This is a genomic window from Mycobacteroides franklinii (assembly GCF_002013895.1).
In the GTDB taxonomy this organism is placed as follows: domain Bacteria; phylum Actinomycetota; class Actinomycetes; order Mycobacteriales; family Mycobacteriaceae; genus Mycobacterium; species Mycobacterium franklinii.
The window spans coordinates 1-115,343 of record NZ_MAFQ01000017.1 but is presented as its reverse complement, the minus strand read 5'-3'; the positions used below and the strand labels follow the sequence as shown (position 1 = coordinate 115,343).

The window sequence follows — 115,343 nt, the reverse complement described above, 5'->3', positions numbered from 1 at the left end:
GCCACACTGGGAGAATGCAGGCAAGAAGCAGGTAGATCAACGACTTGTAACCAACCTCCGCCTGGTGCGCCACATGGTGGGAGCACCGCGCCCCGACCGACCAGCGGGCAAGCACCTGCTGCGCGAGGACGACGTCGCGTGGGTGCGCGTGCACGCATCGGCGCCGATCGCCACACAGGTCGACGGCGATTTCCTTGGGATGCGCAGTGATCTGACCTTCACCGCCGTGCCCGATGTTCTGGACGTGGTAGCCCCGGCAAAACCCGCCGGCGCCCCATCCTGAGACTTGCCCACAGCGCAATAGTGTTGAGCGCCAGCCCGTTCCAGATACAGCCGACTCACAGGCGCAGCGCGGCGCATGTCACATTCTGATCAAATCGGATGTACTACTTCACGTAGTTGAGTCTCGCCGGGCGGTGATGTTACTCACGGGTAGCACCATGCCACCTGGGAAAATGGGGGAATCTCGCCAGATTCAAGGCGCAGATCGGTTAAGTGTAGTACAAACGAATGTGGCGTCTGCAGACACCACCCCCGAGTGAGATTGACCACGTGTTAACTCACGCTATTGACTTCTGCTGAGCTTGTGAAACGATCGGAAGCAACAGTGCAGAAACATTTGGTACGCACGCGTTAACAGCCGAAAAACATTAATCTCGTGCGCTTGTGGCGCGCGCGATGAAAAAGGAGTGCACAACTATGGATTGGCGCCATAAGGCGGTCTGTCGCGACGAGGATCCCGAACTGTTCTTCCCCGTAGGGAACAGCGGACCGGCCCTTGCCCAGATCGCTGACGCAAAGCTCGTCTGTAACCGCTGTCCCGTGACGACCGAATGCCTTACCTGGGCGCTCGAGTCGGGCCAGGACGCCGGTGTGTGGGGTGGCCTCAGTGAAGATGAGCGCCGCGCCCTCAAGCGTCGCAACGCCCGCGCTCGCGCCCGCAGCGCCGTCTAAACGCCGCAGCAAGCAGAACCCGGCACAATTTGGTGCCGGGTTCTTTGCTGTGGAAGGGCTGTCGCCCCGGGTGTGTAACTAGGCCATCAAGCGGGCACGTCGACCTAACGGAACCCGCAGCACCGCATTTGTTCCGCCCTCGGGATCGCTGCGCATATCCAGCGATCCGTCGATCTCCGCCGATACCAACGTCCTCACGATCTGCAATCCCAGCCGATCCGAGGTCTCCACGCTGAATCCGTCGGGTAGTCCGCGGCCGTCGTCATGCACCACGACGTCGAGCCAGCGTGCCGACCGTTCCGCCCTGATGATCACCTGCCCCTGAGCGCCCTCCTCGAAGGCATGCTCGATGGCGTTTTGCACCAGCTCGGTGATCACCATGATCAGCGGTGTCGCGCGGTCGGAGTCGAGCACGCCGAGCGCGCCCTCCCGTGAGACACGCACCTTGGTGTCCACGGTCGCGACGTCGGTCATGATCGGCATGATCCGGTCGATCACCTCGTCGAGGTTGACTTCCTCATCCACCGACATCGACAAGGCGTCGTGAACCAGCGCGATGGACGACACCCGGCGCACCGATTCGAAAAGTGCTTCGCGGGCTTCGTCATTGGGGGTGCGGCGAGCCTGCAGGCGCAGCAGCGCCGCCACGGTCTGCAGGTTGTTCTTCACCCGGTGGTGGATCTCGCGAATCGTGGCGTCCTTGGACAGCAGCGCCCGGTCGCGACGTTTGACCTCGGTCACATCCCGGGTGAGCAGCAGCGCCCCCTCGGAGGTACCGCGCGCGATGAGCGGCAACGTGCGGATCAGCACCGCGGCACCGCCCGCATCGACCTCCATACGCATGCTGGGGCCGCCGGCGAGCACGTCACGGATGTGCGCCGCCAGTTCTTGGCCCTCAAAGGAGTCAGAGATCAGTGGTTTGGTGACATCCATGAGGTTGTGGCCCTGCAAATCACTGGCCAGACCCATGCGGTGATAGGCCGACAGAGCGTTGGGGCTGGCATACCTGACTCCACCGGAGACGTCGAGGCGAATGAACCCGTCCCCCACACGCGGGCTGGACCGAGACATCGCCTGGTCCGCCACATTCGGGAAGGTGCCCTCGGTGAGCATCAGCAGCAGGTCGCCCGCGCATTCCAGATAGGCCCGTTCGAGCGTGCCCTTCTTGAGCCTGGAGGCCAAGGCTGTTTGGTGAGTCAACACCGCGACAGTCCGGTCGCCGCAGCGCACCGGGACCGCTTCCACGTTCAGCTCGGAGGCATGCTCGGTCAGGTCCGAGTCGCTCTCGCGCTCAATGGCACCCGAGGTAAACGCCGCCTCCACCAACGGAACGTCCGCAATTTTGGCAATAGTGCCGACTGCGTCGTTATCGATGATGGTGGGTGCGGTGTTGGGCCGGCACTGCGCGACGCAGACGAAGGCATCGTCCTCGCGGGGCACCCACATCAGGTAATCGGCGAAGGAAAGGTCGGCCAGCAGTTGCCATTCGGCGACCACGGCGTGCAGGTGATCGACGGCATCACCCGGCAGCATGGTGTGCTCGGCAAGGAGATCACCGAGAGTGGACATCCGGTGGCGATCTAGTCGTCGATGACGGCGATTAAGTCGCCGGCCTGGATGACGTCGCCCACCGAAACACTCACGTCGCCGATGGTTCCCGCCACCTCGGCCAGCACCGGAATCTCCATCTTCATGGACTCCAGCAGCACGATGGTGTCGCCCACGGCGATCGCGTCACCCTTCTTGACGAGTACTTCCAGCACGCTGGCCACGATCTCGGCGTGTACTTCCTCGGCCACCTGCGCGCCACCTCGCTCTCGTCAACATCCGGTTACCGGTCCTCAGTATCGAACCACACGTAGGGCATCCACGCGTTCAACCACCCTTACCGGCATGAGAGACTGGGTATACACACCAGCGCGCACCACGCGCAGCTGGCCTGTCAGCCGGGTTCACCCCCGGAACCCATCAGATCGCTAAGGAGATTCCCATGGCCAAGCGTGGTCGTAAGAAGCGCAGCCGCAAGCACAACGCCGCCAACCACGGCAAGCGTCCCAACAGCTAGTCGCTAGGAGTTTTCAGCCCGCTGCTCGATGACAGTGGTCTGGCTGATCTTCAACTTAAGACGCTCACGTAGCCCGTCAGGTGCCTTTTCTCCACCGCACTTGCGGGCTACGAGTGTCTTGATCTGCTCTTCAATGCCGTAATGCTGCAGGCAGCCCGGGCACTCTTCGAGATGATGGCGCAGTCGAGCACTGCTCTCCGGGCTGCATTCACCGTCGAGGAGGGTCCACACCTCCGCAATTACCTCAGCGCAACCCGATACCTCGCAGTTGCCGCTCTTCTCGAGGCCCTTCTTGAGTCCACCGTCGCTCATGCCCGACCCTCCGCCAACTCATTGTTGCGCAGGAAGCCACGGTCTTTGGCCACTTCAGACAGCAATTCGCGCAGCTGACGACGGCCGCGGTGCAAACGCGACATGACCGTGCCGATCGGGGTGTCCATGATCTCGGCGATCTCCTTGTACGGGAAGCCTTCGACGTCCGCGTAGTACACGGCCATCCGGAATTCTTCCGGCAGCTTATTCAACGCCTCTTTGATTTCATCGTCAGGCAGTCCATCGAGCGCTTCGATCTCCGCTGACCGCAGCCCCGTAGAGGTGTGCTCTGCGTTCGCGGCCAGCTGCCAGTCAGTGATTTCCTCGGTCGGATACTCCGCCGGCTGACGCTGCTTCTTGCGATAGATGTTGATGTACGTGTTGGTCAGAATGCGGTACAGCCACGCCTTCAGATTGGTGCCTTCTTTGAAGGTCCCGAACCCGGCATATGCCTTGACCATCGTCTCCTGCACCAGGTCCTCGGCGTCCGCGGGATTTCTCGTCATCCGCAAGGCAGCACCATAGAGCTGGTCCAGCAGGGGTAATGCGTCACGTTCGAACCGCGCGACCCGCTCGGCCTCAGTCTCCACATGAATCGGCTGATTGGTGGGATCTGCAGTCTCTGTCACGGCGGTCCTTTCGGTAGCGACACCGACCATACGGATCGGCACCGACATCGGACGTTCGAGGCACGCCATTGTCACCTGCAATACCCCTTCCGTGTTGAGGACCATAGTCCGCTCGCTGCGGACAGACATCTCAACACCGATACATGCCGGGGTATTTCCCAAAGTATCTCGACTGTCAACTCGAAATTCACTGGACCCAGTCCGATGATCTTCGCGCAAGCGGCTCATCGCCGCCCACTAGTGTCCCAGTTGTGGGTTCCAAGGCCGTCAAAGCTGCCACTCCGGCAGTCGCCGCATTGATCGCTGCCGCAGTTGACTACGAACTGCTGCCCTATGAGCACCGCCCCGGGGAGCACGCGTTTGGTGACGAGGCGGTGCGCGCGCTGGCGGGCTCCGGATTGGTTCCCGAGCAGATCTTCAAGACACTGCTGATCTCGCTGGATCGCGGATCTGATCTGGCGGTCGCGGTCATTCCGGTACCCGCGACGCTGTCGCTCAAGGCCGTCGCGGCCGCCCTCGGCCGGGCCAAGGCCACCATGGCCGATCCTGCGGCCGCCGAACGCAGTTCTGGTTACGTGGTCGGCGGGATCTCGCCCCTGGGACAGCGCAAACGGCTGCCCACCGTGATCGATTCGTCTGCCCTGACATGGGAACGCATCCTGTGCAGCGCCGGAAAGCGCGGACTACAGATGGCGCTGGCACCGGACGATCTGATCGGGCTCACCAACGCGGTGACAGCACCCGTCACAGCAGGGTGATCTGCTGCCCCACGGCCGGGGATCCGTCGTCCGGCACGAGCAGCTCCGGACCATTGTTCGCGACGCTGTTGACGAGCGATGACACCTGCCGAGTGTCGATGCCGGTTGCCGTGCCCTGCAGAAGGCTTTGATCCAGCTCGCGATCGGGGTCCAGCCAGCGGTCCCAGGTATCGGCACCGAGCATCAGTGGCATGCGGTCGTGGATCTCCTGCAACGGGCCGACCGCGTCAGTGGTGACGATCGTGCAGCTGAGCAGAGGAGCCGCATCGCGCCCTTGCCGGCCGGCGGGTTTCCACGCGGACCACAGTCCCGCCGCGAACAACCTCTTCCCGTCGCGCCCATTCATATAGAAGGCGGTCTTGGCGCCTTCTGCTTTGCGCCACTCGTACCAGCCGTCCATCGGCACTAGACACCGCTTGGACCGGGCCGCGAGACGGAAGGTGGCGGCCGTGGTGAGAGTTTCCGCCCGGGCATTGATCAACGGGGCCCCCTTGGACTCTGGGCGGCCGTCCTCGCGGGCCTTGGCCCAGTTAGGCACCAGCCCCCAGCGCATCGCGCGCACTCGACGGGTGGGAACGTCGCCGGGCTCCCGATGCCGTGCCACCACCGTGAGCACCGGGTCCGTGGGTGCGACGTTGTAGTTCGGGATGGTGGGGAGCTGCTGCGCGGAACCCGGGGCCCGACTCGTGGTGCTTATCTCGTCGACCGCGTCGATCTCCGCGGCGAGCAGCGCCGGGTCGATCGTCACCGCGTACCGTCCGCACATATGGCCATCGTGCCACTCGCCCGAAGGACCCGGTACAGCCATCGCATCCACCCGTCCGGGACAATGGGTCGGTGACGAGCGGACTCTGGCAGGCACCGACGATAGACGGTTCCATCAGCGCGACCATCACCATGCCCGGCTCAAAATCCCAGACCAACCGGGCGCTCGTGCTCGCAGCGCTGGCAGCGCGCGAGGGTGGCACGTCGACAGTGTCTGGTGCATTGCGCAGCCGCGACACCGATCTCATGATCGGCGCGCTGCACACGCTCGGGTTCGATGTCACCGGCGATGACACCGATGTGACCGTCTCACCGGGAGCCGGAGACGGCCATCCGACGACGGTTGACTGTGGGCTCGCCGGTACCGTGCTGCGATTCCTGCCACCCGTGGCAGCACTTCGCGCCGCCCCCACTGTTTTTGACGGAGACGAGCAGGCACGTGCCCGACCCATCGCTCCCCTCTTGGACGCGCTGCGGTCCATCGGAGTGGGTGTCGACGGGCAGCATCTGCCATTCACGGTTGCCGGTGCCGGCCAGGTTCGCGGCGGCGAGGTAGGCGTCGACGCATCGGGATCATCCCAATTCGTATCCGGTCTACTGCTTTCCGGCGCCGCGTTCACCCATGGCTTGAGGGCGGTGAACACCGCCGACGTGCTGCCGTCGGGTCCGCATGTGGTCATGACGGTGACGATGCTGCGCGAGGCGGGTATCGCGGTGGACGATTCCACCCCCGGGCGCTGGCATATCGATCCACAACCAATTCCCGCGCACCAATGGGTAATCGAGCCGGATCTGTCCAATGCACTGGCCTTCATCGCGCCCGCGTTGGCTACCGGTGGCACTGTGCGCATCACCGGCTGGCCGAGGCAATCCACCCAGCCCGCGCGCCAGATCGAGGATGTGGTGCGCCAATTCGCCCAGACGGCCTCGCTGACGGACGACTACCTCGAAGTTACCGGCCAGACCGGTTACGGCGCTGTCGATCTGGACCTTGGCGAGGTGGGCGAACTCACCCCCACGGTCGCCGCGCTGGCTGCCCTTGCCGAACCTGGCAGCGTCTCGATACTGCGCGGGATCGCGCATCTGCGCGGACACGAGACCGATCGACTCAAGGCACTCGCCCACGAGATCAATGCCCTCGGTGGGCAATGCGAGGAGACCGAGGACGGGTTGCGCATTGTCGCCACCGGTCTACACGGCGGGGTGTGGGGCTCGTATGCCGATCACCGGATGGCCACGGCCGGAGCACTTGTCGGCCTGAAAGTACCCGGGGTGTCCGTAGACGACATCGCCACCACCAGCAAGACACTGCCCGACTTCCCCGGAATGTGGGCCGACATGCTCACGCAATCGGGCGGTCGCGCCTCTTGAGTCCACGCGAGTACGACGAGTCCGACGCCCGCATCCGGCCGGGCCGACGCTCGCGGCCTCGCACCAAGAATCGTCCCGAGCATGCCGACGCGGTGCCCGCGATGGTCACTACCGTGGACCGCGGCCGCTGGGGCTGTGTGTTGCAGGATGGTTCAACGCCGGATCCCACCCAGCAGGTGACCGCGATGCGGGCACGAGAACTCGGCCGTACCCCGATTGTGGTGGGCGATACCGTGAGCCTGGTCGGTGATCTGTCCGGGCGCCCCGACGCACTCGCCCGCATCGTTCGTCTGGAAGATCGCCGAACGGTGTTGCGCCGCACCGCCGATGACACCGACCCCTTCGAGCGCATCTTTGTGGCCAACGCCGACCAATTGCTGATCGTGGTGGCAGTCGCCGATCCCCCACCACGCACCGGCCTGGTGGAACGGACACTCATTGCCGCCTACGCGGGCGGCCTCACCCCAATCCTGGCACTGACCAAAACCGATCTGGCAGATCCCGATGAGTTCGCCGCGCAGTTCGCCGATCTCGACCTGCAGGTCATCAAGGCCGGACGCGATGCACCGCTAGAACCCATCATGGACGTACTGGCGAACCGTCTCACCGCGCTACTCGGCCATTCCGGAGTGGGCAAGTCCACATTGGTGAATCGTCTTGTCCCCGAGGCTCATCGCGCGACCGGCGAGGTGACGGGTGTGGGCAAGGGGCGCCACACCTCCACCCAGTCGATAGCACTTCCGCTGCACCCGTCGGGCTGGGTCATCGATACCCCGGGCATCAGGTCCTTCGGCCTGGCCCATATCCAGCCCGCCGACGTGCTGGCAGCGTTCAGCGACCTATCCGAGGCCATCGAAGACTGCCCACGCGGTTGCCAGCACCTTGGCCCGCCGGCCGATCCCGAATGCGCTCTGGATGAGCTGACCGGGTCGTCAGCCAAACGGGTAACCGCTGTTCGCCAGTTACTTTCCGCGTTAACAACGGCCTAACTCTTGGTTGCGAGGGCCTTCCCGAATCGCGATATCAGCACACGCCGATTAGCGTTTCCATTAGCGGCTGCAACGGAGACAGCCAACGAGGGTCAGGGGTTAGCAGATGACGAGCTACGTTCGTAGAATCGCCAGTGTGGCAGCCATTTTCGCCTGCGGCGTCGCCGCCTGGGCCACTATGTGGATCTCCGTATCCGGCCGGGGATAATTCCCCGCCGCTACTGAACGCAAAAGCCCCCGACGCACTGAGCGTTCGGGGGCTTTTGCGTTTCCTCGTCAGACCGTGGCGCCGCGACGACCCTTTCGCCGCGCACGCACGGCGGCAAACGCGGACTTCAGCCCGCGCCGCTCGCGCGGCTCCAACTCGTCGAACATCTTGACGCTGCGCGTCTCTGGTGCGTTATCAGCGGTGTACGTCAGGTACTTGTCCGGCAACGACAGCTTGGCGATAGTCCGCCATGCCTTCGCGTACTGCACCAGGAACGGCCCGGAGGTGTACGGCAGGTCGTACTTGTCGCACAGCTCACGCACCCGCACCGATACGGCGGACAAACGGTTACTCGGCAGATCCGGGAACAGGTGGTGCTCGATCTGGTGGCACAGGTTGCCGCTCATGAATGCCATCGCCGGGCCGGCGTCAAAGTTGGCGCTGCCCAACATCTGTCGCAGGTACCACTGTCCCTGCGTCTCGTTCTTCAGATCTTGCTTGGTGAACTTCTCCGCACCGTCCGGAAAGTGCCCACAGAAGATGACCGCGTTGGACCAGATGTTGCGAATTACGTTGGCCAACAGGTTGGCGGTGACCGTCTTGCGATAACTTCCCGCGGGCGAGAGGGCGCTCAGCGCGGGGTACGCCACATAGTCCTTGGCGACCTGCTTACCCATCTTGGCCAGCGCTTCATTCCGCTTGGCGTGGAACTCCGCCTTGTCCGCACGGCCCTGGGCCACCTTGCCGAGCTCCAAATGCTGTGCGCCAACGCCCCATTCGAACAACAGCATCAGCAGCGTGTTATAGACCAGGTTGCCCAGGTTGAACGGGGTCCACTTCTTGTCGCGGGTAATCCGCAGCAGTCCGTAGCCCACATCGTCATCCATGCCAAGCACATTCGTGTACTTGTGGTGGATGTAGTTGTGGGTCTGCTTCCAGTGCGAGGACGGATCCACCATGTCCCACTCCCAGCTGGAGGAGTGGATCTCGGGATCATTCATCCAGTCCCACTGGCCGTGCATGACGTTGTGACCGATCTCCATGTTCTCAACGATCTTGGCTACACCGAGCGTCACCGCCCCCGCCCACCAGGCGGACCGCTTCTTGCTCGCCGCGAGCAGCACACGGCCACTCAGCTCCAGGGTGCGCTGCGCGGCGATGGTGCGACGGATATAGCGGGCGTCAGCGGCTCCGAGCGATTCCTCGACATCACGACGAATCGCATCCAACTCATGTCCGAGTGCCTCAACATCAGCCTCGGTGAGGTGCGCGAATTCCTGGATATCCGAAATCGCCATCCGTGAGCTCCCTTCGCCGGTTCGTGCCTACGATAGCGTAACTTACGGCACCGTAGGTTACTAGGCCGTTAACCTCACACGTCGAGAACGCAATCCCCCGATGCCGCGGACACGCACGTCTGAATGCGCGTTCCAGGTTCGTACTCGGCGCCGTTTCGCAGGTCCCGCGCGTGCCCCTCAACCAGTGACACCACACAGGTCTGACAGATCCCCATTCGGCATCCGAACGGCATCTGCACGCCGGCTTCCTCCCCCGCCTCCATCAGCGAGGTGGCGGCATCGGCCTCGCGCTGCTTACCGCTGCGCGCGAAAGTCACCAGGCCGCCCTGTCCGTGCGGCGCGGCACGGGAAACCGCGAACCTCTCCAGATGCAGCAGCTCGCCAAGACCGGCGTCCGTCCACACCCGCTGGGCATCGTCGAGCATGCCTTCCGGCCCGCACGCCCATGTCTGACGTTGCGCCCAGTCCGGCACCTCGGTGGCCAGTGCGGAGAAATCCAGCCGGCCCTGGGTCTTCGTGGTCCGCAACCGGTAGTGATAGGACGGGTGAGCCTCGGAAAACGCCGCCAGCTCTCCGGCGAACATCACGTCACCCTCGGTAGGTGCCGAGTGCAGATGCACCACATCGGGCAGCGGCAAGCCCGCCGCGGCCGAGCGTCGCACCAAGGTGCGCAACATCGACATAATCGGGGTGACGCCGCTGCCTGCGGTAAGAAACAAGATCGCGGGCGGTGCGGGATCGTCGAGCACGAAGTTGCCCTGAGGGGCGGCGAGCCGCACGATCGTGCCCGGCTCGAGGCCGTTGACCAGATGGGTCGAGAGGAATCCCTCGGGCATCGCCTTGACGGTGATGGTGATGGTGCGCCCCGAACCGCCGGCATGCAGCGCCCGACGCTCTTCGCGCGAGCCGCTCATCGCAGGCGCCGAGGTCAGCGAGTACGACCGCCAGCGCCAGCGGCCATCCATGAGCACACCGATGCCCACGTACTGACCGGGGTGATAGTCGAAGTGGAAGCCCCAGCCCGGCTTGATCTCCAGGGTGGCGGAGTCACTCGTCTCTTTGCGCACGCTGACCACCCGGCCGCGCAGCTCGCGGGCCGACCACAACGGGTTGGCCAGGCTCAGATAGTCGTCCGGCAGCAATGGCGTCGTAATGCGGGAAGCCAAGCCACGCAAGATGTTTACCGCCGGATGGCGTGACTTGGGGGCGCCCGAGGCGGACGCATCTAGCCAGGAAGCCAGTTTCACAGCCGATGACCTTCCATTCATGACGGAGATGCCCAGCGAGGCGTAACCTACGCTACCGTAGGTTACTGGCCAGAAACAGGCCAATCGGCCATATCTCGCCGCCTACAGCAGGTCGAGCAGGAACGGCAGTTCTTGGGTGGCGTACCAGGCCAGATCATGATCCTGCGCATCTCCGACCACCAGCTCGGCATCCTCATCACCCAGGTCCGCGGCATCGATCACCTCGGCCGCGCGCACCACGTCCGATTCGGCCTGCGCCAGGTCCACGTGCGCGGCCACCACCGCCGATATCGGCACCGCGGCCGCCAGCCGCACCACGGCGTCGTCCAGATCGGGCCGCAGCTTCGCATCCTCGGCATCGGCGACCAGCACCGCCCGCCGGGCCGGTAATCCGTCGTCACCGTCCTCATTGGCCAGCAGCCGCAGCGAGGCCAGCGCCGCCTCACGCATCGCCACCTCGGACAGCTCGTCCTCATCACCCGCGGAGTACGCCTCGCGCAGCGCCGGTGTCACCGCGAAGGCGGTGCCGTTCACCGGCCACAACTCACCGTCGGCCACCAGTGTGCGCAGCATCGACAGCGTCACCGGGATATAGACCTGCATGGGCATTACTGGGCAGCCTCCAACAATTCGTCGAGCGCCTCGGTGATCAGCACCGGGAGCATGTCAGCATCGGGCATCGCTTCACGATCGGCGTTGATTCCGTAATACACAGCGCCGTTGTAGGACGTCAGTCCGATCGACAACACCTGATTGCGCAGCAGCGGCGGCACCGGGTAGATCTCGGCCAGCCGCGCCCCGCCGAGATACATCGGAGACTGCGGCCCAGGCACATTCGTGACCAACAGATTGAACAGGCGGCTGGGCAGCGTCGTCGCGACGCGGGCCGCCAGCGCGTGCAAGGTCGGCGGAACGAACCCGGAAAGCGCCGCCATGTTCGGAACATCGACCAAACTAAATGCGGCGGAATGTGATTCGGTGGCATGCGCGATCTGAGACAGCCGCACTACGGTGTTGCCCTCACCAACGGGTAGATCGACGAGGAACGGCGACACCTCGGTGGTCGCGGCCCCCTCTCCACCCACATCCAGATCGCCGTCCCGGTACACCGACATCGGCACCATGGCCCGAATGGTGGAGGCGGTAGTGACCGGCTCGCCCCTGCTCATCAACCAGTTACGCAGTGCTCCAGCGATTGTCGCCAACACCACATCGTTGACGTCACAGTCGTACTTGGCGCGCACCCGACGGTAGTCGGCCAGCTTCGTGGTCACCACGCCGAACCGCCGACTGCGCGATACGCGTTGGTTGAGGGGCCCGCGCGGCGCGGCACCGCGAGCCGCCGTGCGCACCACCTTGACCATACGATCGCCCAAATCGCCGATCTCGCCCGTCAGCGACGCGACGTCGGCGACCGTGTTACGCACTGCCTCCAACCGGGCACCGGGACGTGCCAACCATTCCGAGACGGCCCCGGCAATGAGCTCACTGGAACTCGGCTCATGCTCCGGCACCCAGATGTCTTCCTCGAAATCCGGTGTGCGCGCGGTCCCGTCGAACAGGACCTGGCCAAGACTGAGCGCGGACTGCCCGTCCACCAGGGCCTGATGCGCCTTGGTGTAGATGGCCAGCCTGTTCTTGGACAGCCCCTCGACCAAGTACATCTCCCACAGCGGTCGCGACCGATCCAGCGGGCGAGATGTCAAGCGCGCCACCAGATCTTGCAGCTGCCCGTCGCTTCCCGGGGACGGCAGCGCCGAGCGCCTGATGTGGTAGGTGATATCGAAGTCGACATCGTCGAGCCACACCGGACGGGCCAGCCCGAACCCGATCTCCTTCACCCTCTGCCGGTAGCGGGGAACCTGCGGTAGGCGCCTTTCCACCAGCGCCAGCAGCTCCTCGTAGGTCAAGCCGCCGCGGGGCTTACGAATGATCGCCAGCGAGCCGACATGCATCGGCGTCGAGCTGTCCTCGCTGGAGTAGAAAGATGCGTCAAGCGCGGACAACCTGCTCACCACAATCCGCGCCGCCTTCCCCTAAAACCTCGCCACTTGTACCGAGCGGCGCCGCTGTGTCGAACGTTCTGCCAACCGTACCCTGGCGCCCTGGACATCGGCTGTGCGATCATGATCGGCAATGATCTGCGACTCTCCAGCAGAGCAAATGAGGGGGCTCATTCACTGGAGGGGAACATGTCTCATCGCTACATCACCCGGGTTGCCGACTATGAACCGGCGCCTGTGCTGGCCAGCCTGCCGGCGGCCTGCCATTCACCGCGGCCCACGAGGTTGCATCAATCCCGGACTCGGCCAGCGGGTATCGAACGTCAAGCACATCTGCGCGAACAATCCCCGCCGCCTCAGGCGGTTGCGTTCGCCGATGCCGCAATGCGCCGTGTCCTGGAAGTCATGGACCGGCGCCGGCCCATCCTCCAGCTGCGCCCGCTGCTTGCCGACGGACCACTGAGCGCGGTGATGGCGCGATCATCCCGCGCCCCGGCCACCACCGCGGCCCGGCTCAGCAAGGTTCGGGTGCGTCGCTGCGCAGACGACACCGCGGAGATCTTCGGGACATTCGAACGCGGTGGGCGCGTCAAGGCATTCGCCGGACGGATCCAATCCGTGCGCGGCAACTGGCTTGTGGTCGCGTTGCAGCTCGGCTGACGCCTAGCGTTTGCGGCGCGACCGTGCCGGCTTGGCGGTGCGGCCGGTGTTGCGTGCCGCTTCCCGACGCTCACGGCGCGTGCCGCCGCCCGAGGCCGCGGCCGAGCCGCCCTCATGCCGGGACTGCGCCGAACCGTCCTCCGCCGGACCCGAGTAGGTCAGCTCCGGGGTGGACTCGTCAAGACCCTTGGCCCGCAGCTCCCCCTGCGCCGCTTGCGCTGCGGCAGAAGCGAACTCGGACAGACCCTCGGGTGCTGCCTGCGGGGCGACCGCTCCCGCTGCGTCTTCTGGGGGCGACGTTACCTCGACGTTGATGTTGAATAGGAAGCCGACCGACTCCTCCTTGAGGCCGTCGAGCATCGCGGTGAACATGTCGAAGCCCTCGCGCTGGTACTCGACCAGCGGATCGCGCTGCGCCATGGCCCGCAACCCGATGCCCTCCTTGAGGTAGTCCATCTCGTAGAGGTGCTCGCGCCACTTGCGGTCGATCACACTGAGCAGGATGTTGCGCTCCAGCTGACGCATCGAGCCCTCACCGGCCAGCCCGTCGATCTCGACTTCCCTTGCCTTGTAAGCCTTCTTGGCGTCGTCGAGCAGGGCCGCCTTGAGGTCCTCGGGGCTCAGCTCATCGGCCTCACCGTACTTGTCGGACGCGATGAGTTCCTCGGGCTTCAGGCTCACCGGGTACAGCGTCTTGAGAGCCGTCCACAAAGCGTCGAAGTCCCAATCCTCGTGATAGCCATCGGCGGTGGCACCATCGACGTAGGCGGAAACGGTGTCGGTGATCATCTCCTGGATCTGCGGCTGCAGATCCTCGCCCTCCAGGATGCGGCGACGTTCGGCGTATATGACCTTGCGCTGCTGGTTCATCACCTCGTCGTACTTGAGGACGTTCTTGCGGACCTCGAAGTTCTGTTGCTCAACCTGCGTCTGCGCGCTCTTGATGGCGCTGGTCACCATCTTGGCTTCGATCGGCACGTCGTCCGGGACGTTCATGCGCGTCAGAATCGTTTCCAGCGCAGCACCATTGAAGCGCCGCATCAACTCGTCGCCCAGTGACAGGTAGAAGCGGGATTCGCCCGGGTCGCCCTGACGTCCGGAGCGTCCACGCAGCTGGTTGTCGATACGCCGGGACTCGTGACGCTCGGTACCGAGCACGTACAGACCGCCGGCCTCCTGGACCTCCTTGGCCTCGGCTTCGGCGGCGTCCTTGAACTTCTGCAGCGTCTCGTCCCAGGCCTGCTGGTATTCGTCCGGGGTTTCCACCGGATCCAGGCCCTGGTCACGAAGATGCTTGTCCGCCAGGAAGTCCGGGTTACCACCGAGCACGATGTCGGTACCACGGCCGGCCATGTTGGTGGCCACCGTGATCGCGCCGCGGCGCCCGGCCTCGGCGATGATGCCGGCTTCCTGCTCGTGGTACTTGGCGTTCAGCACGTTGTGCGGCACGCGCCGCTTGGTGAACTGCCGCGAAAGGTACTCGGAGCGCTCCACGCTGGTGGTACCGATCAGGACCGGCTGGCCGGCCTCGTAGCGCTCCACCACGTCGTCGACGACGGCGATGTACTTGGCTTCCTCGGTCTTGTAGATGAGGTCCGACTGATCCTTACGCACCATCGGCCGGTTGGTCGGGATGGAGACCACACCGAGCTTGTAGATCTCGTTGAGTTCGGCCGCCTCGGTCTGGGCGGTACCGGTCATGCCGGCGAGCTTGTCGTAGAGGCGGAAGTAGTTCTGCAGGGTGATGGTGGCCAGTGTCTGGTTCTCGGCCTTGATCTCCACCCGCTCCTTGGCCTCGATGGCCTGGTGCATGCCCTCGTTGTAGCGGCGGCCCATCAGCACGCGGCCGGTGAACTCGTCGACGATGAGCACCTCACCGTCGCGGACGATGTAGTCCTTGTCGCGGTTGAACAGCTCCTTGGCCTTGATGGCGTTGTTGAGGTAGCTCACCAATGGCGAGTTGGCCGCCTCGTACAGGTTGTCGATGCCCAGCTGGTCCTCGACGAACTCCACCCCGACCTCGTGGATACCGATGGTGCGTTTGCGGATGTCCACCTCGTAATGGGTGTCCTTCTCCATCAGCGGGACGAGCCGCGCGAACTCGGGATACCAATTGGAGGCGCCGTCGGCCGGACCGGAGATGATCAGCGGGGTACGTGCCTCGTCGATGAGGATCGAGTCGACCTCGTCGACGATGGCGAATGCGTGGCCGCGCTGCACCAGCTCGTCGAGCGAGTGGGTCATGTTGTCGCGTAGATAGTCGAAACCGAACTCGTTGTTCGTGCCGTAGGTGATGTCGGCGTTGTAGGCCTCGCGCCGCTCCTGCGGGTTCATCTGCGACAGGATCACGTCGACATTCAGGCCGAGGAAGCGGTGCACACGGCCCATCCACTCCGAGTCACGTTTGGCCAGGTAGTCGTTGACGGTGACGACGTGCGTGCCCTTACCGGCGAGAGCGTTCAGATACGCGGGAAGCACACACGTCAGCGTCTTGCCCTCACCGGTCTTCATCTCGGCGACGTTCCCGGCGTGCAGCGCGGCACCACCCATGATCTGCACATCGAAGTGACGCTGGCTCAGCACCCGCCAGGAGGCCTCGCGCGCGACGGCGAAGGCCTCGGGCATCAGGTCATCGAGGGTTTCGCCCTTTTCCAGGCGCCCCTTGAACTCGCCGGTCTTGGCCTGCAGCTCGCTATCGGAGAGCTTCTCGACGTCATCGGACAGGGTGTTGACGTAATCGGCCACGCCCTTGAGACGCTTGACCATGCGACCTTCACCAAGGCGCAGCAACTTCGACAGCACGTCAATATCCCCTGTACTCGTTAGGACTTGTCAGATTCAGCGAGTCCCATCGTAGGCGTCGCCCCAAGCTGCACCGCTCAATGTCTGCCCAGTAGGGGTTCACTGTCCGTTTCTGGCCGTCACGAGCCGGAACAACAGACCCCGCCCAGTGCTCTCCACTCGCGTGACCGGACGGCGGGAATTGACCGCAACGAAGAGCATCGACGGGGTCCGGGAGGGTGATTTCCGCGCCGCTGATGGATGCGCAGTGCCCTGGACGCGCTGGACCGGGTGGCCCATCCCAGCCCCCTGTCGCACGGCCGTCCGGTCGCCACGCACCGTCATGACGGTGCTGGTCACGATGGCCACCGCCTTGCCGTCACCTCGGTTGCAGGGCGACGACGTAGCGGCTGCACATATGAGAATCCCCGCACCGGTTGCGGTCCGGTGCGGGGATTCTCTGCGCGGTGACCGCGCGCCCTACTCCCCGAGGCGTATCAGGCCGTAGTCATACGCGTGCCTGCGGTACACCACCGACGGGCGACCAGACGACTCGTCGTGGAAGAGGAAAAAGTCGTGACCGACCAATTCCATCTCGTACAGCGCGTCGTCGACCGTCATCGGCTTGGCCGGGTGTTCCTTGGTTCGCACGATGTGACCCGGGCCGTGCCCGTCCTCGATCACAGCGCCGTTGTGACTGTGCGCGCCATTCACCGCCGCGGGCGGCGTGAAGGCATCGGCCGGCAGGACCTTGGTGGCCTCGGCAAGTGATACCGGCGTCTTGTCTCCGTAATGAACCTTGCGGCGATCACGACCTCGCCGCAGCCGGCTTTCCAGCTTGGCGACGGCAGCTTCGAGCGCGCTGTGGAACGTGTCGGCACATGCCTCGCCCCGGACAACCGGTCCGCGGCCCCGCGCGGTGATCTCCACGCGCTGACAGCTCTTCTTCTGGCGACGATTGCGTTCGTGTTCGAGTTCTACATCAAAAAGGTAAAGGGTCTTGTCGTAACGTTCCAGACGGGACAGTTTGTCGTTCACAAAGATTCGGAAGTGATCGGGGATTTCTACGTTTCGGCCCTTGACGACGATATCGGCTTGGGCCGTTCGCTCATCGTCCTCGAGTGCAACGGATGCCTTTGATGTGCTTGACAAGTCATACCTCCGATACTGAGAGTGCGCTTGCGCTCAACCCGCCCGCTAGGGACTAAAGATGTTGACGGCGCCCATGTTTGATATCTGAAGTACGCCGGAGTCGCCTGAAACGCTGAGACGGCAGCCCGCCGGCGCTGGGGTTGGCAACCACCTCCTCCGCCCTACGGGAAGCAGGCGTTCCGTATTTGGAGAGCAGTTTGACCGCCCAAACTCGGAACGTTCATAGCTTGTTGGCCCCGACGGTAGTCCGTGTTCACTCCCCTTGCCACCGATTCGTAAGAGTCGTTTCGAGATCGTCACACTCACGATGAGCCGATCAGGCGAAGAGCATCGAACATGTGTTTAGGAATAGGTCAGCGTGAGCACGGCCGCGACGTGAAATCCCGCGTATTTCAACACTCTGACCGATTCGGCAACAGTGGCCCCGGTGGTCACGACGTCGTCAACCAGCACCAATTCGGTGCCCGGCCGCGCGGTTCGGCGCAGCGCGATACGCCCGGCGACGTTGCGCTGCCGGGCAGAAATTGACAGCCCAACCGAATCTCGCGCACCCATCTTCATACGCAGCAGGGATGCGACGCGCACGCCCGGAATCCGGGTGGCGACGGTAGCGACGGCGGTCACCGGGTCTCCACCTCGGCTACGTGCGGCGGTCCATCGAGTCGGAGCCGGCACCAGCGTTACCGGGCGCTCGATCACGTGCCAGCGCAGTAGTCGATCCACTCCCCGCGCGAGTGCCACCCCCAACGGAACGGTGAGATCGCGGCGACCGCGGTCCTTCATCGTCACGATCGCCTGTCGCCGCGCGCCCGCATACCGTCCGAGCGACAGGACAGGAACTCCGGGATCGACCCGGGTGGTCACCACCACGGGCTCCGCCGTGAACGCACACGCGCAGGCTGCGCACCAACGGACCGATGGCGCCCCGCAACCGCCACAGGCGAGCGGCAACACCAGATCGAGCATGCGATCACTGTGCGCGCGGGGTCCGACATTCTCGATTGTTATTGCTGCACTGCTTCACATGCGGTCGACCTCGGCACCGCTACCCCGGCCGGTGGATGCCCGCTGTCGAGCCTCTCCCGCTGATCCGCTTCGGTTGAACGCCCTAGGTCCCGGTTTCGTCGGACACCACCTCGTCATGGGGCCCGATGATCACCAATCGCTTTGAATTCCAGACGGTGTAGGTATACCCCTGGTTCTTGGCCACGTAGTTCACGCCTCCGCCGTCACGATTTTCGGCGATTGCCGGCACCTCAATGTCGGTGTCCTTGTTGAGCGCGTGGCCTTTGTACCGGAACCCGCTATCCGTCGTGCAGATGGCAACCGCAGCGTCGGAGGTCTCGAAGGCGACTGTCGCCTTGTTCGGGAAGCACGACGGCGGCGCAGCCCAGACGGGCGCCGCCCCAGCAACAGCGGCGACGACACCCAAAGCAGCGACAACAGCACCAAATTTCATAGCGGTATTGTGGCCCGCAAATCTCGAAGAATTAGAAGGCGCGCGGTAGCGCGGCAACCAACCCTTCGATCTGTCTGCGGTTCAGCACCTCGACAGTTCCGTCGGGCAGCCCGAGGATGCGGTCGGTGGCAATGCCGTAAAGCCGCTGACGCAGCACGGCGGCGTCGATCGCCTCCGTGCGCGCCCGCGCATCCGGGGCGGCCATGATCCGTTGCACCGTGGCGCCCATGGTGGCAGCCAGGCCCTGGATCATGTCGCCGACACCCTCAGGATCGAAGGTCTCGAACACTCCTTCGGCGACCCCTTGGGTGATCAACTCGGTGAGCACCGGACGGAACTTGTCCTCCCAGATCGCCGAGATCCTGCGCAGCAGCGATTGGTTTTCCGGTCGCAGCATCGACGCCATCGCCGCGATGCTCTCTGGTGCACCGAGCGCCATTTTGACCTCGTAGCTGGCACGCAGACCAGTGTTCAGCCGTTCCAAGGCGCCCTTTCCCTGTTCGGTGAAGACAGGGCTCAACGCCTCGAAGGCCTGGTCAGCGCTACGTTCGGCCAGCGCGGACACCAGGGCCTCTTTGGACGGAAAGTAGTGGTAGAAAGCGCCTTTCGACATCCCCGAGGTCGCGATCAGATCATTGAGACTGACCTTTTCATAGCCGCGCTCCAGGAATAGGGCCATCGCCAGATCGAGTAGTTCGGTCCGGCGCACCTCCGGATGTTTCACCACACGCGGCACGGCTCAGCGCTTCCTGATCCAGCCGACGTACGTTAGGTACAGACCGACAGCCGCCATGAACAGGAAGAAGATGCGGACCGGCCCAACCGCCGGTACCGAGGCGTCGACCCCCTTCTGCATCAGCTGGGGAAATGCCAACAGTACGAATCCCCGCAGTGCCAGAAACCAGCCGAACAGCGAAATGATCACCGGCGCGAGCCCGCGCCAGAACTGATGAAACGCGATGATCATCAGCCCGCAGAAGAACAGCAGCGCGCCGAACAGCCACGACCACATCGGGTCCTTGAAGAAGCTGTCGCCCAGGAAGCTCAAGTCCCCCGCACGCACGGCGATGATGCCGGTGACAGTGGCGACGAAGGGGCCGATGACCCGTGCAAATGCACGCGTACGCGGAGCCGGATCGACCGTGGTGAACGCAGTATCCACGTCGCGCGATCTCCTCTCGGATGACCTAAATAGACCACTGGTCGGTATGTTAGACCAATGGTCGGTAAATGCAAGTGGCACACGCAAGAGCGCCGAGCAGTGGAGCCGATCTGACTAGGCTCGGATTCATGGAGACCCGGACAGCACCCGCCGATCCCGAAGTTCTCACCTCAAACCTGCGCGTCGCGCTCGACGGACGATTCGGTCCGATCCGCGATGCCGCGCGTGAGTATCTGAACCGAGCCGACCTGCTCCCCGACCCAGCGCTGACCCTTGAGCAGGCGCGCGCACGATCGCTGCAGATCATGCGCGAGTTGGTGCCACATGGCTTGCCACACGCCGGATTCCGCAAGGAACACGGCGGCACCGGCGATGTCGGGGCCGCGATCGTCGGCATCGAGATGCTCGGTTACGCGGACCTCTCGCTGATGGTCAAGGCCGGCGTGCAGTGGGGCCTGTTCGGTGGCGCCATCGAAAACCTCGGCACCGCAACCCATCATGAGCAGTATGTGGTCCCGTTGATCAATCTCGATGTACTCGGCTGTTTCGGCATGACCGAGACCGGTCACGGTTCCAATGTGCAGGCGCTGCAGACCGTCGCCACCTATGACAGCCAGACCGGCGACTTCATCCTCAACTCCGAGGGCTCGCTGGCCCGCAAGGACTACATCGGCGGTGCCGCCGAGCACGCCACGGTGTCCGCGGTGTTCGCACAGCTCGTCACGGGCGGGCCCGGCGAGGAGGCGAGCGGTCGCGGCGTGCACTGCTTCGTGGTGCCGATCCGGGACGCCGACGGCAACGATCTGCCCGGCATCACCACCAGCGACTGCGGGTACAAGGGTGGGCTCGCCGGAGTAGACAACGGGCGCATCATGTTCGACAACGTGCGGGTGCCGCGCGCGAATCTGCTGAACAAGTATGCGGACGTCGCCGAGGACGGTACCTACAGCTCGCCGATCGAGAACGAGAACAAGCGGTTCTTCACCATGCTGGGCACCCTTATCCGCGGCCGGGTGAGCGTCGCCGCCACCTCGGGCGCAGCCGCCCGTAAGGCATTGACCATTGCCTCACGTTATGCCTTGGTACGCAAGCAATTCGATACACCGGACAGCAGCGACGAGGTGATCATCGCCGACTATCTGGTGCATCAGCGCAAGCTGCTGCCCCTGATCGCCCGGTCGTATGCACTGGCGTTCGCGCAGAACGAATTGACCGAAGAGCTCCATGAGGTGCAGACCGCCGACGAGGTGGACGCGGACCGGCAACGTCAGCTAGAAAGCGCCGCAGCGGGTTTGAAGGCGATGACCAGCTGGCATGCCCAGAACGCCATCACGGTGTGCCGCGAGGCGTGCGGTGGCGCCGGCTACCTGGATGCCAACCAGCTCACGATCCTGCGCCGCGATATCGATGTGTTCACCACCTTCGAGGGCGATAACACCGTGCTCACCCAGCTGGTGGCCAAGGAGCTCTTGTCGGCCTACGCCGAGGACGTACGCGGCCTCAATGCCGTGGGCTGGACCCGCTTTATCGCCGGAATGGCCCGGGACGTGATCCTGGAACGCTCCGCGGTACGGCAGGTCATCCAGACCATCCTGGACTCCTCTGACGAGGACGTCGAGGAATCCGATCTGAGCAACCGGGGCACCCAGCTGAGGCTGTTGCGCAACCGCGAAGACCATCTGTTGCGCACCGCGGCCACCCGGATGCAGCGCGCTCAATCCGATGACGAGGATCCGTTTGAGGTCTTCAACTCCGCGCAGGACCACATCCTCAAGGTCGGCTCGGCACACACCGAGCGGGTAGTCCTGGAAGCGTTCATCGAGGCAATCGACAGCTGCGACAGCAAGTCGGCACAGGAGCTGCTAGAGAAGCTGTGCGATCTGTTCGTCTACAGCGTCCTCGAGGCCGACCTGTCATGGTTCCTCATGCACCGGCATGTCTCGACGGAACGTGCGAAGGCGATCCGGCGCGGCGTCAACCAGCTCTGTGAGGAGCTGCGCCCGCACCTGGGAACCCTGGTGGACGCGTTCGGAATTCCCGAGGCGCTACTGGCCACCGAGATGATCCCCGAGGTGTCCGGGTAGCGGAACCGTCAGGCCTTGATCATCGGCAGCCGTCCCGCGCCAAAATCTCCGATAGCGCTCCCCGCAACATCTCCCTTGAGTCACAACCATTCTCGGGCCGCACATCCGAACGCCACCCGATGAACTGATCCGGCCGTACCAGTAGCGCTTCACCCGCGGCCAGGCACGTCACCGCCGACCAACGTTCACCGTCCGGTCCGCCGATACCCACGAAGGTGACCGTCACGTCGAGGTCGGCTGACGCTCCGGACGTCGCGTCACGCCAGTCCTCGTGGTCGCCGGCAGCGATGACGGTAAACCCGGCACCGAGGAGGTCCAAGCTGGACTCGCGCTTGCCATTTCGTTCCAGCCAGACGTGTGGCATACGCGTTCCCGCCTGCCCTCGCAACTGATCCACCAGAGCGACCTCGTCGGGATATGGGGCCGTCTCGTGCGGCACGGTTGCCGCTGAGCGGTACTGGTATCCGGCGAGCAACGCGAAGATCGGCTGCTCTTCCTCCAACGGCAGATCCGGCACGTCGTCATCTATCCGCAAGAAGGACCGCGGCGGACCGGTCAGCGACTGTCGCGCGCTGAAGGTACCCACCGGATGACGTTCGACCTCATAGGTCCGCAACAGTCCGGCCCCCGCCTGGCCGATGATGACGGCCGCGAGCTTCCACGCGAGGTTGTCAGCACTCTGGATCGCGCAGTTGGCGCCCCCGGCCTTGAAGGGCGGCATAGCGTGCGCCGCGTCCCCCACAAGAAACACCCTGCCGTCCTGAAATCGCTCGGCGACCTGCTCGTATGGCTGCCAGGACGCGATCTCCACGATCACCAGGTCTACGGGTTCGCCCACCGCGGCATTAAGGAGTTCGCGACAGCGCTCGGGCGTGAACTCGGCAGCGGTCTCCCCTGCGCTGCGCAGGTAGGTGGTGATGAACAACCCCAGGTCGCCGTCGGTGCCGACGAAAATCCCATCCACTGTGGCGTTCTTGACATGAATCGAATCGCCGTCGGCCAGGCCGGGCACGAACTGTCGCCACGGTCCACGAAAGTAAATGAAGATGACATAGATGGGCAGGGCACCATGCCCCGCAGACCTTATCCCCAGCGCCTCCCGAACCGGGCTGTGCGTACCGTCCGCGGCAACCAGGTAGTCGGCCCGCACCGTTTGTTCAGTCCCAGAACGCATATCGCGAAGCACCGCGGTCACACCGTCGTCGTCCTGCGCGAATGAAGTCAGCTCTGTCCCATATCGGACCTCACCACCACTTCCTCGAGTTTTATCGAGAAGTATTGGTTCCAAGCGGCTTTGGGGGCAGTACTGCGCGGGCGGCTCCGGGCTCAACTCATCGATGCCACCGAAGATACCGGCGACATCCAGGGGCGTGCCCTCGTCCGTGCCGTTGAGCGTGGACCTCGTCACCATGCCGGACACACCATCGGCGACGGCATCCACGGCGTCGCCGACCCCCAACCTTCGCAAAATCTCGAGCGTGCGAAAGCTCAGGTTCCTGGCTTTTGGATAGACAAATCTCTCGGAACGCCTCTCGACCAAAAGAGGCGGGACACCATGATGGGCGAGCAAAGCAGACAGAGAGAGGCCCGCCGCGCCGGCGCCGGTAATGAGTACCGGGACATGTTTCGGATTCACGAAGACCCTCCACACCGTAGGCGGAACCGACCAGTTCCGCCTACCCAGGCTGACACACAGGCACCCGATACGCAAGACGTGAATTTTCAGATTTCGGCGGGCACGCAGGCCAGCGGCAGGACAACATCTTCGAGTACCCGTCGGACATACACACGATCCACCGGGCGCCCCGCCATGACCCGGATGATGTTGAGACCGAGGACGGCGTCAGGCAGAAGCGACAGATCACGCCCACCCGCGATCTCGCCCCGGGCAACGGCCTGATCGAGTACCACCTGCAGCATCCGGCGCGACTGCGCCAGCACCACATCCTCCAGCGCCGCCGCCAGCAGCGGATTGCGACTGGCGGCAGTAGCCACTCCCACAACGACATTCAACATATTTTTATCATTGGCGTCGTACTCGGGAACCGCGGCGATCACCGCCTCCACATCGCCGCGCAGCGTGCCGGTGTTCGGTGGCCGCACCGAACCCAACTGCCGGCGCCAGTGCGCAATCGCATCGGCGACCACTGCTTCCTTAGATGACCAACGTCGGTAGATGGCCGCCTTGCCCACCCCGGCCCGCGCCGCGACATCATCCATGCTGGCGCGGTCATACCCGTGCTCAGACACCGCCGCCAGCGCAGCCTCGAGAATGGCGCCGTCCAACGATCGGTCTAGCCGGGCCGACCCGCGACTCGACATACCACGCTCCCCTCCACCCAGGGCGATACGGAACAGTTCCGATCCAACCATACTGCCGGGCTCGAGGAATGCGCGAGATTAGCCCGTGAGCACCGGAATCGTTTGGGGCATCATGAGCGGGCGCACCTCGATCCACCGCTCCTCCGGAGTGCCCAGTCCCGTCAGCTGCAGCACTCCGCGTGCGTCGGCGATGTAGATGATCGCCGGCGAGGCGACGATCGTGGACACCGGGGTCAACAGGTTGCGATCATCCAGGTCGGAGTTCACCCCGTCCAGGTTCACGTTGGCCACCAAGTGCGATCCGTCGTTGCGGGCCACCGCGATATCGTCACCGGTGCGCCAGGCCAGCGAGACCGCCGAGTTTCCCAGGCCATAGCCCAGCCGCCGCGGTTGCACCAACGCGTAGTCGCCACTGTCAGTCTGCACGACCGTCGCCAGGATGACCTGGCCGTCGATGATCATCGCCGCTCGGGTGCCATCGCGCGACAACGCCAGTTCGGTGATCAGTCCCTTGTATTTCTGTGCCACCGCCGAGGATTCGACCGGCAGTACCGCCACCATGGACGTGGTGGCCTCCTGGATGACTCTGACCACTCGGCCGCCGTCGATGACCACCCACACCGCGTCGTCGAGCGCCCAGGTCGGGCGCGTCAGGGTCTTGCCGCCGACCGCCTCACTGCCATTTGCGCCATTGGCACCCACCCACATCGACATCTGCGGGTCATCGCCTGCTTGTACCCGCACCACGGACGCCACCTGACGGCCGCTGCGGGACAGCGCCGCGGAAACCTGGTTTCCCACTTGACCGAAAGATCCCCGCACCGGCGCCGCTGTGTCGCGATCAACCGATACCAGCGACCCGTTGAGCAGCCCGTACAGACCCACCCCTGCGCCCTCCGACGCGCCAGGGTCCGTCGATGCGACATTCTGAGTGCTCCAGCCCTGCGCCAGCTGCTCATCGAGTGGCGCACCATTGACCTGCAGCACATACGGGCCAGCAACACCTGCCCGCGACAACGTCCAAATCACCTGCGCGGCAAGGAACTGCCGGGTCCGCTGATCCGGTGTCAGATCGCCCTCCAGTTCCACCCGCACCCCGCCATATCCGCGCCCCACATCGACCCTGCTGCCATCGACGCGGGTCACCGGGCCGCGCAACCGCAGACCGTTGAGGTGATTACGCACGGCCCCACCAAGTTCCGGGCGCGGGCCGGCCAGCAGTTTGTACACGAGCTCGGTGGCCAACAGTTCAGGATCAGCGACCGCCAGATACCGCGGGTCGGGCACCACCGTACGGCCGGCGGGATCCGCGAAGTACACGGTGTATCGCCGATAGGTGGTCTGGAACTGCGCCCAGTCCAGGAACACTCCATTGGGCAGCGTGTCGATTCTCCACTCGCCGTTGACCTTTACCAACGTGAACTGCGGAGCTTGAACGTCGCCTTGCGAAGTCTCGAACACCCCGATATCGGACAAGGTGCCCAGTTTGTTGGCGCGGACATTGATGGTCCACCGGTCGACACCGCGCTGGTCGGCGAACACTGGCGACTCGATCAGCACCGCGTCACCCGCGTCATCCCACGTCCGCGATCCGGATTCGGTGAGGAATTGGCGGGCCGCCCGGTGTCTGTTGGACGGCTCGGCCGTGGCTTTCAGAAATTCACGGAGCACCGTTTCCGGCTCCATGCCCGGCGTGGGTGCCGGGACCCCGGGAGGCAGCGGGCGCTGCACCGTGCCGATGGCCTGCGGCGAGGACGAGGACGGCACGCCGGCACAGCCGGAGACCCCGAGTGTTATCGCAGCCAGGGCGGCGGCCACCTTGCGGCGCATCACGATGCATCTCCCCCACGGCCGCCCGACGACTCCCGCACGCGCTCGGTCTTGTCACCCGAGGTACGCATGGGCGTGGTCTCTTGCTCCCCGGGATGAGGTCCGCGCGAAGTCGCCCGGCGCACAGCCGAACTCGGACGGCTGGTCGGATTCAACGGAAGAGGGCTCGTCGTCACTTTATGCCCGCGCACCAACGGCACCGTCAGGCGGAACAGCGCACCATTGCCCGGTTCGCCCCACGCCTCCAGGCGTCCCTGATGCAATCGGGCGTCCTCGACGCTGATCGCCAACCCCAGCCCGGTGCCCCCGGAATGACGCTTACGCGACGGATCGGCACGCCAGAACCTGTTGAACACCAACTTTTCCTCACCGGGCCGCAAGCCGACCCCGCGGTCGCGGACCGTGACGGCGACACTGTCGATATCGGCGGCCATCCGGATGGTGACAGGCTTGTGCTCGCTGTGGTCGATGGCATTGGCCACCAAGTTGCGCAGGATGCGTTCCACGCGACGGGGATCCACCTCGGCGATGATCTCTTTGTCGGGCATGTCGAGCTCGACCGTGGTGTCCAATTCGTCGGCCAGGTGCTTGACCGAGGCCACCACCGCCTTGACGGTGTCACGCAGATCCACCTGCTCCACGGTGAGCTCGGCCACACCGGCATCGTGCCGCGAGATTTCCAGCAAGTCACTGAGCAGCGTTTCAAATCGATCGAGCTCGTTGACCATCAACTCGGCGGAGCGCTGCAGCGCCGGATCGAGCTCTTCGCGGTTGTCATAGATGAGGTCGGCCGCCATCCGCACCGTGGTCAGCGGCGTGCGCAATTCGTGGCTCACGTCAGAGGTGAAGCGGCGCTGCAGATTTCCGAACTCTTCCAGTTGGGTGATCTCACGCGACAGGCTCTCGGCCATGTCGTTGAACGACACTGCGAGCCGCGCCATATCGTCGACGCCGCGCACCGGCATGCGTTCGGACAGATGCCCTTCGGCGAATCGCTCGGCGATACGCGACGCCGACCGCACCGGCAGCACCACCTGGCGAGCGACCAGCAGCGCCACCGCGGCCAGCAGCACCAGCAGCACCACCCCACCGGTCACGATGGTGCCCCTGACCAGCGAAATGGTGCTTTCCTCGTTCGAGAGCGGGAAGACCAGATACAGCTCGAGCGCGGTCACCTTCGAGGAGGTAGTCGGCGAACCGATAACCAGAGCCTTCCCCGAGAAGCTCTCGGTGTGCACTGTCGAGTACTGGTAACTGACCTGTCCGGCCTTGACGAATTCGCGCAAGGGGCCCGGAATTTGGGTGGCCGGCCCCGCCGACGTTGCCTCACGGGGGCCGTCACCGGGAACCAGCAGGACGGCGTCGAACGCACCAGCGCCTCCACCGTCGGAGCCCTTGCTACCGTTCAGCAGTTGGTTACGAGCCAGCTCCAGGCTGCTTTGTACCGAGCGGGTCTCCTCGCCGCCGACATCGTCGCTGACGATGACGCGCGCGCGTTCCATCTCTTCGGTCGCGACCCGGATCTTCGATTCCAGGATGCGGTCGGTGACCTGGCTTGTGAGCACGAATCCCAAGATCAGAATGACCAGTGAGGACAGCGCCAGGTTGGACACCACCACCCGCACCTGCAGGGAACGGCGCCAGGTGAACCCGACCGCTCGACTCAGTGCCTTCAGTCCGCGTATCAGTGGTGCCGATCGCCGCTGAATGCGCCGCTTCGAGCTGAAGATCACGGGGGTCCGGCCTTATATCCCACTCCTCGAACGGTCAACACCACGGTCGGATTCTCAGGGTCCTTCTCGACCTTCGCCCGCAGACGCTGCACGTGGACGTTCACCAGCCTGGTATCGGCCGGGTGACGATAACCCCACACCTGTTCGAGCAGCACATCACGAGTAAACACCTGGCGCGGTTTACGTGCCAGCGCCACCAGCAGGTCGAACTCCAGCGGGGTCAGGGAGATCTGTTCGCCCTCGCGCGTCACCTTGTGCGCGGGCACATCGATCTCGATACCCGCGATGTTCAGCAGCTCGGCGGGCTCGTCGTCGTTGCGGCGCAACCGGGCACGAATGCGGGCGACGAGCTCCTTGGGCTTGAACGGCTTCATGATGTAGTCATCGGCGCCGGACTCCAGACCCAACACCACGTCAACGGTGTCGGTCTTGGCGGTGAGCATGACGATCGGCACACCGGAGTCGGAGCGCAGCACGCGGCAGACATCGATGCCGTTCATCCCGGGCAGCATGAGGTCCAGCAGGACCAAATCGGGCCGCAGCTCCCGAACGGCGGTGAGCGCCTGGGTGCCATCGCTCACAACAGCCGTCTCGAAACCCTCCCCGCGCAACACGATGGTGAGCATCTCCGCCAATGACGCGTCATCGTCGACAACAAGGATCCTTTGCCTCATAGATCCCATCGTGTCACTAGATCGTGACAAAACCGGGGTACCAAAGGGGCGAGTTGCGAATCTATCTGGCAGTTAGACGAGCTGCTGACGGATCTTGAACTTCTGGATCTTGCCGGTGGCCGTTCTGGGCAGGGCTTCGACGAACTCGACGCGCTTGGGGCACTTGTACCCGGCGAGTCTGTCCCGGCAGTGCGCGATGAGTTCGGACCCGGTCGGCGGGTCGGCCGGGGCGACCACCACCACGACCGCCGTGACCAGTTCTCCCCATTTCTCGTCGGGGATCCCGACGACAGCGGCCTCACGAACGGCGGGATGCGATATCAACGCGTCCTCGACCTCGATGGAGGTGACATTCTCCCCGCCCGTGATGATGACGTCCTTCTTGCGATCCGAGATGGTGAGATATCCGTCGTCCACCGAGCCACGATCACCGGTGTGAAACCAATTGCCCGCCAATGCCTCCGCGGTGGCCTCCGGTTGATGCCAATATCCGTCGAGATTCGTGTTCGACTGGGTGAGCACCTCACCGTCCTCGGCGACGGAAACACGCACACCGATCGCCGGGGCACCCGCACGCCCCAGCATGCGGGCCTGCTCCTGCTCATCGAGACCGGCCCATTCGGAGCGAAAACGATTCATGGTGATCAGCGGTGCGGTTTCGGTAAGCCCATAGATCTGAATGAATTCCCAGCCGAGTTCGGCCCGCACCCGCGCGATGGTGCGCGTTGGCGGCGGCGCCCCCGCGACGATGATGCGTACCCGGCCCCGGCCCGGAATGGGCCCTTGCCAGCGCGCGGCCGCGTCCAGCACCGCGTCGACGACCGTTGGCGCCGCGCACATCACAGTGACGCCATGTGCCGCGACGCGGCGCAGAATCTCGTCGCCGTCGACCTTGCGCAACACAATGTGCCGCCCACCCATTCCGGTGGCGGCGTAGGGCCAACCCCATCCGTTGCAGTGAAACATCGGCAATGTGTGTAGCAGCACGTCGTCATCCCGCAAGGTCGCGTGCAGCCCGAAGACGACGGCGTTGATCCAGATATTGCGATGTGTGAGCTGTACGCCCTTGGGCCGGCTGGTCGTGCCTGAGGTGTAATTCAGTGTGGCTGTGTCCGATTCGGTACAGGACCAGGATTGGGGACTAGCGGAGGTCGGGGACTTGCCCTCTCCCATGTCCCCGAACATCGCCGCATCGTCTTCTCCCAGCACGAAGTTGTGGGTGGCGCGCACGGTGTCCAGTAGGCCCCGCACCTCCGGGTCGACCATCAGCACCGACGCGCCCGAATGCTCGACGATGTACTCGATCTCGGCGGGGGCCAACCGAAAATTGATGGGCACCAGGATGCGCCCCCACCCGGACACCCCGAAAAAGGAGGTGAGCAGGCGCGCGCTGTTCTGCGAAACGATTGCCACCCGCTCCCCCGGTGCGACCCCGAGAGCATCGAGCACCGCGGCCTGTCCACGAGCCCGCGCGGCGAGCTGCCGGTAGGTCAACTCGCCCCAAGACGGCGCCGGTTGCACCGGCTCGTCGACAACGCCGATGCGGTCGGGGTAGACCAGCTCGGCACGGTCCAGGAAATCTCGTACGCTTAGATCGAAGTACACGTACCAATCCTGCCGTCCCGCGCCCAGTGCGGTGTCCATATCAACGAACGACGCGGCATCTTGCCGGTCACTGGTGGCCGGGTGTTTAATGATGGCGCTTTGTTCAGCAGTGATTCATGTGCGCTTTGCGCCCACGACTAGGAGGTGACGCGACTATGTCCGATAGTCAACCTCCGAGTATTCACAGCGCCTTCTAACGCAGACCCGGTTCGCGCTCGAAGGCGCTCTTGTTGCACCGATTTTTGTGCATCTCGAAATCACTGCGAGAGAACAGGACCCGTTATGAGCCATTGGGATGTCATCATCCGCATAGCACTCGGATTTGGCCTGGGTTGCGCCATCGGAGTAGAACGGCAGTGGCGCGCCAAGAATGCCGGCCTACGCACCAACGCCCTGGTGTGCCTGGGTGCAACGCTATTCGTCATCATGGGTGCCTACAGCTTCCACGGGCCCGGCGCAGATCCCACTCGCGTTGCGGCACAGATTGTTTCGGGCATCGGTTTCCTCGGTGCCGGCGTGATCATGAAGCAAGGCGCCACCATCACCGGGCTGAACACCGCCGCCACCATGTGGGCAACTGCCGCAGTCGGCGCCCTAGCGGGTGGCGGAATGTACGAGGTGGCAGTCCTCGGTGCGGCGGCAATTGTGCTGGCCAACCTGCTGTTACGCCCGGTGGGCCATCTACTGGATCGTCAGCCCGCAATCGGTCGCGAGTCCGCGCCCGCTGCGTATCTCTTCGAGGTGACCACCACCGATGAGACAGAGGCGCATATCCGGGCGCTCACCGTGCAAGCGGTCAACCGGCCCGAATTCGCATTGCAATCGGTGCGGTCCTACGACGTCGAGGACGGCAAGCACGTTCGGGTGGTCGCGAAGCTGAGCGCCGAGGAGCGCAACGACTCCCTGCTGGAGTCCGCGGTGAGCCGGTTGTCCATGGAACCCGCGGTCTCATCGGTGCGTTGGCACGTCGGCCGTGAGGAAGAAGTCGAATCCAGCGAGTGGTAGCGGCTGGCCGAGCATGACGCCATTGCGGAATTTCTGTCGATTTGCCGCAGTAGCGTCACGCTCGCCGAAGGAGCTCCGCTGCGAGCGTTTCCGGTTCGGCACCATCGGTGACCACCCAGGGTCCACCCCAGTTGCGTTGCGCCAGATCGGCGTACGCCGCGGATACCCGCGACTGCAGGTCCGCGTCACGCTCGTAGGTATCGCGAGCGCGGTCACTGTCCTGCTGCTCGCGGCCGCGGGCCCGCTCCCCTGCCAGCTCGGGTGAAACATTAAGGAATACTTGCCAATCCGGTCGCGGCAGCCCAAAGCGCTCGAACTCCAGCGCGTACACCCAGTGCGCCATGTCGCCGTCGCCATCCTGGTGCAGCCGCGCCGCACCGTATGCGGCGTTGGAGGCTACCCACCGATCCAGGATCACCAGATCGTGAGCGCGCATCAGCTCCGTCAACTCCGCGAGCGCATCACGGCGATCCAGCGCGAACAGCAGCCCCATGGCGTACGCGGACGACACCACATCACCGTGCCCGCCTTTGAGCGACTCGGCAGCGAGATCGGCATGCACCGACTGTCCATAACGCGGAAAGGCCAGCGTCGCAACGGATAACCCGTCGGACACGCAGCGCTTGGTCAGCGCCTCGGTGAGTGTGCGCTTCCCCGCGCCGTCGACACCCTCGATCGCAATCAGTTGGCCCACGGCTGGTCAGCCTACGCAAAAGCCCCCGGCACCGGAGTGCAAGGGGCCTCTACGTTGGTCAGCGACGATCAGTAGCGGTAGTGCTCCGGCTTGTACGGGCCCTCCACGTCCACGCCGATGTACTCGGCCTGGTCCTTGGTGAGCTTGGTCAGCGAGCCGCCGAGAGCCTCGACGTGGATACGCGCCACCTTCTCATCGAGGTGCTTGGCAAGCCGGTAGACCTCGTTGTCGTACTCGTCGTTCTTGGTCCACAACTCGATCTGCGCGATCACCTGGTTGGAGAAGCTGTTGCTCATCACGAACGACGGATGTCCGGTGGCGTTACCCAGGTTGAGCAAACGGCCCTCGGACAGCACGATGATCGACTTGCCCGAGTCGCCGAACGTCCACTGATCGACCTGCGGCTTGATGTTGAGCCGGACCGCGCCCGACTTCTCCAGCGCCGCCATGTCGATCTCGTTGTCGAAGTGGCCGATGTTGCCCAGGATCGCCTGGTCCTTCATGGCCTTCATGTGATCCAGCAGGATGATGTCGTAGTTACCGGTGGCGGTCACCACGATGTCGGCATTGCCGATGGCCTCCTCGACGGTCACGACGTCGAACCCGTCCATGAGCGCCTGCAGTGCGTTGATCGGGTCGATCTCGGTGACCTGCACGCGCGCACCCTGTCCGGCGAGGGACTCGGCACAACCCTTGCCGACGTCGCCATAACCACAGATCAGCACCTTCTTGCCACCGATGAGCACGTCGGTGCCGCGGTTGATGCCGTCGACCAGCGAGTGCCGGGTGCCGTACTTGTTGTCGAACTTGCTCTTCGTCACCGAGTCGTTGACGTTGATGGCCGGGAACGCCAGCTCGCCGGCGGCGGCGAACTGGTATAGGCGCAGCACGCCGGTGGTGGTCTCTTCGGTGACACCCTGGACCGATTCGGCGATCTTGGTCCACTTGTCCTTGTCGGTCTCGAACCGCTCGCGCAGCAGGTTCAGGAAGACCTTGTACTCGGTGGAGTCGTTCTCGTCAGCGGGCGGCACCACACCGGCCTGCTCGAACTGCGCACCGCGCAGCACCAGCATGGTGGCGTCGCCACCGTCGTCCAGGATCATGTTGGCCGGCTCGTTCGGCCAGGTGAGCATCTGCTCGGCGGCCCACCAGTACTCCTCCAGCGTCTCGCCCTTCCAGGCGAAGACCGGGGTGCCCTGGGGCTCTTCCGGGGTGCCGTGCGGCCCGACGACGACAGCCGCCGCCGCGTGGTCCTGGGTGGAGAAGATGTTGCACGACGCCCAGCGCACCTCGGCACCGAGCGCGACAAGCGTCTCGATCAGCACCGCGGTCTGAATCGTCATGTGCAGCGAGCCAGAGATGCGAGCGCCCTTGAGCGGCAACACATCTGCGTACTCACGGCGCAGCGTCATCAGGCCCGGCATCTCGTGCTCGGCGAGACGGATCTCCTTGCGGCCGAACTCGGCCTCGGAAAGATCGGCCACCTTGTAATCAATGCCGTTGCGTACGTCGGCCACCAGCTCGGTCATCGCCACCTCAATCAAGTCTCTGAAGTATGTCAATCCCCATGACATACACGGGTCCGTCACCAGGTTAGCGCGTGAGAGCGACGGATAGTTAGATCAGGTACCGAGATTTACGCAGGTGCAGGTCACGCCCTGTCGGCAAGCGCGTTGGTCTCGACGAACGGCGACAACAACCGCGCCATATCGAGCGCCACGTCATGATCCGATTCCGGCGGCATCGATACGTAACTAATCGCCAGCCGCACAATCGACCTCGCGAGGATCGCAGCGTCTTCCTCGCTGGCGGCCACCCAGCTGTTCGCGAACGACTCGGTCAGCCGCGCCGAGGCCGGCAGCACGATCAGCGCGCTGTCGACCGTCACGAGGCGCATGAGCTCAGGCTTGGCCTCACCGGTCAACAGCGAGATCACCATGGGGTCTGCGGCACTCTCGGCGAAGAAGGCCGCGAATCCCTGATGCAACGCGCCGTGGATATCACCGACGTTGGCGTAGATCGCATCATTGACAGAGTCGGCCAGACGCAAGGCCAACCGCAAGGCGTACCCCTGAGCCAACCCCTGCCGGGAACCGAACTCGTTGTAGAGCGTTTGACGGCTGACCCCGGCCCGGCGGGACACATCGGACATGGTGACCGCCGACCAGTCCCGCTGGCGCAGCAGATCGCCCAGGGCATCGAGGACCGATTCGCGAAGCAGCGCCCGCGCGGCCTCCGCATACGGCACTCGTGGCGTCACCCCGGGCAGCCTGACAGCGGTGCTGGCCGACGTCAATGCGTCCCTGCCGGGCAGGACGTCCGTCATGGCCGCGCGATCTCTACCATCACGAAGTCAGCTTTGGCCGCTCCGCAATCCGGGCAGCTCCAGTCGTCGGGAATGTCCTCCCAGCGGGTGCCCGGCTCGAGGCCGTCCTCCGGCCAACCAAGGGCCTCGTCGTACTGGAACCCGCACTGCATGCATTCGTACAGCTTGTAGTCCTCATCGCTCATGAGTCCGCTCCTGATTTTGAGGATTCAAAAACTTCGAAATCCACTTTCTCGCGCACTCCGCAGTCGGGGCAGCACCAGTCGTCGGGAATCGCCGACCACGCCGTCCCGGCCGGAAACCCCTCGCGAGGGGCTCCCGTGCTCTCGTCGTACACGTACTGACATACAGGGCAACGGTACTGCGACATGTCAGGCCGCCTCGTTCGTCACGCCGTACTTGGCCAGAATCTTTGTGCGCTTACTCGGCTGAACATTCACCTTGGTGATATCGCCGTCGTAGTGATCCAGCACCCGATGGTCCATGACCTTGCGCCACAGCGGCGGGAAGTAGGCCAGGGTCAACATCGTGGCGTACCCACTGGGAAGGTTCGGCGCACCGTCCATACTGCGCAGCGTCTGGTAACGCCGGGTCGGGTTGGCGTGGTGATCGCTGTGCCGCTGCAGGTGGTACAGGAAAATGTTGGTCACCAGGTGATCGGAGTTCCAGCTGTGCTTGGGTGTGCAGCGCTCGTACCGACCGCCGGCAACCTTCTGGCGCAGCAGACCGTAGTGCTCGAGATAGTTCACCGTCTCCAGGAAGGTGAATCCATAGATGGCCTGAATGATCAGGTACGGGATGACCGCGGTGCCGAAGATAGCGATGGTGACCCCGAACAGCACCACCGACATCAGCCAGGCATTGACCACATCGTTGCTCGGGTGCAACACAAAGCGGTTCAGCCGCTTCATGCGCGTGGCCTCCAGGTTCCAGGAGGACTTCAGGCTGCCCCACACGCTGCGCGGCCAGAATCCCCAGAAGGTCTCGCCGAAGCGTGAGCTGGCCGGATCCTCGGGCGTCGCGACGCGCACATGGTGGCCGCGGTTGTGCTCGATGTAGAAGTGGCCGTAGAACGTCTGCGCCAGCGTGATCTTCGAGAGCCAGCGCTCCAGCTCGTCCTTCTTGTGCCCCATTTCGTGGGCGGTGTTGATACCCACACCACCCAGCACGCCGATCGACGCCGCGATACCCAGCTTGGAAATCCAGCTGATGCCGTGGTCAAACCCGATCCAGCTCAGATCGGTGGCGGTGAAGTAGTACGCACCCACGAAGAAGCTGGCGTACTGGAACGGGATGAAGATGTAGGTGCAATAGCGGTAGTACTTGTCGTTCTCGAGCGCCTCCATCACCTCATCGGGCGCGTTCTCGCCGTCGGCCCCGAAATTCAGGTCCAGCAGCGGCAGGATCACGTAGACCAACAGCGGGCCGATCCAGAAGAAGATCGGCGAGAACTGCTGCCAGCCGAGCTGGTTCATCACATAGACCAAAGCCGTCGCGATGAAGATCGCCGTGGGCGGGATCATGCCGTACAGCCACATGTAGCGCTTGCGGTCGCGCCACGCTGAGGCGGGCTGCACCGGGCTGGTTTCCAGGTTTGACGTCATCGTCACTTCTCCTCGTCGATATCTGCGTGAGGTACGTCACCGAACAGATTTGACGATAGGACATGCTTCGTCACATGTCTAGACAAATCAATATGTTTTGTAAAGAACCTGGTGGCGCGCGTCACCCACAGTCACCGAGACCACGGTTTTCGACGCAACGGCCGAGACAGGCGCGCACGACACGGCGTGTCGGCGCGCAAGGAAACGCGAAGAAGAGTTACTTCTCGACGGCCACGCGCTGCCCCAGCACGGAGTGCCGGCGGCTGTAGACGAAGTAGACGATCACGCCGACGGCCATCCAGCCCAGTGCGAACATCCAGGTACGCACCGCGAGGTTGAGCATCAACCACCCGCACGCCACGATCGCGACAATCGGCAGCCAGGGCACTCCCGGCGTCCGGAAACTGCGGGGCAGATCCGGCCGAGATCGCCGCAGCACGACAACACCGGCCGAAACCAGCACAAACGCGAACAGTGTGCCGACGTTGACGATCTCCTCCAAACCCTCGATCGGAGTAAGAGAGGCAGCCATCGCCACCAGAAAGCCCACGATCAGGGTGATCCGTATCGGCGTGCCGTGCGATCCGGTTCGCGCCAGCTCGCGCGGCAGCAGCCCGTCGCGGCACATTGCGAAGATGACCCGGATCTGCCCGAGCATCAACACCATGACCACGGTGGTCAGCCCGGCCAGCGCACCGATCGCGATCACTTTGGCCGCCCAGTCGACACCGTTGAGGTGGAATGCCGTGGACAGGTTCGGGTGCGAATCCTCGGCCCGCAGATCGCTGTACTTGACCATCCCGGAAAGCACCACCGTCACCGCGACGTACAGGACGGTCACGATGACCAGCGAGGCGATGATGCCGCGCGGCACATCCTTTTGCGGATTCCGCGTTTCCTCCGCGGTTGTGGCGACGACATCGAAACCGATGAATGCGAAGAACACGATCGATGCACCCGCCAGCACACCGAACCAGCCGTACTGACTGCCGGTACCGCCGACGATGAAGGAGAACAGGGACTGATCCAATCCCTGTCTACTGGAACCTCCCGCCTCCGCCGGGGGGATGAACGGTGTGTAGTTGGACGTCTTGATGAAGAACGCGCCGACGATGATCACCAACAACACCACCAGAACCTTGATGGTCGTGATGACGAGCGACACCCGCGAAGACAGCTTGGTACCGACGGCGAGCAGCACCGTCAACACCGAAACAACGAGCAGCGCACCCCAGTCGATCTTGACCGACCCGAGATGAACTGTGCCGCTGGAGAACCCAAATACGGTACTCAAATAGCTGGACCAGCCCTTGGCGACGGTGGCCGCACCGACCGAGAACTCCAGAATCAGATCCCAGCCCAGAATCCACGCGGCGAACTCACCGAACGTCGCGTAGGAGAACGTATAGGCGCTGCCGGCAACGGGGATGGTGGAGGCGAATTCGGCATAACACATCGCCGCCAGCCCGCACCCGATCGCGGCCATGATGAAGGAGAGCGAGATCGCGGGCCCGGTGACATTGGCCGCCGTCGATGCGGTGACGGTGAAGATACCGGCTCCGATGACCACCGAGACCCCGAAAACGGTGAGATCCCACCACGTTAGGTCCCTACGAAGCTTCGTTTCCGGCTCGTCGGTATCCGCGATCGACTGCTCGACAGACTTGGTTCGCCACAATCCGCTACCTGGCATTACGGCAGTCTCGCACAACCCCCATGCTCACGACTGTTGATCACACCGCCTAGCTAAGAAATCGCGGCTGAGCGGTCCAGATCGGGTTCCAGGTAGATCACCTGCGCTATCGGCACCGCCTCGCGCACCCGCCGCTCGGCGGCGTCAATGGTGGCAGCGACCCGCGGCAAATCCGCAGACGGTGTGATGGCGATCTTGGCCGCGACCAATAACTCCTCCGGACCCAGATACTGGGTCCGGCAATGGATTACCCGCTCGACGTGTTCGGTACCCGCGAGTGCGCCAAGAATGGCCTGCTCCTGTGCCGCCGTAGCGCCCTCGCCGATCAGCAGACTCTTCATCTCGACCATCAGGACGATCGCGATGATGCCCAACAGCACGCCGATCGCCATCGTGCCGATCCCGTCCCATACCGGATCACCGGTGACGATCGTCATACCAACACCGAACAACGCGAAAGCCAACCCCAGCAGCGCGCCGGTGTCTTCGAGCAGTACGACGGGAAGCTCCGGGTTACGCGAGTTCCGGATGAACTGCCACCAGCTGGCGCCGCCCTTCAGCGGCCTGGACTCGATGAACGCGGTACGGAAGCTGTAGCCCTCCAGCGCGATCGCCACCGCCAGGATGACGATCGCCACGATCGGTGACTGCAGATGCTCCGGAGCATGGATCTTGTGATAGCCCTCGTATAGGGCGAAGACCGAGCCGAGCGTGAACAACACCAGCGCGACCACAAAGGAGTAGAAGAATCGGCTGCGTCCATATCCGAACGGGTGCAGGCGATCTGCTTCCTTGCTCGCGGCACGCTGTCCGTAGAGCAGCAGACCCTGGTTGGAGGTGTCCGCTATCGAGTGCACTGACTCGGCGAGCATCGACGAACTGCCGGTGATCGCGAAGCCGACGAACTTGGCCACGGCGATACCGGCGTTGGCGGCCAGCGCCGCGATGATCGCTCTCTTACTACCGCCTGCCGACATCGACTCTCCTTCTGTTTCCGCCCCGGCCGACCGCTACGCGTCTGCGTCGACGGTTGCCATGAACACCCGGGCATCGGACCGCCCGGTCAGCGTGACACTTCCGCCATCGGCAGGCACCCACACCGACTGTCCGGCATGCACCTCGAGGTCCGTCCCTGAACCGTCCAGACTCACGCTGCCCTGGGTGCACAGCAGTATCCGCGGTCCTTTGATCCCTATCGGCGTGGGCTCGCCGTCCACGAGGTCGAAGCGCGAGAGCGCGAACTCCTTGGCGGGCGTGCGATACCGAGTCTCGGCACCATCGGTGACCGTCTCGACGTGCAGGTGCTTCTCGGCGGCAGGTGAAAAATCCAGCACCCGAAGCAATTCGGGAACGTCGACGTGTTTCGGCGTCAGCCCGCCCCGCAGTACGTTGTCGGAGTTGGCCATGATCTCCACCGCCAGGCCACGCAGGTAGGCGTGCAGGTTTCCGGCAGGCAGATAAATGCCCTCCCCCGGTTCCAGCGTGAGCCGATTCAACAACAGCGAGGCGAGCACTCCCGCATCGGCGGGATAGCGCTCACCCAATTCCAGGAGTGTGCGCGCCTCGCCGACGAAGCGTCCGTCATCAGAAGACAGGTAGCGCACCGCCCCGTCGAGAACGGCCGGCACCAACACATCCAGGCTCGGCTGCGGAAGGGTGATCCAGGTGGTGAACAAGGCCCGTAGCCCGTCGGCGTCGGATTGACCCGCCAGCAGGTTCACATATGGGGTCAGCGCGTCGACGTCCAGTGCACGGAACAGTTCCACGGTGTCGCCGGGATCACGGAAGCCCGCCAGCGCCTCGAAACGATCCAGGGCCACAACGAGTTCCGGCTTGTGGTTGCGATCGCGATAGTTGCGCACCGGAGAGTTGAGCGGTACACCCGCCGCCTCTTCGCGTGCGTACCCGTCGGCCGCCTGCTGCGCGCTGGGGTGTGCCTGCAGGGAAAGCGGCTCGTCGGCCGCCAGCACCTTCAGCAGGAAGGGCAGCTGATCCCCGAACTCTGCCACCGAGGCCGGCCCCAACTGACCGGCCGGGTCGGCTGCCACCACATCGAGTAATGACTTTGCGCCGCTGGATGTTTCCAGGTACGCGGGGTCAGCCGGATGTGCGCCCAGCCACAGCTCGGCTTCCGGATGCGGTGTAGGCGTAGGGCGCCCGGTGAACTCGGCGATGGCCGTCCGCGAACCCCAGGCGTACGTCCTGATCGCCCCCCTGAGCAGATTCACAGCCCGGATCTCCCCCCACCAAGCCGGGCATACACCGAGGCCATCTCGAACCGTGTCGAGAGCATCAGCAACTGCGCGAACTCCGACGGTCGGGCCGCCTCCTGGCCGAGGTCCGTGGTGCTCACCAATTCGGCTTCGTCGACACCCTCGATCCTCGCGGCAACCGATTGGAAGTCGGTGTCGGTCGCAAGTGCCAGTATTCGCGGCGGTCCCTCGCTACGCGGACCATCGATGAACTCATCGTGAAACAACGAGCTCTCACTAGAACTCCTGCCCGACAAGGCATCCCGCATCGCAGCCAGCGCCTGCGGTAGGCCGCAGGCGGTGACGGTGCGCTGGGTCAGTCGTAGCAGCGTCGCCGCGGCGTGCCCCGCCAGCGCCACGGTGACCGACCGATCCCCGCACAACACCGCGGGGCCACCGGTCAAGCGCGCGGCGATCGTTTTCGCGGCATTGGTGAAAACCTCGCGTCCCACGGTGTTCCGGGACACTTCACCGTCTATCTCGTCGGCAATGGTCATCACGTCGGGCGTGATGGCCCTGTCCAGCGCGCCAAGCACGGCCGCGCCCACCGCAAGATTATGGGCAAGGCCGAAGGTGTCCGGTACTCGCAATCGAGGCGCCAGCGAAATCGCCCGGCCGGCACCGGAATCCGCTAGAGGCCCCTCATCCGGGGCGGCAATGACCACCCGCGCGCCCCGGCGAGTACCCACCGATACCGCGGCACTCAGGGCCGGATCACCGGCGTCGTCACCGGCAATCACCATGACATCGAGCGGGCCCACCCAAACCGGCGCACGGGTGGCAGTCACGAATGGCAGGCTCACCGTATCTGCTAGCGCGCCAGCCAGAATCGCTCCGGCTGTGGCGGCGGTACCGCGCCCGGAGACCCACACGACGGCGCGCGATCGGTCCTCCGACCGCAATGGTTCTAGCGCGCCCTCGGCGATGGCGGTGCCCACGGCACGCACCTGCGATCCGGCCATCGACGCGGCCTGCAGCGCCCCATCGCGATCCGCCGCCAAGAGACCCTCGGCGTCGTCCAGATCGATGGTGGCGTTCATCAGGTGGCAGCCTCTGTGCGGTCCACCAAATCGGTGACACGCGCGACTACGGCGGCCACATCCTCATCTGTGCGCGCCTCGACGTTGAGCCGCAGCAGGGGCTCGGTGTTGGACGTGCGCAGGTTGAACCACGTTCCCGCACCGATGTCGACGGTGACACCGTCGAGGTGATCGATCGAAACTATCTGGGTGCCAAATGACTTCAGCACTTCGTCGACACAGGCCTTGACATTCGAGACGCGGAAGTTGATCTCGCCGGAAGACGCGTAGCGCTCGTAGTCCGACATCAGATCCGACAGCGGCCGATCTTGTTCGCTGAGAGCCGCCAGTACATGCAGAGCCGCCAGCATGCCGGAGTCGGCGCCCCAGAAATCCCGGAAGTAATAGTGCGCGGAGTGCTCACCGCCGAAGATCGCGCCGGTCTCGGCCATCAACGCCTTGATGAACGAGTGACCAACCCGGGATCGCACCGGAGTTCCGCCATGCTCGATGACGAGCTCCGGGACGGCGCGCGAGGTGATCAAGTTATGGATGACGGTGCCGCCGATCTCCCGCTCCAACTCTCGACGGGCCACCAAAGCGGTTACCGCGGAGGGCGATACGGCGCGCCCGCGCTCATCGACCACGAAACAACGGTCGGCGTCGCCGTCGAAGGCAAGACCGATATCGGCACTCTCGGCACCCACGAAGGCCTGCAGATCCCTGAGGTTCTCGGGATCGAGCGGATTGGCCTCGTGGTTGGGAAAGTTGCCGTCCAACTCGAAATACAAGGGCGCGACAGTGATCGACGAAATCGAACCCAACACCGCGGGTGTCGTGTGCCCGGCCATGCCATTACCGGCGTCCACCGCCACCCGAAGCGGGCGTGCCGCACTCAACTGAACCAGCGACCGCAGGAACTCGCCGTATTCGGCGAGCACATCGCGCTTGGTGACGGCGCCCGCAGGACCGTCGTAACCGGGCACTCCGCCGATGAGCTCATCGCTGATGACGGACAGGCCGCTGTCCTTGCCCACGGGCTTGGCCCCGGCGCGGCACAGCTTGATTCCGTTGTATGCGGCCGGATTGTGGCTGGCGGTGAACATCGCGCCCGGGCAGTCCAACAATCCGGACGCGAAGTACAGCTGGTCGGTGGATGCCAGCCCGATCTGCACCACGTCGACGCCCTGGGCGGTGACGCCGTCCGTGAACGCCTGCGCCAGAGAGGGCGACGAGTCACGCATATCGCGGCCCACGACGATCCGCAGCGGCCTGGACGGGTCGTCCCGCTCGGCCTTGACCAGACGTGCGAACGAGGAACCCACGTCGAAGACAAAGGACTCGTCGATCTGCTCGCCCAGTAGGCCACGAACGTCGTACGCCTTGATGACAGCGTGGACAGCGTCGGCAGACCGGGCCATGACGAGAGCACTCCTATTGATCTGTTGAAAGCCGGACGTTAGGTATCGCTGGCCAGCCTAGTGGTCGGCGAGTGCCCAACGTGAACGTCCGGCGAGAGGCTACAGAATGTAATCAGGCCGCGCCGAAAGTGCCTAGTCAGAGCTGCCCGATATCGGCACTCGCGCGAACCGGCCTCACTCCGGGACAAATACTCGTTCGGACCAGCCTCACTCTCCCGGACAAATACTCGTTCGGACCAGCCTCACTCGGAAGGATCAGGCAGAACCCGCAGATGTCCTCGACGCCGCCCCACCGGAGCCGGATGGACGGGCCGCGGGGCGGCATTGGGCGCGGGGCTGCTGACATCGAACGCCGGCTCGCTGAATCCAGCCGCGGCCACCCGGACACCGGCGGGCTCGCGCACCGCATCTGCCAGGGCAACCAGGTCGTCGTCCTCTGGATTGGACGGTAAAGGACCGTTGTAGCGGACCAGCTCCCATCCGCGGGGCGCGGTGATCCGGCTCGCGTGTTGCGCGCACAGATCCCACGAATGCGGCTCGCTGGACGTGGCCAGCGGCCCAACCACGGCCGTCGAATCCGCGTAGACGAACGTCAACGTCGCCACGGCGGTACTCGGGCACCCGGGTCGACAGCAGCGACGGGGGGCTCTCACAAACGTTGAGGCTAGCGTGCGCAAACACGTTCCGACCCGCAGACACGCGCTGTGCACCGACCGAGACCGTCCGGTGATCGGCTCGTTGTGATTCGTCAATCACAGGAGTCACACCGTTACCATCTTTCGTATGTCACGTGACGGACGGCGCGGCGGGACCTCTGGGGGATCGAGTTCGCAGGGCTCTCGCAGGGGGCGCGATTTCCGTGGGCCCCTACTGCCGCCGACCGTTCCCGGCTGGCGCTCACGCGCCGAGCGTTTCGATATGGCGGTACTGGAAGCCTACGAGCCGATTGAGCGGGCCTGGCAGTCGCGGCTAGCGGGTTTGGACGTCGCGGTCGATGAGATTCCGCGCATCCAGCCCAAGGACCCGGATTCGGTGCAGTGGCCGCCGGAGGTGATCGCGGATGGACCGATACCGCTGGCGAGGCTGATTCCTGCTGGCGTCGACACCCGGGGCAACACCACCCGGGCGCGAATTGTCTTGTTCCGCAAGCCAATCGAATTGCGCGCGAAGAAATCTGGAGATTTGTCGGATCTGCTGCACGATCTGTTGGTCGCGCAGGTTGCCACCCACCTGGGGGTGGAGCCGTCGGTGATCGACCCAACCATCACCGACGAGGGCGACTGACTCCGCCCTGGTCGAACGCGGAGTTAGATGATGCCCCGCTTCAGGCGACGCCGCTCACGTTCGGAGAGGCCACCCCAAATACCGAACCGCTCGTCATTGGCCAGTGCGTACTCAAGGCACTCGTCCTTGACCTCGCAGCCCTGGCAGATGCGCTTGGCTTCACGAGTCGACCCACCCTTTTCAGGGAAGAAGGCCTCGGGATCGGTCTGTGCGCACAGCGCCTTTTCCTGCCACTGATCGTCAGTGACACCAGCAATCGCGTCAAAATCGTTCTGCACCAACGTTAGATGTGGACGTGCGGGCGGCAAGCCCGTCGCACCCGTGCCAACGCCGGAACTCAGCTCGTCGTGTACGCCGAATTCATTGCGCCCGAACAGCATCGTCCCGCCTCCTCACTGTTCCTCTTGCATCCAAATACAGCCCGTATTGCCCGGTTTCGTGCCCACATCTTCGTTTCCCGGCCATTCCATTCGAACACTTGATCGAATCCCGGTCTGCGCCTGCGACTTACAAACTCAGCCCGAGGAATGACACTGGTGTGATTACACACGTGTTCGCTGCCGGGGTCAAGCGAAGGACGAAAATTCATACCATCTGCGACCGACAAAAACGGCGTGGCGCCCTCGTGGCGTGTCGCGTCATTGCCGGCGCACTAGTCTCGGTCAACGTGAAAGTCACCGTCCTCGTCGGCGGCGTCGGCGGAGCGCGCTTCCTGCTCGGCGTCCAACGCTTGCTCGGATCAGATTCCAGCAAGCATCAAATTAACGCCATCGTGAACATTGGCGACGACGCCTGGATGCACGGTGTCAGGATCTGTCCTGACCTGGACACCTGCATGTACACCCTGGGCGGCGGAGTCGATCAGGATCGCGGCTGGGGGCACCGCGACGAGACGTGGAATGCCATGGAGGAGCTGGCGGCCTACGGCGCCCAGCCCGACTGGTTCTCACTCGGCGACAGGGACCTGGCCACTCACCTCATACGCAGCCAAATGCTGCGAGCCGGTTATCCGCTATCAGCGGTCACCGAAGCGTTATGCAATCGATGGCAGCCCGGAGTCCGGCTGTTACCCGCCAGCGACGACCGCTGCGAGACCCACGTGGTGATCACCGACCCGGCCGACGGCGAGCAGCGCGCCATCCATTTCCAGCAGTGGTGGGTGCAGCATCGCGCGCAGGTCCCGACGCACAGCTTCGCCTTTGTCGGCGCCGACGAAGCAAAGTCCGGCCCGGGAGTTGCCGAGGCCATCGGCGAGGCCGATGTGGTCTTGCTGGCGCCGTCCAATCCGGTGGTGAGCGTCGGGGCCATCCTGGCGGTCGGCGGAGTTCGCGGGGCACTCCGCACGACCTCCGCTCCGGTCATCGGGTACTCGCCGATCGTGTCGGGCAAGCCGCTACGCGGAATGGCCGACGAATGTTTGCGCGTGATCGGTGTCGAGGTCAGCTCCCAAGGTGTGGGAGAACACTTCGGCGCCCGGTCACAGACCGGCATCCTCGACGGCTGGCTTGTCGACGAGGGTGACGCCGCTCACATTGCGGGAGTTCAGGTACGGTCGGTTCCGCTGCTCATGACCGACCCCGACGCGACGGCCGCAATGGTACGTGCGGGACTAGACCTGGCCGGAGTTACTTTATGACCCCACCTGCGGATTCTCCTGCACCGGAACATGGTTCGGCGGCTCCCGTCGAGATCTTACCCGTAACAGGACTACCCGAATTCCGCCCGGGCGACGACGTGGCCGCGGCCGTCGCAGAGGCGGCATCGTGGATGCGCGACGGCGATGTGATCGTCATCACCAGCAAGATCATCTCCAAGGCCGAGGGCCGGATCGTCGCCGCACCCGCCGACCCCGAGGCACGGGACGCCCTGCGGCGCAAGCTGATCGATTCGGAGTCGGTACGCGTGCTGGCCCGCAAGGGCAAGACGCTGATCACCGAGAACACCATCGGCATCGTGCAGGCCGCCGCGGGCATCGACGCATCAAACGTCGACACCGCCGAACTAGTTCTGCTTCCCACCGACCCCGACGCCAGTGCGGCGGCGATCCGGGCAGCGCTCTCGCGACGGCTGGGCGTGAATGTCGCGGTGGTCATCACCGACACCATGGGTCGGGCCTGGCGCAACGGCCAGACCGATGCGGCCATCGGTTCCGCGGGCATACCCGTCCTCTACGGCTATGCCGGTGCAAAAGATAAGCACGGGAACGAACTTCAGGTTACCGAAGTCGCCATCGCCGACGAGATCTCGGCCGCCGCCGACCTGGTCAAGGGCAAGCTCACCGACGTACCGGTCGCAGTGGTGCGCGGCCTGACCTTGCCCGATGACGGCAGCGCGGCCCAGGATCTGCTGCGCTCGGGGCCGGACGACCTGTTCTGGCTGGGCACCAATGAGGCCCTGGCGCAGGGACGCCGCGAGGCGGTACTCGTGCGCCGCTCCATCCGGCAATTCGCCGACACCGCAGTCGATCCCGATCTACTACGCGAAGCGATCGGCGAGGCCCTGACGGCCCCCGCCCCGCATCACACCCATCCGGTCCGATTCGTATGGGTGCGCGATCTCACGATGCGCCGGGCACTCTTGGACGCCTTGAAGCAGGCCTGGGCGACCGACCTCGCCGCCGATGGGCGCAGCCCGGAGTCCGTCGAGAAGCGGGTGGGGCGCGGACAAATCCTCTATGACGCACCGGAGATGGTGGTCCCATTCCTGGTGCCCGACGGCGCCCACGACTATCCGGACGAGCGGCGAACCGCCGCGGAGCGCACCATGTTCACCGTTGCGGTCGGCGCGGCCGTGCAGGCACTGTTGGTCGCACTCGCCGCACGAGAAGTCGGGAGCTGCTGGATCGGATCCACGATTTTCGCGGGGGACGTCGTGCGCCGTCAGCTGAAATTGGATGCGTCATGGGAACCCATGGGCGCCATCGCCATTGGCTATCCCTACGGTTACCCGGAGGCAGGACTGGACCCGCGCACTCCCCTGCCGCCGGGCCAGATGTTGGTGGAGCTGTGATGAGCCAGATGGGTGAAGAACATCAGGCGGTGTCGGGTCTACGAGCTTCTACCGTCGAGCTGCTCTCCTCATGGGAGGCGCCCGACGCTGAGCAAGACAGTCTGCGGCACTCGGTGCTGGCATTTCTCGACGCCAACCCCGATGCCTGCCGCCGCCGCAGCGCCGCCGGTCATATCACCGCCTCGGCACTGGTGGTCAACCACGACGGATCGCAGGCGTTGCTGACCCTGCACCCCCGGGTGGGCAGGTGGCTACAGCTTGGTGGCCACTGCGAGGAAGAGGACTCCACCATCTGGGACGCCGCCCTGCGAGAGGCGACCGAGGAGTCCGGGATAGCAGACCTCACCCTTGAGCCGAATCTGCTTGGCATACATGTACATCCGATCACTTGCTCACTCGGTGTACCAACCCGCCATCTCGATCTGCAGTTCTTGGCGCACGCACCGGAAGGCGCACAGATCTCCGTCAGCGAAGAATCACTCGACCTGCGCTGGTGGCCCATCGATCGCATTCCCGATGAAGATCACTCGGTGGCGGTGCTGGCCCAGCGGGCACGTACCCGTCTGCGCTAGTGCCCCTCGACGCGCAGATAGATGCGGGACTCACCGGAGGGCAGCTCGCCGGTGAACACGCTGATGCCGTACATGCTGTCGGCGACGCCATAGCGGCCGTTTGGCATGTCACAGTTGAATCCGGCCTTCAACCAGTCAGGGTCGGTCCGTTGCGGTATGCGGTCGCAGGCTACCGGCTCGGTTCGGATCGGATTACCGCGCAAGAGCATTGGTGCCGGCGGTGAGGTCGTCGACTCGAAGGCTCCGGAGCGCCAGCCTTGACCCACGAATGGTTCGGGGAAGTACGTCATCGAGACCAGACTGTAGGAGTCGGGAATGGTGAGCTCGACCTTCTTCAGGTTGTCCCGAGCACGTTGCAGATCCCGCGCCTGCTGGTCGTGATCGACCTTGCCCGAGCAGCCGATCAGCGCGAGAACGGTTGCCCCGCACACGAACAGCCGCACACCGCGCATGGGCTACACGTCCGACGAGTACCTGATGCCGCCATCCGGAATGGTGACTCCAGGCCACACCCGGGCACCGCGGAGCAGCTCGCACCGTGCGCCGATGTCGGCGCCGTCACCGATCACCCCGTCGCGCACCAGCGCGCGCGGCCCGATCCGGGCGCCGAATCCGATGATGGAGCGTTCCACCACCGCACCCGCTTCGATGCGCGCGCCGTCGAACACAACCGCACCGTCAAGCCGTGCACCGGGCCCGATTTCGGCGCCCCGGCCCACCACGGTGCCACCGATGACCACCGCCCCCGGTGCCACCGAGGCACCGTCATGCACCAGCGCCTCGCCCGGATGCTCGGGGATCGCTGGTGACGGCGCGATCCCGCGAACCAGGTCGGCCGATCCACGCACGAAGTCCTCGGGCGTTCCCATATCGCGCCAGTAACTGGTGTCCACGTAGCCGCACACCTTGGCTCCACTGCTCAGCAGTCCCGGAAAGACCTCCCGCTCAACCGAAACCGGCCGACCCGACGGAATCTGCTCGATCAGCTCACGCCGGAATACGTAACACCCGGCGTTGATCTGATCGGTGGGCGGGTCCTCGGTCTTCTCCAGGAACGCGGTGACCCGGCCCTCGGAATCGGTAGGCACACAACCGAACGCACGCGGGTCACCGACCCGAACCAGGTGCAATGTCAAATCGGCCTGAGTCTGTTCATGATGCGCGAGAAGGTCTTTCAGGTCCAGACCGGACAGCACATCCCCATTGAAGATCAGGGCGGTGTCGTAGCGCAGGTGGTCCAGCACATTCCGGATGGCACCGCCGGTTCCCAGCGGCTCCTCCTCGTACACATAGGTGATCTGCAGACCCAGCTTGGCCCCGTCGCCGAACTCGGACTCGAACACCTCGGCCCGGTAGGACGTCCCGAGCACCACATGATCGATCCCTGCCGCGGCGACCCGCGACAGCACATGCGTCAGAAAGGGGAAGCCCGCGATCGGCAGCATCGGTTTGGGCGCCGACAGGGTCAGCGGGCGCAACCGGGTGCCCTGCCCACCCACCAAGATGACCGCATCGGCTTTCACAGTGCCGGGTAGAACTCTGTCAGGCATTCCCATCTCCTTGCTTGTCTCGGCGCCGATTGGCGCGGATGGCCGCGCTCACCACGATGGCGGATCGGGCCGCCAGCGCGCCCCGGATGCTCCAGCGCAATGGCGCCTGCCACCAGTGTGGATGCCGATCGGATTGGAAAATATAGACGCTGTCGTGGTGTGCGCCCAGGCTGCGCGCCGGATCGCGTCCGGCCGCATGACCTTTCGCATGCACAACCTCCGCGGTGGGCGCATACACGTTCTGCCAGCCCGCACGCGCGAGCCGATCCCCCAGATCGACATCCTCCATGTACATGAAGTAACGCGGATCGAATCCGCCGATGGCATCGAATGCCGTGCGTCGGAGCAGCAAGCAGGAACCCGACAGCCATCCGACGATGCGTTCGGACGGTTCCATCCGGTCCTGGCGGTAGGCCGCGGTCCAGGGGTTGGCCGGCCACACCGAGCCCAGCAGCGCGTGGAGCGCGCCACCGGTCAAGGTCGGCACCACTCGCGCCGACGGGTACACGGTTCCATCGGGCTCGCGAATCAGCGGTCCCAGTGCGCCCGCGGCAGGCCACCGTTGCGCGACCTCCAGGAGGGCGTCGATGCTTCCGGGGCCCCACTGGACATCGGGGTTCGCGATCACAATCCATTCGGCAGCGGGGTCAACCTGGGCGACCCCCAGGTTGGCGGCCTTCCCGTAACCGACGTTGCCGCCGGTACGGAGCAGCTCCACATCGGGCTCTTCCGCGGCGGCCTCGGGCGCACCGTCGGTCGAGCCGTTGTCGGCCAGGATCACCCGCAGCGGCCGATCCGTGGCGTGGCGCAGCGTTCGGAGGAAACGGTGTAGGTGCTCGCCGGGCGAGTACGTCACCGTCACCACGGCGACCTGATCAGTCACCGAAGAGTCGCTCGCGCGATGAGGATCCAGCACGGTGCTAGAGGGTACCTACCCCTAGTGTGTGGCCAACGCCTCAGCCAGCGCCTCCCGCCAAGGACGCAGCGGCGGCAGACCCGCGTCGGCCCACTGGGTGCCATCGAGCGCCGAGTAGGGCGGGCGCGGAGCCGGCCTCGGCATATCGACGGAAAGGCACGGCTGGACCCGCGAGCTATCGGCCCCGACCAGGTCGAATACCTCCTTCGCCCAGTCGAAGCGATTCACCACCCCGCCCCCGGTGGCGTGCAGGATCGGGGCGTCGACTTCTGCCGCCGTCAAGTCCAGTAGTCCCTCGGCGAGATCGGCGGCATACGTCGGAGACCCTGTCTGGTCGGTGACCACGCGCACCGGCCCGTCGCCCCCGGCGAGCCTGCGCATGACTCCGACGAAATCGCCGCCCACACCGGTGTACACCCAGGCCGTACGCACCACATGCGCAGACGGCAACGTTTCGTGCACGGCCCGCTCCCCGGCAAGTTTGGTCCGGCCGTATACGCCTTCCGGGGCGGTAGCGGCATCGGTCCGGTACGGGGCCGGCGGGGCATCTGCGAAGTAACCGCTGAAGACATAGTCGGTGGAGATATGGATGAGTCTGGCGCCGACATCTCGGCACACCTGCGCAACATTGGCTGCACCGGTGGCGTTGACCGCGTATGCCCTGGCCTCATCCGATTCCGCGGCATCGACGGCGGTGTAGGCCGCGCAGTTGATGACGGTGTCCCCCCCAGCAACCACACCGTCGGGCGCATCACCAGCGGTAATATCCCAATCGGAGGACTTCAGCGCCCTGATCGCCAGACCGCGCCGCGCCGCGCGGGCGATAAGATGAGAGCCCAATTGGCCACCCGCTCCGGTGATAACAAGCACATCTAGAGTCTGGCACGCCGAGTTCGCTTCCGAAGGATGGGCATCACCCCGACGTAGCCTGGACCAGGCTTGCGACTCGTTGCCCGGCGAAATGCCCGGCCGGAAGGAATGGACCGACATCGTGACTGACCCGCACGCTCTACGCGCGAGCGGCTCATCGCAGACGGAGCCACCGCGCCCCTTGTGGCGGGGTATTGCCACGCTGGCAGCGGTCGCCGTCATGGTGATCACCGGCGCGGCCTGGGGAAAGATCGGCAACATCGATCCGAACATCGCCCGGTTTGATCTTCCCGGTCTGTTCGGCAACGCGGGGAAGCCCAATGACGGCGCGATCGACATTCTGATGGTGGGTGTCGACAGCCGTAGCGATGCGCACGGCAACCCGCTCTCGCAGGAAGAACTGTCGATGTTGCGCGCCGGGGACGAAACCGCCACCAACACCGACACCATCATCCTCATCCGCATCCCCAACAACGGGAAGTCCGCGACGGCGATCTCCATCCCGCGTGACTCGTACGTCACCATTCCCGACGGCACCAAGGGGAAGATCAACGGCGTCTACGGCGAGGCCAAGGAAAACGACAGAAGGAAGCGTGTCGAATCCGGCGAGACGCTGGAGGCCGCCGAGCGTGAATCAGTCGATGCCGGGCGTTCGGCGCTCATCCAGACCGTCGGCAAGCTGACGGGTGTCACCGTCGATCGGTACGCCGAGGTCAGCATGCTCGGGTTCGTGCTGATGACCGATGCGCTGGGCGGCGTCAACGTGTGCCTCAACGAGGCCGTCAACGAGCCGATGTCGGGTGCGGACTTCCCTGCCGGGCCGCAGACGCTCGACGGCCCGAACGCTCTGAGCTTCGTGCGTCAGCGCCACGACCTGCCCCGCGGCGACCTCGATCGGGTGGTGCGGCAACAGGTCGTGATGTCGTCGTTGGCGCATTCGGCGCTCTCCGGCGGCACCCTGACCAACACCACCACGCTGGGCAAGTTGCGCGACGCGATCACCCGCACCGTGGTGCTCAGCCAGGGCTGGGATGTCATGGACTTCATCCAGCAGCTGCAGGGACTGTCCGGGGGCAACATGGCATTCGCGACGATCCCGATCCTGCGCGAGGACGGCTGGACCGAAGACGGCTCGCAAAGCGTCGTCAAGGTGGACCCCGACCAGGTGCGTAGCTGGGTGTCCGGGCTGTTGGACCAACAGGCGCAGGGCAAGGCCGAGGAAGCCACCTATTCCAGAGATCAGACGACCGCCGACGTGGTGAACGAGACCCAGATCAACGGGCTCGCCGCCGCCGTGTCGGAACTCCTGTCGGGCAAGGGATTCACCGCAGGCAAGGTCGGCAACAACGACCGTGATCACGCGGGCAGCAGCCAGGTTCAGGCCGCCTCACAGGATGACCCGGGCGCCAAGGCGGTCGGCGAGGCGCTGGGGCTGCCCGTGGTGGAAAAGCAGGGCCTGCCCGAACACACCGTCCGGGTGGTGCTGTCCAGTGATTACCACGGTCCCGGGTCTGGTCGTGAGACCACGCCTGCCGCCTCGGAAACCGGTTCCACCGAACAAGACTCACCCCCTCCGCCCCCCTCGCCGATTTTCACGGCGGCCAACGGACCGCGTTGCGTCAACTGATGACAACGCTGACCTCACTCCTGCTGGGCGATATGAACAATCCCGCCCCACGGATCACCTACTACGACGATGCCACCGGTGAACGCATCGAACTCTCGACAGTGACGCTGGCCAACTGGGCAGCCAAGACGGCCAACATGCTGCGCGACGAGTTGGGTGCGGGTCCCGGGTCCACGGTGGCGGTGCGTCTTCCCGCGCATTGGCAGACCGCGGGCGTGCTGCTCGGAATCTGGTGGGCCGGTGCCGAAGTGGTTTTTCGCGACGACACCACCGACGTGGCGTTCTGCGCGGCCGGCGACGAACCGGACGCGGACGAGATCTGTGTGCTATCCCTGGACGCATTCGGGCGCCCCGTGCCCAATTTGCCGCTCGGGCTGACCGACTACTCGACGGCTGTCCGGGTGCACGGAGACCGCTTCTCCCCGGCCGGCGCGGGACCCGCGCTGGACGGCCGAAGCGTCGACGAAGTGGCCGCATCCGCACGAGAAAGTGCTGTAGCACAAGGCATCACGACGCAGGACCGGGTATTGAGCTCGGGCCCCTGGCACACCCCCGAGACGCTGATCACCAATCTGCTGGCGGTGCTCATCACCGGGGCGTCGCTGGTTCAGGTGGCCAATCCCGATGCCGCCGCACAGGAACGGCGGGTTGTGTCCGAAAAGGTCACGAAGACTCTCCCCGCTCCTTAGCGCGAGCATGCCCAAATGTCCCGAATTCGGGATATTTGGGGAACGCCCATCTGCGTCACCACGCCGCGTGAGCATGCTCAAATGTGCCGAATATCGGCACATTTAGGCACATTTAAGCATGTTCGCGGTCAGGAGGTGAGGAGCGCGCGGCTCATCACGACGCGCTGAATCTGGTTGGTGCCCTCGTAGATCTGGGTGATCTTGGCATCGCGCATCATCCGCTCCACAGGGAAGTCGGTGGTGTATCCGGCGCCACCGAACAGCTGCACGGCATCGGTGGTGACCTCCATGGCCACATCGCTGGCGAAGCACTTGGACGCCGACGAGATGAAGCCCAGATTCTTTTCGCCACGCTCGGCGCGGGCGGCGGCGGTATAGACCATGAGGCGCGCGGCCTCGACCTTCATCGCCATATCGGCCAGCATGAACTGCACGCCCTGGAAGTCGCTGATGGACTTGCCGAACTGCTTGCGGTCCTTGGTGTACGCGATGGCCTGGTCCAGTGCACCCTGGGCGATACCGAGCGCCTGGGCACCGATGGTCGGACGGGTGTGATCCAGCGTCTGCAGCGCGGTCTTGAACCCGGTGCCGGGCTCACCGATGATCCGGTCCCCCGGGATGCGGCAGTTCTCGAAGTACAGCTCGGCGGTCGGCGAGCCCTTGATGCCGAGCTTGTGCTCCAGCGGTCCGACGGTGAATCCCTCGTCGTCCTTGTGCACCATGAACGCCGAGATGCCGTTGGCCTTCTTCTCGGGGTCGGTCACCGCCATGACGGTGTACCAGGACGACTTTCCGCCGTTGGTGATCCAGCACTTGGAACCGTTGATGATCCAGTCGTCGCCGTCGGCCTTCGCGCGGGTGCGCATGCTCGCGGCGTCACTGCCGGCCTCACGCTCGGACAGCGCGTAGGAGGCCATGGCCTCACCGCTGGCGATCGAGGGCAGCACCTGCTTCTTGAGCTCATCGGAGCCGTTGAGGATCAGACCCATGGTGCCGAGCTTGTTGACGGCGGGGATCAGCGAGGACGAGGCGCAGACCCGGGCCACCTCTTCGATGACGATGCAGGCGGCCACGCTATCGGCGCCCTGACCGTCGTACTCCTCGGGCACATGCACGGCGTTGAAGCCCGAGGCGACCAACGCATCGAGGGCCTCTTGCGGGAATCGCGCCTTTTCGTCGACGTCCTTGGCGTGCGGTGCGATCTCTTTTTCGGCCAGTCCCCGGATCGCCGCACGCAGCTCGTCGTGCTCCTCGCCCAACTTGAACAGGTCAAACGACGGGTTCCCAGCCATCACAGCCTCCAGAGTCGATCAAAGTTAGTCGCCGTTAACTGTACGTCACGCTCAAATCTAGTCCTCCAACAGTCTGCGCCGCAGGGCCTCGTCTTTCTCCAAAACGGTGGCTTCCATACTCGCCTGGAAGGCAACGACCTTGTCCCGCAGTGCGGTATCGGACACCCCGAGGATTCGCGCGGCAAGTAGTCCGGCGTTGCGGGCGCCGCCGATGGACACCGTCGCGACCGGCACACCCGCGGGCATCTGCACGATCGACAGCAGCGAGTCCAGGCCGTCCAGCCGTGCCAGCGGCACCGGAACACCGATCACCGGCAGAGGCGTGGCAGAGGCCACCATGCCGGGCAGATGCGCAGCCCCGCCGGCGCCGGCGATGATCACCTCGATACCCCGCCCGGCCGCCGACTGCGCGTACTCCAGCATGCGTCCCGGTGTGCGGTGTGCGGAGACAACTCCCACCTCAAAGGGAATCTCGAACTCCGCCAAGGCGTTCGCGGCATCCGACATCACCGACCAGTCGCTGTCGCTGCCCATGATCAGGCCGACCCGTGCGCTCACGTTCTAGTGTCCTTCCCATCCATCGGTCCATACCGCGTGCGACAACCAGTGCGCCGCCCGCTCGGCACGCTCACGCACCTCCGCCACGTACTGCGGATCCGCCAGCGAACCATCCACGCGGCCTTGAATATTCACATGCCCGAGCTTGCGGCCCGGACGCTCGCCCTTGCCGTACAGGTGCACCTTCGCCTCCGGGATGCGGCCCATCAGATGGTGCATCCGTTCGTCGAGCGACATCGCGGGCGTCTCGCGCGCACCGAGCACGTTCGCCATGACGGTGACCGGGGCCAGCGGTTCGGTAGATCCGAGGGGGTAATCGAGCACGGCACGCAAGTGCTGCTCGAACTGCCCCGTGCGCGCACCGTCCATGCTCCAATGTCCCGAGTTGTGCGGTCGCATCGCCAATTCATTGACCAGCAGCCGGCCGTCATTGGTTTCGAACAGCTCCACCGCCAGACACCCCGTCACACCAAGCTCGCTGGCAATCCGCAGTGCGAGCCCCTCGGCCTGCAGGGCCAGCTCCTCGGGCAGCTTCGGCGCCGGCGCGATCACCACAGCGCAAATGCCATCGCGCTGAACGGTTTCCACCACCGGCCAGGCGGCCCCCTGCCCGAAGGGTGAACGGGCGACCATGGCCGACAGTTCACGGCGCATGTCGACACGTTCCTCGGCGAGAAGCTCGACACCCGCAGCCAGCTGCTCGGCGGCCACCGTGCGTGCCTCGTCCAGGCTGTCGGTGATCCACACGCCCCGGCCGTCGTATCCGCCGCGTACCGCCTTCAATACGACCTGGCTGCCCGTCTCCGCGGCGAATCGCTCGACATCGGAGACGGTCCGGATGTCGGCGAATCCCGGCACCGGCGCGCCGATGTCCCGCAGCTTGCGCCGCATGAACGTCTTGTCCTGTGCGTAGATGAGCGCCGACGGCGGCGGCTGCACGTTGATGCCCTCGTCCTGCAAGGTTTCCAGAAACGCGGTGGGGACATGCTCGTGATCGAAGGTGACCACGGTGGCGTCCTTGGCCGCGCGGCGTAGGTCGTCCAGGTCGGTATGCGAACCAAGGACTACATCGGGGGTTACTTGGGCCGCCGGTTCATCGGCGGCGTGGGCCAGAACCCGCAGGGTCTGACCGAGTGCGATCGACGCCTGATGGGTCATCCGGGCCAGCTGACCGCCACCGATCATGGTGACCACCGGAGTCGCGGACACGGATGAGCCGCTTGCGCGAAGACCATCAGACACAGACATATGGTGTCATGCTGGCCGCCGTGCCCAGCTAGAACGGTCTGTCTCCGCACATTCCGGCGCGCTCCATCTTGCGTACGGCGGGCCAATAGTCCTGAACCGCATAGTGTTGCGTTGACCGGTTGTCCCAGATGGCGACGCTGTTCGGTGTCCAACGCCACCGCACCTGGAATTCCGGGACGGAGGCCTGACGCACCAGATACTGCAGCAGTTCCGAGGCGCCGGGCGCGTAGTCGAAGCCGAAGCGCACGTTCTCCGGACGGTGATAGTTCACCAGGTGCGTGGTGAAGGAATTCACGAAGAGGATCTCCTCCCCCGTTTCCGGGTGGGTGCGCACCACCGGATGCTCAGCGTCCGGGTATCGCTCATGCAGTTCATGCCGCCGGTGCATCGACATGGCGGCACCGAAGCTGGCCTCGATCGAATGCCGTGCGCGCAGGCCACGGATCTGATCGCGCACTGCCGTGGGCAGCCGCCGGTAGGCCTCCGCCATGTTGACCCAGATGGTGTCGCCACCCACGGGCGGTGTTTCAACGCAGCGCAACACGCATCCCATGGGCGGGTTCTCCCGCCAGGTCGCATCGCAATGAAAGGAGTTCTCGTAATGCTCCGGGGCGCTGTCGATCTCCTTGTAGATCCGCACCAGGCCAGGGTGGTCAGGATCACTGTCGGCGACCGGATGGTCCTCGAGCGGCCCAAATCGCTGTGCCAGTGCCACATGGTCGGCACGGGTCATGTGCTGGTCGCGTACGAACAGCACCTTGTACTCCAGCAGCAGCTTCCTGAGCTCGCCGAAGAGCTCATCGCTGCGCGCCGCCTCGGCTAGATCGACATCGAACAGCTCGGCGCCAATGGTGCACGTCAAAGGCTCTACACGGATTTTGCTCAGCGGGGCAACACTATTCATGACAGCTTCCTTTTCTGGAGCTCACAGCGAGAAGATGGATTGACCGATGGACGTGCCGGACTCCAGATCGCGATGGGCCGCCACCGCGTCCTGAAGTTGGTAGCGGCGCCCGATATCGACGCGGATCCGGCCTGCGGCGATATGGCCGAACAGCTCGCCGGCCAGCTCCGCGCGCTCGGCCGGGTCCGCGATGTAATCGGCCAGCGCCGGCCTGGTCACGAACAGAGATCCCTTGGCCGCCAACTGCATCGCATCGATCGGTGGGACCGGGCCCGACGCCGTGCCGAAGCACACCAGCAGCCCGCGCCGGGCCAGCGAGTCCAGCGAGGATCGAAACGTGGTCTTTCCGATGCCGTCGTAGACGACGGGGACACCCGCTCCACCGGTGATGTCCCGCACTCGCCGGGCAACGTCCTCGCGCGGGTAGATGAGCACATGGGCACAGCCGTTAGCCCGGGCGATCTCGGCCTTTTCCTCGCTCGATACGGTGCCAATGACGTTGATGCCCAGTAGGTTCGCCCATTGCAGGAACAACAGCCCGACCCCTCCCGCGGCGGCGTGGAGCAGCACGGTGTCACCCGCCCGCAGCGGATGGATCCGTCGCAGCAGGTACCCGGTGGTCAGCCCCCGCATGGTGATGGCCGATGCGGTGTCGAAGGAGATACCGTCCGGCAGGTGGATGAGATGTTCGGCGGGCATGACGCGTTCGGTGCTATAGGCGCCCAGCGGGCTGCCCGTATAGGTGACGCGGTCGCCCACGCCGAAATCCGGCACGCCGGGCCCGGTGGCTTCGATGACACCCGAGGCCTCCACACCCATGCCTGCGGGTAGCGCGACGGGATACACGCCCGTGCGGAAATACGTGTCCGCGAAGTTCAGCCCCACGGCGTGATGCCTGATTCTCACCTCGCCGGGGCCGGGTTCACCCACCTCGACGTTCTGCCCGCGGAGGACCTCGGGTCCGCCGGTCTCGTAGATCCGCACTGCGTAGGCCATGGCCCGCCTTTCGTCTGGTCTCTGGGTTCATCTCCGACGTTAGGCAGGCGATATCCTGCATACTTGTCTTTACGGGACTGATTTCTATTCTTTTGGGGACACCATGGACGGCAGGCAGGTTCGGTTCGCCGCGCTGAGTGGGTACGTCGACGTAGCCAGAGCATCCGGGCTGGATCCGGCGCAGTTGATGCGGGAACACGGGCTGGACCCGGCAGGCATAACGCAACCCGACCATTGGGTGAGCGCCAGCGCTGTCGCCGCACTCCTGGAGGCCTCCGCCGATGCCTGCGGGCTGGACGACTTCGGCCTCAGGCTGGCCGAACGGCGCAGACTGTCCAGCCTGGGGCCGCTCAGCCTGGTGCTGCGGGAGCAACCCACAGTGCGCGATGTCGTCATGATGTTGTGCCGGCACGAATCCATGTACAACGAGTCCCTGCGGATCCGGGTGGTGGAACGCGACGGAATCGCCGTCATCCGGCTGGTTCTCGATGTGGGCGGAGCAACAGCCTGCACGCAGTCCACCGACTTGGCGCTGGCGGTGCTTGTCGGGGTGCTACGCACCTTCTTGGGAAACACTTGGCACCCGTTGAGGGTCAATCTTCGCCGCGCGAATCCCTCCGAGCCGGCGATACGTCACCGGGTCTTCGGACCGAGCATCGAGTTCATGCAGCAGCACGACGAGATCGTCGGATACACGTCCGATCTTGATCGCCGAAACGACCGTTTCGACCCACTACTGCATCAGTACAGCCAGGCGGTCCTGGAGTCATCGGAACGGCCCCGAGACGCGACAACCGTCGATCGTGTCCGAGATCTCATCGAGCTGCTGCTGCCCGTCGGCCGCTGCTCGGTCGATCATGTCGCCCGGAGCCTTGGTGTCGACCGGCGCACCGTTCACCGGCAGCTGGCCAGCGAGGGCACCAGTTTCACCGCTCTACTCGATGCCACCCGGCTCGATTTGGCCGACCACCTCGTGACACGCGGTCGGCACAACCTCACCGAGGTCTCCGAGATGCTGGGGTTTTCCTCACCGAGCAACTTCAGCCGGTGGTTCCGCGCGCATCGTGGGATGAGTCCCCGCACGTGGCGCAACCTGCGCGGCGGCGCGACCCGTAGCGGCAGCTGAACGAGGGGCCAATACTCGACGAGCTCGGCCGACCGCTTCGCACTGCCCTGCCATCTTCCGTACACTCGCCATTTGTGTCTTTCGCCGATGCCACCATCGCCCGGCTGCCCCGGTTCATCCGGCCTGTCGCTGAGCGGCACCATGAGCTGATCAAGTTCGGCATTGTCGGCGCCACCACATTCATCATCGACTCCGGCATCTTCTATGCGCTCAAGCTGACGATCCTGGAACCCAAGCCCCTCACCGCCAAGATCATTTCCGGCATCATCGCTGTCATCGCCTCGTACATCCTTAATAGGGAGTGGAGTTTCCGGGACCGCGGCGGCCGGGAGCGGCACCACGAAGCACTGCTGTTCTTCGCGGTCAGCGGCATGGGCGTGATCCTCGCCATGATCCCGCTGTGGGTGTCGAGTTACGTCTTCGAACTGCGCGTACCAAACGTGAGCCTGACGATGGAGAACATCGCCGACTTCATCAGCGCCTACATCATCGGCAACCTGCTGCAGATGGCCTTCCGGTTCTGGGCCTTCCGCCGCTGGGTGTTCCCCGACGAGTTCGGACGTCAGGGCGAGGACCCGATTGCTCTCGTCGCCACAGAGGCGGACGAGGAATCGGACGATGATCCGGAAAATGTCACCCCGCTACACCCACACACGGGGCTGCCCAGCAGCACCACCGCACATCACGGCACCGAGATGGGACGCGGCTTGTACGGCTCAGCGCATCACGTGGCGGGCGGCCGTTCCCGGCCGCGCCCGGTGGAGCGGCTGTCGCCCTCTTCCGAACCGAGGGTGTCGAAGACTTCGTGATACAGCAGCGAGTGGACGTACTCCACTCGCGGTATCTCATGGAATTCCAGCGGGTCCTGTGACGCCGATTCGATGATCAGCGTGCCGGTGCGCAGAATTCTGTCCACCAGGCCATGCCGAAATTCGACGCTGTTGATCCGCGCCAGTGGGATATCGATCCCCGAGCGGCTCAACAATCCGTGACGGAACATCACCCGCCGGTCGGTGATGACGAAGTGCGTGGTCAACCAGTTCAGGAACGGCCATACGCTGAGCCAGCCGACCAACACCAGCCAGACCACCCCGATGGCGATCATCACCACCTGCTTCGCGGTGGTTTGCCAGTCGGTGTTGTCGACCATCGCGGCCACAAAGGCGGCCACGCCCGTGGACAGCATCAACACCACCGCCGGGCCGATCAGCCGCTTCCAGTGCGGGTGGCGGTGTAACACCACCTGTTCGTCATCGGCGAGCACGTTCTCCGGATACCCCACGTGCAGCGACTTTACTGGTCGTTCAGCGGGCGTAGATGGGTGATGTCGCCCGCCGTGACCGCGGTGACGGTGCCGTCGGCACCCTCGATGCGCAGTTGTCCGTCGTTGCCGAGCCCAACGGCAACACCCACCAGTTCGCGGTCGCCCGGTAGCTCCGCACGCACCCGGGAACCCAGGGTGACACTGCGCTCCCGGTAGTCCTCCAACAACCGCTCGTCGACACCCCGCGCCGTCCGCCAGTGCTCAACACGGCCGCCCAGCTCACGAAGCACCGCGCGTGCCAACTCATCGCGGTCCGGGTTGGCCCAACCGAGGATCGTCAGAGATGTCGCATTGGGGTCGGGCAATTCGTGTTGGGTGAAGGTGGCATTGAGCCCGAGACCAAGCACGATGGCCGAATGGGGCGTCGCGACCTCGGCCAGGATTCCGCATAACTTGCGCCCGTCGACAATCACGTCGTTGGGCCATTTGAGCCCCGCTTGAATTCCGCTGACCTCGGCGACCGCGTCGACAATCGCCACCCCGGCCAGTAGCGGCACCAGCCCCCACCGATCCGGCGGTACCTCGCCCACTCCGATGCCTACCGACATCGACAACTGCGTGTGCGCGGGCGCACCCCAGTTGCGGCCGTGGCGGCCACGGCCGGCGGTCTGGTGCTCGGCGAGCAGCACGACGCCGTCGATGTCCTCCCCTGCCGCCGCGCGCGCCACCAGATCGGCATTGGTGGATCCGGTTTCGTCGACGATGTCGATGCGCCGCCAGTGTCCGCCGGGGCTGTCGGTGAGGGTCAGTCTGTCCGAAGTCACGGACTCAGCCTAGGCCGATAGACCGCGTCTGCCTCAGATGTAGTGCGCAAGTTTCTCTAAATAGGAAGCACAGATCACCCGGCCAGATGCGTGTCCAAGAAATTCAGTATCTGAGACCAGCCGGCTCCCGAAACTGCGCTGGTCGTTGTGACGCGACCTTCGACGCTCCGCGTCTCGGTCGCCTTCTCGACAATCTGGGACGGCCAAGGAGGAAGTGACGCAACGTGATTCCCGCCGGCCAACACCACAAAGGTCACGTCCCGGCCGGCGTCAGCCAGTGCACGGTAGAGGGTGGCGCCCTGCGCAAAGGGCACATACTCGTCCTCCGTGCCGTGCGCAATAAGAAATGGCGGCCCCTCGGCGCTGACATGCAGTGCGGGACTAGCAGCCACTGCCTGATCACGACGAGAACTCACCGAACCTCCGAGGAACATTCCTTCGGGAGAATCGGCGGCCTCATGTCTCCCATCGAACGCCGGTAACACGTCGACGACATCAGGCTCGACCTTGCCCGCGGCTATTCTCTGTGCCGCGTCCGGCAGCGCCTGCCGGTCCATTGCCGCAATATCACTGGGGGCCGACAGCACGATCACCGCGCTCACCGCCGATTCCCCATGACCTTCGGTACCCGCTACGGCCGCACTCCAGCCTCCAGAGGAATGGCCGATGTAGGCAAAACGCTTGGGATCCAACGAATACTGCGCAGCATTGCGCCGCAGGAACGCCACCGCGTCCAGAGTGTCATGCTTTTGGGCCGGGAATTGCGCTTGATAGCTTCCGCGCACAGCCACCGCGGCGACCGCGTACCCGTGCGGCAAGAGTTGCGCCGCGAACATTTCGCCAACATCTCGGCCCGACGGGGCGGTAAATCCACTTCCCATCGTCCATATCACCAGCGGCACTGGGCCATCGGCACCCCCGGGAAGATAGAGATCAAGCAGGTTCCCGGAAGGATCGATGGCATCGGCGGATTCGCGGTACGCGATATCCCGGACGATGATGTCTTCCGGCAATGTGTGTGTTCCTGCCCTTGCCGGCCACTCCTGCGTCCACGAAGCTCCACATGGCTCGAAGTGCCACTGGTGAGGTGGGCGTTCGCTGAGACCATCGGGAATGTCGGGTATCTGCGGCGACCATGCGGCTCCGGTAGCAATCAGGACCACTCGATCATCCGCAGATCGATAAACCTCCGTTCGGCACTGGGGGTCACGCAGAACAAACTGCGGCACTACGCTATTGGATAGCCAGGCAATGATTTGGTCGGCTTTTCCATCGATGGCTTTCGCCTCCCACATCGTGGTGCTGTAGCGAGTCACAGTGATGTCTTCCTGTTGAGTCGGGCAATATGGCGAGCTGCGCGCGGCTTCCGGTCGTGTTACCGAGTCTGGACGCGGCGCAACGGTGGGACCGATGGAACCTCCGGGGCGTTGGCAATGTCCTCGGCAGTCATCTTGAAGCTGTCGGGATACGCATCGCGCTGGGCACGCCGGGCAGGCTCGCTGGTGCGCCAGCAGTACAGGCACTGCTGGCACTGCAGCACATCCCAGATCCCCGGAACCGGTGACGCGAAGATCTTCGCTACGGTCCCGAATGCACAACGTGGACAAATACTGTTGTCGGACAACTGAGTTACCTCGCTATCTATTGTTTGCGGTCAGTTGGGTGAGCTTGAGCAGCCACTCATTCATCTCCGGCAAGTCGCGTACTTGGTTTCCATAGTTGCCACGGCGATCCGGCGCCACAGGAGTGGTGGCGTCGATGATGAGCTTGTCAACAATTCCTGCAGGACTTGCCTGAGGCGCCAGCTCCAGCACGGGAAGATTGGGGATTTGTACCAGATCGCCCGAAGGGTTCATCTTGGTTGACAGCGCCCACATCACCTGCGGGAGATTGAAGGGGTCCACGTCCTCATCGACGACGATCACCGTCGCCGCGTATCCGAGGCCGTGTGGCGTGGTCAGTACCCGCAGGCCGACGCTCTTGGCGAAGCCCCCGTAGCGGATCTTGGTGGACACGATCACAACCAGCCCATGCGTATATGTGGCATTGACCGCGCGCACCTCGGGGAAGTCTTTCTTGAGCTGTTGGTACAGCGGGACACAGGTATTGGCAGCCATCAAGTAGTCGATCTCGGTCCACGGCATCCCCAGATAGAGATGTTCGAAAATGGGGTCATCGCGATAGGAGATGCGATCGATGCGGATCACTGTCATGTTTCGCCCGCCGGAGTAGTGACCGGTGAACTCGCCGAAAGGCCCCTCGATCTCCCGTTTACGGCCTTCGATGACACCCTCGATCACAACCTCGGAACCCCAAGGTACCGGCAGCCCGTACAACGGAGACATCGAAATTGGCGCGGGCGCACCGCGCAACGCGCCGGCCAGCTCGTACTCATTCTGGTCGTACCCCATAGGAGTGGAGGCCACGATCGAAATCACCGGATCGTTGCCGAGCGTGATCGCTATCGGCAGATCCTCACCAACCTCTTCGGATTTGCGTAGATGCTGCGCGATGTCATGCATCGGGACAGGCTGCAGCGCAAGCTTTCTGTGCCCCTTTACCTCGATGCGATAGATGCCGACGTTTTGTTTTCCGGAATCTTCGGGGTCCTCCGGATCTTTGGATATGACAGCAGCCTTGTCAATGTAGAAGCCTCCGTCGCCGTCATTGAGCCGGATCAGGGGCAGTACCTCGAAAATGTTGACGTCGTCCCCGATTTGCGTGTTCTGCGCCCACGGCGGATCGGCCCGCAGCTCAGGTTTGACCGGGAATTGATCCCATCGCCGGATGAACTCGTCAACCTGTGCCTTGACGCCGGTCTCCTTGGGCAGTCCGAGCGCCAATGCGTGGTTGGCCCAGGATCCGTGCACGTTCATCGCAATCCGGGCACGGGTGAAACCCTTGACATTGTCGAAATACAAGGCCGGAGCGTTGTCACCGAGTCGGGGCGCGGCGTTGGCCGCCGCCGCGACATCGGGTTCGGGCATCACCTCGTCGGCGATATGCACCAATTGCCCCTCACTATCGAGGGCTTGGAGAAAACTGCGCAAATCGTCGTACGCCATGTTGGGTCCTATCTATGAGCAGGAGGTTCAGGAAGCGACAGAACACGTGTGGGCAGCCCGGATGCCTTCCCAGCGTTTGGCATCGGGGGCCGGAAGATCGAACTGGTCAAGGATGCGGGCCACAATGTGGTCGACGATGTCGTCCACAGTCCGCGGATGGTTGTAGAAGGCAGGCATCGGCGGCACGATCTGCACACCCATCCGCGACAGTGCCAGCATGTTCTCCAAATGGATTTCGCTAAGCGGAGTTTCGCGTGGCACCAGGACGAGTCTGCGCCGCTCCTTCAGGGTGACATCCGCAGCTCGGCCCACCAGTCCCTCGGCGTACCCCGCCCGAATCCCGGCCAATGTCTTCATCGAACACGGTGCGATGATCATGCCGTCGGTGCGAAACGACCCCGACGATATGGTCGCGGCCTGGTCTTCGGGGTGGTGCACGGTCTGCGCCAACCGGCCAAGTTGTGCGGCCGACATGCCGCATTCCAGTTCGATTGTCGTGCGGGCCCACCGGCTGAGAACAAGATGTGTCTCCACGTCGAGCTTCGAGAGCTTCTCCAGCAGCCGGATGCCAAGCACGGCGCCGGTGGCGCCGGTGATTCCGACAATGAGTCGCATGATGGTCTCTTTCGGTCAGATAGCGACCATGGTCTTGGCCGACAATCACTGATTTCCCTCAATTCACCAGTCAAATTACCCATACTCTGCGAGGCCGCCGAGTCCTGCCGCAGACTCGGTATGGTCAAAATCGGACATGTACTGTCGAGGCGGAAAGGGGAACAGATGACTGAATCCACCGTGGCTACAGTTCCGTTCCGGGAGCCGGAAGGCACGCTGCCCGGGGTGGCGGTGCTCACCTTGGCCGCACTGCTCGCCCGCGCCCGTGGGCACGGGGTCAATCCCCATGCCCCGTTACGCGCCGACTTCCACCATCTGATTGTGGTGAACAACGGGAGCCTTCAAACATTTGTCGACTTCACTGAATATGAACTGGTGTCAGAAGATTGGCTATGGGTACGCCCACATCAGGTGCTCGAGTTCGGTCCGGGCCTAGAGACATCGACCGGTTTCGCCGTGCTGTTTCGTCCAGGGTTCATCGATGAGACAACAGCCGCGGCGGTGCAGCTCGACCGGGTTGCGACCGCGAGTCCGCTGATTCAGTCGGCCTCTGCCACGAGGGCTGTGAAGGTCCTCGCCGACGAATACGGTCACCGCGATGACCTGCCCTCTGATGTTCACATCGACGTCGTTCGCCGCCTGCTTGCCGTCGTGTTGTTGTGCATCACCCACGCGGGGAACACCGACTCTGCCGCCGATACCGCGTTCATGCGCTTTCGGGACGCCGTCGAGTATGAATTCACACACAAGCATCACGTCCAGGACTACGCGCGGGCTCTCGGCTACAGCGTGCGAACGCTCACTCGAGCATGTCGAGAAGTGACCGGTCAAGGCGCAAAACAATTGATCGACGACAGGATAGTTCTGGAAGCAAAGCGTCTGCTTGTACACACAGAGCTGTCCAGCGCCGCGATCGGGGCACGAGTCGGCCTATCCAGCCCTACCGCCTTCACCAAGTTCTTTCGCGCGCGCACGGGCAAGACGCCCAAGGCATTTCGCGATGGCGCGCGGGGACGTCGGGAATCCCTGAGTGACTAGGCACGGGACTGCCCAAAGGTTCGCCGGTTTATCACACCACCGTAAGTCGCCACGAGTTCTAGCAGGTCATTCGCTACCAACAACGCCCCATAGCCGTTGCCCGTACTTGCCCGCCGATTCGTTGGTCAGCATCGCGTCATGGGCGCAATCGACCGGCTCAATGTGAACGCTTCCTGAGACATGCGGCGCCCACGACCGCGTGAGGAACGAGGCGCGGTCGTCTTGGTCGCGCTCCGCAGAGAACAGGGTCACATCACCGTCGAACACGCCCGGAAGGTGCTGACGATATCTCGTGATGTTGTCGTTGATGTTCTGCACGAACAAGGCGAAGACTCGCTTGTATCGAGCCAAGTCGGCTAGTCCTGCTTCGCGCAGCAGCTGCTCCATCTGCTCGTCGTTCCCAGGTTGAGGCTGGGCAGAAACCCCGGATAACAAAGTCTGGTCGATGGCCGGCTGCGCATCGAGCAGCACAAGACGCGAAATCGTGCGTCCACGCCGCTGCAGCTCGACGGCCACCTCATGCGCAACCACCCCGCCAAAGGACCAGCCGAGTAGGTTGTAAGGCCCTGTGGGATAAAGCTCTTCGATTCTGTTCGCGTAGTCGATCGCCATATCGCGAATTGACGACGGCTGGTCCGATGGCGCTTGCTGAATTCCGATGATCGGGCAGTCCAGGTAGCTGCCAAAGACGTGATACGGCCAGCTCACCCCACCGGCGGGATGTATGCAGAACAGCGGAACGCCGGACGCTTCGTGCAGGGTCTGGACGGGCGCTATCGTCGGCACATCGCCGGTGGCCACACCCAGCCGTTGACTCAGGCCCCTGACGGTGGGTGTCTCAAACACGACGGGCACCGGAAGGTCGGCATCCAGCGCCGTATTGATCGCGGCGATCAAGCGCATCGCCGAAATGCTGTCCCCACCAAGGTCGAAGAAGGAGTCGTCGACGCCCACCCGCTTAACGCCGAGAATCTGGGCGTAGATACCCACCAGGATTTCCTCGGTAGGTCCTTCGGGCGCGCGGTACTGGCTAACGACGTATTCGGGCGCCGGCAGCGCACCCGTGTCGAGCTTGCCATTGGCGGTCAGCGGCAATGCGCCGAGCACCACCACCGCCGCCGGAACCATGTATGCGGGCAACCGTGTCCCCAGCAGCGAGCGGATCTGCGCCGGATCGACAGTGCCAGTGACATACCCCACCAACCGTGTACCCAGTGGGTTCTCGTCGCTAGCGACCACGACCGCCTGCTCCACTCCCTCCAATTCGGCCAGCGCGGACTGGATTTCGCCGAGTTCTATGCGGTATCCACGAATCTTGACCTGCTCATCGGCGCGCCCCACGTAGTGCAGCTGCCCGTCGGCTCGCCAGCGCACCAAGTCTCCGGTGCGATACATCCGCGACGCGGGTTCTCCGAACGGGCAGGCCACATACCGCGATGCGGTCAGTCCGGCGCGACGCAAATACCCGGGCCCGACACCGTCGCCCGCCACATACAACTCACCGACAACACCGGGCAGCACCGGCCGTAACCACCCGTCCAAGACAAACAGCGCCGCACCCGGTACCGGCGATCCGATGGGCGCCACTCCGGCCCCCGCAGTCAAGCCCACACTCACCGAGGCGCAGATTGTGGTCTCGGTCGGGCCGTAGGCGTTGATCATCACCCGCCCCGTCGCCCAGCGGTCCACCAGATCGGCTGGGCACGACTCCGCCCCGAGAACCAATGCCACCGACTCCAAACCCTCGGGAGAGAGGGCACCCGCTGCAGATGGGGTCTGGCACAGGACGTCGACCTTTTCGGTGATAACCAAGGCGCGGAGATCTTCTGGTGAATGCACGACAGCATCCGGCACCACCACCAGCCGTCCACCGTCCAGCAGCGCGCCCCAGATCTCCCACACCGAGAAGTCAAACGAATACGAGTGGCTCTGCGACCACACGCCCGCCTTCGGCAGTCCAGCCTCAAGAGAACCCAACAGCTGCGTGAGATTGTGATGAGTAATAGCAACACCTTTGGGCACACCGGTGGTGCCTGAGGTGTAGATCACGTAAGCGACACCCGCCGCATCCGGCCACGGCAGCGGTGCCGGGGACTGCACATACACCGCGAGATCGTCGACATCGATAACGGCGAGATCATGGCCGAGTAGCCGAGTCCGCAGGTCCGACGAGGTCAGCACCGCCACCGGCGCGGCGTCGGCGAGCATGAACCCCATCCGATCCGTCGGCAACGCCAGGTCGATCGGCAGATAGGCGGCTCCGGTTTTCAGCACCGCCAACATGGCCGCAATCGCGTTCGTCGAGCGCGACAACAACAGCGCCACAGTCTGCCCCGGACCCACCCCGTTGGCCATGAGTATGTGCGCCAACCGGTTCGACAGTCGGTCAAGCTCGCGGTAGGTCGTGGACCGGCCCGCATCGACGACCGCTACTGCGTTCGGGATGCGCGCCACGTGTCGAGCGAACAGCTCCGGTATGGAGATGCGTGCGCTTTCGGGGCAAGTCAGAGTTGCCCGGTTTCCGAAGTCCGCCAACCGCGCATGCTCGCCGGCATCAAGCAGATCCAAGGACGACAACTGCCGCGCCGGATCGGCGGTCATCACCGTGAGCGCTCGCTGTAGTCGGCCGATCACCGCTTCGATGGTGTCCGCACTGAATACTTCGGTGTCGTACTCGACGCGCAGTCCCAGCTCGCGCCCGGGCTGTGCTTGCACCGTCAATGGGTAGTGGGTGGATTCCCTGCTGACAACATCGGAGATGGCCAGCTCCCTGTCGGCCAGCGCCACCCCGGTGTCGGTCGGATAGTTCTCGAACGCGAAGAGCGTGTCGAAGAGTTGATCGTGGCCGGTAACGCGATGAATCTCGTTGAGCGTGAGGTGCTGATGGTCCAGCGTGAGGTTGTGTGCATCTTGTAGCTGCGCCAGCAGGTCACTGACGGTGGTTGTCGCGGTGAGGTTGGCACGCACCGGGACGGTGTTGATCAGCAGTCCCACCATGGATTCCGCGCCGTGCACCTCCGGTGGCCTACCGGAGACGGTGGTACCGAACGTGATGTCGCGCTGCCCTGTCAGCGAGGCCATCACCACAGCCCAGGCCGCCTGCAGCACGGTGTTGACGGTCGTCCGGGACGAGCGGGCCAATGCGGATAGCGCGTGAACGGTGTCGGCCGGTACTTCGCAGGATCGACTGCCACGCAAGCCTCGTCCCAGCCGGTGTCCCGGACTCACCAGAGTGGGAGTGTCGAGGTTCGCGAATACCTCGCGCCAGGCCGCGCGCGCAGCCTCGGTGTCGCGTGCCGCGAGCCAGCTCACGTAGCCGCGGTAGGGCGCCGCCTCCGGCAGCGCATGACCGTAATAGCCGGCGAAAATCTCACCCAACAGAATCGGCATCGACCAACCATCGAGAACAATGTGGTGGTTGGTGAGCACCAGCCGATGCTGGTGCTCACCGGTACGGATCAACGCCACCCGGAAAACCGGTTCGTTGGCGAGGTCACATACCGCCGCACGCTCGGTCGCGCATACCTGGAAAACCTGGGCATCGATGTCATGAATGGTCTCGCCAGCGAGATCGACAAAACGCCAGGCGATTACGGGGTCGGCGGGAATGACCTGCACCGGTTCCTCGAACTGGCCATAGAACCGGGCGACCAGATTCGGATGGCGAGCGATGACCGCCTGCATCGCGGCGCGGAGGCGGAGCTGGTCGAGCGGACCGCGCAGACCGATGTCCATCTGCATCGCGTACAGATCTTCAGCACCACGAATGGCATTGGCGTGGAAGAACAATCCCTGTTGCAGGGGTGTCAGCGGCAGCACATCATCGATGCGATGCAGGCGCGCAAGTTGGTCGATCTCGTGCTGACTCAGGCGGGCCGGTGCGATATCCGACGGAGTGAACCCGCCGCCACCGGAGCGCACCAGGGCGCAGATGCCGGCGAGGGCCTCGAACCAGAGTCGGCTCAGCCGACGTACCTGGGCTTCGGTGAGAGCCGAAGGCGCCCAAGTCCAGTCGGCGTGCAGGTGCGGGCCGTCGCCGGTGTCTATGGTGACGGCGTTGAGCTCCACGGTGTGCATCAGCGGCATGGGTATCGCCGTGGCCACGCGGGTGGCCGACGATCCGTCCTGGCATATCCGCCAGCCATCGGCGGCCATATCGGTTCCCGGGCCGCCCTGGCGCCCGAAGTAGTTGAACCCGATCACCGGGTCGGCCCCGTTCACGTCGACATCGGTGTTCAGGTAGCGCAGCGCGCCATAGGTCATCCCGTCCGGATGCCGGCCCAACTGCTCCTTGGCGTCCTTGACGACGGCGGCGAGCGCGGCCTCCCCCGCACCAACCTGTGACCAATCGAGACCGGACACCGACAGAGCCACTGGGTATTTCGCGGTAAACCAGCCCACGGTACGGGACAGGTCGACGGTTGGATCGAGTTCTTCTTGGCGCCCGTGGGCTTCGACGTCGATGCCCACGGTGTCACTGCCGGTGAATTCGGTAGTGGCGAGAGCGAAGGCGATGAGCAGGATTTCGTGGATCCGGGTGTGGAATGCCGCGGGCACCTCCGCCAGCAGCACCTTGACGGTCTCGGCGTCATCGAAGGTGAGCGACAGCCGGCCCGCATTGGCGTAGGTGTCTTGTTCCGGGTGCACTGCCGGGAAAACCGCCGGGGTATCGGTCACCTGCCGCCAGGCTTGTGCCTGGGCAACAACTTCCGCCTCATGGGCATGTTCATCGAGCAGCTGCGCCCACCGCGAGAATGAGGTGCGGGGCGCGGACAGAACGATCGGATGACCCGCATGGTGCTGGGCCCAGGCGATGTTGAGATCTTCCAACAGAACCAGCCAGGACACCGCATCGATGGCCAGGTGATGGATGATTACCACCAGCTGTCCGGTGGCCGGTACCCACAACGCGCTGAGCATGACACCGGCATGAGGATTCAGGTGTGCGCGTGCTTCGCGCACTGCCTCGTCCGTGAGTTCATCCACCGATTGCACATGCTCCGCGACAGCCACGGTCCCCGGCTCGGTTACCGTCAACGACCAACCGTCCCCGCCACCGCGGCCATCCTCGCCGTCGTCGATACGCAGCCGCAGCATGGCATGACGATCCAACAAAGCCTGCAACACAATCGCCACATCGGCCTCGGCAACCCCTGCCGGGGCCTGCACCACCATGGTCTGGTTGAACTCATCGATCGGGCCGTCCACGTTCTGCAGCCACGCCATGATCGGGGTCGGGCGCAAGGGTCCGACGCCGTCGTCCGCCGCAACATTCACGCCGTCATCAACCACCACGACGCGGGCCAGCCGTGCTACCGACTGCTCGACGAATACATCTCGGGGCCTGCACATCAAACCCGCAGCCCGCGCCCGTGCCACCACCTGCATCGACAGGATGCTGTCCCCACCCAACTCGAAAAACGACTCGTCGGCGCCGACCCGCTCCAACCCCAGAACCTGGGCGTAGATACCGGCCAACAGCTCCTCGACCGGGCTTACCGGGGCCCGATACTGGCCTCCCTGGTACTCCGGAACGGGCAACGCTCGCTTATCGAGCTTTCCGTTGGGCGTCAGCGGCAACGCGTCCAGCCGCATGACCGCGGCCGGCACCATGTAGCCCGGCAACTGCTCCGAAAGCGCGGCACGCGCCGCGTCGGGATCGGCGGTTCCGGTGATGTAGCCGACCAAACGTTTGTCGCCCGCACGATCCTCCCGTGCCACCACAACCGCCTGCTCCACACCATCCAGATCGGCCAGCGCAGACTGGATTTCACCAAGTTCTATCCGATATCCACGGATCTTGACCTGCTCGTCGGCGCGGCCCAAATAGTCCAGCTGCCCATCGGCGCGCCAGCGCACCAGATCCCCCGTGCGGTACATGCGCATCCCCGAACCACCGAACGGGCACGCCACAAACCGTGACCCCGTCAACGCCGAACGGTGCCAATACCCAACCCCGACTCCGGCACCCGCGACATACAGCTCACCCACCACTCCGGACGGCACCGGCTTCATCGATCCGTCCAGCACGAACAGTGCCGCTCCCGGAACCGGCGAACCGATCGGCACACCGCGCGATCCCGCCTTCAGCGGCGCACTCACCGCCGCATAGATCGCGGCCTCCGTCGGGCCATAGGCGTTGAGCATTAGCCGGTCCGGACCCCAGCGGTCCACCAGCTCGGCCGGGCATGCCTCACCGGCGACCACCAATGCCACCGACTCCAGACCGACCATCGGGAGCATGCCTGCGGCCGAGGGTGTTTGGCTCAGTACGGTGACCTGTTCGGACACGAGCAGCGCGTGGAAGTCCTGGGGAGACCACTCCATCTCCTCGGGCACCACCACCAGCCGTCCGCCACGCAGCAGGGCACCGAAGATCTCGGACACCGAGACATCGAAGGCCAGGGAATGCCATTGCGACCAGACTCCAGCAGACGGCAGCCCAAGACCGGTCGATGCCACCAGCTGTGTCACGTTCTGATGCGTGACCGCAACGCCTTTGGGAACTCCGGTGGTACCCGAAGTGTAGATGAGGTAGGCGATGTCGCTCGGCGACGGCACCGGCAGGGCCGTGGCCGGTTGCGTCTGCATGAGGGAGCCGTCGATATCGATGACCTCCGGCGCATGGCCGTTGAGCCGCCCGGCCAGTTCGGCGGTGCTGAGCACCACCGAGGGCGCCGCGTCCTCAAGCATGAATCCGACACGGGTGCCCGGTAGCGCCGGATCGATCGGCAGGTACGCCGCGCCGGCTTTCAGCACCGCGAGAATGGCGACGATGGCCTGTGCCGAACGCGGAGTCAGCAGACCCACGCACTGACCCGGGCCCGCTCCGCGATCGACGAGCAAGTGCGCCAGCCGGTTCGACGCCTCGTCCAGCTCCCGATACGTCATCGAACGGCCCGCGCAGGTCAATGCCACCGCCGACGGGATACGCATCACCTGTTCGGCGAACAGCGCCGGAATCGACATTGATATCGAGGGTTGGGCCAGCACGGACCGGTTCCCGATCTCATCCAGCCGCGCATGTTCGACATCGTCGAGCAGATTCACCGAGGACAACGTCCGATTCGGGTCTGCGGTCAGGGCAGTCAGCACCCGCTGCAGCCGGTCGGTCAGCTTCGTGACGGTGTCCGGGTCGAAGACGTCAGTGCGGTACTCGACTCTGCCGCTGATTCCGGCGGGATCGCCTGCCTCACTCCATTGTTCGGAGAGCGAGAAGGTAAGGTCCATCCGCGCCGACTGGGTGTCCGACGGTAGCGGCGTGACCTCAACATCTCCGAGAGAGAGCCCGACCCCCGAGTCGAAGGAGTTTCCGGGGAGGTTCTGCCAGGCCAGCATGACCTGAACCAATGGATGATGGCTCAGCGACCGGACCGGATTGAGCCGCTCCACCAGCAATTCGAAAGGCACATCCTGGTTCTCGAAGGCGGCCAGACTGCGTCTGCGTACCTGGGCGAGCAGTTCGGCGAAGGTGGGATCCCCGGCCACATCGACCCGCAGCACCAAGGTGTTGACGAAGAAGCCCACCAGCTCGTCCAGCGCGGGATCGCGCCGCCCGGCGATCGGGAAACCCACTGCGACATCGTCACCGGCGGTGATCTTCGCGAGGAGCACCGCCAAGGCGGCCTGCATCACCATGAAGCTTGTCGCGTTGTACTCGCGCCCCACCCGCCGAACATGCTGCTGCAGTTCGGCCGGCCAATTGATCTCGACCGTGGCTCCGCGCTGATCTGCCATGAGCGGATAGGGACGATCGGTGGGCAACTGCAATCGCTCGGGCATCCCCGCCAGCGCGTCTTCCCAATAGGCCAGCTGTGTCGCGAGACGGCCGTCGCTGTCGTCGAGATCACCGAACTGTGCGCGCTGCCATAGGGTGTAATCCACGTATTGCACGGCCAGCGGCTCCCAGTCCGGAGCCTGTCCCGCACACCGGCCGGCGTATGCCACTCCCATATCACGCATCAGAGGGGTGATAGACCAGCCATCGGCGGCAATATGGTGCACCACCGCCGCCAGCACATGTTCGTCCTCGGCCGTCCGGAACAGGCATGCCCGCAACGGGATCTCCGACTCCAGATTGAACGCGTGGGACGCCACCGCACCGACTGCGTCGGTCAATCTGTCGGTCGACCACCCACTGGCATCGACAGCCTCCCAACCGAAATCGACCCGCTCGACCGGCACCACCACCTGTTGCGGCGTTCCGCCGGGCGCCGCAAACAAGGTACGCAGACTCTCGTGGCGGGCGACCACATCGACAAGCGCGGCACCCAACGCCTCGACATCGAGCGGCCCGTTCAGCCGCAACGCGGCGGCGATGTTGTAAACCGGTGAGGGCCCCTGCAATTGGTCGACAAACCACAGTCGATTCTGGGAGAACGACAGCGGCACCACGTCAGGCCGCGCGCCCGCAACCAACGGTTCGGCACCTCCCGCGCACTCCCCGACACGCGGCGCCAGCTGGGCTACCGTGGGGGCCTCGAAGATCGCACGGACGGGAAGATCCGCGTCCAGCGCGGTATTGATCGCCGCGATCAGGCGCATCGCCGAAATACTGTCGCCGCCAAGGTCAAAGAATGATTCGTCTACTCCGACTCGTGTGACCCCGAGCACCCGGGCGTAGATGCCGGCAAGGATCTCTTCCGTCGGATTGGCAGGGCCGCGGTATTCACCGGCAGCGTATTCGGGAGCCGGTAGCGCCCGTTTGTCCAGCTTGCCGTTGGGTGTCACCGGCAGCTCGGTCAAGACCACCACCGCGGCAGGAACCATGTACGCCGGCAGGCGGTCACCCAATGCGGCGCGCGCCGCAGCCGGATCGGCGGTCCCGGTGACGTAGCCGATCAGGCGCTTCTCACCCGGCCGGTCTTCCCTGACGATCACCTCCGCGGCCTGCACCCCGTCCAGATCGGCAAGGGCGGACTGGATTTCGCCGAGTTCGATGCGGTACCCGCGAACCTTGACCTGCTCATCGGCACGGCCCACATACTGCAGCTGACCATCGCCGCCCCAGCGCACCAGATCGCCGGTGCGATACATGCGAGTGCCGGGCTCCCCGAACGGGCAGGCGACAAACCGGGACGCGGTGAGCGCGGACCGGTTCACATACCCACAACCCACGCCGTGACCGGCGACATACAACTCACCGACCACCCCGGCAGGCACGGTGCGCATCCAGCCGTCCAGCACGAACAGGGCCGCACCCGGTACCGGGGAGCCTACCGGCGGCGTACCCGATCCCGCCGTCAGGGGCACACTGATCGACGCGAATATCGTCGTTTCCGTGGGACCGTAGGCGTTGAACATCGTCCTGCCCACGGCCCATCGGTCCACCAAGTCGGGTGAGACGGGCTCGGCGCCCAACACCAACGCCGCCGATTCCAATCCCTCCGGCGACAGCATCCGCACCGCTGACGGAGTCTGGCTGAACACTGTCACCTTCTCCGCGATCAGCAGCGCGTGGAAGTCCTTGGGCGAGCGTGCCACCGCGTCGGGCACCACCACCAAACGGCCGCCGTGCAGCAGCGCGCCCCATATCTCCCATACCGAGAAATCGAAGGCATAGGAATGGAACTGCGCCCACACCTGGTGTGGTGCCAATTCCACGCCGACGGCTGCCGCGTCGAACATCCGGGTCACATTGCGGTGGGTGACTGCCATCCCCTTAGGGATTCCGGTCGTACCCGACGTGTAAATGATGTGAGCCAGGTCATCGGCGGCAGGAATCGTTGGCGCCAGGCATGATTGAGATCGCGCTGCGGGATCGTCGACATCGACGACGGGCAGCGTCAACCCCGCGAACCGGTCCATCAGTGTCGCCACGGTGATGGCCACGACCGGCTCCGAGTCCGCCACCATGAACTCGATGCGTTGGGGCGGATGTGCGGGATCGATCGGCAGATAGGCCGCGCCGGTCTTCAGGACGGCAAGAATCGCCACGATGGCCTGAGCCGAGCGGGGAAACAGCAGTGCTACACATCGTCCAGGGCCGGCTCCGTGCGATTCCAGCAGGTGCGCCAGCCGGTTCGCTTCCTCGTCGAGCTCGCGATAGGTCATCGAGCCCCTCTCGAAGGTGACCGCCACCGCGTCCGGGGTACGGGCCACCTGCTCACCGAACAGGGCCGGTAGCGAGGCCTCCCTCGCCCCCTGACGCAATACCGCCCTGTCACCCCACACATCTAGCTGCCGATGATCCGTGTCATCCAGTACGTCGAACGACGACAACCTGCACCGCGGGTGGGCGGTCATTGTCGCCAACACCCGTTGGAAGCGCTCCACCCATGTCGCGATGCTGTCCGGATCGAATACCTCGGTGTCGTACTCGATGCGCAGGCCGAGCCGCTGACCCGGCTGCGCTTGGACCGTCAGCGGATAGTGAGTGGATTCCCTGCTGGTGATATCGGTGATGGCCAGCTCATGTTCGCCGGCCAGGGCGGCGGCATCGATCGGATAGTTCTCGAACGCGAAGAGCGTGTCGAACAGCTTGTCCTGTCCGGTGATTCGGTGGATCTCACCCAGTGCCAGATGCTCATGCTCGAGGGTGTCATTGTGATCGTTCTGCAACTGCGCCAACAGGTCCACGGTGGTGGATGACGCCGCGATGTTGGCGCGTACCGGCACCGTGTTGATCATCAGGCCCACCATCGATTCGGCGCCGGGCACCTCGGCCGGTCTGCCGGACACCGTGGTGCCGAAGACGACATCGCGCTGACCGGTCAGCCAGCACAGCAGCTGCGCGAACGCGGCCTGCAGCACGACATTCACGGTGGTGTGGCACGCGCGCGCCAATTCGCCCACGGACCGTGAAAGATCGGCGGGTAGCTGAACCAGCTCGGCTCGTTGCGTTCCGACCCTGGTCCGATCCTGCGGGCCAACCAATGTCGGATTGTCAAAGCCCGCCAGCACTCGGTGCCACGCCGCACGCGCGGCATCGCGATCCCTGCCGCCGAGCCAGGTGACGAAGCCCCGGTACGGCACGGGTGCGGACAACCGCTGCCCGTAGTAGCCGGCGAATATCTCCCCCAACAGGATTGGCAGCGACCATCCGTCAAGCACGATGTGGTGGTTAGTCAACACGAGACGGTGACGCTGCGCCGAAGTGCGGATCAACGAGACCCTGAAAGCCCGCCGATTGCCCAGATCGCATACCGCAGCACGCTCATCAGCACACAGCCGCTGAATCTCGGCGTCCACGTCCACGTCCACGTCGCCGTCGAGTTCGAGGTATTGCCACGGCACGACGGGGGCGGCCGGAATGATCTGCACGGGCTCGTCGAACTGCCCGCAGAAGCGCGCCAGCAGATGCGGATGCCGGGTGATCATGGTCTGCACCGCATCATGCAGACGGTCGGCGTCAAGGGGCCCGGTCAGGGTGAAATCCAACTGTCCCGCATACAGATCGTCGCTTCCGGCCACCGTGTTGGCGTGGAACAGCAGCCCCTGTTGCACGGGGGTCAGTGTCAGTATGTCGGCAATCCGGTGTTGGTCCGCCAGCTCATCGATCTGTCGTTGGCTCAGGCGCGCGGGGGCGATATCCGATGGTGTCAGTCCGCCACCGCCCGTGCGCACGTGGGCGCAGATTCCGGTCAGCGCCTCGAACCAGAGGCGGTTCAGCCGGCTGATCTGCTCGCGCTCGAGAACCGATGGCGCCCACGTCCAGTTGGCGTGCAACCGCGGACCGGCATCGGTGTCGATGGTGACCGCGTTGAGTTCCACGGTGTGCGGCAGCGGCATGGGTATCGTTGCCGCCGCACCGGCGCCCGCCCAGCGTTGCGGCCCCGGCCGCCACAAGGCTTCGGAAAGCTCGGCCGCGCGGCCTTGGCGTCCCAAGTAGTTGAACCCGATCGTCGGGTCGGCGCCCGCTAGATCGACGTTTGGATTCAGGTAGCGCAGCAGCCCGTAGGTGAGCGGCTCCGGCAGGGCGCGCAGCTGCTCCTTGGCGTCCTTGATCGCCGCCCCCAGCACCCCGTGTCCGGAGACCACGTGCGCCCAGTCCAGACCGGAAACTGATAGTGAGACCGGGTATTTGGCGGTGAACCAGCCGACGGTACGGGACAGGTCGACGTCGCGCGGGGCTGCGCCACCGAGGTCTTCAAGGCGCCCGTGCCCCTCGACATCGATGCCGACCGCCTCGCCGCTGCCCACGAATTCCGCTGTGGCCAAAGCGAAGGCGATCAACAGTATCTCGTGGATTCCGGCCTTGAATGCCGTCGGCACCTCACCGATCAGCATGCTGGTCGTATCGGCGTCCAGCTCGGCGGCGTGATGTCCGGCGGTGGCGAAGGTGTCCGCGTCGGGACGCACGGCGGGCAACGCTGCGGGGGCTGCCGTCACCGCCTTCCAGGTGTCCACGCAGTCCACGACTTCCGGATGGGTTGCCCGCTCCGATAGCCGTGTCGCCCATTGCGCGAATGAAGTTCCGGTGACAGGCAGCACCACCGGTTGGCCGGCGCGATGCCGAACCCACGCGACGTTCAAGTCCTCCAACAAGATCCGCCAGGACACGGCGTCGACCGCAAGGTGATGGATGATGACCACCAATTGCCCGGTGGCTGCCGCCCATATCGCACTGAGCATCGCACCCGTTTGTGGGTTCAACCGCGAACGCGCTTGCACTATCAGGTCATCTGTCAGCTCGTCCACGGATTGCAGGCAGTCGCGGGCATCCACCGTCCCCTTCTCGGGCGCCGTCAACGACCAACCGTCCGCCTCGGGGTCAACACGCAGACGCAACATGGCGTGTCGGTCCAGCAAGGCCTGCAACACGATTGCCACATCGGACTCGTCGGCTCCGACCGGGGCCTGCACCAGCATCGTCTGATTGAACTCATCGATCGGCCCCTCGGAGGCCTGCAGCCAGCGCATGATCGGGGTGGTCGGCACCGGCCCGACTCCCTCGTCCGTCAGGCCTGTCGACCCGTCGGACACCTCGACCACGCGGGCCAGCCGGGTGACGGTCTGTTCGACGAAAATGTCGCGCGGCCGACAGGTCAGACCCGCGCCACGTGCCCGCGTCACCACCTGCATCGACGAAATGCTGTCCCCGCCAAGCTCGAAGAAGGACTCATCGACGCCCACGCGGTCGAGTCCCAGGACCTGCGCGTAGATGCCCGCCAATATCTCCTCGATCGCGGTATCGGGCGCGCGATACCGATCAAGGCTCTGGTATGCCGGTGCGGGCAGGGCCCGTGCATCCAGCTTGCCGTTTGCGGTGAGTGGCAGCGCGTCCAGCACCACCACCGCCGCCGGAATCATGTAGGGCGGTAGCTGCTCGGCCAGCGCGGAACGCGCGGCAGCGGGATCGGCGGTTCCGGTGATGTACCCGACCAGGCGCTTGTCTCCGGGACGATCCTCTCGGGCGATCACCACCGCCTGATCCACACCGTCGAGCATGGCCAGCGCCGCACCGACATCGCCCAATTCGATGCGGTACCCGCGAATCTTGACCTGCTCGTCCGCGCGGCCAAGGTAGTCCAGCTGGCTATCGGAACGCCATCGCACCAGATCTCCGGTCCGGTACATGCGTGCGCCGGTACCGTCGAACGGGCAGGCCACGAAACGTGATGCCGTCAATCCGGCGCGGCCGAGATACCCGGCGGCCACACCGGCTCCCGCAACGTACAACTCACCGATCACCCCGGCGGGTACCCGTCGCAGCGACTCGTCGAGCACGAACAGGGCTGCCCCGGGTACCGGGGAGCCGATCGGCGGCGCTCCCGAGCCGGCGGTCAACGGTGTGCTGATCGCCACGCACATCGTGGTCTCGGTAGGCCCGTAGGCATTGACCATCACCCGGCCCGGAGCCCAGCGATCCACAACCTCTGCCGGACAGGCCTCACCCGCCACTACCAACGCCATCGAATCCAGGCCGGTGGACGACAACGCACCCGCCGCCGAGGGCGTCTGGCTCAACACACTCACCTGTTCGGCGACCAGTAGCGCGTGCAGATCATCGGGTGAACGCGTCAACTCTTCGGGCACCACCACAAGTCGCCCGCCGTGCAACAGTGCGCCAAAAATCTCCCAGACGGAAACATCGAATGACAGCGAATGCCACTGCGACCACACCCGCCCCGGCGGTAGGCCGGAGTCTCCCGACGCCAGCAGTTGGGTCACGTTGTTATGCGTGACCGCAACACCTTTAGGGACTCCGGTGGTGCCCGAGGTGTAGATCAGATAGGCGATATCTTCGGGTGTAGGCCCCGGCAAGGCGGTGCCGGGTTGAGTGCCGATTCGAGGATCGTCGACGTCGATCACCGTCACACCGTGGCTCGCGATCCGCTCGGCCAGATCAGTGCTGCTGATCGCTGTGACCGGCGCGGCATCCGCGAGGACGAACCCGATCCGCGCCGCCGGCAGCGCCGGGTCCAGGGGCAGATACGCGGCACCGGATTTGAGCACCGCCAGAATCGCCACGATGGCCTCGGCCGACCGCGACAACATCAGCGCCACACACCGGCCCGGAGCAGCACCCTGGTCAACAAGCAGGTGCGCCAACCGGTTCGACGCCTCGTCAAGCTCTCGATAGGTCATGGACCGGTTCTGGAAGGTCAGCGCGATGGCCACTGGAGTGCGGACCGCCCGCGACGTGAACACCTCGGCAATCGATGCGTGCGTCGCCGCCGGCCCGGCCAGCACCGACCGGTTCCCGATGGCATCCAGGTGGGTGCGCTCGACATCGTCGAGCAGATCCACCGACGACAGCTGTCGGGCGGGATCGTCCGTCATGGCCATCAGTACCCGCTGCAGCCGTGCGATCAACGCCTCGACAGACGCCGCGTCGAAGACATCGGTGCGGAATTCAACCGTCCCACCGATTCCGGCAGCATCACCGGACTCCTCCCAGCGCTCGCCCATGGAGAACACCAAATCCATGCGGGCGGTGTGGGTATCGGCGGGAATCGGCGTGACCTGCGCATCGCCCAGGGACAGCCCGGCTGCCGGATCATCATGACCCGCGAGGTTCTGCCACGCCAGCGTCACCTGCACCAGCGGATGATGGGTCAGCGACCGCGTGGGGTTGATCCGTTCCACCAGTACCTCGAATGGCACATCCTGATGCTCGAAGGCCGCCAGGCACCTCCGACGCACCTGCGTCAACAGCTCGGCGAATGTGGGATCTCCGCCGACGTCAATCCGGAGCACCAAGGTGTTGACAAAGAACCCGACAAGGTCATCGAGCGCGGGATCGCGACGTCCCGCGATCGGGAAGCCCACCGCGACATCGGAGTTGGCACCGATCTTCGACAACAGCACGGATAGGGCCGCCTGCATCACCATGAAACTCGTCGCGTTGTGCTCGCGCGCCAGCCGGGTGATCCGCTGCTGCACCTCGGCCGGCCAGTCCACCTGTACCGTGGCACCGCGTTGATCAGCGACACTCGGGTATGGGCGGTCCGTGGGCAATTGCAGGCGCTCCGGCATTCCGGCCAGCGCGTCGCGCCAGTAACTCAGCTGTGCGCCGATGGGGCTCGTCACGTCGTCGATATCACCGAACTGGGCGCGTTGCCACAGGGTGTAGTCGATGTATTGCACGGGCAACGGCGACCAGTCGGGGGCGTGACCCGCGCACCGGGCGGCATAGGCGGTCCCCAGATCACGCACCAACGGCGCGACCGACATACCGTCCGCGGCGATATGGTGCACCACGGCGGCCAGCAAGTGTTCATCGTCGGCGACGCGAAAAAGCCTGGCTCGCATGGGTATCTCGTTTTCGAGATCGAAGGTGCGGTGCGCCACCAGACCCACGGCCTCGCCAACCCGGCCGGTGCTCCAGCCGCTGACATCGTCAATTCCCCAGCCGAAATCTGCCAGCTCGGCAGGCACCACGACCTGCCGTGGGGTTCCGTCGGGCGCCGCGAAGTACGTGCGCAGGCTCTCGTGCCGGGACACCACATCGGCAAGTGCCCTGCCCATCGCCTCGGCATCGAGCGGCCCTTCCAGCCGCAATGCCACGGCCATGTTGTAGACGGGCGAGGGTCCCTGCAGCTGATCCAAGAACCACAATCGGTTCTGCGCGAACGACAACGGCACCACCGCGGGCCGCTCGCCCGCCACCAGCGGCTGCTGCCCTGCCACACCCTCGTTGATTCGGGGGGCGAGCTGGGCAACTGTCGGAGCCTCGAACACGGTGCGGACGGCCAGGCCGACACCCAAGTTCGCGTTGACGGCGGCGACCAGACGCATCGCCGAAATGCTGTCGCCGCCGAGGTCGAAGAATGAATCGTCGACGCCGACGCGCTCCACTCCGAGCACGTCGGCGTAGATCCCGGCCAGGATCTCCTCGGCGAGATTTTCCGGAGCGCGGTATTCGCCGGTGGTGTATTCCGGCGCAGGCAGCGCACGGATGTCCAATTTCCCGTTTGACGTCAGCGGCAGCACGTCCAGGACCACAATCGCGGCCGGCACCATATACGCCGGGAGGCGTTCGGCCAGCGCGGCTCGCGTCTCGGCCGGATCAACCGACCCGGTCACGTACCCGACCAGGCGCCTACCCCCGGCCTGCTCGGCGCGGGCGATGACCACCGCGTTCTCGACACCGTCGAGAACGCCCAGCGCGGACTGGATTTCGCCCAGTTCGATGCGGTACCCGCGGATCTTGACCTGCTCGTCGGCACGGCCCAGGTAGTCCAGCTGGCCGTCGGCACGCCAGCGCACCAGATCGCCCGTGCGGTACATCCGGGCGCCGACTGTCCCGAACGGGCACGCCACAAATCGTGAGGCCGTCAAACCGGCCCGATCGACATACCCGTGCGCCACACCGTGACCTGCCACATACAGCTCACCGACAACCCCACCCGGCACCGGCCTCAGGGATTCGTCAAGCACCAGCAGGGCCGCACCCGGCACCGGGAACCCGATCGGCGGCGCACCAGAACCTGCCGTCAGGGGCGCACTGATCGCCACACACATCGTGGTCTCGGTGGGCCCGTAGGCGTTGATCATCACTCGGCCTGGGGCCCAGCGATCCACGACCTCGGCCGGGCAGGCCTCACCGGCCATCACCAGCGACACCGATTCCAGCCCATCGCGGGACAGCACAGCGACCGCCGACGGCGTCTGCGTCAACACGTTCACCTCGTGAGAAACCAGCAGGGCATGAAAGTCCTGAGGCGAGCGCGCCACTGACTCGGGCACCACCACCACGCGGCCACCGCGAAGCAGTGCACCGAAGATTTCCCAGACGGAAACATCGAATGCCAGCGAATGACTGTGCGACCACACCCCGGCCGGGGGCAGGCCCGCGTCCAGGTTCTGCAACAACTGCGTCACGTTGCGATGGGTGATGGCAACGCCTTTCGGCACACCGGTGGTGCCCGAGGTATAGATCAGATAAGCCACGTCGGCGGCGTCCGGTGCCGGGGGCATCGCATCCGGCTGGCCTGCGATCCCCGGATCATCGATATCGACTACCACCACGTGGTGGCCACCCAGTCGGTCGGACAGGCCGGCGGTGCTTACCGCCGCGGTCGGCGCGGCATCGGCGAGCATGAACGCGATCCGTTCGGCGGGCAGCGCCGGATCCATCGGAACGTATGCCGCCCCCGACTTCAGGACCGCCAAAATCGCCACCAGGGCCCCGGCTGAACGTGGTAGCAGCAGCACGACCCGGTTTCCCGGGCGGACACCGGCACCAATCAGTCTCTGCGCCAGCCGGTTCGACGCCTGGTCCAGCTCACGGTACGTCATGGACGTGTCCTGACACACCAACGCTTCAGCATCCGGGATGCGAGCCACGTGCCTGGCGAACAACTCCGGAATCGACTGGTGCGCGGGTGCCGCCTTGGTGAGCACCGAACGGTTTCCCAGTTCGTCCCACCGGAGGCGTTCGCCCTCGTCGAGCAGGTCCACGCAGGACAGCCGACGATCGGGGTCGGCGGTCACGGCAGCCAGCACCCGCCGCAGCCGCGCGGCCAGCATCTCGATGGTGTGTGGGTCGTACACATCGGTGCGGAACTCCACGTGCCCGCCGATCCCGGCCGGATCACCTGCGGAACTCCAGCGCTCCGCCAAAGAGAACACCAGATCCATTCGTGCCGAATGGTTTTCCAGCGGCATTGAGGAGACATCGAGGCCACTCAGTGCCAGACCGGCCGCGGGATCGTCATTCCCGGCGAAGTTCTGCCACGCCAGCATGGCCTGCACCAGCGGGTGATGGGTCAGACTCCGGGTGGGGTTGAGCCGCTCCACCAGGACCTCGAACGGCACATCCTGATGTTCGAATGCCGCCAGGCTGCTCGCGTGCACGCGGCCGAGGAGTTCCGCGAAGGTGGGGTCGCCGGCCAGATCAACCCGCAGCACCAGGGTGTTGACGAAGAACCCGACGAGCTCGTCCAGCGCGGGGTCCCGCCGTCCTGCGATCGGAAAGCCAATCCCCACATCGTTACTGGCGCCGATCTTCGACAACAGCACGGCGAACGCGGCCTGCACCACCATGAAGCTGGTGGCGTTGTGCTCCCGCGCGACTCGCCGTACTTGTTGCTGCAGCTCTGCAGGCCAGTCGACCCGCACGGTGGCACCACGCTGGTCGGCCATCGGCGGGTAGGGCCGGTCGGTGGGCAGCTGCAGCCGTTCCGGCATCCCGGCGAGGGCGTCCTGCCAGTAGGCGAGCTGAGCTCCGATGCGGCTGCCGGTGTCATCGATCTCGCCGAATTGGCCTCGCTGCCACAGTGTGTAGTCGATGTACTGCACCGGCAACTCGGGCCAGCCCGGCGCCTGCCCCGCGCACCGGCTGGCATAAGCCAACCGCAGATCGGCTCCCAGCGGCGTCAGCGACAGGCCGTCGGCCGCGATGTGATGCACCACGATCACCAACACATGCTCGAGCTGGCCGACACGGAACAGCATTGCCCGCAGCGGTATCTCGGTCGCCAGATCGAACGTGTGGCACGCGGCATTCTGGACGGCCTCGGCCAGCCGATGCTCTGGCCAGTCGATCGCATCTACTGCGTCCCAGCCGAAATCGGCCTGCTCCGCGGGAATGACGACCTGCTGCGGCATCCCATCACGTACCGGGAACACCGTGCGCAGGCTCTCGTGACGGGTCACCACATCGGATATCGCCGCGCGCAATGCTTCGGTGTCGAGACGCCCGCGCAACCGCAGGGCGGCGGGCATGTTGTACAGGGCCGAGGGTCCCTGCAGCTGATCGACAAACCACAACCGGTTCTGCGCGAACGACAACGGGACAACGGGTGGCCGCTCCCCTGCCACCAGTGGCTCCACCCCGCCGGCAGCACCCTCATCGACGCGCGGCGCCAACTGTGCGACCGTGGGCGCTTCGAACACCGCACGCACGCCCAGATCCGATTGGAGCGCGGCGTTGATCGTAGTGGTAAGCCGCATCGTGGTCAGCGAGTCGCCACCCAGATCGAAGAACGAGTCGTCGACGCCCACCCGTTCGACGCCGAGCACCTCGGCGTAAATGCCTGCCAGGATCTCCTCGGTGGGAGTGGTGGGGGCACGGTAGTGATTGACATCCTGGTATCCCGGGGCCGGCAGAGCGCGCGTATCGAGTTTTCCGTTGACGGTTACCGGCAGTGCCGGCAACACCACCACCGCAGCCGGCACCATGTAGGCGGGTAACCGGTCAGCGAGCGCGGCACGCGCCTTGGCCGCATCCACCGATCCGGTGACATAACCCACCAGTCGCTTGTCGCCCGGCAGGTCTTCACGGGCGATCACCACCGCCTGCTCCACAGCGTCCAGATCGGCCAGGGCGGATTGGATTTCACCGAGTTCTATCCGGTATCCACGGACTTTGACCTGCTCGTCGGCGCGCCCCAGATAGCGCAGCTGTCCGTCGGAGCCCCAGCACACCAGGTCCCCGGTGCGGTACATGCGCACCCCGGCATCACCGAACGGGCATGCCACGAATCGCGCCGCGGTCAAACCTGAACGCCGCCAGTACCCGGCACCGACCCCGGCTCCGGACAGATACAGCTCACCGACCACTCCGGCCGGCACCGGCTTGAGCCATTCGTCGAGGACGAAGAATGCCGCCCACGACACCGGTGAGCCGATCGGCGGAAAGCCGGATCCTGCGTGTAGCGGTGTGCTCTTGCATGCCCACATGGTGGTTTCTGTTGGGCCATAGACATTTACCATTACCCGGCCGGGAGCCCATCGGTCCACCAGTTCCGGCGGGCAGGGTTCGGCCCCGATCACCAGTGCCACGGATCCCAGGCCCTCCGGCGACAGCATGCCCACCGCCGACGGGGTCTGGGTCAGCACCGTCACGCCCTCGCCGACCAGGAGCGCATGAAAATCCTCCGGCGAGCGCGAGACGGTGTCGGGCACCACCACCAGACGTCCACCATGCAACAGCGCACCCCAGATCTCCCACACCGAGAAATCGAAGGAATACGAGTGGAACTGCGTCCACACCTGCTCAGGGGACAGTGGCACGCCAATATCCAGCCTGTCGAACAATTGGGCAACGTTGTGCTGGGTTACCGCAACACCTTTGGGTACACCGGTGGTACCCGAGGTATAGATGACGTGGGCCAGGTCATCGGGCGACGGTGCCGGAGGCGCGGTGCTCGGCATGATGTCCAGGGTCGGGTCGTTCACATCGAGGACGAGAATGTGGAATCCACCCAGCCTTCCCGCGAGCGCTGCGGTGGTGATCGCGGCCCTCGGCGCCGAATCGGTGAGCATGAACTCGATCCGGGTATCCGGCAGTGCCGGATCAATCGGCAGGTAGGCCGCCCCGGACTTCAGCACGGCCAGGATGGCCACAATCGCCTCGGCCGTGCGCGAGAACAACAGCGCGACGAACTCTCCCGGACCCGCGCCGTGTCCTATCAGGATATGTGCCAATCGGTTTGCGGCGTGATCCAGCTCGCGATAGGTCATGGACCGACCCTCGAAGGTGACCGCCACCGCATCGGGAGTGCGGGCAGCCTGGGCCGCGAACAGCCCGGCGACGGTCGACGGTGCCGCCGGGTGCGTCAACACCTCCTCGTTGCCCCACTTCGCGAGCCGTGCATGCTCGACACCATCGAGCAGGTCCATCGAAGACAGTCGACGCCGCGGTTCGGCGGTGACAGCCGCCAATACCCGTCGCAGCCGATCGATCAGCACCTCGATGGTGCCGGCGTCGAAGACATCGGTACGGAATTCCGCCGTGACGGCGATCCCGGCCCGCTGACCAGTCTCGGTCCAGCGTTCCGCCAGCGAGAGCGCCAAATCCATACGCGCCGTGTCCGTGTGCACCGAGATCGGTGTCACCTGCAAGTCGCCCAGCGTCATGGCAGCGGCCGGGTGGTTCCCGTGCCCGGGGAAGTTTTCCCAGCCCAACAGCACCTGCACCACGGGGTGATGGCTGAGGCTCCGGGCCGGGTTGAGCCGCTCCACCAGGAATTCGAAGGGCACGTCCTGGTGTTCGTAAGCGGCCAGACTGCGTCGGCGTACCTGCGCCAACAGTTCGGCGAAGGTGGGGTCGCCCGCCACATCGATGCGCAACACCAGCGTATTGACGAAGAAGCCGACCAGCTCGTCAAGCGCGGGATCTGGACGACCGGCAATCGGGAAGCCCACCGCCACATCGGAGCTCGCCGTGATCTTCGATAGCAGTGCGGCGAAAGCGGCTTGGATCACCATGAAACTGGTCGCGTTGTGTTCGCGTGCCACCCGACGAATCTGCTGTTGCAGCTCGGCCGGCCAGTCAGCCGCAACTCGGGCACCACGATGGTCGGCGACCTGCGGGTAGGGCCGGTCGGTGGGCAGTTGCAAGCGCTCCGGCAGCCCGGCCAGGGCATCCTGCCAGAAGTCCAGCTGCGCGCAGATACGACTGTCCGCATCTTCCAGGTCGCCCAGATGCGCACGCTGCCAAAGCGTGTAGTCCACGTACTGCACAGCCAGGGGTACCCAGTCGGGCGCCCGCCCGGCCCGTCGACCGGCGTAGGCCACGCCCAAATCACGGGCAAACGGAGTGATCGACGAACCATCGGCGGCGATGTGATGAACCACCGCAACCAGCACGTGCTCTTCCTCGCCGACAGTGAACAGCTCAGTGTGTAAAGGACTTTCAGCGCTCAGATCAAACGTGTAGCGGGCGGCGGCATCGATACCTGTCCGCAGCCGGTCCTCCGTCCAGCCCCGGGCGTCCACCATCTCGCAGGCAAAGCCTGCCTCCTCGACGGACAGGACTAGCTGTCGTGGTGTTCCGCCGGCCGCCGCGAACACGGTCCGCAGACTTTCATGGCGGGCCACCACATCCGTGAGCGCCGCGCGCAACGCATCGGCATCGAGGTCACCGCATAGGCGCAATGCCACCGCAATGTTGTAAATCGGCGAGGGACCCTGCAATTGGTCGATAAACCACAGCCTGTTCTGCGCGTACGACAACGGGATCAGTGCCGGCCGGTCCCTCGCGACCAACGGTTCGCCACGGCGGGCGTCTCCCCCGACCAGGCCCGCCAGCTCCGCGACAGTGGGCGCCTCGAAGACTGCCCTGACCCCCAAGTCAGCACCCAGACTGGCATTCACGGCGGAGATCAGGCGCATCGCCGACAGCGAATCGCCACCCAGATCAAAGAAGGAATCGTCGACGCCCACCCGCTCCACACCGAGGACCTGCGCGTAGATGCCGACCAGGATCTCCTCGACCGCACCGGCGGGCGCACGGTAACGATCCGCATCCTGATACTCGGGCGCCGGCAGGGCCCTACGGTCAAGCTTGCCCGAAGACGTCAGCGGGAATTCCTCCAGTGCCACGATGTGAGTCGGCACCATGTACTCCGGTAACCAAGCGCTCAACCGCTGGCGCACCTCACCGATCTTGGTGTTGGTCCGAGGATCGTTGGCGTGGCTGATGCGCTGCGGGGCATCCACCGCCGGCACATAAAGATCGGTCAGTACCGGAGCCCCACCGCTGCCGTCCGCGGCAATGAAAACCGCACTGACAGTGCCGGGTTGGGCACCATAGGTGACCGCGACGTGATACCCGGCGTCCTCGCCCAGACGATGCAGCTCTTCGGGGGCGACGGCCTCCGAAGCGGCGCCGGCTCCGGATAGCGCGTCGGCAAGGGGCCGTCCCGCGGTCAGCGCGGCCTCCAAGCGGACATCGTCGATCTGCCCGATGTGCGGAATATCGATGATCCGCACCGTCATGGGGCGCTCGGACATCAACGCGTCGCGCAGTCCCTGCGCGTCCGCCCAGGTCCATACGGGCGCGCCGGCCACCGAACGTGCGGATGTGCCCGTCTGGTGGATGACGACGTCGTAGCGGTACCGACTCAGTTCGTTATCGGCCCAGCCGCGTTTGACTCGGATATCCAGCCCGCCCGCCGAGGGCCGCGAATCGGCCCATGTGGTGAAAAATTCTGGTGCCAAGAGCAATTCGGTCTCGCCGAGCATGGCGTGACGAACGCGCTGGCGGACCTCGGCGGCATCGGTGGTGGCGCTGCGACCCAGCGCGATGCCGGTCTGGAATGCGCCCTGCAGGGTGTGGTTACGCACGTCGCCGATGAACACCGCCCCGCCGGGGGCCAGCAGTTCCATGGCACTGTCGATAACCTCCGCCAGATATCCCGCGTTGGGAAAGTACTGGACCACCGAGTTGAGCACGATGGCATCGAAGTGCGCTCGCGGCAGCCCCTCGGTGACATGAGCAGGCTGCGTCAGCAGCCGGACCCGCTCGCACCACGGGGCCTGCAGCTCGTGCAGCGCACGTGTCAAATTGGCGATGGCCACCGGCGAAAAGTCGGTGGCCACGTACTCGTCGCATCGCGGGGCGAGCTCCGCCAGCAGCAGCCCCGACCCCGCACCGATCTCCAACACCCGGCGCGGCCGCAGCGACATGATCCGATCGACTGTGGCGCTTCGCCATTCGACCATCTCGTCGAGCGGGATCGCATTACCGGTGTAGCTGCTGTTCCAGCCCCGGAAGTCCATACCGAAACCGGACTCGACGTGGGCTCCGTATAACTCGTCGTAGAGGTGCTGCCACTCCTGCACGTCTCCGGCATCGTCGTCGACGGTAGCCGAGGAATTGAGCGTTACATACGCGACCAGGTGGGAGCCGGTAGCACCGTCCTGCACCGTGACGGCCGCCTGCGTCACCTGCGGGCACGCCAGCAGGGTGTTCTCGATCTCGCCCAGCTCGATGCGCTGGCCCCGCAGCTTGATCTGGCCGTCGGCACGCCCGAGGTAGTCCAGGGTCCCCTCGGGGGTCCAGCGCACCAGGTCGCCGGTGCGGTACATCCGCTCCCCCAGAGCGCCATACGGTCCTGGAAAAGGACTCGCCACGAAGCGTTCCGCGGTCAGATCGACTCGGCCCAGATAGCCGTGGGCCAGCGCCGGCCCGCTCAAGTACAGCTCGCCCACCACCCCCACCGGGACGGGATTGAGCCAGGCGTCGAGCACCATCCCACGCACCCCGGCGATCGGGGCCCCGATGCGGATCGGCTGTCCCGCCCGCAACCGCGCGCAGGTGACCCAGACAGTGGTTTCGCTGGGGCCGTACCCGTTGAACATCCGCCGTTCCGGAGCCCACGCTTCAACCAGCTCCGGCAGGCAAGCCTCGCCGACGGCGATAAGTGTCTGCAGCTCAACGAGTCTGGCCCGATCAAGCGTCGAGAGCACCGTGGGTGTCACTATCGCGGCGGTGACGTTTCTGCTGTGCAGCAGGGAGGTCAGCGCCTCACCCGCGTAGACCTGCGGCGGTGCCACCACCAACGCGGCTCCCGAGCCGGCCGCCAACAACATCTCGCCAACCGAGGCGTCAAAGGTCGGCGAGGCCACCATCAAGACCCGTGCGTCGTGGCTCAATCCGAACAGATCGCGCTGGGCGGCGGCCCAGCCGAGTAGGCCCGCATGACTGAGCGCCACTCCCTTGGGTGTGCCCGTCGAACCCGATGTGAAGATCACATAGGCGGTGTCCGTAACTCCCAACGCCGACAGTCGATCGGTGTCACTGATGGCCTCGGCGGAGTATCCGGACATGTCAGAACCGTCGGCCCGCACCACCGGAAGCTGCCCAGCGATATCCACATCAGCTGCGCCACAGGTCAATACACACACCGCGCCCGCCGCGTCCAGCACGGTGGAAATACGTTCGACAGGATGATCCAGATCCACCGGCACATACACACCGCCGGCCTTGACCACCGCCCACCATGCGACCACCAGCTCGGCGCACCGATCCATCGCCGCGCCCACCGCTCGCTCCGGGCCCACGCCGGCCTCGATCAGCATGCGGGCCAGTCTGTTCGACGCCTCGTCCAACTCCCGATACGACATCGCATGCTCACCGTGTAGCACCGCTGGCGCATCCGGATGTGCGGCCACCGCGGCGGTCAGAAGCTGCGGAGCCAGCCCTACCGGTGCCGTCTCACCCGCGCCGGACAGTCCGGACAGCAGCAGTTCACGCTCGGCGCCGTCCAGCAGCTCCACCGACGACAGCCGCCGATCCGGATCGGTTGTCATGGCTACCAGCACTCGCTGTAACCGTTCGACGAGCGCCTCAATACTGACGGTGTCGAACACATCGGCGTCGTATTCGACGTGCAGGCCGAGCTCGCTGCCGGGCAGCACCTCGACCGTCAGCGGGTAGTGGTTGTACTCCCGGTTGGTGAATTCCGCGATCGCCAAACCATCGGCGCCCAACATCGTGCCACTGTCAATGGGATAGTTCTCGTAGACGAAGAGCGTGTCGAATAGCTGTTCGTGACCGGTCACTCGGTGAATCTCATTGAGCGCCAGGTGCTGGTGCTCAAGTGTGTCGTTATGGGCACCCTGGAGCTGAGCCAACAGATCCACGGTGGTTGTGGTGGCGCTGATGTTGGCGCGCACTGGGACGGTATTGATCAGCAGTCCGACCATCGATTCGGCGTCCGCCACCTCCAGCTGGCCCACGCGCGACCGGGGAGTGCCGAAGACGACGTCGTGCTGACCCGTCAGCGATGTCAACACCATCGCCCAGGCGCCTTGCAACACGGTGCTGAGCGTGGTCCGGCAGGAACGTGCCAGTTCACCGAGGGCACGCGTGGTCTGCTCACACACCCGGGAGGACTCAAACCCCCTGCGCCCCAGCTCCAACCGATCCTTGGGCCCCACCAGTGTGGGTGTATCGAGGCCGTCCAGTACCTCACCCCACGCCGCGCGGGCAGCATCGAGATCCCGGTCGGCCAGCCACGTCAGAAACGCACGATAGGAACCGGCCGCGGTCAACCGCTGCCCGTAGTAACTGGCGAAGATCTCTCGCAGCACGATCGGCAACGACCAACCGTCGAGCAAAATGTGATGGCTGGTGAGCACGAATCGGTGCCGATGTGTCGCCGTGCGAACCACCGCGGCCCGAAATACAGATTGGTTGGTCAGGTCGCATACCGCGGCGCGTTCCGCGCGGCACAACTCATCGATCAGTTCATCGACTTCCGCATCGTCATCATCGAGTTCGACGTACCGCCACTGCACCACCGGGTCGGCGGGAATGATCTGAACCGGCTCGTCGAACTGATCGTTGAACAGCGCCGCCAGATGTGGATGCCGGGCAACAACGGTGCGCATCGCATTGTGTAGCCGGTCAGGGTCCAGGGGGCCGGTAAGCGTGAAATCCAACTGCACCGCATACATGTCGTTCCCGGCCTGAGCGGTACTGGCGTGAAACAACAGTCCTTGCTGCAATGGCGTCAACGGCAGGATGTCGGCGATATCGCGCTGCCGTTCCAGCTCGTCGATCTGCGTCTGACTCAGACGGGCCGGGGCAATATCGGACGGTGTCAGGCCTCCCCCGCCCGATCGCACATGGGTGCAGATACCCGCCAGTGCCTCGAACCAGAGCGCACCGAGCGCACCGATGTCGCTGTCGTCAAGAATCGATGTCGCCCAGGTCCATTCGGCATGAAGTCGGATCCCGGAGTCGGTGTCTATCGCACCCGCATTCAGCGTGACGGCGTGTGTCAACGGCATCGGTACCGCCTCGGCGGCGCCGATCACCGCCAGCCCATCGTGGTTGAGGCGCCACCCATCTCCGAAGGATCCGGTTGCAGTTCCCAGCCGTCCCAGATAGTTGAACGCGATCGACGGGTCTGGGGCCTCCAGGTCGACATCGTCGTTCAGATAGCGCAATAACCCGTAGCCCAAGCCATCGGGAAGCGCCCGGAGATGTTCCTTGGCTTCCTTGATCGCCGCCCCGAGCGCGGCCTCCCCTGCCACCACCTGAAGCCAGCGCAGATCGGAAACAGGCAGTGACACTGGGTATTTGTTGGTGAACCACCCCACAGTGTGGGACAGATCGAGGTCGGAGCCCAGTTCCTCGTGCCGCCCATGACCTTCGACATCGATACCGATCGCGGGTCCGGCCCCATTCAGGAACTCGGCCCAAGCCAGACCGAACGCGATCAGCAGGATGTCTTGCACCCCGGCGTGAAACGCGGTCGGGACCTCACCGAGCAGCATCCCGGTGGTCTCGGCGTCCAGCTCCACCGACAGACGTCCGGCGGTGGCGTAGGTATCGGTCACCGAAGGCGCCACCGGCAGCGCGGAGGCCGTCTTCGCCACCGCCTTCCAGGCACCTGCCTGCTTGACCACGTCCGGATGGCGCGCGTGTTCGGCCAATGCCGCCGCCCAGCGGGCGAACGACGTCCCGGTCGCGGGCAATGCTGGCGACTGCCCCACACGGTGCTGCGCCCATGCGACGTTCACGTCCTCCAACAAGATCAGCCACGACACCGCATCGACGGCAAGGTGATGAACGATCATCACCAGCTCACCCGAGGCCTCGATCCACAACGCGCTGAGCATCACCCCGTCGCGGGGGTTCAACCGCGCCCGCGCCTCCAACAGCGCCTCATCGGAGAGCACATCCATCGATCGCAGACACTCGCGGGCACTCACCGCGCCCACGTCCGCCGTCCGCAGCGACCAGCCGCCGGCACCGTCATCGTCGACGTGCAACCGCAGCATGGCGTGGCGATCCAGCAGGGCCTGCAGGACATTCACCACATCGGCTTCGACCGTGCCTGCTGGTGCTTGCAGCACCACTGTTTGGTTGAACTCATCGGTCGGTCCATCCGCCGCATGCAGCCAGCGCATGATGGGTGTCGCCCGCACGGGCCCGACACCCTCGTCGATCACTTGAGCATCACCAGCGACAGAGCTGGTCACCCTCGCCAGCCGCCCGACGGTCTGCTCCACGAAGACATCCCTCGGGCGGCAGGCCAGACCCGCCGCCCGCGCGCGAGCCACCACCTGCAGCGACAAGATACTGTCGCCCCCCAGCTCGAAGAAGGATTCGTCCACACCCACGCGCTCAAGACCGAGCACCTCGGCGTAGATGGCCGCGAGGATCTCCTCCACCGAATCTCCCGGTGCCCGGTACTCGCCGGCGGTGAACTCGGGTGTCGGGAGCGCGCGGATATCTAGCTTGCCGTTGACCGTCATCGGGAGTGCGTCCAGCACCATCACCGCGGCCGGCACCATGTAGTCCGGCAGCAGCATGGTCAGCGCGCGCCGCGCCTCGGCCGGGTCCGCTGAACCGGTGATGTAACCGACCAGCCGCTTGCTGCCAGGGCGATCCTCGCGGGCGATCACCGCCGCCGCCCGCACCCCGTCCAGTTCTGCCAGCGCGGACTGCACTTCACCGAGCTCGATCCGATACCCGCGGATCTTGACCTGCTCATCGGCACGACCCAGGTAATCCAGCTGTCCATCGGTGCGCCAACGCGCCAGATCCCCGGTGCGATACATCCTGTCGCCCGGCTCGCCGAAGGGGCAGGCCACAAAGCGGGATGCGGTCAGGCCCACCCGGCCCAGGTATCCGACTCCCACCCCGGCCCCGGCCACATACAGCTCGCCGACCACACCGGCGGACACCGGCCGCAGCCATTCGTCGAGAACAAACAGCGCGGCCCCGGGTACCGGGGAACCGATCGGTACGCCGTGTGGCCCTGCGGACTCGGCAGTCAGAGGCGCGCTGATCGACGCACAGATCATTGTCTCGCTGGGGCCGTAGGCATTGACCATCATTCGTCCGGGCGCCCACCGGCCCACCACATCGGTTGGGCATGCCTCTGCCCCGATGACCAACGCCGCCCGCTCCAGCCCTTGCGGCGATAAAACCTGTACGGCCGAGGGTGTTTGGCTCAGCACCGTGACCTTCTCGGCGATGAGCAGAGCGTGGAATTCCTCCGGCGAGCGGGTTACGTCCTCGGGTACCACCACCAGGCGACCACCGCGCAACAACGCACCCCAGATCTCCCACACCGAAAAATCGAAGGAATAGGAGTGCGCCTGCGACCACACCCCCGCGGGTGGCAGGATCGCATCCAGCGAAGCGAACAGCTGTGTGACGTTGCAATGTTTGATCCCAACACCTTTGGGAACACCCGTGGTGCCCGACGTGTAGATCAGGTAGGCAAGATCGTCGGGGTGCGGCATCGGTGGCGCGGTGGCGGTTTCCGCGTCCACGGCGGGGTCGTCGACATCGATCAGCCGCACGCCGAACCCGTCGAATCTGCCGGCCAGATCCGCCGTACTGACCACCACCGTCGGCTCGGCATCGGCAACCATGAACGCGACCCGCTCCGGCGGCAGTGCCGGATCGATCGGCAGATACGCCGCGCCCGATTTGAGTACCGCCAGGATTGCCATGACCGCCTGTGACGATCGCGGCAACATCAACGCCACACACCGCCCCGGACCCGCGCCCCGACTTATCAGGAAGTGCGCCAAACGATTAGCCGAGCTGTCCAGCTCGTGATAGGTCAATGACCTGCCCTGAAATGTCAGAGCCGGCGCCCCCGGAATGCGCGCCACCTGTGCGGTGAACAGCTGGGGAACGGCGGCCGGTGCGGACGCCGGTTCGGTCAGCACGGTCCGGTTGCCGAGCCGATCCAACGTGGCCTGCTCACCGGCACCCAACAGGTCCATCGATGACAGCAGTCGCTCCGGGTCAGACTTCATCGAGGACAGCAGTCGCTCCAAACGGGCCACCAGATCGGCGCCCGCAAAGCTCGCGAAGGGCTCCCCGGCGCCCACCGTGCTCACGTATTGCTCGTCACCGAACCCCAGAAAGAACAGACCGAAATGCCCCACCGGCCCGAAGGTCGTATAGGTGGCACTCCCCGGCACGCCGCCGAAATCCAGGGTGAGCCTTGCCGGCACGAAGTTGACCACCACCCGATTGGGCGCCTGTCTCGGGCCACGAAATTCGTCGTTGGCAGTCAGGGTGCCAACCGGAAATCGCTGGTGCCGCAATGCTTCTCGCGACTTGTTGTCGACCTGTCGACAAAATTCGGCGACCGTGATTCCCGCCCCCGCGTGCAAGACCAGCGGTACCACTCCAGCGAGCATCCCGGGACGTACCTTCGACTGTGGATCAACTCTCCTGCTCACCGGAAAGTCGAGCACTACCTCATCGGAACCGCCGGCGCTCCATCCGTGCACCAGGAGCGCGCACGCCGCGGTGAGTACCGACGATTTGCGGACTCGCAACGCCTTGGAGAGCTCCTTGACCCCGTCCACCACCGACGAGTCCAGTTGAACCGGCACAGAGGGGGCGTACGGGTCCTGCTGGTCGGCGATATCGGGCGGCCGCAGGCCGGTTTCCGCCCCCGAGGGAAGGTTTCCCAGCCAATAGTCCTGATCTTCGAGGTATTCGGCGGACGCCACATAGTCCGATTCACCGCCGACGAGGTCGCGCAGCGAACCGAAGAAGGCCGGTGAGATTGACATACCTGCCGCCAGCGACGAGTAGACAGCCGCAATCCTCCTGCCCACCAAGGCAATACCCAGTCCATCAAGGGATATGTGGTGCGGGCACGCGAACCAGTAGTACTCGTCGTCCCGCGTTCGAAACAACGCGAATGAGACGAGTGGGCCTGTGAGCGGCATCGGCGTTCGCTGGATCGCAGCCGCCAGGTCACGGGCTTCCTGCGCCGGATCGCGTGAGCCTCTCAGGTCATGAAAGGCCATATCGATGTCGAGGCCATCGACCACCGTCTGCAGAACCGTGCCATCCACCTCGAGGATGGATGCTCTCAACGATTCCGTTTCGCCGACCACATGACGAATCGCCTGCTGAAGCACATCACGGTCGACGGCGCCGTCGATCCGCACCAGCACACCCAGCTGCCACGCCATATCACAACGGCCCGTTTGTTGTGCCAGCCAGATTTCCCGTTGCTCTCGTGTCAGCGGAAGCGCCCGATTTTCGAGTTCCACTGAGTCCTCCCAGCTTTACCGTCATTCGTGCTCAGGCTGTCTGCACATCGCCGGTCCGGCGTGCGCTGCCCTGCACCTGCCATCCCCGAACGGATCGAGCTCCCGCTATTCGCCCTTCATATCGAGACAACTAACTTCGATAGCGCTACACGCGACCCGAATACAGTTGCAGCACTGCATGACTAATCGCTTATGCGGACCGACGTGTCATCCGGCCCACACGCACGATGCGCTTGGTCTGGATCTTGAAGTCATCATCTGAAGATTTAACAGCTACTGGCTGTACCCCGTCAGAAATTTGCGAAACTTTCAGGCGAGCTACAGGTAATTCGAAGCTTTGAAGCAGCCCGTGGCGACCATTCCGCATCCCGATTACGGCCTGTTAACAGACTTTCAACGGGCCGTTGAGGCATCTGGCGTTATCCAGAATTTCGTTATTACATAACGGGTTCCCGCAGTAATCACGCGTCTCATTGGCCAGCAAAACTACAACTCTCAACGAGCGCTCCCATTGAGGTCATCCAGTGGGCTCCACCGCCTCGTTTCCACCCCAAGTAAGCCACTTCAAATGTTTGCTGAAAAAGTCCGCTCAACGTTGCCCATTGAGGTCCGGATCTTTGTTGCGTACAAGCCCACCCGGATCGGCAGGCACTGGCGTGACCCGGAAGTGCGCGAGCGAGTGTGACAGCACCAGGTCCCCTTGCACTACAGCCAGGCTATTCACCCCTGGTAATATCTGGGAAAGGCCGTGCGCCACTTGAGCGCCGAGCTAGATCGGGAAGATGCCGACGCACACAGATGCTTGCTCGATAACGGCCTGGGACATGGCTGCCACGGGTAACAACCCTCGTTTAACTGTAGCTGCTCGACAGAGTCCCTCGTTCGAGGCCATTGAGACCGACCGGCAGCAGGTTGTACGGCGGGCTACGTCGCGAAGCCGCATTCCCAACAACTGTCTAACGACATAGAAGTCGGCGGGAAACTGTTGTGCAGCGGCAGGATTCGCACCCAACGAAAATGGCGCTATGGTTATGCTGGGCGCCATGATCCGCGACCACCGGAACCCGGACTCCCACGAGCACAGGCACTAATTCGGCTATGTGGGGATCGGTGCTGGGATTGGCCATGCTGGCCGCACTCAACCCGGTACGGCTGGGCCTTGCACTCCTGATGATCTCGCGCCCGCGCCCCGGGCCGAATCTATTCGCCTACTGGCTCGGCTGTCTCACCGTGTGCGTTCCCGAACTACTCGTTCCCGTGATGCTGTTGCACTTCACCCCCGTGCTCGGGTCGTTCTCACCCGGTTCGGCCACCGCGGCCAGGAGCGCCACCCTGGGGCATATCCAGATCGGCGTGGGTGTGCTCGGGTTGACGATCGCCGGGGTGATTCTCCTGCGGTCCCTCATGCGTCAAAGAGCCAGCCAGACAGAGATGGACACGACGTTCACAATTCCCCGGCTGCTGCGCCGCGACGGGGATGCCCCTGCCGCCGCGGCATCAGGACCCCGGCGTCTTCTGCATCGCATTCACGACGCGTGGGACAACGGCGCCCTGTGGGTGGCGTGGGTGATCGGCCTCGTGTCGGTACCGGTGGACGGGATCCTCATCATCCTCGCCATCGTCGTGGCGTCACGGGCGGATATCGACGCCCAGATAAGCGCTTCTGTCGCCTTCATTCTCGTGATGTACGCGGTCGTCGAGATGATCCTCATCGGCTACGTGGCCGCACCCGCAAGAACCGAGACCGCGCTGCGACGACTACACGACTGGGTACGGACCTACCGTTGGCAGATCATGGTGACCCTCTTGGCGGTGGTCGGCGTTTCGCAGCTGGCCGAAGGGGTGGGCGCCAGCTGAGACGTCAGTGCGACGCCGCGGCGGCGCGTTCCGCGAGGTTTTCTTCGACCTCGTGCACCCACACGTCATGGGCATGCGTGGTGTCCACTTCGATCTCGAACCGTTCCGTCATGTCCGGGGTGATATCGGCCAGGTCCACGTAGAACTGCTCATACCAGCGGCGGTGCTGGTACACGGCACCGTCGTCCTGAGTGAGCAAGGGATTGTCGATGCGCGTCTTGTTCTTCCAGATCTCGACGTCCTCCAAGAACCCGTCGCCGAAAGATTTGGCCATCGCTGCGGCAAGCTTGCGCGCATTGTCGGGCGGCAGCTCGGGCATCTCCTGGATGGCGACGCCCCACTGCAAGACGAAGGAATCGTGCGTCACCGGATAGTGACAGTTGATGAGCGCTACTTCCACGGTGAATCCGGGGCCGAGGTCGTTGTGAATCCAGTCGATCATGTACGCCGGCCCAAAGTACGTGGCCTCTGACCGCACACCCGTTCCTTCCCAAAGCTTTTCAGGGTTTGGCACGTAGTCGGGACGCGGCTTGGACTCCATGAACTGACTGGCAGTCTGCCCCTCGATGACATTCTTGAAATACGTGGGATAGGCGTGGTGAATATAGAAAAAGTGCGCCATGTCGACGTTGTTGTCCACGATCTCCCGGCAGTGCGAACCCTCGATCAGAATCGAATTCCATTGCCAGGGAGACCATTTCCCCTCTTCATAGCCGACAATCGTGGGTGGGGCCAACTCGGGTGGCGGCACGGAGCCCTCCGGGTCATGCCACACCAGCAGTTGACCGTTTACCTCGAGAGTGGGCCGGCTGCGCGTACGCGCGAGCTTCGGGGTGCGCTTGGCGTATGGCACCAGCTTGCATTTACCGTCACCGCCCCAACGCCAATCGTGAAAGGGACAGGCCACGTTGTCGTCCTTGATCGTGCCCTGCGACAGATCGCCACCCATGTGCCGGCAGTATCCGTCCAGCACCTTGACGTCGCCGTGCGAATCGGCGAACACCACCAGCTTGGTGCCAAACGCCTCGATACCGTGCGGCTGGCCGTCATGGAACGACTCGGCCAGACCCAGGCAGTGCCATCCCCGGGCAAACCTGTTCATCGGTGCGCCACTATAGATTTCGCGAATCGCATCGTCAGACTGCATGGGGCTGTCCTTTCGCTGACTCATTTCCATACTGCGCGCTACAACAGCCGTTGTCGTCCATATGCCATGAATTGAGCATCGAGTGCGGTTTTGTCCTCCGACGTCATTCGCAGGAATTCCGGTGCACCCCTACCTGCCCACCAAAACACGGGCTCATCGGTGTGCCAGCGCTGCTCCTGTAGCTCACGCTTGAGCACCTTGTTGGAGCCCGTCACCGGCAAGTCGGCCGAGACCCGCAGGAACCTGGGAATGCCCTTGCCGCCCAGGTCCTCCTGAGCCGACAAATACTCGGCGAACCCCTCCACATCGAATGAATCCGGATCCGCCACCTCGATGGAGGCCATCACCTGATCACCGGAGCGCGGGTCGGGTACCGCATACACCCCTGCGGCGATCACCGCGGGGTGACGCCGCAGAGCCCGCTCGATGGTCAGCGCCGACGTGTTCTCGCCGTCAACCCGAATCCAGTCACCGCGACGGCCCGCGAAGTAGATGAACCCGGCAGCATCGAGGTAGCCGAGATCGCCGGTCCAGTACCACCCATTGCGGATGCGGTCGGCGTCGGCATCGTCATTCTTGTAGTAGCCCTCGAAACCACGCCGACCCTGTTTGTCGACGATCTCACCGACCGCCTCGTCGGCATTGAGCACACGCCCATGCCTGTCCAAAACTGCTGCGACACAGTCCTGCAACGTCTGCGGATCGACAATCGCCACTCCGTCGTGGGCCGGGCGCCCCAGCGCGCCGGTGGGCGCCTCGGCGTCCAGCACCACCGCTCCCCCACCCTCGCTGGACCCGTAGCCTTCGAACAGCTCCGCACCGAACCGTCGCCGGAACTCGGCCTGATCCTCGGGAGACGCCTCGGTACCGAATCCGCGCACCAGCTGGTTGTCGGCGTCGTCGGCCTGCTCCGGTGTGGCCAACAGATATCCGAGCGCCTTGCCGACGTACGTGAAAAATGTTGCACCGAAATACCGCACATCGGGCAAGAACCGAGACGCCGAGAAGGTCGGCGTCACGCAGACGGTGGCACCGTTGGCCAATGCGGGGGCCCATAACGCCATCAGCGCGTTCCCGTGGAACAGCGGCATACAGCAGTAGTCGACATCGGAGCGCACATGCCCAAACTTCTCGGTGGCCAGGTGGGCGATCTGAGCCAGTCGCCCCTGGCTGCACTTCACTGCCTTGGAGGCTCCGGTAGTGCCGGAGGTGAACAGCAGCAGGAGCAGTGACTCCGCGCCCACCCCATCGGAAGCCACTGCCGCGGTGCGGTTCTCGTCAATAAGCGTGAGGTATTCGGGCCTATCGATCACGAGAAATCGGTCCGCGGACAGCCCCAGCTCAAGACCCTGTAGGCGACCGAGGTGCTCGGTGTCGGTGACGATCAGCTGACAGTCGGTGTGGCGGATCTCGGCGGCCATCTCCGCCGGCCCACGCGTGGGGTTGATCCCCACGATGGTGGCCCCCGTCAGCGCGGCACCGCCCAGCCAGAAGATGAAGTCGGGCACGTTCTCCAGCAGCACGCCGATATGAAACGGCCCGTCGGCCCTGAGTTTCCGCGCCAACGCACCCCGCGCGGCGGATTCGCCGACAACGTCGTCCCACGTCCAGTCGCGATCACGCGTGCGCAGCCCCAGGTGACTATCGCCCACACGATCCAGGAGCATGGCCGCGATATCGCCTCGATGCGATGTCGCGGGGGAAATGGACTCAGCGGTCATAGCGCCGATGATGCACCCATCAGATCCCGATATTCCTGAGGCAGCTCCTCCGGCGTCAGCTTGGTGATGCGCACCGGTCCGGAGTGATACGAGTCCTCGCCCTCGATAAAGCCGTCGGCATCGACGGGCCACAGCACCAACTGGCGGAACACCAGCAGATAGTCGGCGCCGGGATCCTCGATCGGGAACCCCATGCTCTGCGCCACCGCGCCCGGATAGATCTGCTTGAGGAATCCCTCGGTGACAACGCAATCGTCGTCGACGAGAAGACGATCCGTCTCAAATTCCATGACGCTCATCCGTCCCTGCACCAGCCCCGCGTAATAGGTGCGGACCCCATCGCACCCCTTGGGCCCGAAATCCTGACCATCCATCAGCCAGGAGCCGGCGCGCACCGGCGGGAGCGGATATCGCCAGCACCCGCAGCTCACGGGTGTCGTCCAATCCGAGAAGGCGCACGGCGCGCATTCGATCCTCGGGTTCGGCGGCACCGGACAACACCACTTCGATGAGGGCGGGATCGTCCATCCGCAGGGCGGCGGGCGTCTGGGCAGGCGCACTCCGGGTCAGACAATGGCGCAGACGGTGCAGGAGGAGCTCGTCGGCGGGACGGGACGGTCCCTCGCGCTCGAGCCACACCGTGGGCTCTGCGCCATCGGACCACCGGACACCGATCGGGCACCCGGCGAGTTCCTCCGCCGAACGCACCGCGGCCTCGACATCTGCCGCATCAAGCTGGTCGAAATGGGACACGATCATCAAGACCAGGTCGGCGTCCAGTGCAGGCTGTTTGTCCATCTCGTTCTCTGTACCTCGATCGGTGGACATCCATTCGAGAAAATTTCTGAGAACTCTCTAAGGCCCATGCGCGTTCTGCCGGGTGGAGCGCGATAACATCGGGACCCATGACGACCACCGAGCCCGATATCCACACCACCGCGGGCAAGCTCGCCGATCTGCGTCGGCGCAGCGAGGAAGCATTGCACCCGGTCGGCGAGGCCGCCGTCGACAAGATCCACGCCAAGGGCAAGTTGACCGCCCGCGAGCGCATCTTCGCGCTGCTGGACGAGGGCTCTTTCGTGGAACTGGACGCGTTGGCCAAGCACCGCAGCTCAAACTTCGGCCTGGGCGAGAAGCGCCCCCTCGGCGACGGCGTGGTGACCGGTTTCGGCACCATCGACGGGCGCGACGTGTGCATCTTCAGCCAGGACGTCTCCGTGTTCGGCGGCAGCCTCGGTGAGGTGTACGGCGAGAAGATCGTCAAGGTGCAGCAGCTGGCGCTCAAGACCGGTCGTCCGCTCATCGGCATCAACGAGGGCGCCGGCGCCCGCATCCAGGAGGGTGTCGTCTCCCTGGGTCTGTACAGCCAGATCTTCCACAACAACATCATCGCCTCGGGCGTCATCCCGCAGATCTCGCTCATCATGGGTCCCGCGGCCGGTGGCCACGTGTACTCGCCCGCGCTGACCGACTTCATCGTCATGGTCGACCAGACCAGCCAGATGTTCATCACCGGTCCCGACGTCATCAAGACCGTCACCGGCGAGGACGTCACCATGGAGGAACTGGGTGGAGCGCACACCCATGAGGCGAAGTCCGGGACCGCGCACTATGTCGCCTCCGGCGAGCAGGACGCCTTCGACTACGTCCGCGACATCCTGAGCTACCTGCCGTCCAACAATGCCTCCGAGCCCCCGCGCCACCCGGGCCCCGAGCCCACCGACGGTGCCATTGAAGACCACCTCACCGACGAGGACGTCGAGCTGGACACGCTGATCCCGGACTCCCCGAACCAGCCGTACGACATGCACGAGGTCATCACCCGCATCCTCGATGACGACGAGTTCCTCGAGGTGCAGGCCGGCTACGCGCAGAACATCATCGTCGGCTTCGGCCGTGTCGACGGCCGCAGCGTCGGCATCGTCGCCAATCAACCCACCCAGTTCGCGGGCTGCCTGGACATCAACGCCTCCGAGAAGGCCGCGCGGTTCATCCGTACCTGCGACTGCTTCGGCATCCCGATCATCACCCTCGTGGATGTGCCCGGCTTCCTGCCCGGTACCGAGCAGGAGTACAACGGCATCATCCGGCGTGGCGCCAAGCTGCTGTACGCCTACGGCGAGGCCACCGTTCCGAAGATCACCGTCATCACCCGCAAGGCCTACGGCGGCGCGTACTGCGTGATGGGGTCCAAAGACATGGGTGCCGATGTCAACGTCGCCTGGCCCACCGCGCAGATCGCCGTGATGGGAGCGTCGGGTGCCGTGGGATTCGTATACCGCTCACAGCTGACCGAGGCTTCCAAGAACGGTGACGACGTGGACGCCCTGCGTCTTCAGCTGCAGGCCGAGTACGAGGACACCCTGGTGAACCCGTACATCGCCGCCGAGCGCGGATACGTCGATGCGGTCATCCCGCCGTCGCACACCCGCGGCTACATCGCCACGTCGTTGCGCCTGCTCGATCGCAAGATCGTGCGGCTCCCACCGAAGAAGCACGGAAACATTCCGCTGTGACGAATGAAGAAGGTGCGTCCGTGACTGACGAGAGCAGCGAAACCGTTACCGCTGAGGCGAACCCCGCCGAGGAAGGCCGAGTCAAGGCTGCCGATATCCAGGTGCTCAACGGCAACCCGACCGATGCGGAGATCGCGGCCCTGGTCGCAGCGCTCAGCGCGCTCGCGTCCAAGGCCGAGGCCGCCGACCTCAGGCCCCGGAACCTGTGGGCCGAGCCGATCGACATGCTGCGCTACAGCCCGCACAGCTGGCAGCGGGTCACGATGTACGAGCGCGCGAAGCTGGCGCGCCCGCAAGGCAAGTTCTAGATAGTCGTCACCGGTCCCCCATGACCGCATTTGTCCTGGCCTCCGCGTCCCCCGCGCGCGAGCGGGTCTTGGAGCAGGCCGGCCTCAATCCAGTCGTCATCGTGTCGCACGTCGACGAGCATCTCGTCATGGCGACACAGCCCTCGGGTACCGCTCCCGCACGTGCCGTGGAGGTATTGGCCTGCGCCAAGGCATTTGATGTCGCGACGACCCTGGCCGGTGAGGTGGCCGCCGATGCGGTGGTGCTGGGCTGCGATTCGATGCTCCTGCTCAACGGCTCCTTGCAGGGCAAGCCGGGCACCGTTGAGGAGGCACGCCGCCGCTGGGGACTGATGGCCGGTCGCAGCGCCGAGCTGCTCACCGGGCACTGCCTGGTGCGGGTCATCGACGGTAAACCCACCGCGCGTGTGAGCGAAACACGCTCGACCACAGTGCGTTTCGGCACACCATCGGCGGAAGACCTGGAAGCGTACCTGGCTACCGGCGAACCCCTACAGGTGGCGGGGGCATTCACCCTCGACGGCCTGGGGAGCTGGTTCGTCGAAGGTATCGACGGCGATCCGTCGAATGTCATCGGAGTCAGCGTGCCGCTGGTCGGCCGATTGCTGGACAAGCTCGGCGTACGCGCTTCGTCACTGTGGGTTCGCCATGAAAAACATGTGCCGCCCAAGCCGTTCCACCCGGACACACCCCCCGCGCCCGCGCTGCCACCGCGTATGGTGGCGCTGTTCGACTCGCTGGTGATGGTCGGGCCTACCCAGCAGCAGGAATTCAAGGACGCCCAGGGCAATCCGATTCCGCATATGCCGTCGGTCAACACCAGCTTCCAAACCGCCTGCAGCAACGATTCCTTTGACCTCGGCGTGCACACCAACCGTGGCGCCTGTCTGTGGACCGGCGACTACCTGAACACCGGCGACGGCATACAGCTGATTCCCGTAGACCCCGCCAGCCCTTCGGTTGCGCTGGGTGGGCGTTCCAAACCCCTTGTGCTGCCGGCAGATGCACAAGACGGTGCCCGGCTACTGCCGACCGGATCCGCGGAGTTGGCGCACCGTTCGCTGCTGTTCGCCTCATGCATTCCGTCGCCCGGCTGCAGCACCTTCGTATCGGCCGACACCATCGTGTACGACGTGAGCGAGCCGGGTAAGGCGTCCTACCGGCCGATGGGCGTCATGGCCGGCATCTCCCAACCGAGCGGGGTTTCGGTGCCCGACCGCCGGATGCTGGTGGCCGGAAACGTCGGAACCGGCCCCTGGGCACCGCGTTTCGCGTGGCTCACCCCACCGATCGACGATCCGGCCTTCCTGGACTCATCGGCGTGGCAGAAGATCGGCGAGATCAAGGACGGCGGCGATCGCGAGAATCAGTTGTTCGCCCTGCCCGCAGGCGGTTTCGGACTGCTCGATTCGAATGGTTCGGGCGATGCGCACATCGGGCTCAAGCTGTTCCGGACTCCGCAGGAGTTGGTCAGCGAGCCCATGACGGTGCTCATTCGCAACGACCCGTCCGATCCCCGGCCGGATGATCCGTTCATATCCCGCGATCCGCACAAGCTACTGCAGCCGTACGGCCCTCAAGTCGTCAATATCACGATGAACCCCAATGGCACCCAAACGCTGTATTTCCTGGTGAGCCAATGGGTTACCGACCCAACCCGCGCGTACCGGACGATTCTGTACTCCATTGTGTTGGCACCCCAGTACCTGAGCATCTAGCCCTCGCCGAACACTTCCGGGTGCGCGGCGACGTCTCGCCAGTCCTGCGGTGTGCCCACCAACGCGAGCGCGCTGCGCAGCATCGCGGTGCGCACCGCCGGACGACCACTCCTGGGAGTGGAGAGATACCGATAGCAGCCCGCCTGCATGCCGGCCAACAACACGCCCAGCGTCTCCGCCGTGGGAGCCGGCCTGCCGCTGGCGACCAGGGCCTGCTGCATGACCTCGATGAGGCGCCTTTCGTACGCGGCTCGCAGTCGCCGGGCCGGTGAAGCCGGGTCGTTTTGTTCGATGTGGAAGACAAGCCATGCGTCACGGCCGCGTTCGGCAGTCTCCAGGTAGGCATCCAGTCCCGCGCTGACCTGCGCGACCAGATCGCCGCCGACATTCGCCACCGGCTCCCACTGCGTCAGCATCTGCTGCTGGCTCTCCGTGACCAGCGCCGTAATCGCCTCCGCCACACCGTCGAAGAACGCATAGAAGGTGGGTTTCGACAGCTCGGCGCGCTCGGCGATGCGCGCTACCGTGGCGCCCCGGTAGCCATGTTCGGCGTAGACCGCCCCGGCCGCCGCCAGGATGCGGGCCCGCGTTGTGGCACGCTGCTCGTCGGTCTGGGGCGGGCGCCCCCGGGACCGCCGGGCATTGACAGACATCACGCCGGAGCATACCTTTCATTTAATTTGACGTCAGTGTTAAATAATTATTCCATGGAGGCCAGGCGGGCATGACCGACATCCGAATACCCACCCCCAATGGGGAGATCGACGCGATTCTGGAAACACCCGAGGGTGATGGCCCCTGGCCGTCGATCGTGGTGCTTCACGACATCAACGGATCGACCCCCGACCTGCGCCGCATTACCAAGAACGTGGCGTCCAACGGCTACGTCGCCCTGGCCCCCGATCTGTATTCACGGGGCCGGATCCGTTGCATCGCCAGGGTGTTGACCAATCTCGCGACTCGTCGCGGGCGGGCTGTCGAGGAGGTAATGGCCGCGCGTGACTACGTCCAAGCATTGCCGTACACCACACCGTCAGTCGGGGTGGCCGGCTTCTGCATGGGGGGCGGATTCGTGATGATCACCGCGACCAAGGGGTTCGATGCCGCCGCGCCCTTCTACGGTGCGATGCCCGGCCCCTACGGGGATCATTTCGAGGGATCGTGTCCCGTCGTCGCAAGCCTGGCAACACGGGACCCATTCGTGCCCCGCGGTGAGCCCCGGCTGCGAAAAGCATTGGACGCCCATGACATCGAGCACGACATCAAAACCTACGACGCGGGGCACAGCTTCGCCAACCAACTACCGATGCAGCCGCTGATGCGAATCGCCGGATTCGGATACTCCCCCGAAGCGGAGGCGCACGCATGGCAACGGGTCTACACCTTTTTCGCTGAACATCTTCGCGACGACAACCGGCTACAGGAGGCCACATGACGACCACGACGACACTGGATCGGCTCCGCGCGATCGTCCGGCCCGACGCACTCAGTGGCAGCGCGCATTCCACGGCCGGGTACCTGGATCTGCTGCCGCCGCCCTCGGACCAGCCCCAGCGCGGTGCACAGCGCGCCATGAACAATCCCGCGGTGGTCGCGGTCTACGAGGGGCCATGGCGCTGGGGCCAGACCGTCGCCTACACCGGCATCACCCCTGCTGCCGAACGACGCCGCGCGGCGGCAGCCTTGCAGCTGAGGGGCACCCAGCGACTGCTGGATGTCGCCTGCGGGCCCGGAAATTTTACGAAATACCTTGGGCGACAACTGGACCAGGAAGGACTGGCGGTCGGGCTCGACTTCTCCGAACCCATGCTGCGACGCGCGGTCCGGACCAATGTGGCCGACAGTGTCGGCTACATACGTGCGGACGCGCGCACCCTGCCCTTCGATGACGGGAGCTTCGATGCGGTGTGCTGTTTTGCCGCACTCTATTTGGTGCCCGAGCCTTTCAAGGTTCTCGACGAGATGATGCGGGTTCTGACTCCGGGCGGCCGTATCGCGGTGATGACAAGCTGCACCCGTGGCCCTGCGCCGCTGCGGTCGGTGTCCGTCACACTGGCCGCGCTGGGCGGCCTGCACAGCTTCGACCGGTCCGACATCACATCGGTGCTGCGCGCAGCGGATTTCCGGGATATCGATCAGGAAGTCCGCGGCCTATCGCAGTTCGTCAGCGCCATAAAGGGCTAGACGAAGGCGCTCAGCAGCAGCACCATCGCGAAGCCGACGACCGAGATCAGCGTTTCCATCACCGACCACGACTTGAGCGTCTGGCCCACGGTCATCCCGAAATACTCCTTCACGAGCCAGAATCCGGCGTCGTTCACGTGAGAGAAGAAGAGTGACCCGGCGCCCACGGCGAGGACCAGCAGCGCCACATGGGCGGTGGACATGTCGGCCGCCAGTGGCGAGACGATGCCGGCGGCGGTGATGGTGGCAACCGTCGCCGACCCGGTGGCCAACCGAATGAGCACGGCGATGAGCCAGCCGAGCACCAGCGCGGGGATCTGCCATTTCTCCGACCAACTGCTGACGGCGTCCCCCACCCCCACGTCGATGAGGGTCTGCTTGAATCCACCTCCAGCGCCGACGATGAAGACAATGCCCGCGATGGGTCCCAGTGATTTCTCGATGACCCCCGATACGCCCGTACGGTCGAGCCCCGAAGCCCTACCCAGCGTCACCATCGCCACCAGGGTCGCCGCCAGCAGCGCCACCAGAGGTGTGCCGGCCGTGTCCAAAATCCTCTGCACCAATGATTTCGGGTTATCGATGACGACATCGGAGAGCGCCTTCGCCAGCATCAACGACACCGGAAGCAAGATGGTCGCCAGCACGGCGGCAACGCTGGGAGCGGGTCCCGCGCGCTCGGCCTCCGGTGCCGTCGTGGTGGGAATGGCCAACGGCCCCACCCAGCGCTCCGCCACCCGCGCGTAAAGCGGCCCCGCCACGATCAAGGTCGGCACAGCCGCCACAAGGCCAAACGCCAGGGTGACCCCCAGATCCGCCTTCAACGCATCCACCGCCACCAACGGACCCGGGTGCGGCGGAACCAATCCGTGCAACACCGACAGACCCGCGAGCGCGGGGATTCCCACCCGCAGCAGCGGCACATTTCCCCGGCGCGCCACCAAGAGCACGATCGGAATCAGAAGCACCACACCCACTTCGAAGAACAGTGGTAACCCCAACACCGCGGCTATCAGGGCCACCGCCCACGGCAGCATGCGCGGGCTGGACCGTGCGAGCACGGCATCGGCCACGATGTTCGCCCCGCCGGAATCGGCCAGTAGACGGCCGAGCATGGCCCCCAACCCGATAAGCAGCCCAACGCCCGCAATGGTCGAGCCGAAGCCCGTCACAAAGGAGCCCAGCAGTTTGTCGAACGGGACGCTCGCGACGGCGGCGAGTGTCCCCGACCCCAACAGCAGAGCCAGGAACGGATGCAGCTTGAGCCGGGTGATCAGCAGGATGATCACGCCGATGCTCAGCACGACGGCGGTAAGCAGCCGGACATCACTGGTGGTGTGCGGGATCTTTGCCGGTTCAGCCAGTAGCAGCAGGCCGGCGGTCATGCGCCGAGCTGCTTCAACGCCTCCGCCACCAGTTCATCCGGTCCGGTACCGACATCCAGCACGGCACCCTTCTCGTCCGGCTGTAGTGGTTCAAGGATCTCGAACTGCGAATCCAACAAGGACGTGGGCATGAAATGTCCTGCACGATGCGACATCCGGTCACCGACCAGGGTCCGGTCCCCGGTCAGGTGCAAGAAGAACGCATCCGGCCATCCGGTACGGAGAATGTCCCGGTAACGGCGCTTGAGCGCCGAGCAGGTGACCACCGCGCTGGTCCCCTCGTGTCCGCGCTCCGACATCCATTCGGCGATCCGCTGCAGCCAGGGCCCGCGATCGGCGTCGTCCAGCGCGATGCCCGCCGCCATCTTGGCGATATTCGCCTCGGGGTGAAAGTCGTCGCCCTCGGCATAGGGGGCATCCAACCGCTGCGCCAGCAGCCGCGCGACCGTGGTCTTGCCCACCCCTGCCACGCCCATGACCACCACGATGGGCGGCGACGCCCGTACCGCTGAGCGGGTCACTAAACCCCCTTGGGTGCCTTCTGACTCATGAAGCCGAACATGTACCCAGCTACCCTACGCATCTGAATCTCCTCGGCGCCCTCGGTGATCCGGTAACGCCGATGGTGTCGGTAGATGTGTTCGAACGGCAGGTGCCGCGAGTAGCCCATCCCGCCGTGCACCTGCATGGCGCGGTCCGCGGCCTCGCAGCACAGCCGGTTGGCGACGTAGTTGCACATGGACACCTGTTCGGAGACGGAGAACGGACCATAGGTGTCCATGGACCAGGCGGTCTTGTGGATCAGCGCCCGCAGCATCTCGCACTGGGTCTGCAGCTCAACCAGAGGGAACTGGATGGCCTGGTTGGATGCCAGAGGTTTCCCAAACGGCTTGCGCTCCTTGGCGTACTCGATGGACCGGTCGATGCAGAACTGTGCCGCGCCAAGACTGGAGGCGGCCTGCCTGATCCGGTTCTCGTTGAAGAAGTGCTGTACCACGCCGAGCCCGCGCCCCTCTCCGCCGAAGATCGCCGAATCGGGCACCCGCACGTCGGTCAGCGATATGTGGGCGTGGTCGGTCGGCATGTTGAAGGTCCAGAGGTATTCCTCGACCTTGAATCCAGGGGCATCTGCGGGTACCAGGAAGGCGGTGATGCCCCGCCCGTCGCCGGGTTCACCGGAGGTGCGGGCGAATATCAGGTCGGCATCGGCGATGTGCACACCGGTATTCCAGGTCTTCTCGCCGTTGATGATCCAGTCCGATCCATCCCTGACCGCACGGGTTTCCATGTGTGTGGCATCGGAGCCGTGTTCGGGCTCGGTGATGCCGAATGCGAAGACCTTGGTGCCGCTGGCGAGTCCCTCCACCCAGTCGGCCTTCTGCTCTGCGGAGCCGTACTCCAACATGAGCAGCAGCCCCACGTTGTTGCCGACGATGGCGTGTTCGTTCTGCAGATCGCAGTGCAGTCCGAGACCACGCCGCGCCAGGTGCTCACGAATGACGGCCATATCCAGGTTGGATCCGCCCCGTCCGCCGAATTCCGCGGGAAACGGGTACCGAAAGTGCCCTGCGGCATCGGCACGCCTGCGAGCCTCTCCCAGCAGTGCCTCCCACTCACCGTTGGGCAGACCGCCACGGTCCCAATCGGTTCGGGCGTCTTCGCGCCGGTGATCGAAGAATCGGATGTTGTCATCGGCCTGTTCGAGGGGGACGATCTCACGGTCGATGAACGCGTCGAGCTCGGCCAGGTAATCAACAAGCTCGGGCGGCAGTTCAAAATTCATCTGGTTCCTTCCGGCACCTATGACTTCGTCTATGGTTTGGTCAACATCAACAGGTCCCATTCGATCTCGGGTATCCGTCGGCCACTGGCAGCCATCACGATGTCTCGGACACTCCCGTCCAGGTACGACTTCGCCTGTGCGGCAAGGCCAACACCCCACCACAGGGTGCCCAGGACCTTCCACCACTGGAATCGCTCGAAGTCGAAGGTCCCACCGGATTCTTCGTAGGCCGGCACGAACACGTCGCGACCCGCGAAGCCGCCGAACTCACGGTCGTCGAGACCAAATCGCCACATGCGCAGCGCCGTCCAACCCACATCGCGCATGGGGTCGCCAAAGCGGGTGGTGCCTTCCCAATCCAGTACGGCACGTAGCCCGTCCTCGCCGACGATGACATTGCCGTTGCGAATGTCGGTATGCACCAGGCACCGTCGAGTAGGCGGTCCGGGCATGCGTTCGGTGAGCCAGGACAGCGTGCGCTGGAACACCGGCCGATCCGCGAGCAGTCCCGCAACTCCCTCGCGCATCTGCTCCAACATCACGACCGCGGGCTCGGACTCCGGATCGCCGGGCAGGTCGGGCGGCGCCATCGCCGGGTCGATCCCGTGCAGCCGTCCCATTGCCGCACCGAGCTGGCGGGCGACCAGATCACCGCTGCCCTGGGCTTGCACCAGCCGAATAACCTTGCGCGGCACTGTCTCTCCCGCAATGCGCTCAGAGATCATGAAGGGCGAACCCACATACGAGGACTCCGAACAGACACCGCGCACCCGCGGCACCGGAACACCATTGCTCCGCGCCAGCTCACGCACTCCGGCCTCGCTGCTCACCGGTACCTGCTGTACGACGGCGGGCACAATCGTCGCCACCAATTCTAGAGTCTCGCCCTCGAACGTCGCATCCAGCAGCACATTTCGCCGTCGTGCCCCGGCCGAGACCCCGACGACACCCGAGACCGTGAATTCCTTGCCGAACTCGTCCCGCAGGTAGCGGGTAAGCCCCTCGGAGAGATCGCTCACTCGCCCGCCCAGCTGTCGTAGCCGGGTTTGACCACGGCCAGTTCGGTGCGTACGGCCTCGACCAAATTCTCCCAGGAAGGATCCTCGGCGGGCGACACCGTCGGCAGGGTCAGTTCTCGCTGCAGAATCCTGGCGATGTTGGCGCCCACGCGGGCGCGATGCACCGAGGACGAGGGCAGCTCCGATTGGAGGTCGTCGAGCAGTTCGGCGAGAGCACCCGCCAGTTCCGCTGCGGTCGGAATGAAGGGCACCATCTGTTTGTACCTTCTATGGTGGGTCCCACGGGGGAATAGCGAAGAAACGCCGGCGGTTGCTCGAAGTCATGGCAAGACCTTTATCGATACTGGATCTGGCGCGGGTGGCGCCGCACGAAACGGTGGCAGAGAGCTTCGCTGCCAGCGTGGAGATTGCCCGGCACGCCGAAGCGCTGGGGTTTCATCGGGTCTGGTACGCCGAACATCACAACATGCGCTCCATCGCGTCGTCGGCGACGAGCGTCCTGATCGGCCACGTGGCCACACAGACCTCGACTATCCGGCTGGGCGCGGGCGGCATCATGCTGCCCAACCACTCCCCCCTGCAGATCGCCGAGCAGTTCGGCACGCTCGAAACACTGCATCCCGGGCGTATTGATCTGGGGCTAGGCCGCGCGCCGGGGACGGATCAGGTGACGCTGCGCGCGCTGCGGCATGGTCCCGGCGACGCCGAGCATTTTCCGCAGGACGTCATCGAGTTGCAGGCATACCTGGGCGAGCAGAGCCGCGTTCCCGGTGTGACCGCGACACCCGGGCGCGGGACGCACGTACCGCTCTACATCCTCGGGTCATCGCTGTTCGGCGCGAAGCTGGCCGCGGTACTGGGCCTGCCCTATGGTTTCGCCTCGCACTTCGCACCCCCTGCCCTGCAGGACGCTGTCGCGCTGTACCGACGGGAATTCCAACCCTCCGAGCAGCTCGATGCCCCCTATGTCATCGCTGGCGTCAACGTGATCGCCGCAGACGACGAGGCCACCGCACAGGATCAGCATCGCGCGGCGTTGATCGAACGCGCCAAGCTTTTCCTGCATCGCGGCGGCGGCCCCCTCCTTACCGACGACGAGGCCCTCGCTGCCCTGAATTCTCCTGCTGGACAGCAGATTCAGGCGATGACGAAGTATTTCGCGGTCGGGACACCGGATCAGGTGGGCGCCTACTTAGACGATTTTGCGCAGTTGGCCGACGCCGACGAGCTCATCGTGGTGCCCAACGCACCCGATCGAAAACTGCAGCTACGGTCGCTGGAGATTGTCGCCGAGGTCGGTGACCTCGGCTAATCAGCAAGCGGAACGCGTCAGCTAGCGGTAATTTTGGTGACGTCGGTATACGTCGCCAACAGGGGGTAATTATGTCCGATCCTGTAGACAGCAAGAATGCCAAACCGCGCCCGGCGAAGAAGGCCGCCCCGGCACGCAAGGCTGCAGCAGCCAAAGCAGCTCCGCCCCGCAAACGCGCCGCCGCCACCAAGAAGCCCGTGAAGCGACAGCCTCCCCCGTTTGCGCTCACCAAAAGCCCTGCACCGCCATTGCCACCACGCGCGAATGTCCAGGGATTCTCCATCGACAGGGCGGCGCCTCCGCAGCCCGATCCCGGAACCGCCATCAATCTGGGCCCCATCGCGGGAACAGATTCACCCACCGCGGCACTCGGCGCCGGCGCCACCGACCTCTGCGAGATAGCCCCCAGCGGTCAGGTTGCGCTCGCCGGCGACACCTTTGCCGGTAACGGCGCCTTTCAGGGAGCCTGGAGCCCCTCGTTGGGCCTACATGTCCGGCCCGGCACGCTCAGCGATCTCATTCAGTTCGACCGTTCGTTCGGCGGGAACGGCACCCTGTACGCGGATGCCAGGCCACCACAGGCCAACAGCCAGCTGCCCGCAGGCACCATCTCGGTGTACGGCATCGACTACGCCCTCATCGCCAATGTCAACAACCTGGAACCCATCGATACGCGGCTGGTTCGCATCGACCCGGACAACCCCCACTGGCCCACGGTGCCCGGTTCATTACGCGGAGCTGACTGGCAGGACGGGAACCAGACACAGATCAGCGGATACCAGGCCGCCGATGGTTGGGTCTATATCGTCGCCGACGGATTCGACAGGCAGCGTCCCGTCTGGCTTTACCGAGTGCCCGCCGAAAAGTTCACCGACCGAAACTGGTGGCATGCATGGGGAATCGGCGACGACGGGGATTGGAAATGGGATGTGGCACCCACCCCGCTGTCCGATGACCGCTACGGCGAGATCAGCCTGCGAGAGATCGACGGTAAGTCCGTGCTGTCCGGGTTCAATGCGGACACGGGAAACATAGAGGTCCGTGTCGCCGATGACCCGACCCAGGTACTGAATCCGGATAACAGTGCACTGACCATCGTCGCCACCCAGGCCGACGTCCCGCAGAACTATGGCGGTTACATCGTGCCCGGCTCGACGCTGGACCGGACGATCATCCTGGTCAGTCAGTGGAACACCGACCTCAACAACCCGTACAACGTGCAGCAGTTTGTGGTGAACCTCAATCGCTGATCTGCTCCAATTCACTTGTGCCGCAGTAGTTTCATCTGTCACAAACTCGACGGTTTTGTCGGCGGGTGTCTCTATAATTCGAACATGAGTTCGATCGGGGTGTTGGAGGCGGCGGTTGATGCCTTCTGCGCTGATTCGGTCGATGCGCTCACCGCCGCTGAGGCGTTGACGGTGTTGGCGCGCCTGGAGGTTGTGCAGCGCCGATTGTCCGCCCGCGGTGTGGGTTTGGTTCCGAAGGTGACGGGTGAGGCGTCCCCGGTAGAGCTTGGGGGCACGTCGCATGCGGATGTGTTGTCGCGGCGGCTGCATATCGGTAAGGGTGCGGCGCGGCGCCGGATCGCCGATGCGCAGCAGCTCGCCCCGCGGCGGGCGATCACCGGTGAGGTGTTGGCGCCTGTCCTACCGCGCACCGCCGAGGCGTTGGGGCGCGGCGATATCGGCGAGGAACACGTCC

General features: G+C 64.6%; 83 protein-coding genes and 6 pseudogenes. 28 read left to right on the top strand and 61 right to left on the bottom strand.

Features of this window, described 5'->3' with window-relative positions; genetic code table 11:
• Nucleotides 1–43: 43 nt before the first annotated feature.
• Together B4393_RS24090 and B4393_RS24085 are read left to right on the top strand one after the other, a co-directional pair.
• A pseudogene (locus B4393_RS24090) lies at nt 44–283 on the top strand (diacylglycerol kinase family lipid kinase); the annotation flags it as partial.
• Between the two features lie 416 nt (nt 284–699).
• Nucleotides 700–954, top strand: coding sequence for a WhiB family transcriptional regulator (locus B4393_RS24085; RefSeq protein WP_005056343.1), 255 nt, complete (start codon nt 700–702; stop codon nt 952–954).
• A 78-nt stretch (nt 955–1,032) separates the two neighbouring features.
• On the opposite strand, the gene B4393_RS24080 is transcribed toward B4393_RS24085, so the two are convergent.
• On the bottom strand, nt 1,033–2,523 hold the full coding sequence (locus B4393_RS24080) for a sensor histidine kinase (RefSeq protein WP_078336271.1): 1,491 nt from the start codon (nt 2,521–2,523) through the stop codon (nt 1,033–1,035).
• Between the two features lie 11 nt (nt 2,524–2,534).
• Nucleotides 2,535–2,753, bottom strand: coding sequence for a biotin/lipoyl-binding carrier protein (locus B4393_RS24075; RefSeq protein WP_078336270.1), 219 nt, complete (start codon nt 2,751–2,753; stop codon nt 2,535–2,537).
• Here B4393_RS24075 and B4393_RS28430 point away from each other — a divergent pair.
• Nucleotides 2,736–2,924, top strand: a pseudogene (locus tag B4393_RS28430) (hypothetical protein); the annotation flags it as partial. The gene B4393_RS24075 and the pseudogene B4393_RS28430 overlap by 18 nt on opposite strands.
• 20 nt (nt 2,925–2,944) lie before the next feature.
• Nucleotides 2,945–3,019, top strand: a complete 75-nt coding sequence (locus B4393_RS28495) for a 50S ribosomal protein bL37 (protein WP_085988129.1) — start codon at nt 2,945–2,947, stop codon at nt 3,017–3,019.
• 3 nt (nt 3,020–3,022) lie between these two features.
• On the opposite strand, the pseudogene rsrA reads toward B4393_RS28495, so the two are convergent.
• Both rsrA and B4393_RS24060 read right to left on the bottom strand, forming a co-directional pair.
• A pseudogene (gene rsrA / locus B4393_RS24065) lies at nt 3,023–3,274 on the bottom strand (mycothiol system anti-sigma-R factor); the annotation flags it as partial.
• 53 nt (nt 3,275–3,327) lie between these two features.
• Nucleotides 3,328–4,029 carry a sigma-70 family RNA polymerase sigma factor gene (locus tag B4393_RS24060; RefSeq protein WP_078336282.1) on the bottom strand — a complete coding sequence of 234 codons (702 nt, stop codon included), beginning with the start codon at nt 4,027–4,029 and terminating at the stop codon, nt 3,328–3,330.
• 182 nt (nt 4,030–4,211) lie between these two features.
• Between B4393_RS24060 and B4393_RS24055 the strand changes: the two genes are divergently transcribed.
• The gene (locus B4393_RS24055) at nt 4,212–4,718 is read left to right on the top strand and encodes an aminoacyl-tRNA deacylase (protein WP_078336268.1); all 507 of its coding nucleotides are present in this window, start codon (nt 4,212–4,214) and stop codon (nt 4,716–4,718) included.
• Here the strand turns inward: B4393_RS24055 and B4393_RS24050 are convergent.
• Nucleotides 4,705–5,484: an SOS response-associated peptidase gene (locus B4393_RS24050; protein ID WP_078336281.1), complete on the bottom strand. Its 780-nt coding sequence runs from the start codon at nt 5,482–5,484 to the stop codon at nt 4,705–4,707. The genes B4393_RS24055 and B4393_RS24050 overlap by 14 nt on opposite strands.
• A gap of 71 nt (nt 5,485–5,555) precedes the next feature.
• On the opposite strand from B4393_RS24050, the gene aroA reads away from it, so the two are divergent.
• Nucleotides 5,556–6,854: a 3-phosphoshikimate 1-carboxyvinyltransferase gene (gene aroA / locus B4393_RS24045; protein ID WP_078336267.1), complete on the top strand. Its 1,299-nt coding sequence runs from the start codon at nt 5,556–5,558 to the stop codon at nt 6,852–6,854.
• Nucleotides 6,851–7,843, top strand: coding sequence for a ribosome small subunit-dependent GTPase A (gene rsgA, locus B4393_RS24040; RefSeq protein ID WP_078336266.1), 993 nt, complete (start codon nt 6,851–6,853; stop codon nt 7,841–7,843). The genes aroA and rsgA overlap by 4 nt, the downstream gene beginning before the upstream one ends.
• A gap of 276 nt (nt 7,844–8,119) precedes the next feature.
• Here the strand turns inward: rsgA and B4393_RS24035 are convergent, their stop codons facing one another.
• From B4393_RS24035 to B4393_RS24020, 4 genes are all read right to left on the bottom strand, one after another.
• Nucleotides 8,120–9,349 carry a fatty acid desaturase family protein gene (locus B4393_RS24035; RefSeq protein WP_078336265.1) on the bottom strand — a complete coding sequence of 410 codons (1,230 nt, stop codon included), beginning with the start codon at nt 9,347–9,349 and terminating at the stop codon, nt 8,120–8,122.
• A 74-nt stretch (nt 9,350–9,423) separates the two neighbouring features.
• Nucleotides 9,424–10,596 (bottom strand): ferredoxin reductase, encoded by a 1,173-nt coding sequence (locus B4393_RS24030; RefSeq protein WP_078336264.1) that lies wholly within the window; start codon nt 10,594–10,596, stop codon nt 9,424–9,426.
• Nucleotides 10,597–10,698: 102 nt separating this feature from the next.
• Nucleotides 10,699–11,199 carry a DUF6912 family protein gene (locus tag B4393_RS24025; protein WP_078336280.1) on the bottom strand — a complete coding sequence of 167 codons (501 nt, stop codon included), beginning with the start codon at nt 11,197–11,199 and terminating at the stop codon, nt 10,699–10,701.
• A 5-nt stretch (nt 11,200–11,204) separates the two neighbouring features.
• On the bottom strand, nt 11,205–12,614 hold the full coding sequence (locus B4393_RS24020; protein WP_078336263.1) for a WS/DGAT/MGAT family O-acyltransferase: 1,410 nt from the start codon (nt 12,612–12,614) through the stop codon (nt 11,205–11,207).
• Between the two features lie 174 nt (nt 12,615–12,788).
• Between B4393_RS24020 and B4393_RS24015 the strand changes: the two genes are divergently transcribed.
• The gene (locus B4393_RS24015) at nt 12,789–13,259 is read left to right on the top strand and encodes an Rv3235 family protein (protein ID WP_078336279.1); all 471 of its coding nucleotides are present in this window, start codon (nt 12,789–12,791) and stop codon (nt 13,257–13,259) included.
• Nucleotides 13,260–13,262: 3 nt separating this feature from the next.
• On the opposite strand, the gene secA is transcribed toward B4393_RS24015, so the two are convergent.
• The 7 genes and pseudogenes from secA to B4393_RS23985 all read right to left on the bottom strand — a co-directional run bounded on the left by secA (nt 13,263) and on the right by B4393_RS23985 (nt 19,813).
• Nucleotides 13,263–16,061: a preprotein translocase subunit SecA gene (secA, locus tag B4393_RS24010; RefSeq protein WP_078336262.1), complete on the bottom strand. Its 2,799-nt coding sequence runs from the start codon at nt 16,059–16,061 to the stop codon at nt 13,263–13,265.
• 291 nt (nt 16,062–16,352) lie between these two features.
• Nucleotides 16,353–16,427, bottom strand: a pseudogene (locus B4393_RS27370) (thioesterase); the annotation flags it as partial.
• A 93-nt stretch (nt 16,428–16,520) separates the two neighbouring features.
• Nucleotides 16,521–17,192, bottom strand: coding sequence for a ribosome hibernation-promoting factor, HPF/YfiA family (gene hpf, locus B4393_RS24005; protein ID WP_070938711.1), 672 nt, complete (start codon nt 17,190–17,192; stop codon nt 16,521–16,523).
• A gap of 342 nt (nt 17,193–17,534) precedes the next feature.
• Entirely contained in the window at nt 17,535–18,158 is a 624-nt protein-coding gene (locus tag B4393_RS24000) for a ComF family protein (protein ID WP_078336261.1), read from the bottom strand.
• A 142-nt stretch (nt 18,159–18,300) separates the two neighbouring features.
• A complete protein-coding gene (locus B4393_RS23995) occupies nt 18,301–18,651 on the bottom strand; it encodes a hypothetical protein (protein ID WP_078336260.1) in 351 nt (116 codons plus the stop codon).
• Nucleotides 18,652–18,682: 31 nt separating this feature from the next.
• Nucleotides 18,683–19,387, bottom strand: coding sequence for a TetR/AcrR family transcriptional regulator (locus tag B4393_RS23990; protein WP_078336259.1), 705 nt, complete (start codon nt 19,385–19,387; stop codon nt 18,683–18,685).
• A gap of 3 nt (nt 19,388–19,390) precedes the next feature.
• The gene (locus B4393_RS23985) at nt 19,391–19,813 is read right to left on the bottom strand and encodes a hypothetical protein (RefSeq protein WP_078336258.1); all 423 of its coding nucleotides are present in this window, start codon (nt 19,811–19,813) and stop codon (nt 19,391–19,393) included.
• Between the two features lie 128 nt (nt 19,814–19,941).
• On the opposite strand from B4393_RS23985, the gene B4393_RS23980 reads away from it, so the two are divergent.
• Nucleotides 19,942–21,897 carry an acyl-CoA dehydrogenase family protein gene (locus B4393_RS23980; RefSeq protein WP_078336257.1) on the top strand — a complete coding sequence of 652 codons (1,956 nt, stop codon included), beginning with the start codon at nt 19,942–19,944 and terminating at the stop codon, nt 21,895–21,897.
• Between the two features lie 19 nt (nt 21,898–21,916).
• Here the strand turns inward: B4393_RS23980 and B4393_RS23975 are convergent, their stop codons facing one another.
• The 6 genes from B4393_RS23975 to B4393_RS23950 all read right to left on the bottom strand — a co-directional run bounded on the left by B4393_RS23975 (nt 21,917) and on the right by B4393_RS23950 (nt 30,061).
• Nucleotides 21,917–23,533, bottom strand: coding sequence for an FAD-dependent monooxygenase (locus tag B4393_RS23975; protein ID WP_109558568.1), 1,617 nt, complete (start codon nt 23,531–23,533; stop codon nt 21,917–21,919).
• Between the two features lie 86 nt (nt 23,534–23,619).
• Nucleotides 23,620–24,219, bottom strand: a complete 600-nt coding sequence (locus B4393_RS23970; protein ID WP_078336255.1) for a TetR/AcrR family transcriptional regulator — start codon at nt 24,217–24,219, stop codon at nt 23,620–23,622.
• A 78-nt stretch (nt 24,220–24,297) separates the two neighbouring features.
• Nucleotides 24,298–26,052 carry an MtrAB system accessory lipoprotein LpqB gene (lpqB, locus tag B4393_RS23965; RefSeq protein ID WP_109558567.1) on the bottom strand — a complete coding sequence of 585 codons (1,755 nt, stop codon included), beginning with the start codon at nt 26,050–26,052 and terminating at the stop codon, nt 24,298–24,300.
• A complete protein-coding gene (mtrB, locus tag B4393_RS23960; protein ID WP_078336253.1) occupies nt 26,049–27,782 on the bottom strand; it encodes an MtrAB system histidine kinase MtrB in 1,734 nt (577 codons plus the stop codon). Before mtrB ends, lpqB begins: the two co-directional genes overlap by 4 nt.
• A complete protein-coding gene (gene mtrA / locus B4393_RS23955) occupies nt 27,779–28,465 on the bottom strand; it encodes a two-component system response regulator MtrA (RefSeq protein ID WP_070909563.1) in 687 nt (228 codons plus the stop codon). Before mtrA ends, mtrB begins: the two co-directional genes overlap by 4 nt.
• A 63-nt stretch (nt 28,466–28,528) precedes the next feature.
• Nucleotides 28,529–30,061, bottom strand: a complete 1,533-nt coding sequence (locus tag B4393_RS23950; RefSeq protein ID WP_078336278.1) for an AMP-binding protein — start codon at nt 30,059–30,061, stop codon at nt 28,529–28,531.
• A gap of 282 nt (nt 30,062–30,343) precedes the next feature.
• Between B4393_RS23950 and B4393_RS23945 the strand changes: the two genes are divergently transcribed.
• On the top strand, nt 30,344–31,066 hold the full coding sequence (locus B4393_RS23945) for an MgtC/SapB family protein (protein WP_078279938.1): 723 nt from the start codon (nt 30,344–30,346) through the stop codon (nt 31,064–31,066).
• Nucleotides 31,067–31,121: 55 nt separating this feature from the next.
• Here B4393_RS23945 and B4393_RS23940 read toward each other — a convergent pair whose 3' ends face one another.
• The 12 genes from B4393_RS23940 to B4393_RS23885 form a co-directional block, all read right to left on the bottom strand.
• Nucleotides 31,122–31,760 (bottom strand): dTMP kinase, encoded by a 639-nt coding sequence (locus tag B4393_RS23940; RefSeq protein ID WP_078336252.1) that lies wholly within the window; start codon nt 31,758–31,760, stop codon nt 31,122–31,124.
• 68 nt (nt 31,761–31,828) lie between these two features.
• Nucleotides 31,829–33,289, bottom strand: a complete 1,461-nt coding sequence (gene ahcY / locus B4393_RS23935; RefSeq protein WP_078279944.1) for an adenosylhomocysteinase — start codon at nt 33,287–33,289, stop codon at nt 31,829–31,831.
• A gap of 122 nt (nt 33,290–33,411) precedes the next feature.
• Nucleotides 33,412–34,008: a TetR/AcrR family transcriptional regulator gene (locus B4393_RS23930; RefSeq protein WP_070939329.1), complete on the bottom strand. Its 597-nt coding sequence runs from the start codon at nt 34,006–34,008 to the stop codon at nt 33,412–33,414.
• Between the two features lie 74 nt (nt 34,009–34,082).
• Nucleotides 34,083–34,271: a rubredoxin gene (locus B4393_RS23925; RefSeq protein WP_078336251.1), complete on the bottom strand. Its 189-nt coding sequence runs from the start codon at nt 34,269–34,271 to the stop codon at nt 34,083–34,085.
• The gene (locus tag B4393_RS23920) at nt 34,268–34,456 is read right to left on the bottom strand and encodes a rubredoxin (protein WP_078336250.1); all 189 of its coding nucleotides are present in this window, start codon (nt 34,454–34,456) and stop codon (nt 34,268–34,270) included. The genes B4393_RS23925 and B4393_RS23920 overlap by 4 nt, the downstream gene beginning before the upstream one ends.
• Before the next feature lies 1 nt (nt 34,457).
• Nucleotides 34,458–35,690: an alkane 1-monooxygenase gene (locus B4393_RS23915; RefSeq protein WP_078336249.1), complete on the bottom strand. Its 1,233-nt coding sequence runs from the start codon at nt 35,688–35,690 to the stop codon at nt 34,458–34,460.
• A gap of 217 nt (nt 35,691–35,907) precedes the next feature.
• On the bottom strand, nt 35,908–37,383 hold the full coding sequence (locus B4393_RS23910) for an APC family permease (protein ID WP_078336248.1): 1,476 nt from the start codon (nt 37,381–37,383) through the stop codon (nt 35,908–35,910).
• Between the two features lie 53 nt (nt 37,384–37,436).
• Nucleotides 37,437–38,360 carry a cation diffusion facilitator family transporter gene (locus B4393_RS23905; protein ID WP_078336247.1) on the bottom strand — a complete coding sequence of 308 codons (924 nt, stop codon included), beginning with the start codon at nt 38,358–38,360 and terminating at the stop codon, nt 37,437–37,439.
• Nucleotides 38,361–38,393: 33 nt separating this feature from the next.
• Nucleotides 38,394–39,611 carry a mannose-6-phosphate isomerase, class I gene (gene manA / locus B4393_RS23900; protein WP_078336246.1) on the bottom strand — a complete coding sequence of 406 codons (1,218 nt, stop codon included), beginning with the start codon at nt 39,609–39,611 and terminating at the stop codon, nt 38,394–38,396.
• Nucleotides 39,608–40,675, bottom strand: a complete 1,068-nt coding sequence (locus B4393_RS23895) for a TobH protein (RefSeq protein ID WP_078336245.1) — start codon at nt 40,673–40,675, stop codon at nt 39,608–39,610. Before B4393_RS23895 ends, manA begins: the two co-directional genes overlap by 4 nt.
• Nucleotides 40,675–42,075 (bottom strand): phosphomannomutase/phosphoglucomutase, encoded by a 1,401-nt coding sequence (locus tag B4393_RS23890; protein ID WP_078336244.1) that lies wholly within the window; start codon nt 42,073–42,075, stop codon nt 40,675–40,677. Before B4393_RS23890 ends, B4393_RS23895 begins: the two co-directional genes overlap by 1 nt.
• Nucleotides 42,076–42,317: 242 nt before the next feature.
• Nucleotides 42,318–42,728, bottom strand: coding sequence for a DUF3499 domain-containing protein (locus B4393_RS23885; RefSeq protein ID WP_078279970.1), 411 nt, complete (start codon nt 42,726–42,728; stop codon nt 42,318–42,320).
• 130 nt (nt 42,729–42,858) lie between these two features.
• Between B4393_RS23885 and B4393_RS23880 the strand changes: the two genes are divergently transcribed.
• A complete protein-coding gene (locus B4393_RS23880; protein WP_078279973.1) occupies nt 42,859–43,359 on the top strand; it encodes a metallopeptidase family protein in 501 nt (166 codons plus the stop codon).
• A 23-nt stretch (nt 43,360–43,382) separates the two neighbouring features.
• Here B4393_RS23880 and B4393_RS23875 read toward each other — a convergent pair whose 3' ends face one another.
• Complete coding sequence (locus tag B4393_RS23875; RefSeq protein WP_070939326.1) at nt 43,383–43,637, bottom strand: WhiB family transcriptional regulator; 255 nt, start codon at nt 43,635–43,637, stop codon at nt 43,383–43,385.
• Nucleotides 43,638–44,026: 389 nt separating this feature from the next.
• On the opposite strand from B4393_RS23875, the gene cofD reads away from it, so the two are divergent.
• Genes cofD through B4393_RS23860 form a run of 3 tightly spaced genes read left to right on the top strand, consistent with a single transcriptional unit; the run spans nt 44,027 to nt 46,940 of the window.
• On the top strand, nt 44,027–44,995 hold the full coding sequence (gene cofD, locus B4393_RS23870) for a 2-phospho-L-lactate transferase (protein ID WP_078336277.1): 969 nt from the start codon (nt 44,027–44,029) through the stop codon (nt 44,993–44,995).
• Nucleotides 44,992–46,368, top strand: coding sequence for a coenzyme F420-0:L-glutamate ligase (locus tag B4393_RS23865; RefSeq protein WP_078336243.1), 1,377 nt, complete (start codon nt 44,992–44,994; stop codon nt 46,366–46,368). The genes cofD and B4393_RS23865 overlap by 4 nt, the downstream gene beginning before the upstream one ends.
• Before the next feature lie 8 nt (nt 46,369–46,376).
• Nucleotides 46,377–46,940, top strand: a complete 564-nt coding sequence (locus B4393_RS23860; protein WP_078336276.1) for an NUDIX hydrolase — start codon at nt 46,377–46,379, stop codon at nt 46,938–46,940.
• Here B4393_RS23860 and B4393_RS23855 read toward each other — a convergent pair.
• The 4 genes from B4393_RS23855 to rfbD all read right to left on the bottom strand — a co-directional run bounded on the left by B4393_RS23855 (nt 46,937) and on the right by rfbD (nt 50,276).
• Entirely contained in the window at nt 46,937–47,392 is a 456-nt protein-coding gene (locus tag B4393_RS23855; protein ID WP_078336242.1) for a hypothetical protein, read from the bottom strand. The two genes, B4393_RS23860 and B4393_RS23855, sit on opposite strands and share 4 nt — an antisense overlap.
• 3 nt (nt 47,393–47,395) lie before the next feature.
• Nucleotides 47,396–48,490 (bottom strand): mannose-1-phosphate guanylyltransferase, encoded by a 1,095-nt coding sequence (gene manB / locus B4393_RS23850; protein ID WP_078336241.1) that lies wholly within the window; start codon nt 48,488–48,490, stop codon nt 47,396–47,398.
• Entirely contained in the window at nt 48,483–49,355 is an 873-nt protein-coding gene (locus B4393_RS23845; RefSeq protein WP_078336275.1) for a glycosyltransferase family 2 protein, read from the bottom strand. Before B4393_RS23845 ends, manB begins: the two co-directional genes overlap by 8 nt.
• Before the next feature lie 72 nt (nt 49,356–49,427).
• On the bottom strand, nt 49,428–50,276 hold the full coding sequence (gene rfbD, locus B4393_RS23840) for a dTDP-4-dehydrorhamnose reductase (protein ID WP_078336240.1): 849 nt from the start codon (nt 50,274–50,276) through the stop codon (nt 49,428–49,430).
• A 121-nt stretch (nt 50,277–50,397) separates the two neighbouring features.
• On the opposite strand from rfbD, the gene B4393_RS23835 reads away from it, so the two are divergent.
• Nucleotides 50,398–51,903 (top strand): LCP family protein, encoded by a 1,506-nt coding sequence (locus B4393_RS23835; protein WP_078336274.1) that lies wholly within the window; start codon nt 50,398–50,400, stop codon nt 51,901–51,903.
• On the top strand, nt 51,903–52,592 hold the full coding sequence (locus B4393_RS23830) for a TIGR03089 family protein (RefSeq protein WP_078336239.1): 690 nt from the start codon (nt 51,903–51,905) through the stop codon (nt 52,590–52,592). Before B4393_RS23835 ends, B4393_RS23830 begins: the two co-directional genes overlap by 1 nt.
• A gap of 128 nt (nt 52,593–52,720) precedes the next feature.
• Here B4393_RS23830 and B4393_RS23825 read toward each other — a convergent pair whose 3' ends face one another.
• From B4393_RS23825 to B4393_RS23805, 5 genes are all read right to left on the bottom strand, one after another.
• The gene (locus tag B4393_RS23825) at nt 52,721–53,884 is read right to left on the bottom strand and encodes an acyl-CoA dehydrogenase (protein WP_005056217.1); all 1,164 of its coding nucleotides are present in this window, start codon (nt 53,882–53,884) and stop codon (nt 52,721–52,723) included.
• Nucleotides 53,885–53,941: 57 nt separating this feature from the next.
• Nucleotides 53,942–54,442, bottom strand: coding sequence for a 5-(carboxyamino)imidazole ribonucleotide mutase (gene purE / locus B4393_RS23820; RefSeq protein WP_078343963.1), 501 nt, complete (start codon nt 54,440–54,442; stop codon nt 53,942–53,944).
• A 3-nt stretch (nt 54,443–54,445) separates the two neighbouring features.
• A complete protein-coding gene (locus tag B4393_RS23815; protein ID WP_109558562.1) occupies nt 54,446–55,651 on the bottom strand; it encodes a 5-(carboxyamino)imidazole ribonucleotide synthase in 1,206 nt (401 codons plus the stop codon).
• 67 nt (nt 55,652–55,718) lie between these two features.
• Complete coding sequence (locus B4393_RS23810) at nt 55,719–56,594, bottom strand: TauD/TfdA dioxygenase family protein (RefSeq protein ID WP_078336237.1); 876 nt, start codon at nt 56,592–56,594, stop codon at nt 55,719–55,721.
• A 21-nt stretch (nt 56,595–56,615) separates the two neighbouring features.
• Nucleotides 56,616–57,590, bottom strand: coding sequence for a quinone oxidoreductase family protein (locus tag B4393_RS23805; RefSeq protein ID WP_078336236.1), 975 nt, complete (start codon nt 57,588–57,590; stop codon nt 56,616–56,618).
• Nucleotides 57,591–57,693: 103 nt separating this feature from the next.
• Here B4393_RS23805 and B4393_RS23800 point away from each other — a divergent pair, with 103 nt between their 5' ends.
• Together B4393_RS23800 and B4393_RS23795 are read left to right on the top strand one after the other, a co-directional pair.
• A complete protein-coding gene (locus B4393_RS23800; RefSeq protein ID WP_078336235.1) occupies nt 57,694–58,716 on the top strand; it encodes an AraC family transcriptional regulator in 1,023 nt (340 codons plus the stop codon).
• A 74-nt stretch (nt 58,717–58,790) separates the two neighbouring features.
• On the top strand, nt 58,791–59,525 hold the full coding sequence (locus tag B4393_RS23795) for a GtrA family protein (RefSeq protein ID WP_078336234.1): 735 nt from the start codon (nt 58,791–58,793) through the stop codon (nt 59,523–59,525).
• Here the strand turns inward: B4393_RS23795 and B4393_RS23790 are convergent.
• The 6 genes from B4393_RS23790 to B4393_RS23765 all read right to left on the bottom strand — a co-directional run bounded on the left by B4393_RS23790 (nt 59,441) and on the right by B4393_RS23765 (nt 64,484).
• A complete protein-coding gene (locus B4393_RS23790; RefSeq protein WP_078280016.1) occupies nt 59,441–59,998 on the bottom strand; it encodes a PH domain-containing protein in 558 nt (185 codons plus the stop codon). The genes B4393_RS23795 and B4393_RS23790 overlap by 85 nt on opposite strands.
• 11 nt (nt 59,999–60,009) lie before the next feature.
• Nucleotides 60,010–60,804, bottom strand: coding sequence for a biotin--[acetyl-CoA-carboxylase] ligase (locus B4393_RS23785; protein ID WP_078336233.1), 795 nt, complete (start codon nt 60,802–60,804; stop codon nt 60,010–60,012).
• 74 nt (nt 60,805–60,878) lie between these two features.
• Nucleotides 60,879–61,817, bottom strand: coding sequence for a prolyl oligopeptidase family serine peptidase (locus B4393_RS23780; protein ID WP_157901328.1), 939 nt, complete (start codon nt 61,815–61,817; stop codon nt 60,879–60,881).
• A gap of 362 nt (nt 61,818–62,179) precedes the next feature.
• Nucleotides 62,180–62,428 (bottom strand): non-oxidative hydroxyarylic acid decarboxylases subunit D, encoded by a 249-nt coding sequence (locus tag B4393_RS23775; RefSeq protein WP_078336231.1) that lies wholly within the window; start codon nt 62,426–62,428, stop codon nt 62,180–62,182.
• 13 nt (nt 62,429–62,441) lie between these two features.
• Nucleotides 62,442–63,869 (bottom strand): non-oxidative hydroxyarylic acid decarboxylases subunit C, encoded by a 1,428-nt coding sequence (locus tag B4393_RS23770; RefSeq protein ID WP_078336230.1) that lies wholly within the window; start codon nt 63,867–63,869, stop codon nt 62,442–62,444.
• Between the two features lie 27 nt (nt 63,870–63,896).
• Nucleotides 63,897–64,484 carry a non-oxidative hydroxyarylic acid decarboxylases subunit B gene (locus B4393_RS23765; RefSeq protein WP_078336229.1) on the bottom strand — a complete coding sequence of 196 codons (588 nt, stop codon included), beginning with the start codon at nt 64,482–64,484 and terminating at the stop codon, nt 63,897–63,899.
• Nucleotides 64,485–64,649: 165 nt separating this feature from the next.
• Between B4393_RS23765 and B4393_RS23760 the strand changes: the two genes are divergently transcribed.
• Nucleotides 64,650–65,522, top strand: a complete 873-nt coding sequence (locus B4393_RS23760) for a helix-turn-helix domain-containing protein (protein WP_078336228.1) — start codon at nt 64,650–64,652, stop codon at nt 65,520–65,522.
• Between the two features lie 66 nt (nt 65,523–65,588).
• Here the strand turns inward: B4393_RS23760 and B4393_RS23755 are convergent, their stop codons facing one another.
• Entirely contained in the window at nt 65,589–96,689 is a 31,101-nt protein-coding gene (locus B4393_RS23755) for a non-ribosomal peptide synthetase (RefSeq protein ID WP_078336227.1), read from the bottom strand.
• Nucleotides 96,690–97,787: 1,098 nt separating this feature from the next.
• On the opposite strand from B4393_RS23755, the gene B4393_RS23750 reads away from it, so the two are divergent.
• Nucleotides 97,788–98,546: a GAP family protein gene (locus B4393_RS23750; RefSeq protein ID WP_078336226.1), complete on the top strand. Its 759-nt coding sequence runs from the start codon at nt 97,788–97,790 to the stop codon at nt 98,544–98,546.
• Between the two features lie 4 nt (nt 98,547–98,550).
• On the opposite strand, the gene B4393_RS23745 is transcribed toward B4393_RS23750, so the two are convergent.
• The 4 genes and pseudogenes from B4393_RS23745 to B4393_RS23730 form a co-directional block, all read right to left on the bottom strand.
• A complete protein-coding gene (locus B4393_RS23745) occupies nt 98,551–99,693 on the bottom strand; it encodes a Rieske 2Fe-2S domain-containing protein (RefSeq protein ID WP_078336225.1) in 1,143 nt (380 codons plus the stop codon).
• Between the two features lie 38 nt (nt 99,694–99,731).
• Nucleotides 99,732–101,414: a steroid-22-oyl-CoA synthetase gene (gene casI / locus B4393_RS23740; protein ID WP_078336224.1), complete on the bottom strand. Its 1,683-nt coding sequence runs from the start codon at nt 101,412–101,414 to the stop codon at nt 99,732–99,734.
• Nucleotides 101,411–101,788 (bottom strand): annotated as a pseudogene (locus tag B4393_RS23735) (nuclear transport factor 2 family protein); the annotation flags it as partial. The gene casI and the pseudogene B4393_RS23735, both read right to left, overlap by 4 nt.
• Nucleotides 101,775–102,212: pseudogene (locus tag B4393_RS23730) on the bottom strand (PucR family transcriptional regulator); the annotation flags it as partial. The pseudogenes B4393_RS23735 and B4393_RS23730, both read right to left, overlap by 14 nt.
• Before the next feature lie 107 nt (nt 102,213–102,319).
• On the opposite strand from B4393_RS23730, the gene B4393_RS23720 reads away from it, so the two are divergent.
• The 3 genes from B4393_RS23720 to B4393_RS23710 are packed head-to-tail and all read left to right on the top strand — an operon-like array spanning nt 102,320 to nt 105,956.
• The gene (locus B4393_RS23720) at nt 102,320–103,930 is read left to right on the top strand and encodes an acyl-CoA carboxylase subunit beta (RefSeq protein ID WP_078336222.1); all 1,611 of its coding nucleotides are present in this window, start codon (nt 102,320–102,322) and stop codon (nt 103,928–103,930) included.
• Complete coding sequence (locus B4393_RS23715) at nt 103,927–104,238, top strand: acyl-CoA carboxylase epsilon subunit (protein WP_078336221.1); 312 nt, start codon at nt 103,927–103,929, stop codon at nt 104,236–104,238. Before B4393_RS23720 ends, B4393_RS23715 begins: the two co-directional genes overlap by 4 nt.
• Before the next feature lie 20 nt (nt 104,239–104,258).
• A complete protein-coding gene (locus B4393_RS23710; RefSeq protein WP_078336220.1) occupies nt 104,259–105,956 on the top strand; it encodes a Maf family protein in 1,698 nt (565 codons plus the stop codon).
• Here the strand turns inward: B4393_RS23710 and B4393_RS23705 are convergent.
• Nucleotides 105,953–106,609 carry a TetR/AcrR family transcriptional regulator gene (locus tag B4393_RS23705; protein ID WP_078336219.1) on the bottom strand — a complete coding sequence of 219 codons (657 nt, stop codon included), beginning with the start codon at nt 106,607–106,609 and terminating at the stop codon, nt 105,953–105,955. The two genes, B4393_RS23710 and B4393_RS23705, sit on opposite strands and share 4 nt — an antisense overlap.
• A 71-nt stretch (nt 106,610–106,680) precedes the next feature.
• Here B4393_RS23705 and B4393_RS23700 point away from each other — a divergent pair, with 71 nt between their 5' ends.
• Together B4393_RS23700 and B4393_RS23695 are read left to right on the top strand one after the other, a co-directional pair.
• Nucleotides 106,681–107,391, top strand: coding sequence for a dienelactone hydrolase family protein (locus B4393_RS23700; RefSeq protein ID WP_070938671.1), 711 nt, complete (start codon nt 106,681–106,683; stop codon nt 107,389–107,391).
• Nucleotides 107,388–108,140 (top strand): class I SAM-dependent methyltransferase, encoded by a 753-nt coding sequence (locus tag B4393_RS23695; RefSeq protein ID WP_078336218.1) that lies wholly within the window; start codon nt 107,388–107,390, stop codon nt 108,138–108,140. Before B4393_RS23700 ends, B4393_RS23695 begins: the two co-directional genes overlap by 4 nt.
• On the opposite strand, the gene B4393_RS23690 is transcribed toward B4393_RS23695, so the two are convergent.
• The 5 genes from B4393_RS23690 to B4393_RS23670 are packed head-to-tail and all read right to left on the bottom strand — an operon-like array spanning nt 108,137 to nt 112,578.
• Complete coding sequence (locus B4393_RS23690; RefSeq protein ID WP_078336217.1) at nt 108,137–109,525, bottom strand: GntP family permease; 1,389 nt, start codon at nt 109,523–109,525, stop codon at nt 108,137–108,139. The genes B4393_RS23695 and B4393_RS23690 overlap by 4 nt on opposite strands.
• Nucleotides 109,522–110,001 (bottom strand): gluconokinase, encoded by a 480-nt coding sequence (locus tag B4393_RS23685; RefSeq protein ID WP_078336273.1) that lies wholly within the window; start codon nt 109,999–110,001, stop codon nt 109,522–109,524. Before B4393_RS23685 ends, B4393_RS23690 begins: the two co-directional genes overlap by 4 nt.
• Nucleotides 110,002–110,045: 44 nt before the next feature.
• The gene (locus B4393_RS23680; protein ID WP_078336216.1) at nt 110,046–111,308 is read right to left on the bottom strand and encodes an acyl-CoA dehydrogenase family protein; all 1,263 of its coding nucleotides are present in this window, start codon (nt 111,306–111,308) and stop codon (nt 110,046–110,048) included.
• Between the two features lie 29 nt (nt 111,309–111,337).
• Nucleotides 111,338–112,327, bottom strand: a complete 990-nt coding sequence (locus B4393_RS23675) for a phosphotransferase family protein (RefSeq protein WP_078336215.1) — start codon at nt 112,325–112,327, stop codon at nt 111,338–111,340.
• The gene (locus B4393_RS23670; protein ID WP_078336272.1) at nt 112,324–112,578 is read right to left on the bottom strand and encodes a hypothetical protein; all 255 of its coding nucleotides are present in this window, start codon (nt 112,576–112,578) and stop codon (nt 112,324–112,326) included. Before B4393_RS23670 ends, B4393_RS23675 begins: the two co-directional genes overlap by 4 nt.
• Before the next feature lie 71 nt (nt 112,579–112,649).
• Here B4393_RS23670 and B4393_RS23665 point away from each other — a divergent pair, with 71 nt between their 5' ends.
• The 3 genes from B4393_RS23665 to B4393_RS23655 form a co-directional block, all read left to right on the top strand.
• A complete protein-coding gene (locus B4393_RS23665) occupies nt 112,650–113,639 on the top strand; it encodes an LLM class flavin-dependent oxidoreductase (RefSeq protein ID WP_078336214.1) in 990 nt (329 codons plus the stop codon).
• A 71-nt stretch (nt 113,640–113,710) separates the two neighbouring features.
• A complete protein-coding gene (locus B4393_RS23660; protein ID WP_078336213.1) occupies nt 113,711–114,889 on the top strand; it encodes a DUF4185 domain-containing protein in 1,179 nt (392 codons plus the stop codon).
• Between the two features lie 84 nt (nt 114,890–114,973).
• Nucleotides 114,974–115,343: DUF222 domain-containing protein (locus B4393_RS23655; RefSeq protein WP_157901327.1), on the top strand; the 370-nt coding region annotated here is incomplete at its 3' end.

What these genes read in the sequence shown, in the direction of transcription:
- B4393_RS24085 (WP_005056343.1), top strand. Translation starts at nt 700, where the DNA reads ATGGATTGGCGCCATAAGGCGGTCTGTCGCGACGAGGATCCCGAACTG.
- B4393_RS24080 (WP_078336271.1), bottom strand. Translation starts at nt 2,523, where the DNA reads ATGTCCACTCTCGGTGATCTCCTTGCCGAGCACACCATGCTGCCGGGT.
- B4393_RS24060 (WP_078336282.1), bottom strand. Translation starts at nt 4,029, where the DNA reads ATGGCGTGCCTCGAACGTCCGATGTCGGTGCCGATCCGTATGGTCGGT.
- B4393_RS24050 (WP_078336281.1), bottom strand. Translation starts at nt 5,484, where the DNA reads ATGTGCGGACGGTACGCGGTGACGATCGACCCGGCGCTGCTCGCCGCG.
- B4393_RS24035 (WP_078336265.1), bottom strand. Translation starts at nt 9,349, where the DNA reads ATGGCGATTTCGGATATCCAGGAATTCGCGCACCTCACCGAGGCTGAT.
- B4393_RS24025 (WP_078336280.1), bottom strand. Translation starts at nt 11,199, where the DNA reads ATGCAGGTCTATATCCCGGTGACGCTGTCGATGCTGCGCACACTGGTG.
- B4393_RS24015 (WP_078336279.1), top strand. Translation starts at nt 12,789, where the DNA reads ATGTCTCATCGCTACATCACCCGGGTTGCCGACTATGAACCGGCGCCT.
- B4393_RS24000 (WP_078336261.1), bottom strand. Translation starts at nt 18,158, where the DNA reads ATGCTCGATCTGGTGTTGCCGCTCGCCTGTGGCGGTTGCGGGGCGCCA.
- B4393_RS23995 (WP_078336260.1), bottom strand. Translation starts at nt 18,651, where the DNA reads ATGAAATTTGGTGCTGTTGTCGCTGCTTTGGGTGTCGTCGCCGCTGTT.
- B4393_RS23980 (WP_078336257.1), top strand. Translation starts at nt 19,942, where the DNA reads ATGGAGACCCGGACAGCACCCGCCGATCCCGAAGTTCTCACCTCAAAC.
- B4393_RS23970 (WP_078336255.1), bottom strand. Translation starts at nt 24,219, where the DNA reads ATGTCGAGTCGCGGGTCGGCCCGGCTAGACCGATCGTTGGACGGCGCC.
- mtrA (WP_070909563.1), bottom strand. Translation starts at nt 28,465, where the DNA reads ATGGGATCTATGAGGCAAAGGATCCTTGTTGTCGACGATGACGCGTCA.
- B4393_RS23945 (WP_078279938.1), top strand. Translation starts at nt 30,344, where the DNA reads ATGAGCCATTGGGATGTCATCATCCGCATAGCACTCGGATTTGGCCTG.
- ahcY (WP_078279944.1), bottom strand. Translation starts at nt 33,289, where the DNA reads ATGACCGAGCTGGTGGCCGACGTACGCAACGGCATTGATTACAAGGTG.
- B4393_RS23925 (WP_078336251.1), bottom strand. Translation starts at nt 34,271, where the DNA reads ATGAGCGATGAGGACTACAAGCTGTACGAATGCATGCAGTGCGGGTTC.
- B4393_RS23920 (WP_078336250.1), bottom strand. Translation starts at nt 34,456, where the DNA reads ATGTCGCAGTACCGTTGCCCTGTATGTCAGTACGTGTACGACGAGAGC.
- B4393_RS23915 (WP_078336249.1), bottom strand. Translation starts at nt 35,690, where the DNA reads ATGACGTCAAACCTGGAAACCAGCCCGGTGCAGCCCGCCTCAGCGTGG.
- B4393_RS23910 (WP_078336248.1), bottom strand. Translation starts at nt 37,383, where the DNA reads ATGCCAGGTAGCGGATTGTGGCGAACCAAGTCTGTCGAGCAGTCGATC.
- B4393_RS23905 (WP_078336247.1), bottom strand. Translation starts at nt 38,360, where the DNA reads ATGTCGGCAGGCGGTAGTAAGAGAGCGATCATCGCGGCGCTGGCCGCC.
- B4393_RS23895 (WP_078336245.1), bottom strand. Translation starts at nt 40,675, where the DNA reads ATGAACGCCACCATCGATCTGGACGACGCCGAGGGTCTCTTGGCGGCG.
- B4393_RS23890 (WP_078336244.1), bottom strand. Translation starts at nt 42,075, where the DNA reads ATGGCCCGGTCTGCCGACGCTGTCCACGCTGTCATCAAGGCGTACGAC.
- B4393_RS23880 (WP_078279973.1), top strand. Translation starts at nt 42,859, where the DNA reads ATGTCACGTGACGGACGGCGCGGCGGGACCTCTGGGGGATCGAGTTCG.
- B4393_RS23865 (WP_078336243.1), top strand. Translation starts at nt 44,992, where the DNA reads ATGACCCCACCTGCGGATTCTCCTGCACCGGAACATGGTTCGGCGGCT.
- B4393_RS23860 (WP_078336276.1), top strand. Translation starts at nt 46,377, where the DNA reads ATGGGTGAAGAACATCAGGCGGTGTCGGGTCTACGAGCTTCTACCGTC.
- B4393_RS23855 (WP_078336242.1), bottom strand. Translation starts at nt 47,392, where the DNA reads ATGCGCGGTGTGCGGCTGTTCGTGTGCGGGGCAACCGTTCTCGCGCTG.
- manB (WP_078336241.1), bottom strand. Translation starts at nt 48,490, where the DNA reads ATGCCTGACAGAGTTCTACCCGGCACTGTGAAAGCCGATGCGGTCATC.
- B4393_RS23830 (WP_078336239.1), top strand. Translation starts at nt 51,903, where the DNA reads ATGACAACGCTGACCTCACTCCTGCTGGGCGATATGAACAATCCCGCC.
- B4393_RS23825 (WP_005056217.1), bottom strand. Translation starts at nt 53,884, where the DNA reads ATGGCTGGGAACCCGTCGTTTGACCTGTTCAAGTTGGGCGAGGAGCAC.
- B4393_RS23810 (WP_078336237.1), bottom strand. Translation starts at nt 56,594, where the DNA reads ATGAATAGTGTTGCCCCGCTGAGCAAAATCCGTGTAGAGCCTTTGACG.
- B4393_RS23805 (WP_078336236.1), bottom strand. Translation starts at nt 57,590, where the DNA reads ATGGCCTACGCAGTGCGGATCTACGAGACCGGCGGACCCGAGGTCCTC.
- B4393_RS23800 (WP_078336235.1), top strand. Translation starts at nt 57,694, where the DNA reads ATGGACGGCAGGCAGGTTCGGTTCGCCGCGCTGAGTGGGTACGTCGAC.
- B4393_RS23770 (WP_078336230.1), bottom strand. Translation starts at nt 63,869, where the DNA reads ATGGCGTACGACGATTTGCGCAGTTTTCTCCAAGCCCTCGATAGTGAG.
- B4393_RS23765 (WP_078336229.1), bottom strand. Translation starts at nt 64,484, where the DNA reads ATGCGACTCATTGTCGGAATCACCGGCGCCACCGGCGCCGTGCTTGGC.
- B4393_RS23760 (WP_078336228.1), top strand. Translation starts at nt 64,650, where the DNA reads ATGACTGAATCCACCGTGGCTACAGTTCCGTTCCGGGAGCCGGAAGGC.
- B4393_RS23750 (WP_078336226.1), top strand. Translation starts at nt 97,788, where the DNA reads ATGTGGGGATCGGTGCTGGGATTGGCCATGCTGGCCGCACTCAACCCG.
- B4393_RS23745 (WP_078336225.1), bottom strand. Translation starts at nt 99,693, where the DNA reads ATGCAGTCTGACGATGCGATTCGCGAAATCTATAGTGGCGCACCGATG.
- casI (WP_078336224.1), bottom strand. Translation starts at nt 101,414, where the DNA reads ATGACCGCTGAGTCCATTTCCCCCGCGACATCGCATCGAGGCGATATC.
- B4393_RS23720 (WP_078336222.1), top strand. Translation starts at nt 102,320, where the DNA reads ATGACGACCACCGAGCCCGATATCCACACCACCGCGGGCAAGCTCGCC.
- B4393_RS23710 (WP_078336220.1), top strand. Translation starts at nt 104,259, where the DNA reads ATGACCGCATTTGTCCTGGCCTCCGCGTCCCCCGCGCGCGAGCGGGTC.
- B4393_RS23705 (WP_078336219.1), bottom strand. Translation starts at nt 106,609, where the DNA reads ATGTCTGTCAATGCCCGGCGGTCCCGGGGGCGCCCGCCCCAGACCGAC.
- B4393_RS23700 (WP_070938671.1), top strand. Translation starts at nt 106,681, where the DNA reads ATGACCGACATCCGAATACCCACCCCCAATGGGGAGATCGACGCGATT.
- B4393_RS23695 (WP_078336218.1), top strand. Translation starts at nt 107,388, where the DNA reads ATGACGACCACGACGACACTGGATCGGCTCCGCGCGATCGTCCGGCCC.
- B4393_RS23690 (WP_078336217.1), bottom strand. Translation starts at nt 109,525, where the DNA reads ATGACCGCCGGCCTGCTGCTACTGGCTGAACCGGCAAAGATCCCGCAC.
- B4393_RS23685 (WP_078336273.1), bottom strand. Translation starts at nt 110,001, where the DNA reads ATGGGCGTGGCAGGGGTGGGCAAGACCACGGTCGCGCGGCTGCTGGCG.
- B4393_RS23680 (WP_078336216.1), bottom strand. Translation starts at nt 111,308, where the DNA reads ATGAATTTTGAACTGCCGCCCGAGCTTGTTGATTACCTGGCCGAGCTC.
- B4393_RS23665 (WP_078336214.1), top strand. Translation starts at nt 112,650, where the DNA reads ATGGCAAGACCTTTATCGATACTGGATCTGGCGCGGGTGGCGCCGCAC.
- B4393_RS23660 (WP_078336213.1), top strand. Translation starts at nt 113,711, where the DNA reads ATGTCCGATCCTGTAGACAGCAAGAATGCCAAACCGCGCCCGGCGAAG.